The sequence below is a fragment of the Idiomarina sp. UBA4520 genome, assembly GCF_002388365.1.
GTDB classification, from domain to species: domain Bacteria; phylum Pseudomonadota; class Gammaproteobacteria; order Enterobacterales; family Alteromonadaceae; genus Idiomarina; species Idiomarina zobellii.
Window position 1 is genome coordinate 402 of record NZ_DGMK01000014.1, and the last position, 113515, is coordinate 113916.

At 47.5% G+C, this 113515-nt stretch carries 119 protein-coding genes, 5 tRNA genes and 1 pseudogene (1 of these 125 running past the window's edge); 39 read left to right on the forward strand and 86 right to left on the reverse strand.

Translation table 11 applies throughout. The features are described 5' to 3' along the window. The 28 genes from B3850_RS05745 to B3850_RS05880 form a co-directional block, all read right to left on the reverse strand. Positions 1–422 (reverse strand): GTP-binding protein (locus B3850_RS05745; RefSeq protein ID WP_286911528.1); only part of this gene is annotated, 422 nt, incomplete at its 3' end. A gap of 60 nt (positions 423–482) precedes the next feature. Continuing rightward, a complete protein-coding gene (fusA, locus tag B3850_RS05750; protein ID WP_058576744.1) occupies positions 483–2609 on the reverse strand; it encodes an elongation factor G in 2127 nt (708 codons plus the stop codon). Between the two features lie 30 nt (positions 2610–2639). Continuing rightward, positions 2640–3110: a 30S ribosomal protein S7 gene (gene rpsG, locus B3850_RS05755; RefSeq protein WP_053953115.1), complete on the reverse strand. Its 471-nt coding sequence runs from the start codon at positions 3108–3110 to the stop codon at positions 2640–2642. Between the two features lie 76 nt (positions 3111–3186). After that, positions 3187–3561, reverse strand: coding sequence for a 30S ribosomal protein S12 (gene rpsL, locus B3850_RS05760; RefSeq protein WP_006956845.1), 375 nt, complete (start codon positions 3559–3561; stop codon positions 3187–3189). 206 nt (positions 3562–3767) lie between these two features. Beyond that, positions 3768–8003: a DNA-directed RNA polymerase subunit beta' gene (gene rpoC / locus B3850_RS05765; RefSeq protein ID WP_053953116.1), complete on the reverse strand. Its 4236-nt coding sequence runs from the start codon at positions 8001–8003 to the stop codon at positions 3768–3770. A 72-nt stretch (positions 8004–8075) separates the two neighbouring features. Continuing rightward, positions 8076–12104 (reverse strand): DNA-directed RNA polymerase subunit beta, encoded by a 4029-nt coding sequence (gene rpoB, locus B3850_RS05770; RefSeq protein ID WP_286911529.1) that lies wholly within the window; start codon positions 12102–12104, stop codon positions 8076–8078. Between the two features lie 216 nt (positions 12105–12320). Next, positions 12321–12698 (reverse strand): 50S ribosomal protein L7/L12, encoded by a 378-nt coding sequence (gene rplL / locus B3850_RS05775; RefSeq protein WP_058576741.1) that lies wholly within the window; start codon positions 12696–12698, stop codon positions 12321–12323. 53 nt (positions 12699–12751) lie between these two features. Then, positions 12752–13270: a 50S ribosomal protein L10 gene (gene rplJ / locus B3850_RS05780; RefSeq protein ID WP_058576827.1), complete on the reverse strand. Its 519-nt coding sequence runs from the start codon at positions 13268–13270 to the stop codon at positions 12752–12754. A 248-nt stretch (positions 13271–13518) separates the two neighbouring features. After that, positions 13519–14214, reverse strand: a complete 696-nt coding sequence (gene rplA / locus B3850_RS05785; protein ID WP_053953120.1) for a 50S ribosomal protein L1 — start codon at positions 14212–14214, stop codon at positions 13519–13521. Between the two features lie 3 nt (positions 14215–14217). Further along, entirely contained in the window at positions 14218–14646 is a 429-nt protein-coding gene (gene rplK, locus B3850_RS05790; protein ID WP_011233603.1) for a 50S ribosomal protein L11, read from the reverse strand. A 137-nt stretch (positions 14647–14783) separates the two neighbouring features. After that, positions 14784–15323 carry a transcription termination/antitermination protein NusG gene (gene nusG / locus B3850_RS05795; protein WP_053953121.1) on the reverse strand — a complete coding sequence of 180 codons (540 nt, stop codon included), beginning with the start codon at positions 15321–15323 and terminating at the stop codon, positions 14784–14786. A 3-nt stretch (positions 15324–15326) separates the two neighbouring features. Then, the gene (gene secE / locus B3850_RS05800; RefSeq protein ID WP_053953122.1) at positions 15327–15707 is read right to left on the reverse strand and encodes a preprotein translocase subunit SecE; all 381 of its coding nucleotides are present in this window, start codon (positions 15705–15707) and stop codon (positions 15327–15329) included. Between the two features lie 45 nt (positions 15708–15752). Next, positions 15753–15829 (reverse strand) — tRNA-Trp (locus tag B3850_RS05805). 133 nt (positions 15830–15962) lie between these two features. Further along, entirely contained in the window at positions 15963–17147 is a 1185-nt protein-coding gene (tuf, locus tag B3850_RS05810) for an elongation factor Tu (protein ID WP_053953123.1), read from the reverse strand. A gap of 87 nt (positions 17148–17234) precedes the next feature. Further along, positions 17235–17310: transfer RNA gene (locus B3850_RS05815), tRNA-Thr, on the reverse strand. A gap of 12 nt (positions 17311–17322) precedes the next feature. Further along, positions 17323–17397: transfer RNA gene (locus B3850_RS05820), tRNA-Gly, on the reverse strand. A 45-nt stretch (positions 17398–17442) separates the two neighbouring features. After that, positions 17443–17527, reverse strand: a tRNA-Tyr gene (locus B3850_RS05825). Between the two features lie 19 nt (positions 17528–17546). Then, positions 17547–17622: transfer RNA gene (locus B3850_RS05830), tRNA-Thr, on the reverse strand. 133 nt (positions 17623–17755) lie between these two features. Then, a complete protein-coding gene (locus B3850_RS05835; RefSeq protein ID WP_058576668.1) occupies positions 17756–19051 on the reverse strand; it encodes an adenylosuccinate synthase in 1296 nt (431 codons plus the stop codon). Between the two features lie 104 nt (positions 19052–19155). Further along, positions 19156–20049: a protease modulator HflC gene (gene hflC / locus B3850_RS05840; RefSeq protein ID WP_286875184.1), complete on the reverse strand. Its 894-nt coding sequence runs from the start codon at positions 20047–20049 to the stop codon at positions 19156–19158. Further along, on the reverse strand, positions 20049–21200 hold the full coding sequence (gene hflK / locus B3850_RS05845) for an FtsH protease activity modulator HflK (protein WP_058576667.1): 1152 nt from the start codon (positions 21198–21200) through the stop codon (positions 20049–20051). The genes hflC and hflK overlap by 1 nt, the downstream gene beginning before the upstream one ends. A gap of 30 nt (positions 21201–21230) precedes the next feature. After that, on the reverse strand, positions 21231–22523 hold the full coding sequence (gene hflX / locus B3850_RS05850) for a ribosome rescue GTPase HflX (protein WP_053953127.1): 1293 nt from the start codon (positions 22521–22523) through the stop codon (positions 21231–21233). Positions 22524–22551: 28 nt separating this feature from the next. After that, positions 22552–22809 (reverse strand): RNA chaperone Hfq, encoded by a 258-nt coding sequence (hfq, locus tag B3850_RS05855; RefSeq protein ID WP_053953128.1) that lies wholly within the window; start codon positions 22807–22809, stop codon positions 22552–22554. A 180-nt stretch (positions 22810–22989) separates the two neighbouring features. Further along, complete coding sequence (gene miaA / locus B3850_RS05860) at positions 22990–23940, reverse strand: tRNA (adenosine(37)-N6)-dimethylallyltransferase MiaA (protein WP_286911530.1); 951 nt, start codon at positions 23938–23940, stop codon at positions 22990–22992. Further along, entirely contained in the window at positions 23927–25720 is a 1794-nt protein-coding gene (mutL, locus tag B3850_RS05865) for a DNA mismatch repair endonuclease MutL (RefSeq protein ID WP_286872483.1), read from the reverse strand. The genes miaA and mutL overlap by 14 nt, the downstream gene beginning before the upstream one ends. Continuing rightward, positions 25720–27030 (reverse strand): N-acetylmuramoyl-L-alanine amidase, encoded by a 1311-nt coding sequence (locus B3850_RS05870; protein WP_053953131.1) that lies wholly within the window; start codon positions 27028–27030, stop codon positions 25720–25722. The genes mutL and B3850_RS05870 overlap by 1 nt, the downstream gene beginning before the upstream one ends. Beyond that, a complete protein-coding gene (gene tsaE / locus B3850_RS05875) occupies positions 27027–27485 on the reverse strand; it encodes a tRNA (adenosine(37)-N6)-threonylcarbamoyltransferase complex ATPase subunit type 1 TsaE (protein WP_126753009.1) in 459 nt (152 codons plus the stop codon). Before tsaE ends, B3850_RS05870 begins: the two co-directional genes overlap by 4 nt. A 1-nt stretch (position 27486) precedes the next feature. Beyond that, the gene (locus B3850_RS05880) at positions 27487–29019 is read right to left on the reverse strand and encodes an NAD(P)H-hydrate dehydratase (RefSeq protein WP_286911531.1); all 1533 of its coding nucleotides are present in this window, start codon (positions 29017–29019) and stop codon (positions 27487–27489) included. Positions 29020–29033: 14 nt separating this feature from the next. On the opposite strand from B3850_RS05880, the gene queG reads away from it, so the two are divergent. Continuing rightward, positions 29034–30161: a tRNA epoxyqueuosine(34) reductase QueG gene (gene queG, locus B3850_RS05885; RefSeq protein ID WP_286872491.1), complete on the forward strand. Its 1128-nt coding sequence runs from the start codon at positions 29034–29036 to the stop codon at positions 30159–30161. On the opposite strand, the gene B3850_RS05890 is transcribed toward queG, so the two are convergent. After that, complete coding sequence (locus B3850_RS05890; RefSeq protein ID WP_053953135.1) at positions 30158–30361, reverse strand: YheV family putative zinc ribbon protein; 204 nt, start codon at positions 30359–30361, stop codon at positions 30158–30160. The two genes, queG and B3850_RS05890, sit on opposite strands and share 4 nt — an antisense overlap. A gap of 57 nt (positions 30362–30418) precedes the next feature. Here B3850_RS05890 and B3850_RS05895 point away from each other — a divergent pair, with 57 nt between their 5' ends. Both B3850_RS05895 and B3850_RS05900 read left to right on the forward strand, forming a co-directional pair. Beyond that, positions 30419–32332, forward strand: a complete 1914-nt coding sequence (locus B3850_RS05895) for an ATP-binding cassette domain-containing protein (protein WP_286872495.1) — start codon at positions 30419–30421, stop codon at positions 32330–32332. 12 nt (positions 32333–32344) lie between these two features. Continuing rightward, on the forward strand, positions 32345–32581 hold the full coding sequence (locus B3850_RS05900) for a YheU family protein (protein WP_053953137.1): 237 nt from the start codon (positions 32345–32347) through the stop codon (positions 32579–32581). On the opposite strand, the gene cysQ is transcribed toward B3850_RS05900, so the two are convergent. Both cysQ and nudE read right to left on the reverse strand, forming a co-directional pair. Next, the gene (gene cysQ / locus B3850_RS05905; protein ID WP_286872500.1) at positions 32553–33365 is read right to left on the reverse strand and encodes a 3'(2'),5'-bisphosphate nucleotidase CysQ; all 813 of its coding nucleotides are present in this window, start codon (positions 33363–33365) and stop codon (positions 32553–32555) included. The genes B3850_RS05900 and cysQ overlap by 29 nt on opposite strands. Then, a complete protein-coding gene (gene nudE, locus B3850_RS05910) occupies positions 33358–33918 on the reverse strand; it encodes an ADP compounds hydrolase NudE (protein ID WP_286872503.1) in 561 nt (186 codons plus the stop codon). Before nudE ends, cysQ begins: the two co-directional genes overlap by 8 nt. 126 nt (positions 33919–34044) lie before the next feature. On the opposite strand from nudE, the gene sthA reads away from it, so the two are divergent. Continuing rightward, positions 34045–35463, forward strand: coding sequence for a Si-specific NAD(P)(+) transhydrogenase (gene sthA / locus B3850_RS05915; RefSeq protein ID WP_058576683.1), 1419 nt, complete (start codon positions 34045–34047; stop codon positions 35461–35463). Here the strand turns inward: sthA and envZ are convergent. The 16 genes and pseudogenes from envZ to B3850_RS05990 form a co-directional block, all read right to left on the reverse strand. After that, positions 35444–36769, reverse strand: coding sequence for a two-component system sensor histidine kinase EnvZ (gene envZ / locus B3850_RS05920; RefSeq protein WP_286911532.1), 1326 nt, complete (start codon positions 36767–36769; stop codon positions 35444–35446). The genes sthA and envZ overlap by 20 nt on opposite strands. After that, on the reverse strand, positions 36769–37494 hold the full coding sequence (gene ompR / locus B3850_RS05925; protein ID WP_157980643.1) for a two-component system response regulator OmpR: 726 nt from the start codon (positions 37492–37494) through the stop codon (positions 36769–36771). The genes envZ and ompR overlap by 1 nt, the downstream gene beginning before the upstream one ends. 103 nt (positions 37495–37597) lie before the next feature. Continuing rightward, on the reverse strand, positions 37598–38020 hold the full coding sequence (locus tag B3850_RS05930; RefSeq protein ID WP_286872510.1) for a potassium channel family protein: 423 nt from the start codon (positions 38018–38020) through the stop codon (positions 37598–37600). Continuing rightward, on the reverse strand, positions 38020–40578 hold the full coding sequence (locus tag B3850_RS05935; protein ID WP_286872512.1) for an EAL domain-containing protein: 2559 nt from the start codon (positions 40576–40578) through the stop codon (positions 38020–38022). Before B3850_RS05935 ends, B3850_RS05930 begins: the two co-directional genes overlap by 1 nt. A gap of 112 nt (positions 40579–40690) precedes the next feature. Further along, positions 40691–41461 carry an SDR family NAD(P)-dependent oxidoreductase gene (locus tag B3850_RS05940; protein WP_286911533.1) on the reverse strand — a complete coding sequence of 257 codons (771 nt, stop codon included), beginning with the start codon at positions 41459–41461 and terminating at the stop codon, positions 40691–40693. A gap of 74 nt (positions 41462–41535) precedes the next feature. Further along, positions 41536–44748: an efflux RND transporter permease subunit gene (locus B3850_RS05945; RefSeq protein ID WP_286911534.1), complete on the reverse strand. Its 3213-nt coding sequence runs from the start codon at positions 44746–44748 to the stop codon at positions 41536–41538. Further along, the gene (locus B3850_RS05950) at positions 44741–45754 is read right to left on the reverse strand and encodes an efflux RND transporter periplasmic adaptor subunit (protein WP_286872527.1); all 1014 of its coding nucleotides are present in this window, start codon (positions 45752–45754) and stop codon (positions 44741–44743) included. Before B3850_RS05950 ends, B3850_RS05945 begins: the two co-directional genes overlap by 8 nt. 45 nt (positions 45755–45799) lie before the next feature. Next, positions 45800–46930, reverse strand: a complete 1131-nt coding sequence (locus B3850_RS05955) for a Fic family protein (RefSeq protein ID WP_286872528.1) — start codon at positions 46928–46930, stop codon at positions 45800–45802. A 158-nt stretch (positions 46931–47088) separates the two neighbouring features. After that, positions 47089–47403 carry a HigA family addiction module antitoxin gene (locus B3850_RS05960; protein ID WP_286872531.1) on the reverse strand — a complete coding sequence of 105 codons (315 nt, stop codon included), beginning with the start codon at positions 47401–47403 and terminating at the stop codon, positions 47089–47091. A gap of 9 nt (positions 47404–47412) precedes the next feature. Further along, the gene (locus B3850_RS11970) at positions 47413–47691 is read right to left on the reverse strand and encodes a type II toxin-antitoxin system RelE/ParE family toxin (RefSeq protein WP_414654216.1); all 279 of its coding nucleotides are present in this window, start codon (positions 47689–47691) and stop codon (positions 47413–47415) included. Positions 47692–47870: 179 nt separating this feature from the next. Then, positions 47871–48068 (reverse strand): annotated as a pseudogene (locus B3850_RS05965) (DUF1275 family protein); the annotation flags it as partial. A gap of 59 nt (positions 48069–48127) precedes the next feature. Further along, complete coding sequence (locus B3850_RS05970) at positions 48128–48553, reverse strand: helix-turn-helix domain-containing protein (RefSeq protein ID WP_286873687.1); 426 nt, start codon at positions 48551–48553, stop codon at positions 48128–48130. A gap of 99 nt (positions 48554–48652) precedes the next feature. Then, positions 48653–48955: a helix-turn-helix domain-containing protein gene (locus B3850_RS05975; RefSeq protein ID WP_058576656.1), complete on the reverse strand. Its 303-nt coding sequence runs from the start codon at positions 48953–48955 to the stop codon at positions 48653–48655. A 130-nt stretch (positions 48956–49085) separates the two neighbouring features. Next, positions 49086–50270 carry a GGDEF domain-containing protein gene (locus B3850_RS05980; protein WP_286873690.1) on the reverse strand — a complete coding sequence of 395 codons (1185 nt, stop codon included), beginning with the start codon at positions 50268–50270 and terminating at the stop codon, positions 49086–49088. Between the two features lie 105 nt (positions 50271–50375). Beyond that, on the reverse strand, positions 50376–50816 hold the full coding sequence (locus tag B3850_RS05985) for a hypothetical protein (protein ID WP_286873691.1): 441 nt from the start codon (positions 50814–50816) through the stop codon (positions 50376–50378). Between the two features lies 1 nt (position 50817). After that, positions 50818–51717: a lipid kinase gene (locus B3850_RS05990; RefSeq protein ID WP_286911535.1), complete on the reverse strand. Its 900-nt coding sequence runs from the start codon at positions 51715–51717 to the stop codon at positions 50818–50820. 121 nt (positions 51718–51838) lie between these two features. Between B3850_RS05990 and B3850_RS05995 the strand changes: the two genes are divergently transcribed. Then, entirely contained in the window at positions 51839–51991 is a 153-nt protein-coding gene (locus B3850_RS05995) for a hypothetical protein (protein ID WP_286873695.1), read from the forward strand. On the opposite strand, the gene hsdR is transcribed toward B3850_RS05995, so the two are convergent. The 6 genes from hsdR to B3850_RS06025 form a co-directional block, all read right to left on the reverse strand. After that, a complete protein-coding gene (hsdR, locus tag B3850_RS06000) occupies positions 51988–54444 on the reverse strand; it encodes an EcoAI/FtnUII family type I restriction enzme subunit R (RefSeq protein WP_286911536.1) in 2457 nt (818 codons plus the stop codon). The genes B3850_RS05995 and hsdR overlap by 4 nt on opposite strands. 61 nt (positions 54445–54505) lie before the next feature. After that, a complete protein-coding gene (locus B3850_RS06005; RefSeq protein ID WP_286911537.1) occupies positions 54506–55681 on the reverse strand; it encodes a restriction endonuclease subunit S in 1176 nt (391 codons plus the stop codon). Beyond that, positions 55681–57147 (reverse strand): N-6 DNA methylase, encoded by a 1467-nt coding sequence (locus tag B3850_RS06010; RefSeq protein WP_286873703.1) that lies wholly within the window; start codon positions 57145–57147, stop codon positions 55681–55683. The genes B3850_RS06005 and B3850_RS06010 overlap by 1 nt, the downstream gene beginning before the upstream one ends. A gap of 118 nt (positions 57148–57265) precedes the next feature. Then, positions 57266–57460, reverse strand: coding sequence for a hypothetical protein (locus B3850_RS06015; RefSeq protein WP_286873705.1), 195 nt, complete (start codon positions 57458–57460; stop codon positions 57266–57268). Positions 57461–57467: 7 nt separating this feature from the next. Next, the gene (locus B3850_RS06020) at positions 57468–57989 is read right to left on the reverse strand and encodes a hypothetical protein (RefSeq protein ID WP_286873706.1); all 522 of its coding nucleotides are present in this window, start codon (positions 57987–57989) and stop codon (positions 57468–57470) included. 355 nt (positions 57990–58344) lie between these two features. After that, on the reverse strand, positions 58345–58707 hold the full coding sequence (locus B3850_RS06025; RefSeq protein ID WP_286873708.1) for a DUF6404 family protein: 363 nt from the start codon (positions 58705–58707) through the stop codon (positions 58345–58347). A gap of 241 nt (positions 58708–58948) precedes the next feature. On the opposite strand from B3850_RS06025, the gene B3850_RS06030 reads away from it, so the two are divergent. Beyond that, positions 58949–59233 carry a type II toxin-antitoxin system RelB/DinJ family antitoxin gene (locus B3850_RS06030; protein ID WP_286873711.1) on the forward strand — a complete coding sequence of 95 codons (285 nt, stop codon included), beginning with the start codon at positions 58949–58951 and terminating at the stop codon, positions 59231–59233. Here the strand turns inward: B3850_RS06030 and sugE are convergent. The 5 genes from sugE to B3850_RS06055 all read right to left on the reverse strand — a co-directional run bounded on the left by sugE (position 59224) and on the right by B3850_RS06055 (position 61292). Continuing rightward, positions 59224–59541: a quaternary ammonium compound efflux SMR transporter SugE gene (sugE, locus tag B3850_RS06035; RefSeq protein ID WP_058576649.1), complete on the reverse strand. Its 318-nt coding sequence runs from the start codon at positions 59539–59541 to the stop codon at positions 59224–59226. The two genes, B3850_RS06030 and sugE, sit on opposite strands and share 10 nt — an antisense overlap. Before the next feature lie 75 nt (positions 59542–59616). Beyond that, positions 59617–59961 carry a hypothetical protein gene (locus tag B3850_RS06040; RefSeq protein ID WP_058576648.1) on the reverse strand — a complete coding sequence of 115 codons (345 nt, stop codon included), beginning with the start codon at positions 59959–59961 and terminating at the stop codon, positions 59617–59619. Positions 59962–59987: 26 nt separating this feature from the next. Then, positions 59988–60248 (reverse strand): type II toxin-antitoxin system Phd/YefM family antitoxin, encoded by a 261-nt coding sequence (locus B3850_RS06045; RefSeq protein WP_058576647.1) that lies wholly within the window; start codon positions 60246–60248, stop codon positions 59988–59990. A gap of 65 nt (positions 60249–60313) precedes the next feature. Then, the gene (locus B3850_RS06050) at positions 60314–60787 is read right to left on the reverse strand and encodes a GFA family protein (RefSeq protein ID WP_339612188.1); all 474 of its coding nucleotides are present in this window, start codon (positions 60785–60787) and stop codon (positions 60314–60316) included. Between the two features lie 28 nt (positions 60788–60815). Then, positions 60816–61292 carry a GNAT family N-acetyltransferase gene (locus tag B3850_RS06055; RefSeq protein ID WP_286873713.1) on the reverse strand — a complete coding sequence of 159 codons (477 nt, stop codon included), beginning with the start codon at positions 61290–61292 and terminating at the stop codon, positions 60816–60818. A gap of 326 nt (positions 61293–61618) precedes the next feature. Here B3850_RS06055 and B3850_RS06060 point away from each other — a divergent pair, with 326 nt between their 5' ends. After that, positions 61619–61840 (forward strand): TA system antitoxin ParD family protein, encoded by a 222-nt coding sequence (locus B3850_RS06060; protein ID WP_058576644.1) that lies wholly within the window; start codon positions 61619–61621, stop codon positions 61838–61840. Further along, a complete protein-coding gene (locus B3850_RS06065; RefSeq protein ID WP_286873718.1) occupies positions 61833–62123 on the forward strand; it encodes a type II toxin-antitoxin system RelE/ParE family toxin in 291 nt (96 codons plus the stop codon). The genes B3850_RS06060 and B3850_RS06065 overlap by 8 nt, the downstream gene beginning before the upstream one ends. A 94-nt stretch (positions 62124–62217) precedes the next feature. Here B3850_RS06065 and B3850_RS06070 read toward each other — a convergent pair whose 3' ends face one another. The 9 genes from B3850_RS06070 to B3850_RS06110 form a co-directional block, all read right to left on the reverse strand. Continuing rightward, positions 62218–62814 (reverse strand): HAD family hydrolase, encoded by a 597-nt coding sequence (locus B3850_RS06070; RefSeq protein ID WP_286873719.1) that lies wholly within the window; start codon positions 62812–62814, stop codon positions 62218–62220. Positions 62815–62877: 63 nt separating this feature from the next. Beyond that, positions 62878–63585: a TOPRIM nucleotidyl transferase/hydrolase domain-containing protein gene (locus B3850_RS06075; protein ID WP_286873722.1), complete on the reverse strand. Its 708-nt coding sequence runs from the start codon at positions 63583–63585 to the stop codon at positions 62878–62880. A 119-nt stretch (positions 63586–63704) separates the two neighbouring features. Beyond that, on the reverse strand, positions 63705–63965 hold the full coding sequence (locus B3850_RS06080; protein WP_286873724.1) for a hypothetical protein: 261 nt from the start codon (positions 63963–63965) through the stop codon (positions 63705–63707). Between the two features lie 29 nt (positions 63966–63994). Then, positions 63995–64918, reverse strand: coding sequence for a hypothetical protein (locus B3850_RS06085; RefSeq protein ID WP_286873726.1), 924 nt, complete (start codon positions 64916–64918; stop codon positions 63995–63997). Positions 64919–65012: 94 nt separating this feature from the next. Continuing rightward, the gene (locus B3850_RS06090) at positions 65013–65771 is read right to left on the reverse strand and encodes a hypothetical protein (RefSeq protein WP_286911539.1); all 759 of its coding nucleotides are present in this window, start codon (positions 65769–65771) and stop codon (positions 65013–65015) included. A 50-nt stretch (positions 65772–65821) separates the two neighbouring features. Further along, positions 65822–66064 carry a hypothetical protein gene (locus B3850_RS06095; protein ID WP_286873731.1) on the reverse strand — a complete coding sequence of 81 codons (243 nt, stop codon included), beginning with the start codon at positions 66062–66064 and terminating at the stop codon, positions 65822–65824. A gap of 131 nt (positions 66065–66195) precedes the next feature. Continuing rightward, positions 66196–66549 carry a hypothetical protein gene (locus B3850_RS06100; RefSeq protein WP_236552223.1) on the reverse strand — a complete coding sequence of 118 codons (354 nt, stop codon included), beginning with the start codon at positions 66547–66549 and terminating at the stop codon, positions 66196–66198. 14 nt (positions 66550–66563) lie between these two features. Continuing rightward, the gene (locus tag B3850_RS06105; RefSeq protein WP_286873737.1) at positions 66564–67895 is read right to left on the reverse strand and encodes a hypothetical protein; all 1332 of its coding nucleotides are present in this window, start codon (positions 67893–67895) and stop codon (positions 66564–66566) included. A gap of 117 nt (positions 67896–68012) precedes the next feature. Beyond that, positions 68013–68357 carry a lactoylglutathione lyase gene (locus tag B3850_RS06110; RefSeq protein WP_286873740.1) on the reverse strand — a complete coding sequence of 115 codons (345 nt, stop codon included), beginning with the start codon at positions 68355–68357 and terminating at the stop codon, positions 68013–68015. Between the two features lie 322 nt (positions 68358–68679). On the opposite strand from B3850_RS06110, the gene B3850_RS06115 reads away from it, so the two are divergent. The 3 genes from B3850_RS06115 (at position 68680) to B3850_RS06125 (ending at position 72586) form a co-directional block, all read left to right on the forward strand. Then, positions 68680–69684, forward strand: a complete 1005-nt coding sequence (locus B3850_RS06115; RefSeq protein WP_286873744.1) for an integron integrase — start codon at positions 68680–68682, stop codon at positions 69682–69684. Positions 69685–69715: 31 nt separating this feature from the next. Then, complete coding sequence (gene greB, locus B3850_RS06120; protein ID WP_222236339.1) at positions 69716–70195, forward strand: transcription elongation factor GreB; 480 nt, start codon at positions 69716–69718, stop codon at positions 70193–70195. Positions 70196–70258: 63 nt separating this feature from the next. Next, positions 70259–72586, forward strand: a complete 2328-nt coding sequence (locus B3850_RS06125) for a Tex family protein (RefSeq protein ID WP_286873746.1) — start codon at positions 70259–70261, stop codon at positions 72584–72586. Between the two features lie 13 nt (positions 72587–72599). Here the strand turns inward: B3850_RS06125 and B3850_RS06130 are convergent, their stop codons facing one another. The 3 genes from B3850_RS06130 to B3850_RS06140 form a co-directional block, all read right to left on the reverse strand. Continuing rightward, the gene (locus tag B3850_RS06130) at positions 72600–73463 is read right to left on the reverse strand and encodes a putative metalloprotease CJM1_0395 family protein (RefSeq protein ID WP_286873748.1); all 864 of its coding nucleotides are present in this window, start codon (positions 73461–73463) and stop codon (positions 72600–72602) included. 15 nt (positions 73464–73478) lie between these two features. Continuing rightward, positions 73479–73790, reverse strand: coding sequence for a flagellar basal body rod C-terminal domain-containing protein (locus B3850_RS06135; RefSeq protein ID WP_053953168.1), 312 nt, complete (start codon positions 73788–73790; stop codon positions 73479–73481). A gap of 106 nt (positions 73791–73896) precedes the next feature. After that, on the reverse strand, positions 73897–75036 hold the full coding sequence (locus B3850_RS06140) for a fatty acid desaturase (protein ID WP_273268551.1): 1140 nt from the start codon (positions 75034–75036) through the stop codon (positions 73897–73899). A 152-nt stretch (positions 75037–75188) separates the two neighbouring features. Here B3850_RS06140 and fabR point away from each other — a divergent pair, with 152 nt between their 5' ends. Continuing rightward, positions 75189–75800 carry an HTH-type transcriptional repressor FabR gene (fabR, locus tag B3850_RS06145; protein WP_053953255.1) on the forward strand — a complete coding sequence of 204 codons (612 nt, stop codon included), beginning with the start codon at positions 75189–75191 and terminating at the stop codon, positions 75798–75800. 32 nt (positions 75801–75832) lie between these two features. Further along, entirely contained in the window at positions 75833–77851 is a 2019-nt protein-coding gene (locus B3850_RS06150; RefSeq protein ID WP_286873755.1) for a S9 family peptidase, read from the forward strand. A gap of 90 nt (positions 77852–77941) precedes the next feature. On the opposite strand, the gene pckA is transcribed toward B3850_RS06150, so the two are convergent. Beyond that, positions 77942–79543, reverse strand: a complete 1602-nt coding sequence (gene pckA, locus B3850_RS06155; RefSeq protein ID WP_053953171.1) for a phosphoenolpyruvate carboxykinase (ATP) — start codon at positions 79541–79543, stop codon at positions 77942–77944. 210 nt (positions 79544–79753) lie between these two features. Here pckA and B3850_RS06160 point away from each other — a divergent pair, with 210 nt between their 5' ends. After that, complete coding sequence (locus tag B3850_RS06160) at positions 79754–81073, forward strand: sodium-dependent transporter (protein ID WP_053953172.1); 1320 nt, start codon at positions 79754–79756, stop codon at positions 81071–81073. Positions 81074–81090: 17 nt separating this feature from the next. Here the strand turns inward: B3850_RS06160 and coaD are convergent, their stop codons facing one another. Next, positions 81091–81588 carry a pantetheine-phosphate adenylyltransferase gene (coaD, locus tag B3850_RS06165; RefSeq protein ID WP_053953173.1) on the reverse strand — a complete coding sequence of 166 codons (498 nt, stop codon included), beginning with the start codon at positions 81586–81588 and terminating at the stop codon, positions 81091–81093. Positions 81589–81745: 157 nt separating this feature from the next. Here coaD and B3850_RS06170 point away from each other — a divergent pair, with 157 nt between their 5' ends. From B3850_RS06170 to B3850_RS06185, 4 genes are read left to right on the forward strand one after another with little or no spacing between them, the layout of a single operon-like run. Further along, positions 81746–82936 (forward strand): glycine C-acetyltransferase, encoded by a 1191-nt coding sequence (locus B3850_RS06170; protein WP_058576628.1) that lies wholly within the window; start codon positions 81746–81748, stop codon positions 82934–82936. Between the two features lie 11 nt (positions 82937–82947). Next, on the forward strand, positions 82948–83973 hold the full coding sequence (gene tdh / locus B3850_RS06175) for an L-threonine 3-dehydrogenase (protein ID WP_053953175.1): 1026 nt from the start codon (positions 82948–82950) through the stop codon (positions 83971–83973). A gap of 5 nt (positions 83974–83978) precedes the next feature. Further along, positions 83979–84314 (forward strand): thiosulfate sulfurtransferase GlpE, encoded by a 336-nt coding sequence (gene glpE / locus B3850_RS06180; RefSeq protein WP_082343175.1) that lies wholly within the window; start codon positions 83979–83981, stop codon positions 84312–84314. Positions 84315–84317: 3 nt separating this feature from the next. Further along, positions 84318–85169, forward strand: a complete 852-nt coding sequence (locus B3850_RS06185) for a rhomboid family intramembrane serine protease (protein WP_053953176.1) — start codon at positions 84318–84320, stop codon at positions 85167–85169. Here the strand turns inward: B3850_RS06185 and B3850_RS06190 are convergent. Beyond that, a complete protein-coding gene (locus tag B3850_RS06190) occupies positions 85163–85561 on the reverse strand; it encodes a flagellar basal body-associated protein FliL (RefSeq protein WP_053953177.1) in 399 nt (132 codons plus the stop codon). The genes B3850_RS06185 and B3850_RS06190 overlap by 7 nt on opposite strands. Positions 85562–85637: 76 nt before the next feature. Here B3850_RS06190 and B3850_RS06195 point away from each other — a divergent pair, with 76 nt between their 5' ends. Continuing rightward, positions 85638–86225, forward strand: coding sequence for a chorismate--pyruvate lyase family protein (locus B3850_RS06195; protein ID WP_286911540.1), 588 nt, complete (start codon positions 85638–85640; stop codon positions 86223–86225). Positions 86226–86257: 32 nt separating this feature from the next. Then, on the forward strand, positions 86258–87079 hold the full coding sequence (ubiA, locus tag B3850_RS06200; RefSeq protein ID WP_414654231.1) for a 4-hydroxybenzoate octaprenyltransferase: 822 nt from the start codon (positions 86258–86260) through the stop codon (positions 87077–87079). 14 nt (positions 87080–87093) lie between these two features. On the opposite strand, the gene plsB is transcribed toward ubiA, so the two are convergent. Beyond that, on the reverse strand, positions 87094–89547 hold the full coding sequence (plsB, locus tag B3850_RS06205) for a glycerol-3-phosphate 1-O-acyltransferase PlsB (RefSeq protein WP_286911542.1): 2454 nt from the start codon (positions 89545–89547) through the stop codon (positions 87094–87096). Between the two features lie 132 nt (positions 89548–89679). On the opposite strand from plsB, the gene lexA reads away from it, so the two are divergent. The 6 genes from lexA to B3850_RS06235 all read left to right on the forward strand — a co-directional run bounded on the left by lexA (position 89680) and on the right by B3850_RS06235 (position 95205). Continuing rightward, complete coding sequence (gene lexA, locus B3850_RS06210) at positions 89680–90297, forward strand: transcriptional repressor LexA (RefSeq protein WP_053953180.1); 618 nt, start codon at positions 89680–89682, stop codon at positions 90295–90297. Continuing rightward, the gene (locus tag B3850_RS06215; protein ID WP_053953181.1) at positions 90294–90725 is read left to right on the forward strand and encodes a hypothetical protein; all 432 of its coding nucleotides are present in this window, start codon (positions 90294–90296) and stop codon (positions 90723–90725) included. Before lexA ends, B3850_RS06215 begins: the two co-directional genes overlap by 4 nt. A gap of 299 nt (positions 90726–91024) precedes the next feature. Further along, on the forward strand, positions 91025–92146 hold the full coding sequence (gene coxB / locus B3850_RS06220; protein WP_273267161.1) for a cytochrome c oxidase subunit II: 1122 nt from the start codon (positions 91025–91027) through the stop codon (positions 92144–92146). A 10-nt stretch (positions 92147–92156) separates the two neighbouring features. Continuing rightward, positions 92157–93743, forward strand: coding sequence for a cytochrome c oxidase subunit I (ctaD, locus tag B3850_RS06225; protein ID WP_058576624.1), 1587 nt, complete (start codon positions 92157–92159; stop codon positions 93741–93743). Positions 93744–93748: 5 nt separating this feature from the next. Continuing rightward, entirely contained in the window at positions 93749–94318 is a 570-nt protein-coding gene (locus B3850_RS06230; RefSeq protein ID WP_273267155.1) for a cytochrome c oxidase assembly protein, read from the forward strand. 11 nt (positions 94319–94329) lie between these two features. Further along, complete coding sequence (locus B3850_RS06235; RefSeq protein ID WP_273267156.1) at positions 94330–95205, forward strand: cytochrome c oxidase subunit 3; 876 nt, start codon at positions 94330–94332, stop codon at positions 95203–95205. A gap of 14 nt (positions 95206–95219) precedes the next feature. Here the strand turns inward: B3850_RS06235 and B3850_RS06240 are convergent, their stop codons facing one another. Next, a complete protein-coding gene (locus B3850_RS06240) occupies positions 95220–95435 on the reverse strand; it encodes a DUF2909 domain-containing protein (protein ID WP_058576621.1) in 216 nt (71 codons plus the stop codon). Here B3850_RS06240 and B3850_RS06245 point away from each other — a divergent pair. The 5 genes from B3850_RS06245 to B3850_RS06265 are packed head-to-tail and all read left to right on the forward strand — an operon-like array spanning position 95413 to position 99244. Further along, the gene (locus tag B3850_RS06245; protein ID WP_286875524.1) at positions 95413–96168 is read left to right on the forward strand and encodes an SURF1 family protein; all 756 of its coding nucleotides are present in this window, start codon (positions 95413–95415) and stop codon (positions 96166–96168) included. The two genes, B3850_RS06240 and B3850_RS06245, sit on opposite strands and share 23 nt — an antisense overlap. Continuing rightward, complete coding sequence (locus tag B3850_RS06250; protein ID WP_286875522.1) at positions 96165–96710, forward strand: hypothetical protein; 546 nt, start codon at positions 96165–96167, stop codon at positions 96708–96710. Before B3850_RS06245 ends, B3850_RS06250 begins: the two co-directional genes overlap by 4 nt. 12 nt (positions 96711–96722) lie before the next feature. Continuing rightward, on the forward strand, positions 96723–97712 hold the full coding sequence (locus B3850_RS06255) for a COX15/CtaA family protein (RefSeq protein ID WP_286875520.1): 990 nt from the start codon (positions 96723–96725) through the stop codon (positions 97710–97712). 12 nt (positions 97713–97724) lie between these two features. Then, positions 97725–98621: a heme o synthase gene (gene cyoE / locus B3850_RS06260; protein WP_053953189.1), complete on the forward strand. Its 897-nt coding sequence runs from the start codon at positions 97725–97727 to the stop codon at positions 98619–98621. Positions 98622–98629: 8 nt separating this feature from the next. Beyond that, entirely contained in the window at positions 98630–99244 is a 615-nt protein-coding gene (locus tag B3850_RS06265) for an SCO family protein (protein ID WP_286875517.1), read from the forward strand. Between the two features lie 13 nt (positions 99245–99257). Here B3850_RS06265 and B3850_RS06270 read toward each other — a convergent pair whose 3' ends face one another. Next, on the reverse strand, positions 99258–100340 hold the full coding sequence (locus B3850_RS06270; protein WP_286875515.1) for a polysaccharide deacetylase family protein: 1083 nt from the start codon (positions 100338–100340) through the stop codon (positions 99258–99260). A 60-nt stretch (positions 100341–100400) separates the two neighbouring features. Here B3850_RS06270 and B3850_RS06275 point away from each other — a divergent pair, with 60 nt between their 5' ends. Next, complete coding sequence (locus tag B3850_RS06275; RefSeq protein ID WP_286911544.1) at positions 100401–101732, forward strand: MATE family efflux transporter; 1332 nt, start codon at positions 100401–100403, stop codon at positions 101730–101732. Here the strand turns inward: B3850_RS06275 and nfuA are convergent. Continuing rightward, a complete protein-coding gene (nfuA, locus tag B3850_RS06280) occupies positions 101695–102273 on the reverse strand; it encodes a Fe-S biogenesis protein NfuA (RefSeq protein ID WP_058576615.1) in 579 nt (192 codons plus the stop codon). The genes B3850_RS06275 and nfuA overlap by 38 nt on opposite strands. A 72-nt stretch (positions 102274–102345) precedes the next feature. Then, entirely contained in the window at positions 102346–103029 is a 684-nt protein-coding gene (locus B3850_RS06285) for a ComF family protein (protein WP_058576614.1), read from the reverse strand. 41 nt (positions 103030–103070) lie between these two features. Here B3850_RS06285 and bioH point away from each other — a divergent pair, with 41 nt between their 5' ends. Continuing rightward, entirely contained in the window at positions 103071–103838 is a 768-nt protein-coding gene (bioH, locus tag B3850_RS06290) for a pimeloyl-ACP methyl ester esterase BioH (protein WP_286875509.1), read from the forward strand. Here bioH and mutM read toward each other — a convergent pair. After that, complete coding sequence (mutM, locus tag B3850_RS06295) at positions 103835–104647, reverse strand: bifunctional DNA-formamidopyrimidine glycosylase/DNA-(apurinic or apyrimidinic site) lyase (protein ID WP_286875508.1); 813 nt, start codon at positions 104645–104647, stop codon at positions 103835–103837. The two genes, bioH and mutM, sit on opposite strands and share 4 nt — an antisense overlap. Before the next feature lie 3 nt (positions 104648–104650). Further along, positions 104651–105145: a hypothetical protein gene (locus B3850_RS06300; RefSeq protein WP_286911546.1), complete on the reverse strand. Its 495-nt coding sequence runs from the start codon at positions 105143–105145 to the stop codon at positions 104651–104653. Positions 105146–105238: 93 nt separating this feature from the next. On the opposite strand from B3850_RS06300, the gene B3850_RS06305 reads away from it, so the two are divergent. After that, complete coding sequence (locus B3850_RS06305) at positions 105239–105856, forward strand: 2OG-Fe(II) oxygenase (protein ID WP_286875506.1); 618 nt, start codon at positions 105239–105241, stop codon at positions 105854–105856. A 65-nt stretch (positions 105857–105921) separates the two neighbouring features. On the opposite strand, the gene rpmG is transcribed toward B3850_RS06305, so the two are convergent. The 3 genes from rpmG to radC all read right to left on the reverse strand — a co-directional run bounded on the left by rpmG (position 105922) and on the right by radC (position 107182). Then, positions 105922–106077 carry a 50S ribosomal protein L33 gene (gene rpmG / locus B3850_RS06310; protein WP_008489399.1) on the reverse strand — a complete coding sequence of 52 codons (156 nt, stop codon included), beginning with the start codon at positions 106075–106077 and terminating at the stop codon, positions 105922–105924. 12 nt (positions 106078–106089) lie between these two features. Further along, positions 106090–106326 carry a 50S ribosomal protein L28 gene (gene rpmB / locus B3850_RS06315; RefSeq protein WP_053953199.1) on the reverse strand — a complete coding sequence of 79 codons (237 nt, stop codon included), beginning with the start codon at positions 106324–106326 and terminating at the stop codon, positions 106090–106092. A 181-nt stretch (positions 106327–106507) separates the two neighbouring features. Then, positions 106508–107182 carry a RadC family protein gene (gene radC / locus B3850_RS06320; protein ID WP_126752251.1) on the reverse strand — a complete coding sequence of 225 codons (675 nt, stop codon included), beginning with the start codon at positions 107180–107182 and terminating at the stop codon, positions 106508–106510. Between the two features lie 100 nt (positions 107183–107282). Between radC and coaBC the strand changes: the two genes are divergently transcribed. The 3 genes from coaBC to slmA are packed head-to-tail and all read left to right on the forward strand — an operon-like array spanning position 107283 to position 109607. Next, positions 107283–108521, forward strand: a complete 1239-nt coding sequence (gene coaBC, locus B3850_RS06325) for a bifunctional phosphopantothenoylcysteine decarboxylase/phosphopantothenate--cysteine ligase CoaBC (protein WP_286911547.1) — start codon at positions 107283–107285, stop codon at positions 108519–108521. A gap of 11 nt (positions 108522–108532) precedes the next feature. Beyond that, positions 108533–108988: a dUTP diphosphatase gene (gene dut, locus B3850_RS06330; RefSeq protein WP_053953202.1), complete on the forward strand. Its 456-nt coding sequence runs from the start codon at positions 108533–108535 to the stop codon at positions 108986–108988. Between the two features lie 28 nt (positions 108989–109016). Then, positions 109017–109607, forward strand: coding sequence for a nucleoid occlusion factor SlmA (slmA, locus tag B3850_RS06335; protein WP_286873563.1), 591 nt, complete (start codon positions 109017–109019; stop codon positions 109605–109607). A gap of 36 nt (positions 109608–109643) precedes the next feature. On the opposite strand, the gene gpsA is transcribed toward slmA, so the two are convergent. Genes gpsA through B3850_RS06350 form a run of 3 tightly spaced genes read right to left on the reverse strand, consistent with a single transcriptional unit; the run spans position 109644 to position 111632 of the window. Then, positions 109644–110645, reverse strand: coding sequence for an NAD(P)H-dependent glycerol-3-phosphate dehydrogenase (gpsA, locus tag B3850_RS06340; protein ID WP_053953204.1), 1002 nt, complete (start codon positions 110643–110645; stop codon positions 109644–109646). A 12-nt stretch (positions 110646–110657) separates the two neighbouring features. Further along, complete coding sequence (gene secB, locus B3850_RS06345; protein ID WP_053953205.1) at positions 110658–111161, reverse strand: protein-export chaperone SecB; 504 nt, start codon at positions 111159–111161, stop codon at positions 110658–110660. Positions 111162–111203: 42 nt separating this feature from the next. Then, positions 111204–111632: a rhodanese-like domain-containing protein gene (locus tag B3850_RS06350; RefSeq protein WP_053953206.1), complete on the reverse strand. Its 429-nt coding sequence runs from the start codon at positions 111630–111632 to the stop codon at positions 111204–111206. A 164-nt stretch (positions 111633–111796) separates the two neighbouring features. Here B3850_RS06350 and gpmI point away from each other — a divergent pair, with 164 nt between their 5' ends. Together gpmI and B3850_RS06360 are read left to right on the forward strand one after the other, a co-directional pair. After that, positions 111797–113332 (forward strand): 2,3-bisphosphoglycerate-independent phosphoglycerate mutase, encoded by a 1536-nt coding sequence (gene gpmI / locus B3850_RS06355; RefSeq protein WP_286873565.1) that lies wholly within the window; start codon positions 111797–111799, stop codon positions 113330–113332. Next, positions 113329–113515, forward strand: the 5' portion of a protein-coding gene (locus B3850_RS06360) for a murein hydrolase activator EnvC family protein (protein ID WP_286873567.1). The gene runs 962 nt beyond the window's last position; only the first 187 of its 1149 coding nucleotides appear in the window; its start codon is at positions 113329–113331; the stop codon falls past the right edge of the window. Before gpmI ends, B3850_RS06360 begins: the two co-directional genes overlap by 4 nt.

The following is a 113515-nucleotide window of genomic DNA, read 5'->3' on the forward strand; positions in this document are numbered from 1 at the left end:
ACCATGTCACATTTGTTCATGAATACAACGATGTAAGGAACGCCTACCTGACGTGACAACAGGATGTGCTCACGTGTTTGTGGCATTGGGCCGTCAGTTGCCGCTACTACCAGGATTGCGCCGTCCATCTGTGCAGCACCGGTGATCATGTTTTTAACATAGTCAGCGTGCCCTGGGCAGTCTACGTGCGCGTAGTGGCGAGTTGGTGTGTCATATTCAACGTGAGACGTTGAAATAGTGATACCACGCTCTTTCTCTTCTGGCGCGTTATCGATGGCTGCGAAATCTTTCGCCGCACCACCATAAACTTTTGCCAAAACAGTTGTAATAGCAGCGGTCAGGGTAGTTTTACCGTGGTCAACGTGACCAATGGTGCCGACGTTTACGTGCGGCTTCGAACGTTCAAATTTTTCTTTAGACATGATATATCCTCAAATTTAAGTTGAAAGCCCGGTCCTGTGTAAGACCGGACCAGACCTTACTTAACCTTTAGCGTTACGCTCAGCCATCACTTTTTCAGCGATGTTGTTTGGTGCTTCACCATACTTCAGGAATTCCATCGAGTAAGATGCACGACCCTGAGTTTGTGAACGCAAGTCAGTTGCGTAACCAAACATCTCAGACAGTGGAACTTGAGCGTTAACCGCTTTCAAGCCACCTGGCGCTTCTTCCATACCTTCGATGAGACCACGACGACGGTTCAAGTCGCCAACAACATCACCCATCGACTCTTCTGGAGTAATAACTTCGACTTTCATCATTGGTTCAAGCAGAACTGGGTCAGCTTGCATTGCACCTTTTTTGAAAGCCATGCTACCAGCGATCTTAAACGCCATTTCTGACGAGTCAACGTCGTGGTAAGAGCCATCATATAGGGTTGCTTTAACACCCAATACTGGGTAGCCAGCTAATACACCTTGCTCCATTTGCTCTTTAATACCACGATCAACTGCTGGGATGTACTCTTTTGGTACCACACCACCAACAATTTCGTTAACGAATTCGTAAGTAATGTCTTCGCCTTCATCGTCTTCTTCGATGGTCATTGGCTCAAGTTTCAGCCATACGTGACCGAACTGACCACGACCACCTGATTGACGTACGAATTTACCTTCGACTTCAACCGGCTTACGAATGGCTTCACGATATGCAACCTGAGGTTGACCAACGTTACATTCAACTTTGAACTCACGCTTCATACGGTCAACGATGATGTCCAGGTGAAGCTCGCCCATACCAGAGATAATGGTTTGGCCAGATTCTTCGTCCGTTTTAACACGGAACGATGGATCTTCTGCTGCCAATTTACCTAAAGCGATACCCATTTTCTCTTGGTCAGCTTTAGTTTTCGGCTCTACCGCAACAGAGATTACCGGCTCTGGGAATTCCATACGCTCAAGAATGATCTTGTTGTTTGGATCACACAGCGTGTCACCAGTAGTTACGTCTTTAAGACCAATTAGTGCCGCGATGTCACCAGCGCGAACTTCTTTGATCTCTTCACGGCTGTTAGAGTGCATCTGTACCATACGGCCAACACGTTCTTTCTTATTCTTAACAGGGTTAACGACACCGTCACCTTGATTAAGAACACCAGAGTAAACGCGTACGAAGGTCAAAGTACCAACGAATGGGTCTGTTGCAATTTTGAATGCCAATGCTGAGAAAGGCTCATCATCAGATGATTTACGCACACCTTCTGATTCATCATCCAAAATACCAGTGATTGGCTTAACTTCTGTAGGAGACGGCAAATATTCAATAACCGCATCCAGTACTGCTTGAACACCTTTGTTTTTGAACGCTGAGCCAGCAGCTACCAAGCAGATTTCGTTCGCCAATGTACGGGCGCGAAGACCTTCTTTGATTTCAGCTTCTGTTAACTCACCTTCTTCAAGGTATTTATTCATCAGGTCTTCGTTAGCTTCAGCCGCAGCTTCAACCAACTCAGCGTGATACTCTTCACACTGGTCAACCATATCAGCAGGGATGTCTTCATAAGTGAAAGACGTACCCATGTCTTCGTCATTCCAGTTGACGAATTTCATTTTGATCAAGTCAACAACACCACGGAAGTTATCTTCCGAACCTACTGGCAGTTGCATTGGTACAGCAACTGCGTTCAAGCGTGTTTTCATCTGATCAACAACTGACAAGAAGTCCGCACCTGCTCGGTCCATCTTGTTGACAAATACCATACGTGGTACTTCATATTTATTCGCCTGACGCCAAACAGTTTCTGTTTGAGGCTGAACACCTGAAGACGCACACAAAACAACGACAGCACCGTCAAGAACACGCAGAGAACGTTCAACTTCAATGGTGAAGTCAACGTGTCCAGGAGTATCGATGATGTTTACACGATGCTCAGGGAACTGCTTATCCATACCCTGCCAGAAACAGGTCGTTGCTGCTGAGGTGATAGTAATACCACGCTCTTGTTCTTGCTCCATCCAGTCCATGGTGGCTGCACCATCGTGCACCTCACCAAGTTTATGAGACAGGCCAGTGTAGAACAACACACGTTCTGTCGTGGTTGTCTTACCAGCGTCTACGTGAGCACAGATACCGATATTACGATAGCGCTCAATGGAAGTTTTACGAGCCACAATAAACTCCTTTCTAGGTTAACTGTGAATTTACCAGCGATAGTGAGCAAACGCTTTGTTTGCTTCAGCCATGCGGTGAACGTCTTCACGTTTCTTCACAGCTGACCCTTTGTTTTCTGATGCATCTAGCATTTCAGCTGCCAGACGCTGCGACATTGATTTTTCACCACGGGTGCGCGCTGCATCAACTAACCAGCGCATAGCCAGTGCGTTACGACGTACCGGACGAACTTCAACTGGAACTTGGTAGGTAGAACCACCAACGCGACGAGATTTAACCTCGACGGTAGGACGCACGTTTTCTAGTGCATCATCAAAAACGTCCAGATGACCTTTGCCTGACTTCTCTGCCAGGATGTCCAGTGCACCGTAGATAATCTTTTCAGCGACTGCTTTTTTGCCGTCAACCATGACGACATTTATAAATTTGGCCAACAACTCTGATCCGAACTTAGGATCCGGCAGGATTTTACGTTGACCTATGACGCGTCTTCTTGGCATCTCAATATTCTCCGATTAATTCAGGGTATTACCCAAAACTTATGAATTACAGTTTGGCCTTACTAACGGAGAACCGTTAAGACTTAGGCCGCTTCGCGCCGTACTTAGAACGGCCTTGTTTACGATCGTTAACACCTGAACAGTCAAGTGCACCACGAACGGTGTGGTAACGAACACCTGGCAAGTCTTTTACACGACCGCCACGAATCAGTACGACTGAGTGTTCTTGTAAATTATGTCCCTCACCGCCGATGTACGAAGATACTTCGTAACCGTTGGTTAAACGAACACGGCAAACTTTACGCATTGCAGAGTTCGGTTTCTTAGGGGTTGTGGTGTAAACACGGGTACATACTCCGCGTTTTTGAGGGCACGCTTCAAGAGCCGGAACGTTGCTTTTCACAACGGGCTTTTGACGGCCTTTACGCACCAGCTGATTAACTGTTGCCATTCATTACTCCTAGTTTAGTTGATGTCGCTTTTTAGCGCGCACAATGTGCGTGAAAAATCGCTTTTTTCCGACCATACAAAGTCGGATCCCGAAAATCGGGAGCCGAAATTCTAATGGTCATATTTTCACCTGTCAAGGTTATAAAAAAGAAGCCAGCACTATTATTAGTACTGGCTTCTGTACAAATAGGCTAAAAGCGTATTTGTTTATTCAGCAGAATCGTCTTTTGGTGACTCGTTTCCTGCATTAAGAGCGTCCGCTAATTGTTGCTCAGCTTGCTCTGCAGTCATTGATGGTTCTTCATCAACTTGTAACTCGTCGAGGCGACGCTGCATACGTTCTTTGTGATACGAGTAACCGGTACCTGCCGGAATTAATCGACCCACAATAACGTTTTCTTTCAGGCCGCGTAAGCTGTCTTTACGTCCGCCTACCGCTGCTTCGGTCAGGACACGAGTTGTTTCCTGGAACGACGCCGCAGAAATGAACGATTCTGTCGACAGTGACGCTTTAGTGATACCTAATAGCTGACGCTCGAAAGATGCTGGCGTTTTGCCTTCAGCTTCTGCTTTTGCATTCGCTGCAAGCACTTCCGCCATTTCAACCATTTCGCCTTCCAGCAGGTTAGTATCATTCGCACGAAGAATTAACGCTTTACGCAACATCTGACGAACAATCGTTTCGATGTGCTTATCGTTAATCTTAACACCCTGTAGTCGGTAAACTTCCTGAACTTCATTCACGATGTAGTTTGCTACAGCGCTTACGCCACGCAGACGCAGGATATCGTGTGGTGCTTCCGGACCATCGGCGATAACCTCACCTTTCTCAACCTGTTCACCTTCGAACACGTTAAGCTGACGCCACTTCGGAATCATTTCTTCGTGCTGCTCAGCACCATCGTTTGGTGTGATGATTAAGCGACGCTTACCTTTGGTTTCCTTACCAAATGACACCGTACCTGTCTTCTCTGCCAGAATTGCAGGCTCTTTCGGACGACGTGCTTCGAATAAGTCAGCAACACGCGGAAGACCACCGGTAATATCACGAGTCTTCGAACCTTCTTGCGGAATACGCGCCAAGGTATCACCGACTTTAACTTCGGCGTTGTCTTCCAGGTTGATGATAGCGTTACCTGGCAAGAAGTATTGCGCAGGAATATCGGTACCGGCGATGTTCACGTCGTTACCTTTCCCGTCAACCAATTTAACCATTGGACGCATGTCTTTACCGGCACTGGTACGTTGACCAGTTTCCAGTACTACAATGCTTGAAAGACCTGTCAGCTCGTCGGTTTGACGCGTCATAGTAACGCCGTCAATTAAGTCGACAAACTTGATACGACCTTCCACCTCGGTAATGATTGGGTGAGTATGCGGGTCCCAGTTAGCGACAGTTTCGCCGCCTTCAACTGCATCACCTTCACCTTTTTTCAGTACCGCACCGTAAGGTACTTTATAACGCTCGCGCTCACGACCGTATTCATCGATAAGCGTCAACTCAGTTGAGCGAGAAGTAATTACATGCTCTTTATCGCTGTTTACAACCCACTTCGCGTTGTGCAGCTTGATAGTACCTGAGTTCTTAACTTGTACGCTGTTCTCTGCCGTTGCACGCGATGCCGCACCACCAATGTGGAAGGTACGCATGGTCAGCTGTGTACCCGGCTCACCGATTGACTGTGCAGCGATAACACCAACCGCTTCACCTTGGTTAACCATGTGGCCACGAGCCAAGTCACGACCGTAACAGTGCGCACAAACACCAAAGTCTGTGTCACAGGTAATAACCGAGCGAACTTTAACTTCATCGATAGAGTTTTCTTCGAGAATGTCACAGTTCTTTTCATCAAGCAGCGTGTTGCGAGGTAACAGAACGTCTTCGCTACCCGGCTTCAGAACGTCATCACAAAGGACACGGCCTAGCACGCGCTCACGCAATGGCTCTACAACGTCACCACCTTCAATTAATGGCTTCATTGTCAGACCGTCGTGTGTACCACAGTCTTCTTCCATGATAACGACGTCTTGAGAAACATCGACCAGACGGCGAGTCAGATAACCTGAGTTCGCTGTTTTCAGTGCCGTATCCGCAAGACCTTTACGAGCACCGTGAGTCGAGATGAAGTACTGAAGTACGTTCAGACCTTCACGGAAGTTCGCAACGATAGGCGTTTCGATGATTGAGCCATCTGGCTTCGCCATCAGACCACGCATACCAGCCAACTGACGAATCTGCGCAGGGCTACCACGAGCGCCTGAGTCCGCCATCATGAAGATAGAGTTAAAGGATGCTTGCTCTTCGTCTTTACCGTCTTTATTGGTGACAATTTCTTTCGACAAGTTATCCATCATCGCTTTCGAGACTTTCTCGTTCGCGGTTGACCAGATATCGATAACTTTGTTGTATTTCTCACCAGCGGTTACCAGGCCAGACTCAAACTGTTCCTGAATTTCAGCAACTTCTTCTTCCGCCGCTGCGACGATTTCTTTCTTCGCTTCAGGAATAACCATGTCGTTGATACCAACCGACGCACCTGAAACCATCGCGTAGTGGAAACCGGTGTACATGATTTGGTCGGCAAAAATAACCGTGTCTTTCAAGCCCAGATTACGGTAAGCCTGGTTAAGCATACGAGCGATAGGCTTTTTGCCCATAGCCTGATCGATAAGCTCAAACGGCAAACCTTCTGGCATAATTAATGACAATAATGCACGGCCTACGGTTGTATCACGTACCGCAGTTTTAGTCGTACGGTTACCGTCTTCGTCAGCGGTTGTGTCCGTAATACGCACTTTAACGCGTGAATGCAGTTCTACATCACCATTACGGTAAGCTTTTTCTGCTTCAGACGGGCTTTTGAAAATCATGCCTTCGCCTTTACCGTTAATTTTCTCTTTGGTCATGTAGTAAAGACCCAATACAACGTCCTGTGAAGGTACGATGATTGGATCACCACTTGCTGGTGACAGTACGTTGTTGGTTGACATCATCAACGCACGAGCTTCTAACTGAGCTTCCAAAGTCAGCGGCAAGTGCACAGCCATTTGGTCACCATCAAAGTCGGCGTTATATGCCGCACAGACCAATGGGTGTAACTGAATCGCTTTACCTTCAATCAGTACTGGTTCAAATGCCTGAATACCTAAGCGGTGAAGTGTCGGTGCGCGGTTCAGAAGTACTGGGTGCTCTTTGATGACTTCATCCAGAACGTCCCAAACTTCCGCGGTTTCGCGCTCAACCATTTTCTTAGCTGCTTTAATGGTTGTTGCTAAACCACGACGCTCCAACTTGCCGTAAATAAACGGCTTGAACAGTTCCAGAGCCATCTTCTTCGGAAGACCACACTGGTGCAAGCGTAACTTAGGACCAACGGTGATAACCGAACGGCCTGAGTAGTCAACACGTTTACCCAACAAGTTCTGACGGAAACGACCCTGTTTACCTTTGATCATATCTGCCAAAGATTTCAGAGGACGCTTGTTAGAACCTGTGATAGCACGACCACGACGACCATTATCTAATAAGGCATCAACCGCTTCCTGAAGCATACGCTTCTCGTTGCGCACAATAATATCCGGAGCCGCCAAATCTAACAGGCGCTTCAGACGGTTATTACGGTTAATAACGCGGCGATACAGGTCGTTCAAGTCTGATGTTGCGAATCGGCCACCATCCAGCGGTACCAACGGACGTAAATCTGGTGGTAGTACTGGTAATACTTTCAGAATCATCCACTCTGGCTTGTTGCCAGACATTTGGAAAGCTTCTAACAACTTCAGGCGCTTGCTGATTTTCTTACGTTTTGTTTCAGAGTTGGTTTCAGGTAACTCTTCGCGCAACGTTTGAATTTCAGCGTCAATGTCGACAGCACGCAATAAATCAAGCACCGCTTCGGCACCCATTTTTGCGTCGAACTCATCGCCATGTTCTTCTAAAGCGTCCAAATATTCTTCTTCTGTCAGAATCTGACCTTGTTCTAAAGACGTTAAGCCGCCTTCAGTAACTACGTAAGATTCAAAATACAATACACGCTCAATATCACGCAGAGTCATGTCGAGCATAAGACCGATACGTGATGGCAGTGATTTTAAGAACCAGATATGCGCAACAGGGCTCGCCAGTTCAATGTGACCCATACGCTCACGGCGCACTTTGGTTAAGGTGACTTCGACACCACACTTCTCACAAATAACACCGCGGTGCTTCAAACGCTTGTACTTACCGCACAAACATTCATAGTCTTTTACCGGACCAAAGATACGCGCACAGAACAAACCGTCACGCTCTGGTTTGAACGTACGATAGTTAATAGTTTCCGGCTTTTTGACTTCACCGTATGACCAACTGCGGATCATATCTGGCGAAGACAAAGCAATACGAATTCCGTCAAATTCGTCTGCTTGATTCGTCGGCTTTAAAAGCTTCAACAAGTCTTTCACGATTTATCTCCTGTCGGAGTTCAACCTATGGGGAGTGAACATCACTCCCCCAGTAATTCCAGCAACAGACGCTTAGTTCTGTTCCAGCTCGATATTGATGCCCAGAGAGCGAATTTCTTTCAACAATACGTTGAACGACTCTGGCATACCCGCTTCCATTTGCAGGTTATTGTCGACGATGTTTTTGTACATCTTCGTACGACCGTTTACGTCGTCCGACTTAACCGTCAACATTTCTTGCAAGGTGTATGCAGCACCGTATGCTTCTAATGCCCAGACTTCCATCTCACCGAAGCGCTGACCACCAAACTGTGCTTTACCACCCAATGGCTGCTGAGTTACCAAGCTATAAGAGCCGGTAGAACGAGCGTGCATCTTGTCGTCGACCAAGTGGTTTAGTTTCAGCATGTACATGTAACCAACAGTCACATCACGCTCAAACTTATCACCCGTGCGACCGTCAAACAGTGGTATCTGACCTGACTCAGGTAAATCTGCTAGTTTCAGAAGCTCTTTAATTTCTTCTTCAACCGCACCATCAAATACTGGTGTTGCTGTTGGCAGACCTGCTTTTAGGTTACCTGCTAAGCGCATCACTTCGTCATCAGAAAACTCACTGATATCGACTTTCTGGCGGCACTCACCCAGGTCATAAACTTGCTGTAAGAAGTCGCGTAGCTCTTTCATGGCCCGCTGCTGCTTCAGCATCTTGTCTATTTTGCTACCAATTCCGCGAGCAGCCATACCCAAGTGTGTTTCCAACACCTGACCAATGTTCATCCGCGACGGTACACCCAATGGGTTCAATACGATATCTACCGGGTTACCTTCATCATCGTGAGGCATGTCCTCAACTGGGATGATAGTAGAGATAACACCTTTGTTACCGTGACGACCAGCCAATTTATCACCAGGCTGAATGCTACGTTTGACCGCTAAGTAGACTTTTACGATTTTCAGTACGCCAGGCGCTAAATCATCACCTTGAGTGATTTTACGACGCTTGTTTTCGTACTTCGTATCGAAATCGTCACTAATTTGCTGGTACTGCTCGGCAATTTGTTCTAATTGCGCTTGAGCGTCTTCAGAACCTAAGTCCTGAGTTAACCAGTTTTTGCGGTCCATGCTTGCTAATTTAGCTTCATCGAAGCCATTAGCTAATAGCAAGTTGCGCGCACGGTTGTAGATACCTTCTTCAAGAATCTTAAATTCTTCTGTCAGGTCTTTCTTAACCTTCGCCAGTTGCATCTCTTCGATAGCAACGGCACGTTTATCTTTTTCAACGCCATCGCGAGTAAAGACTTGCACATCGATAACAGTACCGTTAACACCGTTAGGAACGCGCAGCGAGCTGTCTTTAACGTCTGACGCTTTTTCACCGAAGATAGCTCTCAAAAGCTTCTCTTCTGGCGTTAACTGTGTTTCGCCTTTAGGTGTCACTTTACCGACCAGTATGTCGCCGCCATTAACTTCAGCACCAACATAAACAACACCGGCTTCATCAAGTTTGCCCAGCGCTGACTCACCAACGTTCGGAATATCTGAAGTAATTTCTTCAGCACCCAATTTGGTGTCACGAGCAACACAGTTCAGTTCTTGAATGTGAATAGTGGTTAAACGGTCTTCTTGCGCAACACGCTCAGAGATAAGGATTGAATCCTCAAAGTTATAACCATTCCAAGGCATGAACGCGACACGTAGGTTTTGGCCAAGTGCCAATTCACCTAAGTCTGTCGATGGACCATCTGCTAATACGTCGCCACGAGTCACCGGTTCACCAGGATTAACCGTTGGTTTCTGGTTAATACAGGTGTTTTGGTTAGAGCGTGTGTACTTAGTTAAGTTGTAAATGTCGATACCTGCTTCACCCGGCACCATTTCTTCTTCATTTACTTTAACTACGATGCGGCTCGCATCGACGTAATCAACAACACCACCACGTTTAGCAACAACGGTAACACCCGAGTCGACCGCGATAGTGCGTTCAATACCAGTACCAACTAACGGCTTATCTGCACGTAGCGTTGGTACCGCCTGACGTTGCATGTTTGATCCCATCAAAGCACGGTTAGCATCGTCGTGCTCAAGGAATGGAATCATGCTTGCTGCAATTGACACGATTTGCTGAGGAGCAACGTCCATATACTGAACTTGCTCTTTACTCATCAATGTAAATTCATTTTTGTGTCGGCAAGGCACTAAGTCTTCAGTTAACTCACCTTTGTCATTCAGCGCTACGTTCGCCTGAGCGATAACATAGTTGCCTTCTTCAATGGCTGACAAGTAGTCGACATCGTCAGTAACAACACCATTTTCAATACGGCGGTAAGGCGTCTCAAGGAAACCGTACTCGTTCGTTCTTGAGAAGCTCGACAGCGAGTTAATAAGACCGATGTTCGGTCCTTCCGGCGTTTCGATTGGGCACAAGCGACCATAGTGAGTCGGGTGTACGTCTCGAACTTCGAAGCCTGCTCGTTCACGCGTCAAACCGCCCGGACCTAATGCAGAAATACGACGCTTGTGCGTGACTTCTGACAACGGGTTGTTTTGGTCCATGAACTGAGACAATTGGCTTGAGCCAAAGAACTCTTTCACGGCAGCGCTGATTGGCTTCGCGTTAATCAGGTCTTGTGGCATGGTGTTGTCTAAATCGCCAAGAGACAAACGCTCTTTAACGGCACGCTCAACACGTACAAGACCTACACGGAATTGGTTTTCCGCCATTTCACCAACCGAACGAATACGACGGTTACCCAAGTGATCAATATCATCCACTTCATCAAGACCGTTACGAATCTCGATAAGCTTCTTCATGACATCGATAATGTCTTCTTTCGACAACGTATTCTCACCACTTAAGTCGTCACGACCTAAACGGCGGTTAAACTTCATGCGACCAACGGTCGATAAATCGTAACGCTCTTCGCTGAAGAATAAGTTATCGAATAATGCTTCTGCTGCTTCGCGAGTCGGCGGTTCGCCTGGGCGCATCATACGATAGATTTCAACCAACGCTTCCAAGCGGTTTGTGGTTGAATCTACGCGCAGCGTTTCGCTCATGTAAGGACCGTGGTCCAAATCATTCACGAACAGCGTTTCAATTTTCTTAATACCGGCTTCGCTCAATGCCGCAATTAACTCAAGCGTTAATACGTCATTTGCGTGGCCAATAACTTCGCCTGTTTTCTTATCGGCGTAGTCTTTTGCTAATACTTTTCCGACCATGTATTCAGTCGGCACGTCCATTTCTTTAATGTCTAGTTTCTCTAACTGACGAATATGGCGTGCGGTAATACGACGGCCTTTTTCAACCAATACTTCGCCATCAGCACCTTTGATGTCGAACTTCGCTGTTTCGCCGCGAAGACGCTCAGGCACCAACTCCATCTTGACTTTAGTTTTCAAGATTTCGAAGTAGGTTGTCTCGAAGAACATATCGAGCATTTCTTCGGTGCTGTAGTCTAGCGCACGAAGAATAATAGACGCCGGTAATTTACGGCGACGGTCGATACGAACGAACACGTTGTCTTTAGGATCAAACTCAAAGTCTAACCACGAGCCACGGTATGGGATAACTCGCGCGTTATACAGAACTTTACCTGACGAATGTGATTTACCTTTGTCATGGTCAAAGAAGACACCAGGAGAGCGGTGAAGCTGAGAAACGATAACTCGTTCTGTACCATTGATAACGAAGGTTCCGTTTTCTGTCATTAACGGAATTTCGCCCATGTACACTTCTTGCTCTTTAATGTCTTTAACCGTGCCGGCTGCTGCTTCTTTATCAAACAGGACCAGACGCAGTTTCACACGCAGAGGTGCTGAGTAGGTAATACCACGAATTTGACATTCTTCAACGTCAAACGCCGGCTCACCCATGTGATAACTGACGTACTGCAGTTCCGCATTACCTGAGTAGCTGGCAATAGGAAAAACCGAACGAAAAGCCGCTTCCAAGCCGTTATTGGCATCTGGATCGACTTCAATAAATTTCTTAAATGAATCAAGCTGCATAGACAGCAAATAAGGCACTTCTAAGACCTGCGGTCGTTTACCAAAGTCCTTACGAATACGTTTTTTCTCAGAGTAGGAGTACGCCATGGGGTTCCTCAGCTAGCTGATTGATGACCCTAACCAACGAGTGGTTCGATGGTTAAGACAGATGAATCTTTTATCTGTCGATCCCGTGTTGTTTTTGCAAAACTTGTATCCCAACCTCGGGCAAAAATGATACAAGCAATACAGCGCAAAAAGGCTGGTGGTTATTTAACCACCAGCCCAAGGCCCTAAAGAGCCATATTTTGTACAAAAGTCGACTTACTTAACTTCAACTTCCGCACCAGCTTCTTCAAGCTGCTTTTTCAGCTCTTCAGCTTCGTCTTTGCTAACACCTTCTTTGACTGCAACTGGTGCAGACTCAACCATAGCTTTAGCTTCTTTCAAGCCAAGGCCAGTTGCGCCGCGAACAGCTTTGATAGCAGCTACTTTGTTGCTACCAGCGCCTTTCAGCATTACGTCAAATTCAGTTTGTTCTTCAGCTGCTGCTTCGCCGCCTGCTGCTGGACCAGCTGCTACTGCAACTGCTGCAGATGCGTCAACGCCGAATTTTTCTTCAGCTGCTTCGATCAGTTCAACCAGTTCCATTACTGGCATTTCAGCGATCGCGTTTAAGATATCGTCTTTAGTCAGAGCCATTACTCTAAACTCCTGGGTTGATAATTACAAAAAATGGTTAAAAAACCAACGTATTATTTAGCGTCTTTAATTGCTGCCAACGTTCTAACGAACTTGCTAGGTACTTCGTTAACTGTTTTAACGAATTTGCTAACAGGTTCTTTGAAGGTGGCGAGCAATTTAGCCAATGCTTCGTCACGAGTCGGAAGTGAAGCAACTGCGTCCAATTTCTCAGGACCCATGATGCCATTACCGATTGACAGAGCTGTAACCTGCAGGTTCTTGTTCTCTTTGGCAAAATCTTTGAACAAACGAGCTGAAGCGCCCGGTGCGTCCATAGAAAAACCATAAACAAGAGGTCCTTTCAGTACATCGCTCATGTCGTCGAACTGAGTGCCTTCAAAAGCGCGTTTTGCAAGAGTATTTCGAACAACTTTCAGAAATACGCCTTGCTCACGTGCTTTTTTACGAAGCTCAGTCATATCGGCAACTTCGATGCCTCGATATTCAGCAACGGTGACGGCTAGCGCATTCGAAGCAACGTCGTTAACTTCCTTAACGATGGCTTTCTTTCCGGCTAAACCAATTGCCACTGATATCACCTCGTTTTCAATTTGGAGCCGAAGCTCCACGTTACAATTAGGTGGAGTTACCTCCACCGCGTTGTCACGGTGATTCTCTACCCAGAGAGCCTGAGTCGGATATCACCATCTGCGTAGGAAATTAAGTGCCGCTATTCGATACTACTGAAATTCTCGCGGTACACCTACGGTCTTGGACGGGAGCCTTGCTTGTTGCCTTTTGAGCATTACAAACGGCAGCTCCAACCCATAAACCTTAATTAACCAGCGCTAACAGTACCCTGGTCAATACTTACACCAGCGCCCATCGTTGTAGATAAGCTGATGCGTTTAAAGTAAACACCTTTTGCAGAAGAAGGCTTAGCTTTCTTAAGCGCGCCTAATAATGCATCAAGGTTTTCTTTCAATTTCGCGTCATCGAAATCAACACGGCCGATTGTTGCGTGAACAATACCGTTTTTGTCGTTGCGATAACGAACCTGACCCGCTTTAGCATTTTTAACAGCTGTTGCTACGTCAGGAGTTACAGTACCTGTTTTCGGGTTAGGCATCAGGCCTCGAGGACCTAAGATTTGACCTAATTGACCAACAACACGCATTGCGTCAGGTGATGCTACGACAACGTCGAAGTTCATTTCACCTTTCTTAACTTGTTCAGCCAAGTCTTCCATACCAACAATGTCAGCACCCGCTTCTTTCGCTTTGTCTGCATTGTCGCCAGAAGTAAAGACTGCAACGCGAACGTCACGACCAGTACCATTTGGTAATACAGTCGCGCCACGAACGTTTTGGTCAGATTTACGAGCATCGATGCCAAGGTTTACTGCAACATCAACGCTTTCAGTGAATTTTGCTGTTGCTAGTTCTTTCAACAGTGCAATTGCTTCATTCACGTCGTAATCGCGGGCTTCAACTTTCTCTGCGATCATGCGAGCGCGTTTTGTTAATTTAGCCATCGATTAGCCCTCCACGTTCAAGCCCATCGCGCGAGCAGAGCCGGCGATAGTGCGTACAGCTGCGTCCATGTCGGCAGCAGTAAGGTCTGGTTCTTTAGTTTTTGCAATTTCTTCTAATTGCGCACGAGTCACAGTACCAACTTTTTTGGTATTAGGCTCGCCAGAACCGCTCTTGATACCCGCTGCTTTCTTAAGCAAGAAAGACGCAGGAGGCGTTTTCGTGATGAACGTGAATGAACGATCTTCAAATACTGTAATTTCAACAGGAACAGGCGCGCCTTTTTCCAGGCTATCTGTTTGCGCGTTGAATGCTTTACAGAATTCCATGATGTTTACACCGTGCTGACCCAAAGCAGGACCAACTGGCGGTGACGGGTTAGCTGAACCAGCAGCTACCTGTAATTTGATAATGGCTGATACTTTCTTCGCCATGATTATTTCCTCTGTTGTGGGTTTAACGCCTCGTAACTTTTCAGAGTAAAGTTACTCAATCGGCTCCCCGTTAAAAAAGGACGCGAATTATAAGTGAATTCGCGCCGTTGATCAATGCTAGATTGATGATTTTTTGATCACGACTTCTCGATTTGACCAAACTCTAAATCGACAGGTGTTGCACGACCAAAGATAGAGACGGAAACCGTTACGCGACTTTTCTCGTAATCAACTTCTTCAACAGTTCCGTTAAAGTCAGCAAACGGACCGTCGGTAACACGAACCACTTCACCCGGCTCAAACAATGTTTTCGGCTTCGGCTTGTCCGCAGAGTCCTGCAAGCGGTCAAGAATAGCGTCCGCTTCTTTTTTAGAAATAGGCGTTGGACGGTCGCTTGTACCACCAATAAAGCCAAGGACACGCGGAACGCTCTTAATTAAATGCCATGAATCTTCGTCCATGGTCATTTCAACTAGCACGTAGCCAGGAAAGAATTTACGTTCGCTTTTGCGACGTACACCGCCACGCATTTCTACGACTTCTTCCTTCGGTACTAATATTTCACCGAATTTGTCTTCCATGCCATGCAGCTTGATATGTTCTTTTAGAGATTCAGCAACACGAGCTTCGTAACCGGAAAATGCCTGTACGACGTACCAACGTTTCTTATCGCTCATAGATTAAATCTCCAATCCGGTTAAGAAGCCAACGACACGCACAAGGATGCCATCAAGACCCCAGAGAATTAACGCAACAATAACGGTCGCGACAACAACGATAAGCGTTGTTTGAGTTGCTTCCTGACGAGAAGGCCAAACGACTTTGCGAACCTCAGTGCGACTTTCTTTAGCGAAAGACACAAACTTTCTGCCCTTAATTGTGGTGCTAGCGAAAAAGCCAGCCAGTCCCACTAATACGACAACGCCTATAGCGCGATAGAGTACTGAGATTTCTTCTGCGTAGTAGTGATTACCGCCGATAGCTACAACTAGCAAGGCGATAGTGATTATCCATTTCAAGCTGTTTAATGAACTGCTCTGCGTCTCGTTATTTGCGCTCATTCTTTAATCCTAATTGCGACCGGTCTTCGCTTTGAACTTAAAATCTGGCAGGGGCGGAGGGATTCGAACCCCCAACCGTCGGTTTTGGAGACCGCTGTTCTGCCAATTGGAACTACGCCCCTAAATAATGTCCTTCACTCTTATCTTAATTGGTGCAGGATTGGACGCGGTATTATACCTAAGACAGCGCTTGGCGCAAGCCATAAAAAAGCCCGGCGCGAAGCCGGGCTCTCTCTATACGATACTTAAACCGTATTAGTCGATGATCTTAGATACAACACCTGCACCTACAGTACGACCACCTTCACGGATTGCGAAACGCAGACCTTCGTCCATTGCGATTGGAGCAATCAGCTCTACAACGAACTTAAGGTTGTCGCCTGGCATAACCATTTCTACGCCTTCCGGCAATTCTACTGCACCCGTTACGTCAGTCGTACGGAAGTAGAACTGTGGACGATAGCCTTTGAAGAATGGCGTGTGACGGCCACCTTCGTCTTTGCTCAGTACGTAAACTTCCGCTTCAAACTTGGTGTGCGGAGTAATTGTACCTGGCTTAGCCAATACCTGACCACGCTCAACTTCGTCACGCTTAGTACCACGCAACAAGGCGCCGATGTTCTCACCTGCACGACCTTCGTCAAGCAGCTTACGGAACATTTCAACACCAGTGACAGTCGTCTTAGTGGTGTCTTTCATACCAACGATTTCACACTCATCACCAGTGTTGATGATACCGCGCTCTACACGACCGGTAACAACGGTACCACGACCAGAAATCGAGAATACGTCTTCGATTGGCATGATGAATGGCTTATCGATGTCACGCTCTGGCTCTGGGATGTATTGGTCAAGCGCGTCTGCTAGCTCAACAATTTTCTTAGCCCACTCTTCGTCGCCTTCCAGCGCTTTCAGTGCTGAGCCTTGAACTACCGGCAGGTCGTCGCCCGGGAAGTCGTACTCTGACAACAACTCACGAACTTCCATTTCTACCAGCTCTAACAGCTCTTCATCGTCGACCATGTCACATTTGTTCATGAAGACAACGATGTAAGGTACGCCTACCTGACGTGAAAGCAGGATGTGCTCACGTGTTTGCGGCATTGGGCCGTCAGTTGCCGCTACTACCAGGATTGCGCCGTCCATCTGTGCAGCACCGGTGATCATGTTTTTAACATAGTCAGCGTGTCCTGGGCAGTCTACGTGCGCGTAGTGGCGAGTTGGAGTGTCATACTCAACGTGAGAAGTTGAGATAGTGATACCACGCTCTTTCTCTTCTGGCGCGTTATCGATGGCTGCGAAGTCTTTCGCCGCACCACCGTATACTTTTGCCAAAACAGTTGTAATAGCAGCGGTCAGGGTAGTTTTACCGTGGTCAACGTGACCAATGGTGCCGACGTTTACGTGCGGCTTCGAACGTTCAAATTTTTCTTTAGACATTGCAGCCTCTCTAACAAAATTCTTTTGGTGTTTTACCTAAACTTACGTTTGCATACCAAGGTTTCGTTAGAATGGCCTAAAAAGAAATGGTGCTGATAGGCGGATTCGAACCGCCGACCTCACCCTTACCAAGGGTGCGCTCTACCAACTGAGCTATATCAGCACGACTTGAATTTGGAGCGGGTGGCGGGAATCGAACCCGCGTCATCAGCTTGGAAGGCTGAGGTAATAGCCACTATACGACACCCGCAAATTCACAATTTTGTGAGGCCACCTCAAAACCAAGGAAATTGCGTGGTGGAGGGGGCAGGATTCGAACCTGCGAAGGCGGAGCCGTCAGATTTACAGTCTGATCCCTTTGGCCACTCGGGAACCCCTCCCGCATTTTGCAATTTGAATTGGTGCCGGCAGAGAGAGTCGAACTCCCGACCTACTGATTACAAGTCAGTTGCTCTACCAGCTGAGCTATGCCGGCACCCCGGTTAGGTGGAGCGCATTCTATGGTACTAAATTTGATAGTGCAATAGCTTTGCGCAAAAAATTTAAAAATTCGCGACCAAGTGGTCAGTTTTTAACTCCTTTGAGTAAAAACCGACCGAAACAGTCATTTATTCAAACGGATGACGAAGTACAATAGTTTCGTTACGGTCAGGGCCCGTTGAGATGATATCAACCGGTACGCCTGTCAGCGCTTCAATTCTGGATATGTACGCTAATGCTTGCGGCGGTAACTGGTTATGCTCCGTCACGCCAACCGTACTTTCCTGCCAGCCTTCTAAGGTCTCATAAACAGGCTCGACCAAGTCATAGTCTTCAGCTGCCAATGGCGGATACTCACTGATTGTGCCATCAGCCAACTTATAGCCCGTACAAATTTTTAACTCATCCAGACCATCAAGCACATCTAGTTTGGTTAAGCAAAAGCCACTGACTGAGTTAATTTGCACCGCACGACGCATTGCCACTGCATCTAACCAACCTGTGCGGCGTTTACGACCAGTTGTTGCACCAAACTCATGACCTTTAACGCCTAAGTGCTGGCCAACATCGCAGCCGAGCTCTGTTGGGAATGGACCACTACCGACACGAGTCGTATAGGCCTTCACGATACCTAATACATACTCAATATAACGAGGACCAAAGCCGGCACCTGTCGCTACCCCACCTGCCGTAGTGTTAGATGATGTCACATAAGGGTAAGTACCGTGATCAATGTCCAACAATGTGCCTTGAGCACCTTCGAACATGACTTTGTCGCCGTTCTTACGAGCCTGATCAAGCATTGCCGGTACATCGGCAACCATTGGCTTCAGCAATTTAGCAAACTCTTTGCATTGCTTAAGAACCGTATCGTAGTCGATGGCATCGGTTTTATAATATTCAGTCAGGGCAAAGTTGTGGTAATCGACAAGCTCTTTTAGTTTGCCTTCAAAACGTTCAGCATTAAATAAATCGCCAACCCGCAGACCACGACGTGCGACTTTGTCTTCATACGCAGGGCCGATACCTCGACCGGTAGTTCCAATAGCTTCTTTACCTCGTGCTTTTTCACGAGCCTGGTCTAGAGCAATATGGAAAGGCAAAATTAACGGGCAAGCTTCACTCACTCGCAAGCGCTCTTTAACAGGCACGCCTCGCGCTTCAAGCATATCAATTTCTTCAATCAATGCTTCCGGCGATAGCACTACGCCATTACCAATAACACACTGAACATTTGAGCGCAGAATACCTGATGGGATAAGGTGTAAAACCGTTTTCTCACCGTCAATAACCAGTGTATGACCTGCGTTATGACCACCTTGATAACGAACAACTAAGCTCGCTTTGTCGGTCAACAGATCGACGATTTTACCTTTACCTTCGTCACCCCATTGGGTGCCTAAAATAACAACGTTCTGACTCATGATTGCCCCGCGTAAAAAAAAAGCGTGGCGATCTTACCTTGTATCGGGGAGTTTGTACATGAGGGAAAAGTGCCCAATGGAGTCATTGGGCACTGGTTGGACTTTTAGTCTTCTTTCGAACCCATCATATTTTGCAGATAACGGAAGAAGTCACTGTTCGCATCCAGGACTAGCATGTCATTACCTTTACCAAAGGAGTTAGTATAGGCTTCCATGCTGCGGATGAATGCGAAAAACTCAGCGTCTTTTTCATACGCTTCAGCATAAATACGAGCGGCTTCTGCGTCACCTTCACCACGCAGTTCACGCGACTGACGCTTAGCATCAGCGAGCATAACGGTCACTCGGGCATCGACGTCGGCACGGATAAACTCAGCCTGCTCTTTACCTTCTGACCGGTGCTCTGTTGCAACCGCTTGACGCTCAGCACGCATACGCTGATAAATCGATTGGCTGACCTCGGTCGGCAGGTTAATTTGCATAACCCGTACGTCAAGCACTTCAATACCTAAATCTGAAGCACTTTTAGCGCCCTGAAGCAACGCTTCACGCATAAGCTCGTCACGCTCACCAGAAACAATATCTGAAATGGTGCGATTACCAAACTCACTACGCAAGCCACTGTTGATTCGACGAGTAAGTAAAGCTTCTGCTTGCAGAATATTACCGCCGTTTGTACTCAGGTAGAACGTAGAGAAATCATTAATACGCCACATGACATAGGTATCAACAATTAAGTCTTTTTTCTCACTGGTTACAAAGCGGTCTGGGTCACCGTCCAAAGTTTGCAGGCGCGCATCCAGCTTTTTAACTTGCTCGATAAAGGGTATTTTAAAGTGTAAGCCTGGCTCGAATACCATCGCTTCACCCGTTTGGGCGTTACGTTCAACCTTACCAAATTGAATCAAAATGGCTCGCTCACCCTCTTTCACCACGTAGATGGAGGACAAACCCAGCGCGACCAGGACCACAACTATTATTGCGATTAGGTTTTTCATTAGTTTCGACCTCCGCTACGGTTGCTGTTGCGAGTGTTTTGCGGTTCCGAGTTAAAAGACGTTCCTGCGCCTTGCTCTGGAACTCGCGGAGGCGAGAAGGTTTCAGTATTACGACCTTGCTTCTCTAATAGTTTTTCAAGCGGCAAGTACATCATGTTGTTGCCACCTTCGACATCCACCAGGACTTTTGGTGTCTTCGCATAAAGGTCTTGGAGTGTGTCTAAGTAAATGCGTTCACGCGTCACTTCCGGTGCTCGCTCGTACTGAGGTAATAGCTCGTTAAAGCGTGCAACCTCACCCTGAGCTTCCAGAATAATTTGTTCACGATACGCTTGAGCTTCTTGCAACATACGGCGAACTTGACCACGTGCTAACGGCTCAACTTCACGCGCATAGGCTTCAGCTTCACGAATGTAACGCTCTTCGTCCTCTTGCGCAGCTATAGCGTCATCAAACGCGTCTTTAACCGCTTCTGGTGGACGTGCCGGCAGTAAGTTGATATCGACAACTTGCAGACCAACTGTGTAAGGATTCATTGTCGACTCAAGCATTTCCAGTGTATCTGCACGGACTTGCTCACGACCACGAGTCAGCACTTCGTCCATTGTTGTATGACCAACAACATAACGTAACGCACTGTCAGTTGCGCGCGATAATACGCCGTCTGCGTCCTGAACATTGAATAAGTAAGCGCGGGGGTCGACCACACGGTACTGAACATCAAGCTCGACACGAACAACGTTTTCATCTTGAGTCAGCATGTAACCCTCGGTTTTATCCGAACGAACGTTGTTAACGTCGACATGTTCAACGGTATCGACAAAAACAGGGCGCCAATGCAGACCTGACTCAACCATTGTGTGGAACTGACCAAAACGAAGCACGACGCCACGGTCAGCTTCTTTTACGGTATAAAAGCCCGCAATGAACCAAACAATAAGGGCGATAATAGCAATAATGCCAATACCTTTACTTGGAATGCCTGAGCTACCGCCAGAGCCTCCACCTTTATTGCCGCCAAAGCCGAACTTTGAAAAGAGTTTACGGACTGCTTCGTCAAGATCAGGTGGTCCCTGATCTTTACCGCCCTGATTTTTCCATGGGTCACGGTCGTTGTTGTTACCGCCGTTCCCCGGTTGATTCCAAGCCATGGACTGCTCCAATTTATGGTTTAACTTATATTAATTGTTCTTTTGGACAATTAACTCATCCAAATTACTATCAAATCGTTTTTTCAGGCGCTGCCAGTCTACCGATGATAAACGCACATGCAACGCCAGTTGTCCGTTTTCGTCGACATCTTCCGATGTCACACTGTTGAGTTCGTACAATGTACCACGTAATTTACCCATAGACGGCGGTATTTTTAGTGTGGCGTCCATCATTTGAGGGCCCAGTAACTGGGTTAAAGCCTCTAAGATAAGCTCGACACCAATACCTTCCTGAGCCGATACCCAGACTCTTACTGGCTTGCCATCCTCGTAATCGATACGTGGTTTTGCGCCATCTATCTGATCTATTTTATTACAAATAATCAGTTGTGGCACATCCCCAGCGTCAATTTCTTCGAGTACTTCTGTCACCTGGTCAATATTACTTTGCTGCTGGTCATCAGCGACGTCAACCACATGCAAAAGTAAGTCGGCTTCCTGGGTTTCCTGAAGCGTCGCCTTGAAAGCAGCGACTAAGTCATGCGGCAAATGCCGGATAAAACCAACAGTATCCGCCAGAATCAAGTCGCCAACATCTTCAATAGTGAGCTTACGAAGAGTGGGGTCCAACGTCGCAAACAATTGGTCTGCTGCGTAAACGCCCGCTTCCGTTAACTGATTAAACAGCGTTGATTTACCGGCGTTGGTATAGCCCACTAACGAAACTGTAGGAATTTCGGCTTTCTGACGGGCACGCCGTCCTTGCTCGCGTTGCTTTTGAACTTTTTCCAGACGCCGCAGAATATTCTTAATACGTCCGCGAATTAATCGTCGGTCAGTCTCAAGCTGCGTTTCACCCGGGCCGCGCAAACCGATACCACCTTTTTGGCGCTCCAAGTGAGTCCAGCCACGTACCAAACGCGTTGAGATATGACGTAATTGTGCCAGCTCTACCTGCAGTTTACCTTCGTGAGTACGCGCCCGCTGAGCGAAGATATCAAGAATAAGCCCGGTTCTGTCCAGAACGCGACATTTACAGATAGCTTCCAGGTTACGCTCTTGCGTTGGGGATAACGCATGATTAAAGATAACAATGTTGGCATCCAGCGCCTTCACTTGCTCGGCTATTTCTTCTGCTTTACCACTGCCAACAAAGTATTTCGGCGTCGGTGAACCGCGGCTTGTTGTTATAACGCCGCGAGTCTCAACACCAGAAGAGTTTGCTAAAAGTTTAAGTTCAGAGAGATCTTCTCGGTTTACTTCAGTGGGAAAGTCCACATGAACCAAAATTGCGTAGTCGCCACCTTCATACCTATCGAACAAGTTGTATCAGACCTCTCTTTTCTTAAAATTAATCGTCGAACTCAGCCACGCCTTCAGCCGCTTGCTGAGGCAAGTAGTTTTGCGGGATTCTAGCCGGGACGACAGTCGAAATAGCGTGTTTATAAACCATTTGGCTAACAGTGTTTTTCAGCAATACAACAAATTGGTCAAACGACTCAATTTGCCCCTGTAGCTTTATACCATTGACCAAATAAATGGATACCGGGATGCGCTCGCGGCGCAATGCATTTAAAAACGGGTCTTGTAGAGTTTGCCCCTTGGCCATCTTGGATTCCTTTTTTTATCGTTATTCATTATCCAATGCGAAATACAAAAAGTGACAGCACCGCCAATTTGCTATCACCTGTAAACACACACTAGACCAGTAAAGAATTTTTGCAACCAGAAAAACGTTAAAAATTACTCATTTATTTGCTAATCGGATCTGTGGGCGGTACTGAAAATTTCAATCCTTGGGAGGAAATTTTTGCGCAGGTTGAGCTAAGGCAGCCTCAACTTTGTCGTTCATTTGCGGGTCATCAGTTTCCAGCCAAGTCACACCTGGCCAGCCGTTCAGCCAGGTTAGTTGGCGTTTTGCAAGCTGCCGGGTAGCGATAATGCCGCGCTCTCGCATTTCCTCATACGACAGTTCGCCATTTAGGTATTGCCACATTTGGCGGTATCCGACGCTACGAATGGACGGTAAGTCTTCATGTAAGTCGCCACGTTCAAACAGCTTTCTAACTTCGTCCTCGAATGGCTCAGACAGCATTTGATCAAAGCGCTGCTCAATGCGCTGGTGCAGTACTGAACGCTCCTTTGGCGCAATCGCAAACTGATAAACGGGCTTATTCAGCTGACCAAAGCGCTCTTTCGTCAGTTCAGTCAGTGTTTTTCCACTGACCTCATAAACTTCCAGTGCGCGCAGGGTTCGCTGAGGATCATTCGGATGTATGCGGTTGGCACTGACAGGATCAACCGTTTTCAACCGGTCATGCAAAGCAGCAAGCCCACTTGCTTCCATTTCTTGGGTAAGTTTTTGTCTAACCGACGCATCAGACTCAGGCAACTGCGACAAGCCTTCGAGCAAAGCTTTGAAATACAACATGGTGCCACCAACCAGCAAAGGAACCTTTCCGCGCGCCTGAATGTCGTCAATTAAACGCAGTGCATCGCGCTGAAAGTCGGCCGCTGAATAAGTCTCTGACGGGTCGCAAATATCGATAAGATGATGCGGTACTTTGGCTTGCTCTTCCGGTGTTGGTTTTGCGGTGCCAATATCCATTCCGCGGTAAATAAGCGCCGAATCGACGGAAATAATTTCACAGTCCAGCTTGTCGCACAGTGCCAGCGACAGGGCTGTTTTTCCGGCAGCTGTTGGACCGTAAATGGTAATAACCGCATTAGTGGTTTGCATTATAAGCCTCCGGCACTTCAATAAACTGGAGGTAGTCGGCAGACTCATGTAGTTGATCGCGCCACTGCTTCACCCAGTGCTCTGCTTCCGTTGTACTGTATTCACCTTTAGCAACAAAGGCCGTCAGCCATGTTAGCAGCTGGGTGTCGGAGTTCTCTGACACTTGCTCAAGTAATTGCTTAAATAACAGTGCGACATTGCCTTTACGAAGCATTTCCGGCATTTGCTCGATAACCACCATATCTTTCTGACGATAGTACATGACCCCCAGGCGGTTCAGCTGTTGCTCTGGCCATTGGCTAACCGGCGTTTTAAACTCTTTTGCTGATACCGTTACGGGAACCAATAATGGCTGTCCAGACAAGCCGTCTTCAAGCTGCTGAGAAAGCTTCTCCTGTGCGCAAACTGCATGCACCTGTCGTACATTCAGCCAGGCCAACCGGTTTGAGTGTCTAACTAAAGCCTGATGCCCGTTAAACAGTGACAGTAAGCGCCAACTTTCGCTCGGGGAACTTGCTTCTTGTGTACTTACAGAAGCCGATGCGTAGAATGCCGATGCATTCCCTGTTGATGCAGGTTGACTCTCAAAACGTCCTGAGGCAGTTTTTACCGCGTTAGGCAGTAACGACCCCATAGCTTTTCTTGGCGCCGTTGAATAACGACTGCTCTCCCTCATGGTTGACGTATCGTTCGACTGATACTGATGGCGGTGGGCACTTTCGTAAGGCTCGCCTTTAAAATCAACCGATGCGTCTTCGGCGCCAGCACTTACTGACATTTCAGTCAGTGAGCGTAATACGCGTTCAACCTGAGTAAGAATAAAGTCGTGTACTTGCCGCTGATAATGAAAGCGCACTTCATGCTTGGCCGGATGCACGTTTACATCGACCTGCTCAGCAGGTAGCTCAAAATAAAGAATGTAAGTCGGCACGCGGTCAGTCGGTAAGTACTTTTCGTAAGCCTGCCGCACGGCGTGCGCTAGAAGCTTGTCACGCATCATACGGCCGTTAACAAAAAAATGCTGAACATCGCCCTGGTACCGACAGTGCTCCGGTGCCACCATCCAGCCTTTTAATTTGTAGTCACCTTCCGGGCTTTGTAACTGATACGCCTGCTCAGCGAACTGCCCGCCACAAATTTTTGCCACGCGCTGCAACTGCTGCTTTTCTGAATCCGCCCTGGGATAGCGCCGCAACGTTTTGCCGTTATGGCTGAGTTGAAATGCCACATCAAACCGACTTAACGCAATACGCTTTATAACCTCATCAATGTGGCTAAACTCGGTTTTTTCTGTACGTAAAAACTTACGCCGGGCTGGCGTGTTAAAAAATAAATCCTGAATATCAACGGTCGTGCCGTTAGGGTGCGCGGCAGGTTCGACATTAACCTGCATGTCGCGACCTTCTGTCCACGCCTGCCATGCCTCACTTTGCTCAGCCGGCTTCGACGTTAACCGCAGCCGCGACACAGAACTAATACTGGCTAAAGCCTCCCCTCGAAAACCTAAGCTACCAATACACTCTAAGTCTTCTAATGACTTAATTTTACTGGTTGCATGACGACTCAGCGCCAACGTCAGTTCATCTCGAGAAATACCGCAGCCATTGTCGCGAATACGAATACGCTTGCTGCCGCCTTTCTCAATATCTAGAACAAGCTCGTTTGCACCGGCGTCTAAGGCATTTTCTATCAACTCTTTTACGACCGACGACGGACGCTCGACTACCTCACCGGCGGCAATTTGGTTAGCAAGTTCTATAGGCAATTGTTGAATCGGCATTAGCGGCTCGGGATAGTGATTTTTTGTCCAATTTTAAGGACGTTACTTCTTAAATTGTTTTCCGTTTTTATCGCTTTCACTGTCGTATTGTAACGTTGCGCCAAAACAGACAAAGAGTCACCCGACTTCACCGTATAAGTAAAGCTGTTCTGATTCGCCAAGTAGGTGTTGTCTATCGGGTTACTGACAAAATACCGACGAATACCGTTATACAGCGCCCGAGCCATTTTTTGCTGATGCGCATTACTGGTCAATAAGCGTTCTTCGTCCGGGTTAGAAATAAACCCAGTTTCGACCAAAAGCGACGGCTTATCCGGTGACTTTAATACTGCCAAACTGGCCGCCTGAGGTTTTGTCTTGTGCATTTTAGTAACGGATGACATTTCATCAATAATGTGTCGCGCTGCACTGTAGGCGCCGGCAATAGAGCTGTCCATCGACATATCAAGCAAGGTTTCGGCCAAATAAGGCTCGTGACTGTTTTTACTTAAAATATCGGTAACACCGCCAAGTAACTCAGACTCTTGCTCTCTATTCTCTAACCAACGACCCACTTCTGAGTCCGCCCGTCGCTTAGACAAGACCCAAACCGATCCGCCCCGAGGTTGAGGTGTTCTGAACGCATCAGCGTGAATCGATACGAAGAAGTCGGCTTTAGCATCCCAGGCTTTTTGCGGACGCTCATTCAAGCCCAAATAATAGTCGCCTGTGCGCACTAAAAACGCCTGCATGCCCGGGTCATCATTAATCATCTTTGCCAAAGCACGCGCTATTTTTATCACCACGTTTTTTTCGTAAGTACCACGTGGCCCTATTGAGCCGGGGTCATCCCCGCCATGACCAGCATCTATTGCAATAGTGACTTTGCGATCTTTGAGTTCGTCAATCGACTTTGCCGGACCGCTGCGTTCAACTGACTTACCCGGTAGGTCGACCACCAGGCGGTCTTTGTATGACTCATTCGCGGGGAGTACAAATAGGTTTGGTTCTGTTTTCGAGTTCAGTTCAATGACAATGCGGCTACTACGATTATTCTTAGGGCTGCTGGTACGCACTTTGCGCACAAGTAAGGAGTCTTTACCCAGGTTGGTTAAGCCAGTGTTTAACTTAGTGTTGTTAAAGTCTATGACTAAGCGGTACGGCTTCTGCTGGTTCAGCATAAAGTAGGAGTACTCTGGCGTCTCCGATAAATCAAAAACCACACGCGTCTTGTCCGGCGACGGCCAAACCCTGACACTCTCAATACTGTTATCTGCCCATACGCTGAACGAGCATAAGGCAAGAAGCACGACCCAAAACTTTTTTATCATAATGACTGAACGATAGTTTTCCCGGTGTTAGTTAGCGCATTTATAATTATTTTTCTGCCCTGCTCATAATAGCTTAAGGCAATTTCAATGTCTGCGTCCGGAAGCCAGCCTGCACCTTTTTCCGGCCATTCAATAAAATTTAGAGTGTCTTCGGCAAAGTAGTCACGAATACCCATATACTCGAGCTCTTCCGGGTCAGCCAGGCGGTACAAGTCGAAATGATGAATGCGCCAGCCACTTAACTGATAAGGCTCTACCAGGGTGTAAGTTGGGCTTTTTACTGCGCCTTCGTGACCCAGAGCCTGAATCACCCCTCGACAAAACGCTGTTTTACCCGCGCCCAGTTCTCCTTCCAGGTAAACCACCACCGGCTCTTTAATACTTTCTGCAAAACGCTTCGCCAAAGCTAACGTAGCTTCCTCATTCGGCAACTCTTGCTCGAAAACCACACTCATTTTACGTTATTTTTCCATTCACTAATTGACGTATGTATGGCAACAAATCTGAAGCTAAGGTTCCCCGTTCACCTTCGTTGCCCGCTAATTCTCCGGCTCTGCCATGCCATATACCTGCCGCAACTACGGCTTCGGTTTCAGGCATACCTTGTGCAACTAAGCCGCTTACCAAGCCAGTCAGCAAGTCGCCCATACCACCGCTTGCCATTGCCGGACTGCCGGCATCCAGAATAAACTGCCCTGCGTCGCTGGTCACTAGCGAACCGGCGCCTTTTAATAAAATTTGCGCTTCGTAGTTATCACGCAGCGCATTTAATGCCGAAAAGCGGTCAGATTCTACCTTATTTGAGTCAATATTTAATAATCGAGCGGCTTCACCTGGATGCGGGGTCAATATCACTCGCGAGCCAAGCCTTTCTTTTTGTTCATGAGCGGCCAAAATATTCAGCCCGTCGGCATCAATAACCCAAGCTTTGTTAGTGTTAATGCAATGGTCTGCCACCCAGCTGAAAGCCTCTCGCGACCAATCACTTTGCCCAAGTCCCGGGCCTAAGGCTATAACGTTCGCCTGCTCCATCATTGCCTGTAAGTCTTTCTGAGAGCTTACGGCGCGCACCATAGCTTCAGGTTGGGCAGCAGCAACCATCGCCTGAGCCTCAGGGTGGCAGGCCACCGACACCTTACCGGCACCGCAGCGCAGTGCCGCTTGCATTGCCAGCACAACAGCCCCGGACATGCCCGGCTGACCACCAACGATAAGGACATGACCATTATCGCCTTTGTGTTCACAGGGCTGTCTTCGTGGCAGCCAATTTTGAATGTGCTCTGTCGTCACTCTCACATAGGTGGCTTTGCTTTGTTTCGCAAACGCATCACCAATACCCAGGTCTTCCAACACTAACTGCCCGACATGATTCTTTGCTTTCCCCGTTAACAGCCCCCGTTTATGAGCAACTAAGCACACCGTTTTGCAGGCGTGAACTGCGACTCCCGGCACTGAGCCCGTATCCGCATTAAGACCTGAAGGGACGTCCACCGCCAAAACCTTTGCAGAAGCCTCATTTAAGGTCTGGACAAGCGCAGCCGCAGCGCCTTCAAGAGCGCGGTTAAGGCCAACGCCGAAAAGCGCATCGACAACTATATCGTAACGCTGCGGTTCACAGTCATTAACCGCCTTTTCCTGGCCTCCACTGTCACGCCAGGCCAAACGTGCGCGCTCCCCATTATTGTCCGTTTTGGACGAAATAGTCTTGTTCGGTGATAGGGCAAATACGTCTACCTGATACCCGGCTTCCTGCGCCAGCCGAGCAATAATGTAACCGTCGCCGCCATTATTGCCCTCACCACAGCATACCGCTATTTTCGCCGGTGCTTTTACATCCTGCTGTAAGTGTTTAAACACAGCTGCTCCGGCAGCAGACATCAGTTGCATCATGCTTATTGAGCACGCTTCAGCCGCTGGTTTTTCGCCTTTTTGTACCTGTTCCACGGTGTACACGCGTTGTGCTAAACTGACGTTATCAATTGCCGTCATAGCTACTCCTGACCATGTCCAATTCCATTAACTATCAACAGCTGGCCGATGATATTAAGCGTTGGGGCGCCGAGCTGGGTTTTCAAAAAGTGGGTATTACTGACTTAGATCTTAGTAAACATGAAGCCACTTTACAGCAGTGGCTGGACAATGGCTATCACGGCGAAATGGACTTTATGGAGCGCCACGGCATGCTGCGGGCGCGTCCGGCGGATCTGCATCCAGGCTCGGTCAGAGCTATTTCCGTGCGTATGAACTACCTACCCGTTGAAGCCGGCTTTGCAAAGACGCTAAAAGATGGCAGCAAAGGCTATATTTCCCGTTATGCATTAGGGCGGGACTACCACAAACTCATGCGTAAACGCTTAAAACAACTGGGTGACCGAATACAGTCAGAGTTTGACGGCGCCGACTTTCGCCCCTTTGTTGACTCAGCCCCCATTATGGAAAGACCGCTAGCGGAAAAGGCCGGGCTAGGCTGGACAGGTAAACACACACTCATTTTAGACAGAGACAGTGGCTCCTGGTTTTTCTTAGGTGAGCTGTTGATTAACCTACCACTACCGGTCGATGAGCCTGTTGAGGAAGGTTGCGGCAGCTGCACCGCCTGTATGACCATTTGTCCAACTCAGGCCATTGTCGCTCCTTATGAGTTGGACGCACGGCGCTGTATTTCTTATTTAACCATTGAGCTGCGCGGCGCCATTCCTGAAGAGTTTCGCCCGCTTATTGGTAATCGTATTTACGGCTGTGACGACTGTCAGCTCATTTGCCCGTGGAACCGCTACGCCCAACTCACCGACGAAAACGACTTTAGTCCCAGACAAGAACTGCATTCGCCACAGTTACTCGAGCTTTGGGCCTGGACTGAACAACAGTTTCTGGACAATTTACAAGGCTCGCCTATTCGTCGAATAGGTTATGAATGCTGGCTGCGTAACCTGGCCGTGGCTTTAGGTAACGCGCCCTCAGATGCCGCCATTATAGAAGCGCTAGAGAATAAAACCGAAGGCGTAACCGACATGGTGCGAGAGCACATCGACTGGGCATTGGAGCGTCAGCGCACCGGTGTTGCAGAGGTTACTAAACAGCTGAAACGATTGGTGCGTGCGGTAGAAAAAGGCTTACCCCGCGACGCCTAATCGGGTTTGAAAACACCAATGACCTGATCAAACTGGCGCTCGCTGCCACCGCCCTGCTCTTTAGGTTCGCTAAAGCGGTGCTTGCACTGCACGCATTCCACCTGCTCAATATCGTTTTCAATAAACAACATGAGTGTGTCCATGGCCTCACATTTTGGGCACACTGCGCCAGCGATAAATCGTTTCTTTTGTCTAGCCACGACAACTCCTGTGTTAGAATTGGCTGCAACGTAACTAATGATAACGCAGAGTGATTTATGATTCGAGCGCAAAGCATCAGCCTAATGCGTGGTGGCGATGTTTTATTTGAGGACAGTGACTTACAAGTTTTTCCCGGCCACAAAGTGGGTCTGGTGGGCCGCAACGGCTGCGGTAAGTCGTCACTGTTTTCAATGTTGCGGGGCGAGCTGCATGCCGACACGGGCGACTTACATGTTCCCGCAGAATGGCGCATAGCCAGCGTCGCACAGGATACCCCTGCACTCGAGAAGTCCGCGATTGATTATGTCATGGACGGAGACACAGAGTTTCGCGCGTTGGAAGAACAATTGGCCACTGCGGAAGCTTCTAACAACGGCGAACAAATTGCGCACTGCCACGACAAACTGGCGGCTATTGGCGCTTACGACATACAAGCTCGCACAGCCTCGCTTATGGCCGGGCTGGGATTTACTCAGTCGCAACTGCAACAACCAGTGAAAGCCTTTTCCGGTGGCTGGCGTATGCGACTAAACCTGGCGCAAGCGCTGATAGCCCGCGCTGATTTAATGCTGCTCGATGAGCCTACCAACCACCTCGACGTCGACGCTATTTTCTGGCTGGAAGGCTGGCTGAAACAGTACGAAGGAACGCTGATTCTTATTTCGCACGACCGTGACTTTCTGGATTCGGTAACCACTGACATTGTCCATATTGAACATAACAAGCTGAATACCTATAAAGGCAACTACTCTCAATTTGAACGCCAGCGCGCTGAGCACTTAGCCCAACAACAAAGTGAATTTGAAAAAGCGCAGGTCATGCGCCAGCACTTGCAAAAGTACGTTGACCGCTTTCGCTATAAAGCCAGTAAAGCTAAGCAGGCGCAAAGCCGCTTGAAGGCCATTGAAAAATTACCAACGCAGGCGCCTCTTCGTGCTGAAAGCGGTGTCGACTTTCACTTTTTAGAGCCGGAAAAGCTGCCGAACCCATTACTGACACTCCGCGATGCAAAAGCCGGTTACGGCGACACCACCATTCTGGAACATATTAAGCTGAACTTGGTGCCGGGCACGCGCTTAGGGCTGCTTGGCCGTAATGGTGCGGGTAAGTCGACCTTAATTAAACTCCTTGCCGGAGAGCTTGAGCCCATGGCCGGCGAACGTATTGCGAACCCGGGCTTGCGTATTGGTTATTTTGCACAGCATCAGCTCGAAACTCTGGATATGTCAGCATCGGCGCTGTTGCATTTGCAACGTATGGACAGCACCGCCAGCGAACAAAAACTACGGGACTTTTTGGGTGGTTTCGGGTTTTCCGGTGACCATGCAACACGCTCGGTTGAGCCTATGTCCGGGGGTGAAAAAGCGCGTTTAGCGTTGGCGCTCATTATTTATCAGCGACCTAATTTATTGCTGCTCGATGAGCCTACCAACCATTTAGATTTAGGACTTCGCGACGCTCTGGTTGCGGCCTTACAGGAATACGAAGGCGCTTTAATTGTGGTGTCGCACGATCGTCACCTGCTACGCACGACGGTCGATGAGTTTTGTCTGGTGGCCGATAAAAAGGCGGAGACCTTCGATGGCGACTTGGATGCCTATCATGCCTGGTTGCAGGAGCGTGCCGCCAGTGACAAACGCTCAGAGCAAACAGCGCCTAGTCGTCAGCGCGATAACCGCAAAGAACAAAAGCGCAAAGAAGCGGAAATGCGTCAAAAGACTAAGCCCCTGCGCCAGACCATTGAAAAAGCCGAAAAGCGCATACAAATCTTAGAAAACGAGTTAGCAGAGCTTCATGACCAGCTGTCCGATAACAGTCTTTATAACGACGACCGCAAAGCCGACTTACAGGCGTTGTTAGACAAACAAACGGCGGCACAAAAAGAGCTGAGTGAATTAGAAGAAACCTGGATGGAAGCAGAAGAGTCACTGGCCGAGTTGACCGAAGAGCTTCAGTCAGAGAACGACTAAACAGGAGAGCTTATGATTATTCCATGGCAAGAAGTGGACACTGAAACCTTGAACAACCTGCTTGAGTCCGTGGTGCTGCGTGAAGGCACCGACTACGGCTCGCAGGAAATGTCGTTTGACGCCAAAGTCGAGCAACTCCGAAAGCAGGTGAAAAGTGGAGAAGCCGTTATTGTCTTCTCAGAGCTACACGAAAGCGTCGACGTAGTGCCCAAAGACAGCGTCACCGGAAACGCGGACGACGAGCAATAAACACCTCTTCCCAGGGAACATTTTGATCACCCAACACTAAAAAATTTGGGTTCAGCAAACTGACCGTTCGGTTGTAAGTTATCGGCTCAAAGTTCTCATTTACAATACGACCTCCCGCCTCACCAACAATCACTTGCGAGGCGGCTGTGTCCCACTCTCCGGTCGGCCCTAGTCGTAAAAAGCAATCGGCTTTGCCCTCGGCAATAAAGCACGACTTTAAGGAACAGCTGCCTGTCGGTAGTGGCTGAATATCACGCTGTGTTTGCATACGGCTTAACACCGGCTCTCTTGCCTGACGGCGACTTATGGCAATAATCAAAGGGTCAGATTCCGGGTTTTGCAGCTGACGCACCGAAATTTTCTGCCGCTCGACAGCATCTTCTTTATAAGCGCCCCGGCCTTTTTCTGCGTAATAGATTGCCTCACCAACCGGCCAAAAAATGACGCCCATTTCAGGCTCGTTATTAGACACGTAGGCAATATTAACGGCGAAGTCACCAGAGCGTGCAATAAACTCTTGCGTACCGTCGATAGGATCAATGAGAAAATACGACGACCATTTGCGCCGTTCGTTGTAATTCTCGTGGTCACTTTCCTCTGACAACACCGGAATGTGAGGGAAATGCTGTTTTAACCGGTCTTCAATCAGTTCACTGGCGATGATATCCGCGGTCGTCACCGGGGAATCATCGTGTTTTTCCGAGGTTTTGTAGTCACGGCGCTCGTACATGGTCATAATGACTTCGCCGGCTTCTTTCGCGATAGCTTTGAGTGTCTCAAGCATTGGCTGACTGCCCCCGCTTTCTCAGTAGCATTAATAGCGCTGCCACACTTCTAGCTTCAGTAAAATCCGGCTGAGTTAATAAGTTGTCTGCGTCATCTACCGCCCAGGTGACTTTTTCCAAGGGCTCCGGCTCATCGCCGGGCAAACTTTCAGGATAAAGGTCGGTTGCCACGAATATATGCATTTTTGCTGAGAAGAACTGCGGGGCCATCGATACTTCCGTTAAAAACTCCAGATTATGGCTACCATAGCCAACTTCTTCTTTTAACTCTCGCTGCGCCGCTTCTTCCGGCGTTTCACCCGGGTCAATCAGCCCTTTGGGGAAGCCCAGTTGGTAATCGTGTGAGCCAGCTGCGTATTCGCGAATAAGCAGTAAGGTATCTTCGTCTAGGCAAGGTACAATCATAACGGCACCACGACCACTACCTTTCATGCGCTCAAACTGGCGCTGCTCACCATTACTGAACTTTAAGTCGACCGCTTCAATGCGCAGCAGCCGACTTTGAGCCACCACGCGACGGGATAAAATTTGAGGGACTTGCTTCTTTGTCATACAACCATCCAAGTCATTGTCTCTCTTTACTATAACGACTCTGCGTACAGAAAACAGTCTGAATTTACGGTTTTTAGAATGAGTGCTAGTATTCAAGCCATTGTAGCGAATATAGAAGTGAGCATTATGACAGGCCAAAAACCCGAGACGGAAACTGAATTTGATGTTGTTGTAATAGGTACGGGGCCCGGCGGTGAAGGCGCCGCAATGCAACTTGCCAAAAGTGGTTATAACGTCGCCATTGTCGAGCGTCATAAAGCGCTGGGCGGCGGCTGTACTCACTGGGGAACCATTCCTTCTAAAGCATTGCGTCACTCGGTTAGCCGACTCATTGAATACAACAATAACCCACTGTTCTCAGGCCCGGGCTGGCAAAGCGGCATGACCTTTAGTCATATTCTGCACTACGCAGAGTCTGTTATTCGCAAGCAAGTAAAATTGCGCAGCTCTTTTTATGACCGTAACGGGGTTACTGTTGTACACGGTACGGCGTCATTTTTAGACAAAAACCGTATTCGTGTGACAAAACTCGACGGCTCCGTTGACGATCTGATTACGCAGCACGTGGTTATTGCGTCAGGCTCGCGCCCCTATCACCCGGCAGATATCGACTTTGATCACCCACGTATTTATGACTCTGACAAAGTTTTGTCACTGTCGCACGAACCAAAAACCATTTTAATTTATGGTGCCGGTGTTGTCGGTAGTGAGTACGCCAGTATTTTCCGCGGCATGGGCGTTAAAGTCGACCTGATAAACCAACGCGACCGACTACTTTCGTTCTTAGATGCGGAGATATCCGACGCGCTAAGTTATCACTTGCGTAACAGCGGCGTCGTTATTCGCCATAACGAAGAGTATGAAAGCATTACCGGCTACGACGACAAGGTCGTACTGAAAACCAAATCAGGTAAAACCATGGCCGCAGACTGCTTACTATTCGCCAACGGCCGCTCGGGTAATATTGAGGATCTGGACTGTGATGTTGTTGGACTGGAGCCAAACTATCGCGGCCAACTGGAGGTCGATGAAAACTACCAAACCTCGGTCGACAACATTTATGCAGTGGGCGACATTATTGGTTACCCAAGCTTAGCCAGCGCAGCATATGATCAAGGCCGTATTTGTGCATCCGCAATTATTAATGGCGAAAGCGACAAAGCCTTAGTCAGTGATATACCCACGGGCATTTATACCATTCCTGAAATTAGCTCAGTCGGTAAAACGGAAGAAGAGTTAACAGAAATGAAAGTGCCTTATGAAGTCGGTCGGGCTCAATTCAAACACCTTGCTCGTGCGCAAATTTCCGGCGCTGACGTCGGTTGCCTGAAGCTTCTCTTTCATCGTGAGACTCGTGAGTTATTGGGGCTGCACTGCTTTGGTGAACGAGCATCGGAAATTGTTCACATTGGTCAGGCTATTATGGAGCAGAAAAACGGCGGCAACACTATCGACTACTTTGTGAATACCACGTTTAACTACCCAACCATGGCAGAAGCGTATCGAGTAGCTGCCTTGAATGGTATTAATCGGCTTGCTTTGTAACTTTTGAAACCGCCTGCAGAGGTAACTCAATACGTACACACAAACCGCCTTCCGGGCGGTTTGTTAATGTTATACAGCCATCGTGACGGTCAACGATACGCTTAATAATTGCCAAGCCCAGCCCGGAGCCTACGCCACCACGAGCTTTATCGCCCTGCATAAAGGGCTGAAATAACTTCGCTTGTTGCTCTTCGGGAATGCCAGGGCCATCATCACTGACGCTAAACCATACGCTTTTTTGTTTTTTATTGTATCCGGAACTGACTAATACGTTTTGCTTACCGTAACGTTCTGCGTTTTCCAGTAAGTTCACAATGACGCGCTTCATAGACAAAGGCCGCAGCCAAACTAAGGGTAAATTACCCAACGCCAGCTCAAAATGCTTTTCCCAACTGTCAGGTACATTGGCAACAGTTTGCTCTATCAGCTCATTCAATGACTCCCGGCTGCTTTTCTCTTGTTGGTCGAGGCGAACATAGTCAATGAACTGATCGATAATGTCGTTCATATCATCGATGTCTTCAACAATGCCCTGTGCCAGCGTATCGTCTTCGGGCATCATTTCTGCCGCCAGCCGAATGCGTGTCAGCGGTGTGCGTAAATCGTGGGAAACCCCCGCCATCAGAAGGTTGCGATCGTTTTCCAGCTCACGAATGCCTTTTGACATATGGTTAAACGCCCGGGTCACAGCCATCACTTCGCTAGCGCCTTTCTCTTGCAGCTGTTCAGGAAACTCGCCTCTACCAACTTTACGTGCCGATTCTTCCAGTGCTTTTAACGGTCGGTTTAACCAGTTCGCAAACAGCATGCCGCCTAAAACGCTCGACACGCCAATAAGCAGCAAATACATAATTAGTGGTGAAAACTGCCCTTTTTGCATACTTTCTAAAGGCACTCGTATCCAAAAGTCCGGAGCTTTTGGCGGCTTCACCCAGATAAAAAACTCATTGCCCTGAGATACGCGCACAATAGCTTCGCCGCCTAACATCAAGCTCATATCGTCTGACAAATAACCGTAATAGGTTGAGTTAATCAGACCATTTTCTCTGGCTTGCGAATCATTGAATATCTCAATACCTGTTTCTTCGCGGTAACGCTCGATAAGCTCGCGCTCGGTTTCAGGCGAGTGCTGGCGAGGAATAAACATAGTTCGAATATGCTTGGCAACAAGTTCGTTAATTTGCTCAATGGAAGGCTTAACCACATAGTTGCTGACCATGACGTAAGAAACGACCTGGTTTATCAGCAAAATTAGTGCAAGCAGCGCAACCGTTCTGGCAAACGCTGACTTTGGAAACAGCTTCATTAGCTTTTCAGTTGACCGTCAGGAACAAAGACATAGCCCAGTCCCCACACCGTTTGAATGTAGCGTGGCTTAGTCGGGTCTTCTTCTAACATGCGGCGTAGGCGTGATACCTGCACATCGATAGAACGCTCAAGGGCGCTGTAGTCACGGCCGCGCGCCAAGTGCATGAGTTTGTCACGAGACAACGGCTGGCGGGCATGAGTCACTAAGGCTTTAAGTACCGCGAATTCACCACTGGTCAACGGCATGGGTGTATCGCCATGAAACATTTCGCGAGTGCCCAGGTTAAGTCGAAACTCACCAAACTCGACTTCTTGATCTTCCTGCGACGGAGCGCCAGGGGCCTCTGAGCCACGACGGCGCAATACTGCTCGAATACGTGCTAATAATTCACGCGGGTTAAAGGGCTTAGCAAGGTAGTCATCCGCTCCCAATTCCAAACCAATAATGCGATCAACTTCGTCGCCTTTGGCTGTCAGCATAATGACGGGAATATTATTACCTTCGTTACGCAAACGCTTACAAATAGAAAGGCCATCCTCTCCGGGCAGCATGAGGTCAAGCACCATCAAATGGAAGTTTTCACGCGTCAGTAAACGGTCCATCTGGTCAGAATCCTGCGCAACGCGAACGATAAAGTTTTGCTCCGTTAAATAGCGCTCAAGCAAGCTACGAAGCCGTGCGTCGTCATCAACTACCAGAACTTTTAATGTTTCCTGCATCATAATTTTAGTGTCTCAAGCTGCCATGCCTGCCTATAAAGATACACCGCTTTGTATAACGAGAGAAGCCAGCTTCTGTTAGCAAATGTTTCAGTTGTCGCTTTTGCTATCGATGCCAGTAGCGCTGCATTTCAACGTACAGGAAAGATGCCGTCCAGGTAATAAGAACAAGGCCCGTTAAACTTTCAATGCCAGTTAAAAAGCGTAACGCTCCGGTTGGCTCTATGTCACCGAAGCCGACAGTAGTAAAAACCGTAAAGGAAAAATACAGCGAGTCCAAAAAGCTGCCGTCAAAATTGCCTGTTAAATCGCCAAAGCCATCTCGATGGTGCATCAGGTAATAAGCGACCGCAAAAATAGCGACCTCAACGGTATGGGCGATAAGTGCGAGAAAGACACCAAACATAATACGAATTTGCGTGAAAACCCGCATATGAGCAATTAGCCGCCCGATACGATTTAACGCCTCATAATGAAACAGTACCGCTAACCCCACAATGATTGAGTTGCAAAGAAAAGACACCAGCATTATGTCGTTTCCTCTGCATTGGTTAGTGCATGCAAGGGCTCGGCGCGCGAAAAGTAATACCCCTGAAATTGTGAGCAGCCGAGTGCTTCGAGCTTACTCAGCTGTTCTTCCGTCTCTATGCCCTCCGCAATAACCTCCATATCCAGACTTTGTCCCAACGCCACAATGGTTTCTACTATCGCCGTGTCGCTATTGTCTTGTGTAAGATCCTGCACAAATGACTGGTCAATTTTAAGGCGGTTCAGCGGTAACTCTTTTAAGTAACCCAGCGAGGCGTAGCCAGTTCCAAAATCATCGAGCGCAAAGGTGATACCGCAGTCTTTTAACTGACGCATGGTTTTCGCCGTTTTTTCAATATCATCTATCAGCAAGCTTTCAGTAATTTCCAGCTCAATGGCAGAGCCCGACACCCCGGCTATTTTCATTTGCTCATTCATGTCTTCAACAAACTTGCTGTGTTTAAACTGGCTGGCACTGACATTAATAGCCACCCTAATTGGCCGCTCTGGGTTTAGGGCCTGCAGCGTCGGTGTGTCCGCGAGCGTTCTTTTTACCACAAGCTTATGAATACTGCGCATTAAGCCTTCACTTTCAGCCAGTGGAATAAACTCACCAGGAGACACCCACCCTAGCTCGTCATCATGCCAACGCACTAAGGCTTCATACCCCATGCAGGTTATTTTGCTTGAGTCGCTAATACGCTCGTATTGCGGCTGATAATAAACCTGCAGTGTTTCCTGAGTTATTGCCTTTCTTAGTGCAGACAACAGCGCTTGCTGATACGAAAACCGTCTTTGTAACCCCACATTAAAGAACTGCAAGTGCGGGCCACTGGCCTCTTTCGCCTGGGTTAATGCTAGGTCAACCGCTTGCAGAATCTCTTTCTCCGACGCAGCATCGGACAACAGCACAACCCCCATACTCACTGAAATCTGCTCTTCCTCACCATCCAGGACATAGGGTTCCGTCAGCTTGTTCAATAAGCTCGTTAATCGGTCTCTTAACTCCTCGACCATAACATCGGTACCATCGCGTGGTTGCCGCAAGAACACCATAAACTCATCAGAATTGAGACGACCCGCGTCGTCTTGCTGGCGTAGCTCTTTTTCCAAACGTTGGCCAAACTGAACAAGCAACTCGTCACCAATGCCATGACCCCGTCTATCATTCAGGTGTTTGAAATGATCAATATCGAGCAAAATCAATGCGCCATCGCTTTGTTCTTTAGCGTATCGCTTCAGGCCCTGGCGTAATCTGTCGAGCATAAAACGTCTATTGCCAAGGCCCGTCAGCTGATCGAAGTAAGCTAAGGTGTCGAGCTCCTCTTTCATTTGTTTGTATTCGGATACATCGGTAGAAATGCCACAAACCCCCACCAAATCGTCTTTAGAATCGTATAAGGGAACTTTAACCGACCAGTAGTGGTGCGGTGTTTTGTCGCCCGGCAGATAATTCACCTCGGCTTGCGCAGAACGCTCACGGGTGGAAAGCACTTTTCTGTCTAATTCAACCAGCTCATCTGCTGTGGTCTTATCAAATAAGTCGTAGTCATCCTTGCCAAGAATCTCTTCCGCTTCTCTGCCAAACAGGTCCGCCACTCGCTGATTCACGTATTCATAGCGCAGCTCGGTATTCTTGATAAAAATATAAGCATCGACACTTCCTAAAATAGTATCTAACCGCTGCTTGCTCTCTTTTAACTGGGACGTCTTCTCCCGCACTTTTTTACGTAACTCGTAGTTAAATAGCAGACCAATACCTAACCCCAACGCCAACAAGCCAAACAGCCACCACACATAAGTCGGAATATGAAGTGGCTGTTGCTTCGAGCTCCAATTTTTAATGATTTGGTAGTATTCCGACTGTTTATTGGCTTTTAGCTGACGAATTTCTCTACCAATAGCGTCCAGAACCTCACCTTCACTGCCGCTGCGCATCGCAAAGTAAAGCTTATTGGGCAAAAACATAATAGGCGTCATAGTGAGCCGGCGAGACACCACCTGCTGATTACCAAAAAACTGGTTAGTCGCAACCGCATCAGCTTTTTGCGCCTTAACAGCGTCAAAGCCTTCCGCAAACGAGTTAACCGGAAGCAGTTCCGTCGATAACTCAAAACTTGCGATAATATCGCGCAGGTATTCTTCCTGAACGGAGCCTTTCAGCACCGCGACCTTTTTTTCGTCTAAGTCGAGAACGCTGGTGATGCCTTCTTTTTCATCGGCATAAATTTGTGACCAACTGAGCAGCGCGTGCTCACTATGAAAGGACATCCATTCGTTGCGTGCAGTTGTTTTGGCAACATCCGGCATTATATCGATGTCGCCACTCTCTAGCTGCCGCAAACACTCATCCCACTCGCATTCCACCGGAATTAATTGCCAGCCATGGCGTTCAGCAATAACCGTCAGTAAGTCACCATGAATACCACTTAAGTCGTCGTCTTCATCGAACATAATTTTCGGCGGGTTATGGTACACGCCCACCTTCAAGACAACGTCTTGCGCAGTGGCCGGCATTACAAGCAGCAGTAGTAAGACAAAGGGAATGAAGTTTTGCAAATAAGCGCCTTAGTTTTATAACTTGTATAGCCCCTAGAATAAGGCAGATCAAAATATTTACAAGATAGCTTTTAAGTTTTAGCCCGACGCCTCTTCCCAAACCTGAGTAACTTTACTGCGCGGTATAACCGCCATCTATCACTAACTCCGTTCCGGTCACAAACTTGGACTCGTCAGACGCCAAATACAACACACCGTAAGCAATGTCTTCAGGCGCTCCGACATGGCCAATCGGGTGTAAGCTATCCAACTGTTTTCTAAACGCATCGACTCCTTCAGCTGACTCTTTACCCAGCTGCTCAACAAGTGGCGTCCAGATAAAGCCCGGATGTATTGAGTTCACTCGGATTTTATCTTTGGCGTAAATGAGTGCGTCGTTTTTACTCATTAACCTGACCGCACCTTTAGAGGCATGGTAAGGCGGTAAGTCAGCAGCGCCTATCATTCCATAAATGGATGAGAGGTTAATAATGCTACCCGCGCCGGCTTTTTTCATGGCCGGAATAGCGTGTTTCGTGCAATAGAAAACACCACTGACGTTTACGTTAATGACTTTGTCCCATTCGTCTTTGGTAATTTCGTGGGTGGGCTTATTAACCCCAGCAATGCCCGCGTTATTGACTAAAACATCGATTGACCCGAATTCCTTCGCGATCTCTACAAACGCCTGACTTACTTCGTCTTCATTAGCTGTATCGACATGCCAATATTTGGCGGTACCGCCAAGACCTTTAATTTCATCAACGACTTTTTGCCCTTCGGCGTCCACAATGTCTGTTACAGCCACTTTGGCGCCTTCTTTTGCTAATTCCAGGCAGGCCGCTCGGCCAATACCCAGCGCGCCACCGGTTACAATGGCGACTTTACCTTCTACTCTTTTCATAATGGTCTCCTATTTACTGACCCAATACTCAGTTTAGTATTAGCCAGAAATAAGGATTTAGACAGGCATCAACATTATGTTTTTTTGCTATCGGCTAAATAGTCGTAGAGTCCGTAGTACAACAGAGGAACAACTAACACCGTTAACAGTGTCGATGCCGCCAGACCGAACATCAGTGAAATAGCCAAACCATTGAATATTGGGTCAGACAATATGAAGTAAGCACCAATCATTGCTGATACTGCGGTTAACGCTATAGGTTTTAAACGCACCGCTCCAGAGAGCACCACCGCGTCTTCCAGTGAGTAACCTTCATCGATAAGCTGACGAATAAACACCACCAGCAAAATTGAGTTGCGCACAATAATGCCAGCCAGGGCGATCATGCCTATCATGGAGGTGGCCGTGAATTCTTTCCCCAGCAGCCAATGACCCGGCAATATACCAACCAGGGTTAAGGGTATTGGCGACATAATAATTAACGGCATCAAATACGAGCGGAATTGAGCAACCAGCAACACGAATATCATGAAAATACCCACGCTGTACGCAATTCCCATATCTCGGAAGGTTTCGTAGGTAATTTGCCACTCACCGTCCCACTTAATAGCAACAGGCCCGTTTGCGGAAGGTTGATTTATAAAGAACTGCTCCGGCGGCTGCTCCAGTTCATCAATTAACGAAACCAGCTCAAACATGCCGTATATGGGTGAGTCCGTCTCCCCCGCCATATTTGCCTGCACGTAGGTCACCGGCTGTAAGTCTTTGTGGTAACGACTGCCCTGCCACTTTTCAGTTTCCAAAGAAGCAAACGACGATATTGGCACCATAGCACCGTTTTGTGATCGAACATTGAGCGACAGTATCTGCTGTTTCTGTGCTTTAGCGCCTTCATTTAACTGTACCAATATAGGTACCGCATACTTCGCTGTGTCTTTATGTAAGTATCCTGCTGGCTGCGCATTAACAAGCAGTGTTAATGACTGAGTCACCTGCTGTTGGGAAACGCCCAGTTGTGCCGCACGTTGACGGTCAACCTTCAGGAACCAGCGACCAACGTCATCGGTTACTGTCGAGTCTTTGTCGACAAGCCCCTTGGTGTCTGACATTTTCGCCAAAATGGTTTCCGCGAGCTCTATTTGCTGCTCTGCGTTCCCGCCATAAATTTCAGCGACTATTGGCGCTAACACTGGTGGCCCCGGGGGCACTTCAACGACTTTTATAGCGGCTCCAAAAGGCTTAGCTATATCGGTCAACGACGAGCGTATATCACGAGCAATATCGTGCGAAGCTCGCTCACGCTCCTCTTTATTTTTCAGGTTCACCTGAATGTCACCCTGATTAGGCTGACTCCGCAGATAGTACTGACGCACCAAGCCATTAAAGTTAATAGGAGATGCCGTACCCGCATACGCTTGCCAGCTTTCCACTTCGTCCACGGTGGTTAAATAATTACCTAACGCAACCTGCAGTCGCTGCGTTTCTTCCATAGCTGCATTGTCTGGCATATCGACCACAATTTGCAGCTCAGACTTATTATCAAACGGCAGCATTTTAAGAATGACGCCCTTATAAACCGGTAACAGCATTACCAAAATTAGTAACGCAAAAACACCGGCGCCAAACAGAGCCCGCCTTCCACGGCGCTTGTCGCCTAACAGCGGCCTTAATAATTTCTCGAAAACTGACTTGAGCTTGTCTGACGTACCTGCTGCCGAGTCACTTTCATCTTCACTGTCTTTGCCGCGCTCTTTGTTTAACAGCCGTAGCGCCAGCCAAGGCGCAACAATAAAGGCCATTAACTGAGAAAACACCATGCCGGCAGACGCATTAATAGGAATTGGGCTCATATAAGGGCCCATTAACCCACTGACAAAGGCCATGGGAAGTAACGCTGCCATAATGGTCAACGTTGCCATAATAGTTGGCGAGCCCACCTCATCAACGGCTTTGGGAATGGTTTCAGTCAGTGCTTTTTTAGAGTTGCGCACTCGTCGATGAATGTTCTCTGTAATAACAATGCCGTCATCGACTAAAATGCCAATTGAGAAAATGAGCGCGAACAATGAAACCCGGTTTAACGTAAAACCCCATGCCCAACTGAACACCAGGGTAAACAGCAAGGTCACCATGACCGCGACACCGACAATAACAGCCTGACGCCAGCCCATGCTCAGCAACACCAGCAATATAACTGAAACTGTCGCTGAAATAAGATCAGACACTAACTGGTTAAATTTATCGGTCGCTGTTTTACCGTAGTCGCGCGTGACAGACACCTCGATATCTGCCGGAAGCAGCTCGTTTTCTAATTCAGCCAACCGCTGCCGAACAGCATTGGTTATATCAATGGCATTCTCGCCCGGCTTTTTAGAAACAGCGAGGGTCACAGCCGGGTAAACCTGAGATTCGTTATCTAAACCGCCCATTAAAACCGACTGTGCCGGTTGACTGCCGCTGTCTTTAACTGAAGCAACATCGGTAAGATAAATGGGACGTCCCTTTGCGGTGCCTACCACTAAAGACTTCATATCTTCGACTGACTGCAGGAAAGCCCCCGCCTGAAACGGCACCGATAACCCATTTTGCGTTACCCGCGTTTCCGGTGCCGCAGTATTTGACGCATCTATGGCTTGTTTTATGTCTAACACGGTTAAGCCATAACCCGAAAGCTTACTGCTATCCACTTCAACATTGACATGCTGACGCGCAGCACCATGCGTTTTAATGTCACGCGTGCCGGGAATTTGTTTTAACGCAATTTCCAGCCGATGAGCGAGTGCCGTTAGCTGCTCGGCGCTTTTAATTTGGTCTTTATCATAAAGCGTGAGCGTCATAATCGGCACGTCGTCAATGCTGCGGGGCTTCACCACCGGCTGCATAACACCCAGGCCAGGAGGAAACCAGTCAACGTTCGATTGAGTCTTGTTGTAAATCGTTACTAGCGCTTCCTGCCTGGGCACGCCCACCTCAAACTGCACCGTCAGTACCGCCTGACCTGCACGAGACACCGAGTAAACGTGCTCGACTTTCGGCATTTCACTGAGGATTTGCTCACCCGGTATTGCAATAAGCTGCTCAACCTCCTGCATAGAAGCGCCGGGAAAGCCCACCAGAATGTCAGCCATGGTGACATCAATTTGCGGCTCTTCTTCTTTCGGGGTAATGAGCACAGCCACAATACCCATAACAATGCCAAGCAGGCATATCAGTGGCGTGAGCTCCGAACGCTGGAAAATATCGGCGATAACGCCAGATGGACCCAACTTTTTATCACGGTTACTCATCGAGCATGGCCTCCGCCGACGCGAGAACTTGCTCGCCTTCGGCTAAGCCAGCCAGTATTTCCACCTGACCGTTTGTGCGCTCACCAACACGCACCTGCCGCAGCTGCGGCGTATCGTTTTTCCTCAAGACATAGACACCGCGCAATTCACCTTCTATCAGTAAAGCACTTTTGGGTATGAGCAGAGCATTACGTTCACCAACAGCCACTTTCACTTTTACCAGCATTCCAGGGAATAAAACCCCTTCGGGATCATTTAAATTCAGACGCAACCGGAAAGTATGTGACTGCTCACTTGCGTAAGGGTAAAAAGTCATAGAGGCTATCGACAACTCTCGGCCGTCATCGGTCACCACCTGTGCTTTGCGGTTGTCGCGAACGTAGCTTGCGTACTGCTGGGGTAATTCGGTAACCACTCTTAACTGTTCTAGTGAAAGCCCCGACATAAGCGGCTGACCCGGTTGAACTGACTCGCCTAAGTCAACAAAACGTTCAGTAACAATGCCGGCATACGGCGCACGAACCTGCGTGTAACTGAGCTGTTTTTGAGCTTCCTCTACCGCTGCTTTAGCGTCAGAAACTCCAGCTTTGCTGGTTTCTAGCTGTGTTTCTGCCTCATCTTTTTCCGACTCAGAGACCACATTCTGATCATACAGCTCGCTAATACGCTTGAACCTTTTTTGCGCATCATTCAATGTCGCCTGAGCGCTTTCTAAATTTGCTTTTGCTCTATTAAGCCGCGCTTTTTGTTCTGTATCATCCAGCCGCACAATAAGTTGGTTAGCATCGACTGCGTCATCGACATCCACCGGCAACTCGACAATAGTTCCCGACGTTTGCGCTGACACTGTGCTTTGGTTAATGGCTTCAACCACGCCTTCCAGGCTTAAAGCTTCATTGATTGTCTGCTTTTTTACGGTGAACGACTCTTGTGCCACGGCCGGAGCCACGAATAGGCCTACCAGTAAAAGCGTCGACAGCGCCGACTTAAAAATTTCCGTTTTCATGACGTTCACCCTCCAAAGGCGGCAAAGCTTAACCAAACAAAGGCATTAGTTAATTGCTGGAATAAAATCTTCTTTCTCCAACACTTGAATTAAGCTTCTCATCAAGAAGTTATTCATAAAGCTCACGCTATAGGTACGCCCATTTTCCTTGAGAGGACGAATAAAACCCGATTCTTTCATCTTAGAAACCAAATGCGTTCGTTGTCGAGCACTTAAAGCACCTAATTCCTCTTTCAGTTCACCGGCTTTAAAGTGCTGCTTTTTTATCCCCACACTCAATACTCTGGCCTCTTCGCTGTTGATATAGCCTCTTTCAATAGCAAGCTCGAGAGTCGGCACCAGAATTTTTTTATAAAGAAACTTGAAGTCCAAAAGCTTATTGACTTTAGTTACCTCGTGCAAAATGCCCGTAAGCACGTAATCACACCAGCTCAGTAAAGACTCGTCTGTTCCTGTATCGGCATCTGATAGTCGCTGATAATAAAAGTCTCTATCGTTACAAAAAACGGCTGTTGGATTGAGTATCTTGTCATCTTTTACGTTAAACCCATATTTAATAAGTAATGCATAGGTCAACAGCCTAACAACTCTGCCATTTCCGTTATCAAAAGGGTGGATCCAAGTAAACCGATGGTGTGCGAGTGCCGTTTTCAGAAGGTCGTATTTATCTGCGCTTTTTTCATTGATGAACTCAACCAATTCATCCATATAAGACTGCACCTGAAATGATTCAGGTGGAACGTGGTTTGATTGAGTAATTTCCACGTTCCAGGTGCGGTAAGCTCCGGGCGTTCGATCACCTTCGCGCTCCAAGTCACCAACGACTAAATGGTGTAACTCTCGAATAAAATGATGAGTAATGTCAGAGCCTTCATCAATATTCTCTTCAATAAAGTCCATGGCAGCTTCAACATTAGCAATCTCTGAGAACCGTTCATTTGAACGTTCACTACTCTCAATTTTCTTTTCAATGTATTCAGAAACTGTCGTTCTGTTGCCTTCGATTCTTGCCGAGCCAACACTCTCCAAAATATGGAAAATTTCTTTAAGTTGAAAAAAAATCCACGGAGCCGTCGTTCCTTGCAAGCGCAGTTTTCGCAAGTGGTTTAACTCAATTAACGTATCTGTTAACTGAGAGTCGAAACTTGGACTAACAAGCCTTAACGAGAATTCCATTTTGCCACCATAGGAAGTACAAAAATTTAATTTTAGTGTTTGATTTATATATACTTTACAAAGCAAGTAAAACTCAGTTATTTACATTGTAGCTTATGTGGTAATTACAACAAGAGAATTTATAAGAACAAAACAGAAGGAGGCGAATCAGCGGCCTTTCACCCGCTTTCACTAATGTTCGAAGTCGATTTCCAGGGTTTTATATTCTGAAGTTGCTCTTTCAGCTCTTCTTTAGCTACCTCAGTGTCATAAGCAACTTGGGCGCGTAGCCAGTATCCATTAGACAGACCAAAGAAACGGCATAATCTAAGATCAGTATCCGCCGTTATAGAGCGCTTTCCAGCGACAATCTGCCCAATTCTCTGAGCAGGGACATTAATTTCTTTTGCCAAACGATACTGAGAAATTCCCATCGGCTCCAGGAACTCTTCTTTTAATAACTCCCCAGGCGTTACAGCAGTAAGTTTTTGCATGACTACCTCTCAGTGATAATCGACTATTTCAACATCTTCCGCACCAACGTTAGTCCACAGAAAGCAAATTCTGAACTGTCTGTTAATACGAATACTATACTGGCCGTAACGATCCCCCCACAAAGGCTCTAATCTATTACCTGGAGGAACTTTTAAGTCATCTAGCTGATTAGCGACTTGAAGTTGCCTTATTTTTCTTAAAGCTACTCGCTCTATGCTAACAAACCGCCTAACACGGTACCCCGTGGCCAGCTTTTCAGTTTCTCTACATTTAAATGATATTATCATGCATTATTAACGCGCTGCGTTAATAATGCAACACGTTACCATCAGAAATTAATTTGCATGAGTTTAATGGTGTAGCTTTGGTGGGTCGACAGCTTCGATTAAGTTTACGAAATAATCAGAAACATTATACGTTAGGTCTTACAGCTTCTCGGAGGTACGCTTGTAGTGCAAGCGATACACAACAGCACTCCCGCTAAATGCAAAATATCCCCGAATGAGCTGGTCAACATGCTGTTACCAAATAGCGTGGCAGTGCCTGAAACATGAGACACCGCCTGGTGCTCAAAACCAAGCAAGCCGATGGCATTAATGCACCCGGCAACAAATGCCAGTACAAACGCACCATACTCAATCCATTTAGGTAGCTTAGATATCAATTTTTTTGGTCTTCTCCCGGTAGTTTCTGGAGATTTTAATGCCTGCTAAAAGCTCTAAGTTACAGCCACAACTTCTTACCATCAATCCAGCGAATAGAAACGGCATACCAGTAGGCGGAGCCCCAAAACACTAAAAATATGAGCAGGAAAGGATGAAAATACATGCCAACCAAGCCTAAGAACCCAATCACAAAGCAGGCTAACTCCCACCTTAAAACTGCGCTCCGTTTACGAATACCCCATACGCCCATACGAACCCACAGTGGAGCTTCTTTCCAGGCTTCTGCATCTTTATCAATCACGTCAATCTCCTCGGTTAACTTGGTAATATCAGTTTCAAATACCGAAGAGAGTGAGTTGATGGTTTCCATGCTCGCCGCATGACCAGCCTCAACACGCTGAATAGTTCTAAGACTTAAACCAGACAGTGTCGCTAAGTGCTCCTGAGACCACCTTCTTTTTTTACGAAGTGTTTTTATAATCATTATTCTACTCCTCGGTGAGGGGCTAACCTACCGAAATTACTACGCTGTCGGTAACGACAGTAAGACGACATTACCCCGCCAGAGCACATGGAAATATTTTTAAGCAATAACTTCCAAGCCCTTTTTCTCTGCGATGGTCAACATTTTCAAAGCTGCCCCCCGAGGCTTACTATCCCCTTGCTCCCACTTCTTTACCAATTTATCACTGACATTGAGGTATTGGGCAAATACAGGCTGTGACAATTTATACTTAAGCCGCAAGGCTCTGACTTGATCAGCGGTAAACTCATGAACATTAGTTAAACATAATGCATCAAACTGGCGCATTGTCGTTTTGTCTATCACTCCAGAGCTTTTCAACCCTTTCGCTGTTCGATGAACAGACTTTAAAATATCACTCATAGCTCACCTACCCGTACGACCTTACAGTCAAAAGTGTACTCCATAAGGGTACATTTAAAAAGGAGCGTTTACTTTATATCGCTTTGAAGAGAGGTTTATAGTGGTCAGGAGAGTAATTAAGTGTCCGATTTTAGATGCATGTCACCACCTGATTCCGCCCATCGCGCTTACCTTCATAAAGCCTGTTGTCGGCGCGGGTAATGAGTGTATCGAGGTCGTCTTCTGGGGTGGCAACGGCAACGCCTATAGTCACGCTCAGTTGCAGGTCTTTAAATTCGCCATCTAACGACAACGCTTCGACGCCCTGCTTTAAGCGCTCGGCGACGGCGGTGGCGTCATTAGGGCTGGTGTGTGGTAAGCCAACCACAAACTCTTCTCCACCGAAACGACCAATAATGTCGGTTGGGCGAAGTGAGTGCTGACATACTTCAGCTATTTTGGTCAGAATGACGTCGCCACGAGTGTGACCCCAAGTGTCATTAATTTTCTTAAAATGGTCCACGTCTATCATGAACAAACAAAACGGCGTTTCTTCCAGGCGCGAGCGTTGCAGTAACGCCTGAGCACGTTTCATAAAGTAACTGCGGCTATCCACACCGGTGAGGGTGTCACGCTCCGCCACCATACGAAGCTGTGCTTCTAATGACTTGCGGTGTTTTATTTCCTGCAGCAGTTCACGGTTTTGATCGCGTTCCTCATTGAGCAAGGCATACTGTTGACGCTGCAACCGCTCCAGACGTCTCAGTGAGGAGTAGCCGACAATATTGGCCATTGCGAGTAATAGCCCAATGCGAACAGCGCCTTCTGCAGTCACTCCGGCATAGATCATGGCTGTAGCTAAAAAGGTAATACTGACAAACGCGCTCGCCAGCGCTGCTACCGTCAATAAATTCGGAATCAGCAAATAGAACGCGACTATCGCAACGGCAATAGAGGTAACCTGAGTTGAGAGACTCTCAGGACGAAGCGGCACAATAAGAATAATACCTATGGCAAAAATCCAGAGAGGTAGTGCGTGTAACCAAGCTTTGTCAGCATAACCACCGGCTTTGCCAATAATGAATGCTATTGCCACACAAGAACTCACCACCGTAATGCGCATAGCCAACAGTAAATAATACTCTTGGGTTAGCCCTAGAAGGTTGTAGTCGGTAATGCCAAACATGGCGAAAATAGCAGACGCCAGAATTAGCGCCAGCCGAGCGTCGGACCGAACGTTTGATTCAATAGAATGCCGATAACTGACTTCTTTTTGGCGGTCACTAAATTGGCCTGTCAGCCAGTGTATGTCATTTTGTTTTTGTTGTTGTGACAAATGCTTTTCCTGTTAAAACGGCGTCGATTATTAGCCAACTGTTTTGATTTTGACCTTTTCCTCACCGTTTTGCAGTACTTTTTTAACGTTTTCTGAACAAAAATACTAACCTTTCAGCGCCTGAACGATCTTTTTCGTGTTATTGATGTTCTCGGCTAATTCATCAAGCAGCTTTTGATACTCCGCAGACTTTTGTCCCAGCTTGGTGTTCTTTACAGCGGTTTCTAACGCTTCATCTTCCTGCAAGCACTTATCTAGAATCGCATTTCTCGCATCGACCGATAACAGCTTCGTCAGCTCACCTTCAATAACCTGCATCAGTGTTTTATCGGGGTCGGGTTTGGCCGGCAACCCACCCAGATCTTTTACAACATTTTGAAACGGTTCAATAAAAGACGCCCGCTCATTCGCAATGGTATCGAGTTTACTTGCCAGCTCACCGTCTTCTAATACGTTCGTTATTTCACGATAGTAGTCCCTGGTTTCAATAACCAATTTCAGAATTTCAATGCTATCGGCTTGGTCATCTGTGCGTAATATCGACATATTATTCTTTGCTCTCAATTGACTGTGGCATATTGCCCACAATAACCTCTATTGCTTCGGGTATCACCTCAAAGTCAGCTGGCGTGTCTGTTTTATGTTCACCGTCGGCATGAATCTGTTTGGGTTTAGACGTCTTAATACTGACTTTCTTCGCTTTTTTACATACAACGCGCTCCGCCACCCGCAAGTTGCCGTTCCGCAAATTAAACCCCAACAATAACAACTGCCACCAGCGCTGCGGCTTCAGACAAAATAAGTTCAGCTGGCCGTCTAGCAGGGTTGAATCTTCATCCACAATATTGCCGCCACCATAGAAACGACCATTACCAACCGCCAAATGAATCGCTCTCAAAGATTCCTCGCAGCCGTCAGCCTTTATATTCACCCTGAAGCTTTTATTACGCTTAATAACGCTAATAAAAGCCCCCAAATACGCGAACACACCAAAGTACTTTTTCATGTCTGAGGTAAGCTCGTGCGTAACCTCTACTCCCAAGCCGATATGAGCCACATTCACAAAGTAATGGTCATTCACCTTCGCAAGGTTAATGCGCTCTCGCTTGTTATTAGCAATAACCTGGGCCGCCGGCACGATATCCTGCGGCACACCCAAGGAGCGCGCCAAATCATTCGCTGTGCCCATGGGCAAAATTGCCAGGGCTTGTTGTGTTTTATGCACCGACTCCAGCGCTGCGCTAATGGTTCCGTCCCCCCCGGCGACAATAATGACACCATCTTCCCGTTTGTAATTCTCAATACAGGACACCATGTCCGAGGGGCTTTCAGTAACACACAGCTCGACCTCAATACCAGCATTTTTAAGCAAACTAGTTGCTTGATCGAGCTCCTCGGAATGGCCATTGCGGCTTTTCGGGTTCACCAATAACAACGCATGCTGCATTGCTTCAGGTCCTCTTTAACAAGTGCTGGCTTTAATATAAGCGGTTTACTGGAGAGCTTCAAAGCGCTGACGGAATATTTACGTTGGGGTATAGTTAGAAAAAACCATAAGTGAGTCAGTTATGTGTCATTCAAATTCAGAGACTACCAATAAGCAATATGCGGAGCTTGAAAAAATTAAAGTCGATTACCTTAAACATTGCTTTGAGTCCGCTACCGAAGAGCAACCCGGCGATAGCCTTGTTGATGGCGATAGCTTCCTAAACTCACTCTAAGCCCCATACAAAAACCTTTGAAAACCAACAAAGGTTTCACGAATGATATTGGGCGGGCCGAGCTCTTCTGAAGCGTCGCTAATGGTGTTGTACTTCAGCTCTATTAAGTTGCGCATTTTGCTGGTGGACAGTTCAGACACGCCATCTTCAACATATTTGCTGAGCACAAAGTTAATAAACTCCTGCTGTTTGTAATTCACATACGCTTCCCCAATGGCCGGACGGGCTCTGCGCACACGCTCCTCACGGGTGTGGGTTTCGCTGGCCCAGGCGACATAAGCAAGCACGTCATACACATCGCTGTCTTTGGCATCAATTAGTGCTTTCATGTCGTCGAGCTTTTCTTCGTCGTAACCGGCTTCGGCTAAGTCTTCCATCAGCTTTTCGCGGGTATCCGGGTCACTCCAAATTTCACGCAGCTGATCTTCGTCTTTGAAGAACTGCGGTAAGTCGTCAAACAGGCGCTCAATGAACTCTTTTGCGGTAATGGGTTTACCGTCCGGACTCCAATACAGCGCTGACGAAATATGCTTAATGGTACGGGCTTTGCCATCCGACAATTTCAGGACAATTTTCTTCTCGCAAGCACATGGTTTTTGACCACAATCCGGGCACAGCTCCGGCTCTGGCTTTTCACAAATACAGGGCTTCTGACCACATACCGAACACGTGCTTGGCTCTGGCTTCTCTTCCGGCGGACATACACAACGCACTTCACCGCACTGCTCGCACACATCCGGCTCTATGGGTTCGCCGTCCCATTCTGGGTCGGCAAAGTTATAATGCGCCTTCACAAAGTCATAAACGGTAAAGTAGTCCTTACCCTCGTACATGCGTGTGCCGCGACCGATAATCTGCTTAAACTCAATCATGTTGTTACAGGGCCGCATCAGCACTATGTGCCGTACGTTTTTAGCATCGACGCCCGTGGACAGCTTGCGTGAAGTCGTCAGTACCGTCGGTATGGTTTTCTCGTTGTCCTGAAAGGTATTCAAATCATTCTCGCCGGAAACACCGTCATTTGCCGTTACCCGCACACAATAACTGCTGTTGGTTGTCCAGCCACGCTCTACCGCATATTGGTTAATAAAGTCGCGTACCATACCGGCGTGCTCTTGTGTGGCGCAGAACACAATGGTTTTCTCACGCGGATTAAATAAATCCATCCAGTAGCGCACACGCATTTTTTCGCGCTCGGGAATAGTAATAATGCGGTTAAAGTCGCCTTCTTTGTAAACCTTGCCCGGCTCGGGTTCGCCCTTAACCACAGTGCCGTCGCCCGGCGTATACACGTATTCGTCCATGGTGCCGATAATGGGCAACACTTTAAAAGGCGTTAAAAAGCCGTCGTTAATGCCCTCTTTCAGCGCGTAGCTGTAAACCGGCTCACCAAAGTAACCATAGGTGTCAGCGTTAACCGTGCGTTTGGGCGTGGCCGTTAAGCCTAACTGAACCGCCGGCGAAAAGTAATCGAGTATTTCGCGCCAGCTACTTTCATCGTTAGCTCCGCCACGGTGACACTCGTCAATAATAATGAAGTCGAAAAAGTCCTCAGGGTATTCCCCAAAGTACGGCGTAGGGTTGCCCTCTTCGTCCTCACCACCGCTCATAAAGGTTTGAAATATGGTGAAAAACACACTGCCGTTTTTCGGTGGCCTGCCGTCCTTTTTAATTTCGTCCGGGCTAATTCGCTTCACGGCGTCTTCGCCAAAGGGCAAAAAGTCGCGGGCGGCCTGATTGGCTAATACGTTACGATCAGCCAGAAACAGAATGCGCGGGCGACGCTTGGCATAGCTTGGGTTCTTGCTTGCGCTTAAACTCCAGCGACTGTGAAACAACTTCCAGGCTATTTGAAAGGCAATGCAGGTTTTACCAGTGCCGGTTGCGAGCGTCAGTAAGACACGATCATTTCCCTGAGCTATTGCTTCCAGAGCATTATTAATGGCGTTTTCCTGATAATAGCGCGGAGACCAGTCACCTTTAGCTTCAAACGGAATTTCGGCGAAGCGCTCGCGCCATACCGGAGTAAAGTCCGGCTCGTCCTCGCCGCTTTCAGGGTTAAAGGTGTGTTGCCAGAGCTCGTCTGGGCTTAAAAAGGCATCGACCAGCTGCTCTTTGCCGGTGTGTAGGTCAATTTGGTAAATGTCGTGGCCGTTGGTGGCATACCCAAACCGGCATTGCAGACGCTGGGCGTAGTCTTTGGCTTGTCGTACGCCCTCACTGTAACTGAGGCTTTCTTTTTTTGCCTCTATGGCTGCCAGCTTACGGCCTTTGTATTCCAATACATAGTCACTGCTTAGCTTGGCTGCGCGCTTGCCGCCACCAATAATGCGCCCCTGCGTAATGCTAACTTCCCGACGAATGTAGCTGTCGTCGGTAACGCCCCAGCCCGCTGTCAGCAGCTTGGGGTCTATGAGTTCAGCACGGGTGTCCGCTTCGTTGCGCATGGGCATAGTGAGTCCTTTACGTTGTGCTTTTGCGTTCCGCTAGTCTTATTGATTGTTTATATCATGTTCAGGCGGCTTTTGTGAGCTCGCCGGTAAATGCTTTTTGAAGTAGGGATTTTTTTAAGTCCGTTAAAGCCGCTAACTTACTTTCATAGTTCGTTATAAGAGATTCAGCTCTAACTAACATCGACTCAGAAAGTTTAATTATTTCCTCTTGCTCACTCATATTCGGAATCGGAATATCAAGTTCTTTCAAGATTTTTACCGAAGCCATATTTCTAATTGCTGCTCCTTGAGCTCGCACTTCAATCTCCTCCTGAAAATTTGGGCTTTCCATCCACAACTTCAGGAACTCTGACTTAATTTTATTACTAGGTGTCAGCCTTAACAAAGCTTGATTAATTATGCCTTCGCATAGGTTATCTGGAGCGATTGCTATTCTACCCATTGTTCCTGAGCAGCTAACAATTAAGTCTCCTGGGCGCAACTGAAAACGAGCCATATCTTGAAACTTTTTCTTATCAACAAAGTACCGAATATCACTAAATTGGTTATTTATTGCGTGTTGTTGTTCATATACAGCATATCCAGTTGTTTGAAAGGAGCTCTTCTTTAAAGAGCCCCCAAAAGGACCTCTCACAAAGTCACATACTTCTCTAAATTTAAATAAATTCCAGCGATGTTGGCGAGTTTTGAATAATGTTCGTAAGTAACTTGCAAACAACTCGCGAGCATTTTCAAGGTTTCGCTCCGCTAGCGCGCGAGCTTTGTCGATATCGGCAAAGGCTTCGTCGAGAATAGCTACAATGCGTCTTTGTTCTTCTATGGAAATTAGGGGTGTTTCTAATGCTTCAATCTGTTTTCTATTTATTGACGCAAAAACTGCCCCTTCACTTCCTTGAATTTCGTCTCGAATAGAAAGCAGATAATAAAACAAAAAGTTGCGGTCTATGTTATCGCCAGGCCTAATAGCGGCAAGCCCCCGGCCTATACATACTTTTTGAGTGGCGAAATTTACAGGACCAACTGGCGCCCTAACAGACATTAAAATATCACCTTCAAAAGCTTCCTTGGTAATATTAGTAGTCCATTTTTGTGGAGGGCCTATAAAACGGGTTCCGAATTCCTTTTTACCCTGGTAAAACGGTAGCCCCTCTCCTTTGTCATTGTAATATTGACCTTTTGGGGATTGACCAGAAATAACTTCACATACGTCTCGGATTTTGACCATCTCCCACCCCATCACACCAGCTCCCGAATTTTAGCCAGTATCGCTTCGCTTTCTTTATCCAGTTCAATAATGTCGGCGATAATTTCTTTTGGCTCGCGAAGCGGCTCTTCCTCTTTGACGTTGGGGTTTTTAACGGACAAATCCCAAGTTGTTTGGTCAATGTCTGCTACGTTTACTGACCAGGACTTATCGGAATCTTTTTTGTCTTTTTGCAGGCTGACAAACTCTTCCAAGTCATTATCGTTCAGCGGGTTTGTTTTCCCCAAACTACGGCCGGGGTCGAGTTGGTAATACCAAATGTTTTGGGTAGGTTCACCTTTGGTAAAGAAAAGCACCACGGTTTTAACGCCGGCCCCCAAAAATGTCTTGGCAGGGCAATCGAGAATGGTGTGCAGGTTATGATTTTCAAGTAGCTCTTTTCGCAGCGCTATGGAAGCGTTGTCGGTATTGCTCAAAAAGGTGTTTTTAATGACTATGGCCGCACGCCCACCGGGCTTGAGTATTTTCATAAAATGCTGCAAAAACAAAAACGCGGTTTCGCCAGTTTTAATATTGAAGTTTTGCTGCACTTCTTTGCGCTCTTTGCCCCCAAACGGCGGGTTTGCCAGCACAATGTCATGCTGATTACTCGGTTGAATGTCCTGAACACTCTCGGCAAGGGTGTTGGTATGCACGACGTTTGGCGCTTCAATGCCGTGCAAAATCATATTCATAATGGCAATAACGTACGCGAGTGACTTCTTCTCTTTGGCGTAGAAGGTGTATTTTTGCAGGGTGTCGAGGTCTTTTGTCGACAGTTGCTTTTTCTGGCGACCGCCTTGACGTAAATAGTCGTATGCTTCACATAAAAAGCCAGCAGACCCGGCTGCTCCATCGTAAATGGTTTCGCCAATACTCGGATGAATAACGTCTATCATGGCACGGATGAGTGGGCGTGGTGTGTAATATTCACCGCCGTTACGTCCGGCGTTGCCCATGTTTTTAATTTTTGTTTCGTACAGGTGGCTAAGTTCGTGCTTCTCTTCTTGTGAGCGAAAGCGCAGTTCGTCCACTTTCTCCAGGGCATCGCGCAATGAGTAGCCGCTCTGAACTTTGTTCTTTATTTCACCGAATATCTCGCCAATTTTGTATTCGATGGTGTGCGGGTTCTCCGCCGCCTTTTTAAAGCTTTTTAAGTAAGGGAAAAGCTCACCATCAACGTAGTCGATAAGGTCATCGCCCGTTAAAGCATTATTATGGTCGAAGTTGCCATTAGCGTCTTTCGGTGCCGCCCACGTGCTCCAGCGATGCTCGGGCGCAATAATGTGGTTGTACTCTTTGGCTTCCAGCTGCGCGTTCAGTTCGCGTTCACGCTCTAAGTCATCCAAATACTTGAGAAATAGCATCCAGCTGGTTTGTTCAGTGTAGTCCAGCTCGCTTGAGCAACCTGCGTCCTTGTGAAGAATGTCATCGATATTTTTAAAGGCTTGTTCAAACATGCTCGTACTTCATCCATGTTGGGCAACTGATTATTTTTACTATGTTATCAGGTTTGGGGGAAGGAGGCAGAGTTAACGCCCAGCGTCAAATAAGGAATTTTCCATACCCACCATGATATTAAATACAGACCTCATGCTCTTTTAATCCACAAAGGACAGTTGCGTCATCGAGTTCAAGTCTAATAGAGACAACATCAGAGTTTTCTCCATAGTCGCTGTATACCGATAAAACTTTTCCTTCTTCGCCATCAAACTGACTATTTGGTTTATCGACAAACACGAACTGTCCTCGTTTTAAATCCGTTGCTTTCATTTTTAAGTTAGCTCTGCTTAATCAAACAAGCGCCTTTTTCAGTAATCTTGGGAATATTGGAATATCGAGGATCGCCTTTTGCCAACTTATCTAAAACAGACGTTTGATTTACGGTGCCATTTTGGCTCACCGACGTGTGCCACTTAGTTAGCCACAAATGGTTCTCTCGACTTTCGTGCGGAATAACCTTCATTGACATATCTACACCTGGCGAGCTCGAAACCCAACCCACTCTCTCGTCTTTGGAAAAGGTAAAATTCAGTTCTTCATTTTCTGTGGGTGACGCAGTTGCGTTACTCGAAGCTGGCAGCCCCCAAGCGGCCGCTACAGGGATGTTTGCGGCATAGGTTTTATTTTCCCCTTTACCTTGAGCGGTAATCTGAAGAAACACATTATTTTCTGTCTTCATATTGTCTTCTAAAGCACATTCATCTCCAGTTGCCACGAAGTACCGTCCCTCAAAGTCATACGGTTCGCTACAAGCTGATAAGAGCACTACCATACCGGCTGTTAACGCTAAGTTTTTCATACTAATCCCCAAGTTAAGTCAATGTGTTAAATCCTAAGGTAGATGATTTACAAATACAACAAAATCATATAACTATGTGCTGAACGCATTCGCTTAGTCGACACGTTGCGGCAATGAGCAAGCTAGCAGGTTTAAGAACAGAAGTTGGGGGTATTGTTAGATTATCCAGTACTCACTTACGCCGTCTCCCCACTCTATTCGCTGGTGGGTTTAATCGCTCAATTAAATAATCTTCTAAAGCTGGAGCAAGGTAGCCGTAGTCTGCAGGGAAGCCAATAGTTGCCAATCGGTTAGCTCCAAGCTCGCCCCACTTTGGTTGTCGCTCCAATGGCGCTCGAAGAATTCGTTTGTTCTTTCAATCAGCATTTGTTTCAAGTTCATCCCACGCAGATAAGTTATGCTTCCTGGCTGCGATCTTATAATTAATCCCCATAGCCAATCCGAATACACAACCAACAATTACCACGGTGGTGACGAAATGCGTCAATGGCATATTGAAAGAGTACAGCTGCAAAAACCAGCATAATGGCGCCCAGAAGGCAGTGAAGCCCAAACCCATAAACAGTGTATTTCGGGAGAAGCTGTTGTAATGGAATGGCCTTGCTTTTAAACCCAGCCACCACAAAAACAGCAAAGCCGGCGGCTTAGAATTAATTTCCAAAATTCCCGCTTCTTTAAGCTCTTTTAGAGCAGCCTCTTTTCGTGCTTCGAAAGACATTTTTTGTGACCTTAACTTCAGTATTTTATATAGCTAACTCTAAAGTAATTAAATACGCAATAAAACAGCAAGTTATACGATATTGATGACAGAAGACGTTTTTTACTTAGGCTAAAATACAGTCATTAACAGCTCATGGAGGAGTCTTATGGCGAATAAGTCAAATAGCAGCTTTTGCGATTCAAAAGTACCACATTGTGCTACAATAGATAACAATGCAACACATTATAAGGTACTTATTATGAAAACCGAGATGCTAAGCACGCGAATTGATCATGACACGAAAGTCGCATTCACTAATATTTGTGACGAAGTAGGTTTAAGCCCTTCACAAGCACTTAAGCTGTTTGCCCGAGCAGTCATTAATCACGGAGGAATACCTTTTGAACTAAAAGCGCGCCAGCCAAATGCGGCAACCGTCGCTGCTATCAAAGAGTTAGCTGAGGGTAAAGGTCATAAAAGTCATTCTGTCGACGAGTTGATTAACGAATTGACTGAGGGCAAAGTCCAAAATGCTCAACCATGAGCCAATTTAAGACCAACAATACCCGCACAAATTAACCCTAAACTGACCAGTTTCAGAGCGTCCGCTGACTCGCCGAACAAAAACATACCCATAACCGCTGTACCGACGGCACCAATGCCCACCCAAATAGCGTAGGCAGTACCGACGGGTAACGTTTTCAGTGCCAAGCCTAACAAGACAAAGCTACCGACAAGAGCAACTGTGGTGCCAATGGTTGGCCAAAGTTTGGTAAAGCCGTCTGTGTATTTTAGACCAACCGCCCAAGCGACTTCCAAAAGACCCGCGATAAATAGAATGACCCAACTCATAAGCACCTCTTCATGATTGTGGGGCCGTCCCCGAATGCAAATTGAGCGGTGAGGTCGTCCTCACTTCCGCTTAGTTTACGCCATAAGCGCAATACTAACTTTCATCGTGGTTATTATCACGATATAAGCCAGAAAGCCTATCGATTTTCTGCGCCTTTGAGGCAGCAATTCCGAAACAACAGAGCCGTCACTATTTCGCAATTTAGAAAACCAAAAGATCATCCAAAATATTGTTAGCGTCGCAGGCTTATCGTTAATGACTAACTTACTTCTTCTAAACGGCAGCAAGCCAAGAAAGACTGAGTAAACCAGAGTGCCATTTTCTTTTAGCTCGAACTTTGTCGTCAGACGGTCATAAGAAACATCCAGCTCTGACGATTCAAATTTATGTTGTCGCTTTTGGAATCTTTGGAATTTCATTTTAAACACTTATGCACCGCATGTGGTCAATAATTCGGCTTATCCTGCTCACGTTGCTTAGCTTTGCCTTCTTTGTATTGAGCAATCGATTTATTCAAATGTTCAGCATTCGCCGGTGAACGAAGCAAGTGAACAGTTTCCATTAGGCTGTTGTAATAACTTAAAGGCATCACCACAACATCTTCAGAACCGCTGCGGGTAATAACCGTTGTATCGGCATCTTTTATTACGCTATCCAAAACTTCTTTTAAGTCTTTTCTGGCTTCGTTCAAAGAAACTATTTTCATTTGTCACCTCAATATGCCCTCTCTTAATTGGGCATGTGCAGTATTTATTCTGGCTCGCTGGCCGCTTACTCAGGTAACGCATCAAAACTCGGCACATTACTCAAATCAGCTGACCACGCAGCGCAGTCAGCAACAAAGATCTTAGCCGTAGGCGTAACTGATATTGGCGTATCGAGGCTACCGGCCGGCACCACAACACAATCAATAGACTCAGCGACTGTGGGAAGTGCGGGGCCGCAACACTGACAAAAACTCTTCGTATGCAGCGAGCCAGAGTATTGATAATGGGTTACGTCCGCCTCGCCTTTTAACCAAACCAACCGCCCTGCTTTAGCAAACAAGTTAGCCGCATGAGCAGAGCCCGTGTCTTTCTGGCAGCGGCTACAATGACATAAATAAAATGCGTCAAAGTCACCACTGACCTCGTAGCTGACACGACCGCAAAGACACGAACCGTAATATTTATTCACCATGACATTACCTGTTAAATAAACCTGCCTATCAATTGGCTTGGTTAGCCACTGCGTCCAGTAAAACATCTTCCAATTTTGAGAACAGCAAACCGGTTTAGCTAAATTTTTCCATAACAAAGTTACGCAGCTTCTGACCACGAATTTCTATCGTTTGCTCTTTTACGACTTTAAAACCAAATTTCTCATAAAACGGACGAGCCGTAATGCTCACCTCAGAGTAAAACCGGTTAATTCCTTGTAACTCACCCACTCTTAGCACGTGCTCCATTAAGTGACGCCCGATACCGTTACCCTGATGCTCATGGTGGCAAAAGAAATGATCAATTAGTCCATCTTCCTGAAGGTCGGTATAACCGACAATTTCCCCGTCAATTTCCCCGTCAATTTCCGCAACAAACGGAGAGATAGCATTCATTTTTCGCTGCCATGCCTCAGGAGATACGTCATCTGGCGCCCATGCTTCGACCTGCGCTCGAGTGTAGTCACGTGAGTTCACATTACGGATGGTGTGATAAAAAATAGTCCATAAATCACGCGCATCTGATTCGTTATATTTTCTGATGTATATCATGCTGGTATTTGCCGTTCACGCTCAATCGCTATCATGACCGAGATCTAAATAGGCGGTGAAATACGCCAAACGCCCCGATGTGCAAGCTGATACGAATAAAGCTAACGCGAAAACGATACAGCTACTTTTAATTTTCACCGGTGTGATTCCTGTTTATATGACGCCCGCGTCACAGGCTTCATTGGAATGGAGCCTTTTGGCATATAATTGCGCAGCAATGCTAAAAGGTGTAACGGAAATTAAGTCCTTGGTGCACGCGCTTGTTATAACTGCTATTTTGTGGTAATATGCCACATTTGATGCAAAATAACACAGGAGCTCTAATTATGGCTACAAACAGCATAAGATTAGACCAAGAACTTGTAGAAAAAGCTACTATTATAGCCAAGGCTTATAACAGAACGCCGCCTAAACAAATTGAGCACTGGGCTAGGATTGGTGAAATTATGGAAGATAACCCAGAGCTACCATATGAGTTTGTGAAACAAGCTATTATTGCGCAAGCTGAAAAAGATGCGGGTAAGCTCGAGAGTTACGATTTTGACTAAAGTTAAAACAGTATTACAAACGCCAACTTTTAAGAAGGCCGTTAAAAAGTTAAAGCCTAACCAAAAGAAAGATCTCGACAGTGCAATCAGGGAGTTGATGATTGATCCATTTATAGGCCAGCAGAAAAAGGGGGATTTAAGTTTTTTACGGGTTCACAAATTTAAAATGAATAAGCAGCTCACTTTACTTGGCTATAGTTATGATGACGGAGTTTTTGCTTTAGAACTTATGACTTTGGGCAGCCATGAAAACTTTTATCGTGATGTGAAACGAATTTTCTAAGGTTGTAACGCTCGGTTGTGCGGCAGTGAACGAGCTCGCGAGTGAGCTGTCGCGACAGCAACCGCTACTGAGTGTCTAGTGAACTAGTGGCGATTCAAACTTCAAAGAGCTCGCCCCGATAAAAACTCGTATTGGCTAGGTTTAGCATAGGGTAATCCTCTTCTGAATCTCCATACGCAAAAATTTCGCTATAAAGAGATAAATCGATGCGTTCTTTTATGCGCTCGACCTTTCTCTCGTTACTGCAATCACCATTCAGGTAAGCGCCGGTAAATCGACCATTACGCACTTCAAGTTCACTGCAAATTAAATCTACCTCGTGGCGTTTACACCAAATTTTTAAATAAGGAGAGATAGATGCAGACACAATGACCACGTGATCGCCGTTCTCTTTATGTTCAGCTATTTTCTGCAGCATATCGCTCCGAATCACGGAGGGTAAATACTCAGAAACATAACGTTCAGCACTAGCATCAAGTTGTTTTTCAGAAACGCCCATGAAAGCAACTCGTGATATGAGAGGTCGAATTTTAGGAGCAGAAAGAAGCCTAGCTTTGTGTAAGATGATTGCCGGAGAAATAAGACAAGCGCCAATAACTAGACGAGCCAATTTCGTCGAGGAAAAGACAAACTTAGTATACGTATCTCGCGTCGTGATTGTTCCGTCAAAATCGAAGAGAGCAAGGTTCATCTGTACCTCAAAGCTTTTAACGCTAAAATCATACGCGCCGTAGGCGTCGAATGGATTTTCTTGTTATATTTTTACCTGCACAGGGTTCTGATCCCTAATTGATCGAATCAACTCTGCAAGTTTCTTGTAAGTTTCAGGTTCAGGATCACAACTACAGGCCATGACCTCAGCAATTTCTATTTTCGAAGGCAAATAACTCTGCAGTCCTTGTTCTTGTAGATAACGCACAATTTGTGCGTAGAACGGCTTACCGCTATCGAAATAGCTTTCAAAGTCGGATTTTTCTATATTTGGGTTATTTTGTAGCAGAGTTGTTTCAAAACACGCATTTATAAAGTCACTAGCTTTGAACGACTCTTCAAAGGAACCGCCAAAGTCTCCATTGGTAAGAGTAACAACTGGTTGAGCAGGAACTTTAAATAAATGAAAGTTCGAAGGAACAGGACCAATTCTCGATATCAACTTTTTGTCATCATCATCGAAGGTAAAGATCATAGGCCTAGAGTGACTCAGTGTTTTTTGCATAAGCCTAATTGTATGTCTCAGATTACCTATTCCGTTATAGTTGGCAATCACAATTCCATCTTTGTCAAAATTTATACCCAGCCCTTCTTCAAGCAATATACGAAATGCGCTCTCTTCACTTTCCCCTTCAACAAAAAGATAAATGCACTGCTCTAATGCTGACTCGGAGGACGCGATATCGAATGCTTCTAGTTCGCACTTTATATCCATCATCGTATCGAATTCGATACTCTCTCTATCAGACATGTAAAAAACTCATCTATAAATATAACGCCTGCCATAAGCGGCCGAAAAAACCGCCAGGTTTTTGAGGTCCAGCCGCCCGATACGCGGGCGGCGATGCTTGATGGCCTTGTTATAGCTGCCTAACTATTGAGGTAAAGATCTATGTAGTGCTCGAGCTTTTGTTGAGAAAGCTCCGAGGGAGGGTAATGTTTTTCGTCAATCGTTTCTCTGACAATCGATACCCTATCTTGTGGACTCAATCCTCTTAGCTTTTCCTGTATGTCCGATTTAGAAATGTGATGCCCTTCTTCTTTCAGAAAGTAACGCGAGAAAGCGACAGATAAATTATTCAACATTTGATCATCAAGCCACTCTTGAGAAGGCTGGTTTTGATATGCCATTAGGTCTCCTTTTCTCTATAACGCCGCATTCAGCGGCTTGTCCGCTGTAATGCTTTGTTATAAGCGCCACTACTGACGTATCGTTTATTAAGGTTTTTTAATTGCTTGTTTTTTATACTTAGGGAAATTCGTGTGTCATCCCAACTCAACAGAACAGGAAACTTTTCAATTACACGCTTTGGCGACGGAGTATCAGGCTCATACTTTATAGCCATTAACCCGACAGCATCGCCGCTGTTTATCGCTTTGTAATCGTTTATTGCTGACTCCAGCTCAGATCGTGCAGCATCAACGTTTACACTAATAATTTGTCTTATGGATTCATGGATAGAGCTAATCGCCGCAACATATGAACGTGTGGAGCTAAAGATTTCTACTTTTTCAGGCATTTCTTCCAGAATTGAGGCTTTAAACTTCCCTGAATCCTGAAAAATATCTCTACTTGAGAAAGCAATAAATCCAAACTCCAACTGTGCACTTTCATCCTGTGACGTCCATTTCATTGGTGTTGTTACCTTATGAACGGATAGCCCACAATGTTGAACATAATTTCTCAAAGCTTCCATGAAACGATATTCAAACACACTGTCATACTGCTCTGAAAAAAGGCTCTTAATGTTCTCATTATTTACACACAACTTAATGTTTTGCTGCACATGATCAATATACAATCGAGCTGATGTGAGTAGATTTACAACTCGCCTGTTTATACTCTGAATCGCATCAGCAAAACCAACGTGACCTAACGAGCCTTTAACCATACACTCAGTGGCATAGTGAAGCCCCTCTCTCTCTAAATCCAAATAGTTGGAAAAAAGTAAGTCGTACTTCTCTTCAATAGCCAAAGCACCTTCCAAAACTTTTCGTGCTTTGAGTAGAGAGTTGAATTTTTGAGCATCAATTTCGATCTCAGGAACATCCCCAAGAAGCCAAGCCATTAAGCAATACTTCATTAACTGCGATGCTCCTTAAAGCTTATAACGCCACGCTCTGCGGAAATATAGGAGCCTTAGCGAATAAATTTTCCGTAGTAGCGCCTTGTTAGTTTCACAGCCCAAACACCACTTCAAACTTCTCTCCCTTGTTTAACCTTTCCAATCCTGAGTACAAACTTTTAGTATGCATTGGTTCAACAGCTATTCTTGATGCTTGGTAGTATTTCACACTTGTATTTGGAAAGTCGCTTAGAAAAAAAATAGATTTAACTTTTGCTAGTTCTTCCTCTGTTATCTCTATATTTTCAAGTAAAAAAGGTCTGCGATAGTCAACTTTAATACCTGTTCCTTCAATAAACCAGGCTGGTAATTGCGTAAGCTCTACAAGAAGGTCAGTTCTGTACCTTACCTCTGCATGAACAAATTCATGCGCTATCACGTCTGTGTTGAGCCCCTTAGGGCCTAGAAATATGCATTCTCTAAAGAACCCTGATGCTTGCATGCCCGTTGGATTAAAGCCAAAACTGGAGTACTGATCCCCAGTTGTAGCAATAATTCTTGGTGAAGATATAGGGTTACCATACACATTTGAAACTCTTTCGATTGCATCATTTATTGCTTCTATCAAGTTCGATTGTTGTGCTTCGTCAAGGCTGTCATCAACATAGAGATTTGTTGAAATCTGAGAAAAATGCGTCTGCCCGATCATTTCGCATGCTATCGCATCCTTTTTAAAGAAGATAAAAGACGCAAAAAGAAGCAATATAAAAACAGGTACAAGAATTTTAAATATTCGCACAAACTTTCCTTGTGAAACTAACGCTGAGGTAACCGGCGCCGGAGCGCCAGCGAAGGGAACCAAAAGCGGCACGCTTTTGGCGTCCGGTTGACCGCTTGGTTATGTGATTGATTCACCAGGGTTCACGAGTCGATGCCAATTAAAGAATCAATCCCTTCGTCTCTGATAGTCGCTTTGGCCTCGTCCAGAGCTGCCACATCAGTATCGAATTCATCATCCCATACGGTGGAGTTACCGAACTCATCCACCACTTCGAGAATCCAGCCGCCAGTGTCACCACGGTAGATGTCCACTCTGACAGTTTTCCCGTCAGCCGTCAGGTCCTGGCAAAGGGGGCTCATCTCGACTTCAAAATCATCTTCCATTCACTATCTCCGAGGTGGAATCTTTGTACACATAACTTTCCAATAACGGGCGCAGGCATGTGGGGCATAATGGCGCAGCCGCCCCGCGTGTATGCGTCCCAGCGAACGAAGTGAGTGAGTTTATTGGGTTGTTAGGTGCGGCCAACCACGTAGTGCAATGCTTTTTTACGGAAAACTGTCCATATAGCCATTGCCAGAATAAACCCCCACAGTAATGTTTGAAGCCCATAAAGCCCATATTTACTGACGAAGACTATAGCAGGTATGAAAAACAGAAATAAGCGTATAAATTCATTTTTGTAGCGCCAAGCAATCGAGTGAATAGCACAACAGTAAATACCGATAATAGAGCCAATAACGTAAACAAAAATAGATGGCATTTGCCAATAAAACGAAGCAACAAAAGTAGCAACGAACAGAAGCAGAAGCCAATGAGAGTTTGTAATAGTATTTATATAAGGTCCAGAATCCGTCTTATTACCCATAAGCACCTAACGCTTCAATCAGCCGACGCGTTAGCGGTCGGCTGTATTGACTTGTTAGTTGCTATTTGCTGAAAGAACTGTCTTGAGTTAAATTCAGATTTTGTTACAAAATCTAACAAAGTTAACCACGACGTGTGTGATACGAATGATTTGCTAACCTCTACAAAAGTTGCCGTTGTAGCTGGTTTGCCTTCGTTAACAGCCGAATTGAAAGCCTTCCACAGAAAAAAAACATCGCTATTTCGCTCTTGAAGCTCATTGTTTAAGGCATCAAAGAGCAGTAAGCCGCAACTATAATGAATTTTACTGCTTTTTAAGGCAACGTTTCTATAATTGGTTTCAGTTCCAAAGCTACTCAAGCAATTTTCTTTTGCCTTCTCCATTTTACTCAGAAATATTTTATGATTACCGTGTATTTCTGAATATGAAAGACCGGCAAATAGTTCAGCACTACCTTCATGTAACCACGCGTCGGCTAAAGCTTCTACATTGCCAGCCTTTCCTTGGTATAAATGCGCCACTTCATGAGCAAAAAACCAAAATGTAGCATTTTCATCTAATTTTTCTATGGCTTTTTCTCCATACCAATGCATAAATATTTGCCTTGGCAGAGTCCCGCCTTGATTACCATAACGTCCATCGCTAGTCTGGCTATAGGAAGCATACAAGCTTGGGCGAAAGTTAAGTGCTCCCATGCGGGCGGCGAAATATGAAAGGATTTTTGGCAGGTTTTGAGACATCAACTCTTTCAGCGGTACAGGAAGACCTCTATCGATCAAACTGACAAAACTTTCATCTTGTATTGGCTCTCCCTTACCAACGTATACTTTTTGGCCGCTGTCGCTATCCACCCAACTGGCATCTCCAGTATAAACAACTCCGTCAACAATTATATTATCGTCTTTAGCCGCCCGAATACGGATATGCCATTCGTTTAATGAGCCATCACAAAGGTCCGGGCACGCAAAGAACCTGCCAGAATGAAACAGCATTCCTCCGTCAGTGAAAGGGGAAAAAGGTGCATAGTCTTTCGGTAATGAGATATATGTAGGTGTAAGTTCAAATTCAACTTGAGTGAAAGGTTTACCATCGACTCGTCTTACAGTTTCGTAGTCATTTACCTTAACAACTTTAAAATCTGCAGATTTAATTCTCCAACGCTTTCCCCTTGAGCTATCCGGACTTCTTTGAAAGGAAATACGTGTAACGGGTGCATCAGACGTATAACTGACACTCCAACTTCCAGCAGGGCTCTTTATGATAACAGCAGAGATTTCGCTAGCTGCTATCCCCCGGCTCGAAAACAGTAAAAGAAGTAATAGTATCCAGTTATAATTACGACACATGAATTTTACTCCATTAGCAACTAACGCTAAGCTAACGGGCAGTGACGTAGTGGCATAATCGCGAAGCGCCGCTGCGTTACTGTCCCAGTGACCGCAGGGAACGAGTTTAGCGCTTTGTTAGCTGTCCAACTGCGTAATATGCAACAGTTCATCTACAGGCCCCCATAAATAAAAAACCTTACCCCAAGACTCTTGTTGCACTGGCGTAATCTTAGTTTTATGTTCCGACTTAGAACATAACTCATGTGCATCGTAGATGTCTGAAACGCATATTTGCAACATGAAGTTCTTGGCTAAGTCTTCATTGTAGAAGCGCTGCAAAAAGAAAAGGCAATCCCCGTTTTCAAAAAGTGTGAGGTCGTCGGTTACGTATTCCGATTTGAACCCAATTTCCGAGTAAAAAGACTTTGAGATTTCATAATCCTTACTGGGAACAAAAGTTTTAATATCTATTACATCCATGATTCTTTCCAAAGGCAGCTAACATTTGTATATTGTGCGTGCGCACTTTGTTCTCCGTTAAACGGCAGATATTTTTTCGTAACTATTTAATAACTCAATCTATTTTTCAAAGAAGCTGCAAAAAAACGAGAAAACAATCCGAGCATGCTCATTTCCATTCTAACGAGTGCACGGTATCTAACTTTACGTTTTTATTATGTCATTGACATTAAACGAGTTAAATACGTAATACAACAACAAACTATGCATTATTGCTTACAAAACTAAGCCACAAGTTAAGCTAAAGTAAATCACTCAATTCAAAAATCGAGGATGGTAATTGATGTCTAGCCCATTTATTGAGCAATTACGCGCTGATATGCGCTTACGTGGTTACAGTTTAAGAACAGAGAAGTCATACTTAGGCTGGGTCCGTCAGTACATTTTCTTTCATAAAAAGCAACACCCTAAAAATCTGGGCAGTAATGAAGTTCGCGAGTTTCTAAGTTGGCTAGCTAACAAGCGCCATGTCGCTATCAATACTCAAAAAACGGCTTTAAATGCTTTAGTCTATCTCTATCATAAAGCACTTGGTATAACGCTTGGAGACTTAAATTTTAGCCTGGCGACCAAGCAGAGGCAACTGCCTGTTGTTTTATCCCCTCACGAAGTAATGAGCATTCTTAGTCAGCTAGCCGGACGTAACCGCTTAGTCGTTGAATTACTTTACGGGAGCGGCCTGAGAATCAGTGAGGCTTTAAGCTTAAGAGTTCAGGATGTGAATCTAGAAAATCTTTCTCTTACTATTCGTGATGGGAAAGGCAAGAAGGATCGGCAAACTTTGTTAAGCGAACGCTTAATTCCTCAGATTAAAGAGGCGATAAGTGCAGCATTAAAGGTACAAGCTAATGATAACAGTATCGGTGTCGGCCCATCACTGCCCAGTGCACTTGATAGAAAATATCCCAACGCTTTCAAGCAACCAGGTTGGATGTTCATCTTTCCATCGTCTTCTTTGTGCGCACATCCATACACTGGCGTTCTTTGTCGACATCATTTTCACAGTAGCGTCATTAGAAAGGCTCTTAAACCAGCAGTCATTCAAGCGAAGGTCTTCAAAAAAGTTAATTGTCACACTTTTCGTCACTCTTTCGCTACGCACTTGCTGCAAAGCGGTTGCGATATTCGTACTGTTCAGGAGCTGCTGGGCCACAACGATGTTAAGACCACCCAAATATACACGCATGTTATCGGTCAACATTACGCTGGTACGTCTAGCCCGTTAGACAATCTGGCATTTCCCTCAACTCCATTTCCTTCAATGAAAGAACCCAGTAAAATCCCCTAATCATTCAACGCAGGCATTAACGGTTCAGCGTATGAAAACCAATTTAATTACCCTTGGCGGTTATGAAAAGTTGCAGCAGGAACTCGAGCACCTGTGGCGGGTGGAGCGCCGCGAAACCGTGGAGAAGGTGTCGTGGGCGGCGAGCCTGGGCGACCGGTCTGAGAACGCGGATTATAAGTACAATAAGCAGAAGCTGCGTAAAATTGATGGTCGTATTCGATACTTAACCAAGCGTCTGGAGCAGGTGAAGGTTGTGTATTATTCGCCACAACAGGACGGTAAGGTGTTTTTTGGTGCCTGGGTGGAAATTGAGGACGAGGACGAAAACGTTCGGGCGTTTCAAATTGTCGGTCCGGACGAGATTTATGATCGCAAAGACGCGGTGTCTATTGATTCCCCCATGGCGCGCGCTCTGCTGAAAAAGCAGGTGGACGACGAGGCGGAGGTTAACACGCCGCAGGGCACCAAGACCTGGTTTATTAATAAGATAAGTTACCAACAGCCCGCGTAGCCAATTCGTGATAGTATTCGTCCCCATTATTTGTCGTAACGTATTAAAACCAAGAGATGTACTATGAGCCAGATACCGCAATTACTTGCTAATGAACTGAAGGTCGACGAGCGTCAGATTGCCGCTGTTATCCAGTTGCTGGACGAAGGCTCGACGGTGCCTTTTATTGCCCGTTACCGTAAAGAGGTAACCGGCGGTTTAGACGACACGCAATTACGTCAGCTGCATCAGCGCCTGAACTACCTGCGCGAGCTGGACGACCGCCGTCAGGTGATACTGAAGTCGATTGACGAGCAAGGCAAATTAACCGACGAACTGGCTCAGAGTATTAAAACCGCCGACTCGAAAACCGAGCTGGAAGATTTATATCTGCCTTACAAGCCTAAGCGCCGCACTAAAGGCCAAATTGCTATTGAGGCAGGCATTGAGCCGCTGGCCGATTTACTGTGGAAAGACCCAACGCAGAGCCCAGAGCAAGCCGCGGCTGACTACGTTGACGCGGACAAAGGCTTTGCGGACGCTAAAGCGGTATTAGACGGTGCTCGCGCTATTTTAATGGAGCGCTTTGCCGAGCAGGCGGAGCTGCTGAAGCGTTTGCGTTCTCACTTGTGGCAGAACGCGCACTTAACCAGCGCCGTTGCACCGGGTAAAGAAAAAGAAGGCGCGAAGTTCCGCGACTACTTTGAGTTTTCGGAGCTCTTTAAAACCATTCCCTCGCACCGCACGCTAGCGTTGCTGCGCGGCCGTAACGAAGGCTTTTTGCAGCTTTCTATGGACGCTGACCCGGGCAGTGAAGACAAAACCACTGGATCGCACTGCGAAGTCATTATTGCCGACTTCCTGAACTTTGAGCACAAAGGCCGCGCTGCCGATGACTGGCTGCGTCAGGTAATTCAGTGGACATGGCGGGTGAAGTTGTCACTGCACATGGAAACTGAACTTATGGCTCGTGTGCGTGAGCGCGCCGAAGAAGCGGCCATTCAAGTATTTGCCAGGAACCTGAAAGACTTGCTGATGGCGGCACCTGCGGGTGCAAAAACGACCATGGGCTTAGACCCGGGCGTTCGTACCGGTGTTAAGGTTGCGGTCGTGGACGAAACCGGTAAAGCGGTTGCTACTAACACGGTATTCCCGTTCCAGCCGCAAAACCAAATGGACAAAGCCATGCGCACGCTGGCAACTTTGTGCAAGCAGTACAAGGTTGAGCTTATCAGCATTGGTAACGGCACTCACTCGCGCGAGACCGACAAAATGGTTGGCGACATGCTCAAACAGCACAGCGAAATTAAAGCCACCAAGGTTATAGTGAATGAAGCCGGTGCATCGGTTTACTCTGCATCGGAATTGGCAGCACAAGAGTTTCCGGATATGGATGTGTCGCTACGTGGCGCAGTATCTATCGCCCGTCGCTTGCAGGATCCGTTAGCCGAGTTGGTTAAAATTGAGCCTAAATCCATTGGTGTCGGCCAGTATCAGCACGACGTTAGCCAGTCGCAACTCGCCCAAAGTCTGGATGCCGTCGTAGAAGACTGTGTAAACGCGGTGGGTGTGGATGCCAATATGGCTTCTGCGGCCTTGCTTCAGCGCGTTTCGGGTTTGTCGAAAACGCTAGCGAAAAACATTGTCGACTACCGAGACGCCAACGGTGCCTTTGCTAACCGTAAACAGTTACTCGATGTGCCACGCATGGGACCGAAAGCCTTTGAACAGGCAGCGGGCTTCCTACGTATTAACAATGGCGAGCAACCGTTAGATGCCTCAGCGGTTCACCCGGAAGCTTATTCAGTGGTCGAGCGCATGGCGAAGGCAAATGACTTGCCGGTACAAGAGCTTATTGGCAACCACTCATTGGTTAAAAGCCTGAACGCTGCCGACTACACCGACGAGCGCTTTGGTCTGCCAACGGTCACCGACATTTTGTCTGAGCTTGAAAAACCGGGCCGCGACCCGCGCCCTGAATTCAAAACGGCGGAGTTTAAAGAAGGTGTTGAGAAAGTCAGCGACCTGAAACCCGGCATGCAATTAGAAGGTGTGGTTACCAACGTGGCGAACTTTGGTGCCTTTGTGGATGTTGGCGTGCATCAGGACGGTTTGGTTCACATTTCAGCTTTAGCAGACAAGTTTGTCAGCGACCCGCGCGAAGTGGTGAAAGCCGGCGATATTGTGAAGGTTAAAGTGCTGGAAGTAGACATTGAGCGGAACCGTATTGGTTTAACCATGCGCTTAAATGACGAAGTTGCTGCGAAGCCGGCCGCTAAGACTAAGCCACAGGGTAGCAGCTCAAATAAAGGCAAGCCTCAGCGTGATCGTGGGAAGCAAAACAAGCAGCCACAAAATGCCGCTATGGGTAATGCCTTAGCCGACGCTTTTGCAAAAGCGAAACGGAAATAAATAAGAGAAAGGATTAAGCAGTAGCGCTGAATGAGTCCACGGATGGACGAACTTTATTGTCGTAGAAAGAAGCAACCATAGCGCCGCGTTCTGGCGCAGACAGAGTTTTCTTGCCTTGCTCAGCGGATGCTGCGCTGTCAGAAGAGTCTTTATCCGAGCCCTCACCTTCTAAGCTTTTCTTAAATGGCGCATTAATGCTGATATCAGGCGCTTGCTCGCCGTCTTCCCCTTCACCCTGCACTTGCTGTTGCGCTAATTCCGCTCGAGCTTGTGTGGCTTTGTTAGCAGCATCCGCAGCAATTGAGCGGTCAGCGGCAGAGGGTTGTGCCGGTGCTAATGCTGCACGGCGTACCACCTGCATTTTCTGAATAGTTGCCTGGGGGTCGCCCTGAACCGGGCTGACATCAATTTGAACCTCACCACCGACGGCATAAGACTTGCCGTCAGGTCCGCGTTCGTATTCATAAGAAGGTGAACCGGCATATTGCCCACCAACAGCAGCATGTGCTTGCTCGTGCACACGCACTTCCTGATCACGACTTTTCAGTTCATCAACTTTTTCGAGCTCCTGCTCGTCCAGTTGTTGGCCGTTCGGTTTCTTTTCTTCGGTCGCGTCAGCTTTTTTCTCGTCCTTAGTTTCTTCGGACTCAGAGCCTTTCGCTTCAGCACCTTTTTCACCTTCAGCTGAGTCCTGGCCTTTTTTGGCGACCTTGCCATTGGGTGAATAAGTTGGAGCTGCGCTGTCAGCGCTGTTGTTTTGCTTTTCAGTTGCGGTAGGTTCACTAACCAGCGCTTTCGCGGCATTGTCTGTCTGCATCGACTCCATAGGCGGAGCCGATGTAACAGGAATAGCCGGTAGCGCTGTGGTGATATTCATGGCTAGAACATTCAGTTACGCACTAGTATCGATAAGAGTGCCCAACATTTCGTCAGCGGTTTCTACTGTACGAGTATTGGCTTCAAAGTTAGTCTGCCCTTCGTTTAACGAAACCAGCGAGTCAGTTGTACTGGCGGCGTTAACACTTTGCGCCGTTTCAGTCGCAGTTTCCGTAGCTGGCTGACCACCATTTGTATTGGCATTGTCTTGCTGCTGCACGTCGTTACGACCCGCTGCAGATGCAATTTCCTGACTTGCTTCAGACACTTGCTGGTTTGCACGTTGCATACCCTGCAGGCCTGTATTCATTGCTGCGCCAATTTCCATAGTCACCTCTCTTGCACAATAAACTCATTGCGCCTACTTCGAAGAATGTACCCTCCAGTATTGATTATATTTTGTTCATTTTCAAGTACTGAAGGGTTAAATTCTTTTACGCGTGTTGTTGAATTTGGTTCAACAAAGCTTTCCAGTGACGCTTCTGCTCAGCAAGAGATTCACGCATGTCATCGACCTGTTTTTTCAATGCATCAATGTCATGGTTTAAGTGATCTTTTAAGTCCTGCGCTTTAGAGTCCAGCAGCTTTTTACGCGCTTTGTAGTATTCACGTAACTGCGTACCCAGTTGTTCGTAGTGCTCGTGCGCTTTTTCGAACAATGACTCTGGTGCGCTCATGGCCTTCTTACGGGCCACTTTTAACTGCATTTGCAGCTTCGCACGCTCGACCTGATACGGCGAGCTGCGTTTTAGGTTACGCGCTAAACCGAACCAACTGCTGGCACGAATAAGCCATTTGGTCGGGTCAAACTGCCACCAGCGAATGCCGTTGCGATAATCACTCGCAAAAATGTGGTGATAGTTATGATAGCCCTCGCCAAAAGTCATAAACGCCAGTACGCCATTGTCACGCGCCGTGTTTTTGTCCGTGTAAGGCTGTTTGCCCCAAATATGCGCCAGCGAGTTAATAAAGAACGTCGTGTGGTGGTTAAGCACCAGGCGCAATACACCAATAACCAATAAGCCGGCCCAAACATCGCCCAGCATAAAGCCGGCGGCAATTGGCCAACCGAAGTTCACGAACAGCGTCAGCGGCAGGTAATACTTGTGCTGCCACATAACGATAGGATCTTTCTGTAAGTCTTTGACATTGTCGTAGTCGGAATAACGACTCGCCTGATACTCGCGCAGCATCCAGCCAATGTGCGAATACCAAAAACCGCGCTTCGCCGAATACGGGTCTTTGTCGTTGTCATCGACATGCGTGTGATGCACACGGTGATCGGACGACCAGTGCAAGGCACTGTTTTGCAGCGCCACAGCGCCGCCTATTGCGAATAAAAAGCGCAATACCGGGTTAGCGTCGTACGTACGGTGCGCCCATAAACGATGGTAACCCGCAGTAATGGAAATACCCGCAAAACATGCGGTACCAAACATAACCCACCAAAATTCTGCGCCAATACCGACGGTGAACGCATATAAAGGAACACCAATGGCTGCTATAGCGAAAGTAATGGAGAACACTAGGGTGTTGAGCCAAATAAGAGGGGGTTTTTCAAAATTCTTTTGCATGTATATAACCTAAAACAATCAAAAAAGTCAGGTGACAAAACAGCGTACACCTGTTCGCTGAATGTACGGGTTTTGCGTTCAAATTACAAGCGGAAAATGTGTAAAGACCTGTGTTACTATTCGTTCAATAACAGCGAAGGATGGCAACAAATATGGCTGGGGTTCGAGCAAAACAGAAAGAAAAGACGCGCCGCGCACTGATTAACGCAGCGATGAATCAGCTTAGCGCTGAAGCCGGCTTTTCCAGCTTAAGTTTACGCGAAGTAGCACGCGAGGCAGGTATTGCACCAACGTCTTTTTACCGGCACTTCCGCGACATGGATGAGTTAGGGCTCACTCTGGTTGATGAGTGCGGTTTAGCCTTGCGTCAACTACTTCGCCAGGCACGACAACGCATTGAAACCGGCGGCTCTATTATCCGAGTGTCAGTAGAAACTTTTATGCAATTTGTGGCGGAAAACACGGCAATTTTTCGGCTACTTCTGCAGGAGCGCTCAGGCCGTTCGCGCAGCTTTCGTTTAGCGGTTGTGCGTGAAATTGAGCATTTTAAAGCTGAGCTGGAAGAGTATTTAGTGAATGAGCAGTCGTTTTCTCGTGAATTAGCAGAGCTGCAGTCAGACACTATCGCCAAAATTGTATTCAGTGCCGGGGCTGACTGTTTCGACGTAAACGAAGAAGAACGCGAACGCATTACCGAAACGACTATAGCGCAAGTGCGCCTGGTTGCGCGTGGCGCCGAAGCAACAAAACGATTTATGAAGTAAACCTAAACATTAGAACAACAACGGAGACAACTATGCTTTTACGTGTAGCAGGGGGTATCGCGTTAGCGACTTGGGCAGTCGATGCCGACGCCCGTGAAATGACGCTAATGGATACCGTAACAACAGAGTCAGTACGTATGGCTGACCTATCGCCAACAGGCGAATTTACTGCGGTTCTTCGCTCTATTCCACGTGCGCCGTATGAAGACGACGATGGTTACGGATACACTGAGTTAGCGCTTATTAACGCGCAAGGCGAAGCTACGTCTTACCTGAGCAAAGATGACAAGTTCAGCCGCGTTAGCTTCGGCCCCAAAGGAGAGTATCTTTATTTCACCGCTAAAAAAGACGGCGACGACTACCAGGAACTGTATCGCATGCCGGTTAATGGCGGTGGCGTACAGTCGGTATTTGAATTCGACGGTAATATTGGTAGCTACGACTTAAGCGAAGACGGCGCACAGTTAGTGTTCTTGTCCTCTGGCCCTAAAGACAGCGACAAAGAAAAGCTGTCTAAAAAAGGTTTTAAAGCAGAAGTTTATGAAGAAGATTTAACCTATACACAGGCCTACCACGTAACGCTTGGTGAGGAAGACGCTGAAGCTAAGGCGGTAACGCCGGATGATCAGCAAGTTTACTCAGTAGCATTTCACCCGAACAACGAACAGTTATTAGTTCGCACTGCACCTACCCCGCTTATTGATGACAACTATATGAGCAGCCAGTACCAGCTCATTGGTTTAGATGGCGAAGTGGCTGCTACTTTTGAGGCTGAAGGCAAGTTGGGTCGTGCTGAGTTTTCACCGGACGGTCGCTACTTAGCCATGATTCGTGCAGCAGACTATAACGACCCGTCTGCCGGCTCTTTGTTTGTTTACGACACTCGCGAACAAGAGCATCGCAACGTATTGCCTAACTACGAAGGCTCGGTGAAAGACTTCATCTGGCGCACCGGTGAAGAGCTAGTCTGGCTTGGCCACCGTGGTACTGAGTCAGAAGTTCAGGCATTAACGCTTAAATTCCTGGAAAGCCGCGTTCTGGTTGAGCCGGGTGAAGCCATCGTGACAAGCATTGACGGCGAAGCGGGTAAATCGGAATTTGTACTGACTGCACACCGCCCTTCTCACCCAAGCGAAGCCTTTAAGTACGCCAACGGTGGGTTAGAGCGTTTAACAGACTCAAACCCTTGGTTGTCAGAAATTGATATGCCACGTCAGGAAACCATTACCTATGAAGCGCGCGATGGCTTAGAGCTGGAAGGTATATTGGTTTACCCGAAAGACTACGAAGAAGGCAAAAGCTACCCGACCGTTATGGTCATTCATGGCGGTCCTGAGTCGCATTACAGCAACGGCTGGTTAGATCGCTATGCGTCGCCGGTTAAGCATGCTGCGTCTAAAGGCTATGCGTTGTTCTTCCCTAACTACCGTGGCAGCACCGGACGTGGCGTTGAGTTCTCAAAGCTAGGTCAGAACGACTACGCGGGTAAAGAGTTCGACGACATTGTTGATGCCAAAGAGCACCTAGTGGCCATGGGCATTGCTGATGAGTCTCGCGTTGGTATTACCGGCGGCTCTTACGGTGGTTATGCTTCGGCCTGGGGCGCAACGGCGCAAACTGAGCACTTCGCAGCCAGCGTTATGTTCGTCGGTATTAGCAATAACTTGTCGAAATTCGGCACCACCGATATTCCTAAAGAAATGCACGCCGTTCACGCGCGTAGCTACCCGTGGGACAAGTGGGAATGGTACTTAGAGCGCAGCCCTATTTACCACGCAGAGAAGGCTCGTACGCCAATTCTGATTATGCACGGTAAAGAAGACACGCGTGTGCATCCGTCACAGTCGATGGAGCTATACCGTTACCTGAAAACTCACGGTAATGTGCCAGTACGCTTGGTATTCTACCCGGGCGAAGGCCATGGTAACCGCAAAGTGGCGGCACAGTTAGACTACAGCATGCGTTTCATGCGTTGGATGGATACTTTCCTGGTAGAGAAAGCGGAAGAGAAACCATCGTTCGAACTGCCACACGCAGAACAACTGAAGTAAGTCTTATCGCCCCGTTCAATCGGGGCATTAAAAAACCCCGCAGCACATAGTGTGTTGCGGGGTTTTTAGTATTTAACCTTATACCGTTGGCTAAAGCTTAGGACCAGCTGCCACTAAGGCTTTACCGTTCTCGGTGTCGGTAAACTTCTCGAAATTGGCCACGAAACGTTCCGCTAAGTCTTTCGCACGAACGTCCCACTCGCCGTCTTCTTCATAAGTTTTACGTGGGTCTAAAATGCTGCTGTCTTCAACACCAGCTAACTGAGTTGGCATGGCCAGGTTAAAGTATGGCAGTTCAACAAACTCAGCGTCTTCAATAGAGCCGTCTAAGATAGAGTCGATGATAGCGCGCGTTGCTTTAATAGAGATACGCTTGCCAGTACCGTTCCAACCCGTGTTAACCAGGTAAGCTTCTGCGCCAGCTGCTTCCATACGTTTTACCAATACTTCTGCATACTGGGTTGGGTGCAGGCTTAAGAATGCCGCACCAAAACAGCTTGAGAAAGTCGGTGTTGGCTCAGTCACACCGCGCTCAGTACCCGCTAATTTCGCGGTAAAGCCAGACAGGAAGTGGTACTGCGCCTGCTCTTTGGTCAGCTTAGATACCGGCGGTAATACGCCAAATGCGTCAGCGGTCAAGAAGATTACTTTCTTCGCGTGACCCGCTTTAGACACCGGCTTAACAATGTTGTCGATGTGGTAAATAGGGTAAGAAACACGAGTGTTCTCGGTTTTCGAGTTGTCATCAAAGTCGACAACGCCATTTTCATCAACCGCAACGTTTTCTAATAGCGCGTCGCGACGAATCGCGTTGTAAATATCCGGTTCTGCTTCTTTCGACAGGTTGATGGTTTTCGCATAACAGCCGCCTTCAAAGTTGAAGACACCATCGTCGTCCCAACCGTGCTCGTCGTCACCAATCAGTGCGCGTTTAGGGTCAGTCGACAGCGTGGTTTTACCGGTACCCGACAAGCCAAAGAAGATAGCAACGTCACCTTCTTTACCAACGTTTGCTGAACAGTGCATTGACGCAATGCCTTTTAGCGGCAGGAAGTAGTTCATCATTGAGAACATACCTTTTTTCATTTCGCCGCCGTACCAGGTACCGCCAATTAACTGGATTTTCTCAGTTAAGTTAAACGCCACAAAGTTTTCAGAGTTCAGCTCTTGTTCTTGCCACTTAGGGTTAATGCATTTCGCACCGTTCATGACCACGAAGTCTGGCTCGAACGTTTCCAGTTCTTCTTCGCTTGGGCGAATGAACATGTTTTTCACGAAGTGCGCCTGCCATGCCACTTCAGTAATGAAGCGAACCGCTAAGCGTGTATCTTCGTTAGCACCGCAATAGGTGTCGACGACAAACAAGCGTTTGTTCGACAGCTGCTCAGTTACTAAGCCTTTCAGTTCTTTCCAGGTTTCGGTCGACAGAGGTTTGTTGTCGTTTTTACCCTGATCAGCCCACCACACAGTGTCACGCGTAGTGTCGTCACGAACAATATATTTATCTTTTGGTGAACGGCCGGTGAATATTCCGGTATCGACAGCAACCGCTCCTAAATCCGTTACCGTGCCTTTTTCGTAACCCTGCAGGTCATCGCGAGTTTCTTCTTCAAACAGCAGGTCGTAGGACGGGTTGTGGACGATTTCTTCGACATCGGTGATGCCGTAGCGGCTCAGATCCAGATTTGGCATGACGTAAGGCTCCTGAGATTACGGTCTTGTACGTTAACGTTTAGGTCAGCTGCGTTTACTCGAAACGTCCTGTTCAGTAATTGGGCAACCGGCTGAAATTCAGGGCGCGAATAGTAACCCGATTGACTAAAAAAAGATAGGGCAAAATTTTCTCAGTTCGTTAGAATGCCCGCCTGACTTAAGTAGGGGCAGTAAGCTTTTTGGACATTTATGCGTGATTCATTTCATAGCCGCATTGGCTTTATTTTAGCGGCCGCGGGTTCCGCTGTCGGACTCGGCAACATTTGGGGCTTTCCGACGCAAGTAGCCAACCATGGTGGTGGCGCTTTTTTACTCGTGTACCTGTGCGTTATTTTTATTTTGGCTATTCCCGCCCTTTATAGCGAACTGCTCATAGGTCACAGCGCACAGGCTAACCCGGTTAAGTCATTGACTCTGCTTTCCGGCGGTAAAGCTCGCCCGGTCGGTAGGTTAATGGGCTATTTGAACGTACTGGGCTCATGCTTAATGCTGAGCTTCTATCACGTAGTCGCCGGTTGGATGGTGGTTCACGCACTCGGCTTCTTAGCCAAAGGCGTTGGCCTCACATCGGTGTCCGAATTCCTGCTGAACAGCTCTATGCCGCGCGACTTAATATTCACGGGGCTGTTTTTAACCGCCACCGCATTAGTCGTCTTCCAGGGCGTGGAAAAAGGTATTGAGCGTTGGTCCAAGCGTTTAATGCCAACATTGGTGGTTCTGCTAGTCGGCCTGATTATTTACATGCTGACGTTACCAGGCGCCAGCGTCGGTTTAGAACGTTACCTGATACCGGACTTCACACAAATAACCAATACCAGTATTTTAGTTGCCGCTATGGGTCAGGCATTCTTCTCACTGTCGATTGGCCTGGGCGGCATGATGATTTATGGCTCGTACTTAAAGCCCGGTGCAAAACTGGGTCGTTTGAGCCTTTCAGTTGCAGCGCTTGATACCTTCATAGCGTTTTTAGCCGGCTTACTGATTATTCCAGCACTATACGCAGGCATTCATTTAGGCGTTTCCGTTGGTGAAGGCACCGAGCTGGTTGGCGAAGGACAGCTCATTTTTGCGGTACTGCCGGAGCTATTCAACAGCATGGGCGTTGCCGGGCCGTTTGTCGCGTTTGCATTCTTTAGCTTACTGAGTATTGCCGCGCTAACCTCGACCATTGCTCAGGCGGAAGTTCCTGTGTCTTATTGCATTGAAGAGCGCAAACTGAGCCGCCCGGTTGCAACCGCCGCGTCATTAGCGCTTATTGGTGTGTTCTCACTATTACTGATTTTATTCTTCGAGCCACTGTTTGGTTGGGTCGTCACCGCTGTGACACAGTTCCAGCTGCCGCTGTCTGGCTTATTCTATTTACTGGTAGTGGGTTGGTTATGGCGCCGCAGCAACCACTTAAAAGAAATTGCTGCGGGCAGTTTCGGGCTTACGTTATTGCGCTGGCACATTCGTTACTTATGCCCGGTTCTAATGAGTATCGTATTTTACCACGTAGCCCTTAGCTAATACTGTCGGGTCAGGCATTACTGACCCGGACGTTTCCCCGCAAATTTCTGCTCTAAAGCCGACGCCACTCGCGCGTCGGTAAAGCCAGATACATCACCGCCATGCAATGCCACTTCTTTCACCAGCGACGACGAAATGAACGAGTTTTCTTCAGCTGGTGTTAGAAAGACGCTTTCCAAATTAGGATCCAAACGGCGGTTCATGTTCGCCAGCTGGAATTCATACTCAAAGTCGGACACCGCACGCAGTCCACGAATAAGCACCGTTGCATCGTATTCGTGAGCAAAGTCCACCAAAAGACCCGAAAAACCGACCACACTGACATTATCGAGCTTTTCGGTCACTTGCTGCGCCAGTAAAACCCGCTCTTCTAGCGTGAATAAAGGTTTTTTACTGGGGCTTTCTGCTATACCAACAACCACTTCGTTGAATAGCGCTGCTGCGCGTTCAATAAGGTCTGCATGCCCATTGGTAATAGGGTCAAAAGTGCCTGGGTAAATAGCTCGGCGATGCATAAACTCTCCTAAACCGACAAATTATCGCTCAAATTTCCCTAAAGAGTACACGCAATTGGACACCAAACAAAAGTCTGAAATTGAAATTAAGGATGCGAGTTGGGGCTAACATCAGTAAACTAGAGGGTAACGAATTTTTCAAATCATGGAGTCGAACATGAGTTCTGCGTTTTACCAGCAACTGGCCGACCAACTGGCTGAAACCAAAGCCGAAGGGCTTTACAAGAAAGAGCGTATTATTACCTCTGATCAAAGTTCTGAAATTACCGTTAATGACCACCGTGTGCTTAACTTCTGCGCCAATAACTACTTGGGTCTGGCGAATCACCCTGACCTTATTGCGGCAGCCAAAAAAGGTCTGGACGAGCATGGTTTTGGTACGGCTTCTGTCCGTTTTATTTGCGGTACACAGGACATTCACAAAACGCTGGAACAAAAGCTGAGTGACTTTTTAGGCACCGAAGACACCATTTTGTATTCGTCGTGCTTTGATGCGAACGGCGGCTTGTTCGAAACGCTTATGGGGCCGGAAGATGCCATTATTAGTGACGAGCTGAACCACGCCAGCATCATTGACGGCATCCGTTTGAGCAAAGCCAAGCGTTACCGTTACAAAAACAACAATCTGGAAGACCTGGAAGCACAGCTTAAGCAGGCTGACGCTGACGGCGCACGCCATAAGCTTATTGCGACCGACGGCGTGTTCTCTATGGACGGTGTTATTGCGGACTTAAAAGGCATTTGTGACCTGGCCGATAAATACAACGCACTGGTTATGATGGACGACTGTCACGCCACTGGTTTCTTAGGTGAGAACGGCAAAGGTACACACGAATACTGTGACGTACTGGGCCGTGTCGATATTATCACCGGCACCTTAGGTAAAGCCTTAGGCGGTGCATCTGGTGGCTACACTTCAGGCAAGAAAGAAGTCATTGATTGGTTACGTCAGCGTTCGCGCCCATACCTGTTCTCTAACTCGGTAGCACCAGCCATTGTTCAGGCGTCTATTCGCGTACTGGAAATGCTGGAAAATGGCCATGAACTGCGCGCTCAGTTGTGGGAAAACGCCCAGTACTTCCGTGAGAAAATGACCGCGGCCGGCTTTACCCTGAGCGGTGCTGATCACGCCATTATTCCAGTCATGGTTGGCGACGCACGCTTAGCATCGGAAATGGCGGATAAATTGCTGGAAGAAGATATCTACGTGATCGGATTCTCCTTCCCTGTCGTTCCTAAAGGCAAAGCTCGTATCCGCACGCAAATGTCGGCGGCTCACACACGCGAACAATTGGATCGCACCATTGAAGCCTTTACCCGCATTGGTAAAGAGCTGGGTGTGATTTAAGGAGTATTGAAATGAAAGCTTTGGCGAAACTGCATTCCAAACCCGGCATTTGGATGACCGATGTCGAGAAGCCGGAATGCGGCTATAACGATATTCTGATTAAAATTAAGAAAACGGCAATTTGTGGTACCGACGTACACATTTACAAGTGGGACGACTGGTCGCAAAAAACCATTCCGGTACCTATGGTAGTCGGTCACGAGTACGTGGGCGAAGTTGCTGCTATGGGCGACGGTGTTCGTGGTTTTGAGATTGGTGATCGCGTTTCTGGCGAAGGCCATATTACTTGCGGCCACTGCCGTAACTGCCGCGCCGGCCGTCGTCACTTATGTCGCAACACCTACGGAGTTGGTGTTAACCGTCCGGGCGCATTCGCTGAGTATTTAGCACTGCCCGCAGAAAATGCGTTTAAACTGCCAGACGATGTGACCGACGAAATGGCGTCTATTTTTGACCCATTCGGTAATGCCGTACACACGGCTCTCGCTTTTGACTTAGTCGGCGAAGACGTATTGATTACAGGCGCTGGCCCTATCGGTATTATGGCGGCAGCGGTGGCTCGTCACGTTGGCGCGCGCCATGTGGTTATTACCGATGTTAACGAATACCGCCTGGACTTAGCCCGTAAAATGGGTGTCACCCGTGCGGTCGACGTCAGCAAAGAAAAGCTGTCTGACGTAATGACAGAGCTCGGCATGAAAGAAGGCTTTGACGTGGGACTTGAAATGTCTGGTGTGCCTTCTGCGTTTTCACAAATGCTGGCGACCATGAACCACGGCGGCAAAATTGCTATGTTAGGTATTCCGCCAGAGAATGTCGCCATTGACTGGAACGAAGTTATTTTCAAAGGTCTGGTCATTAAAGGCATTTACGGTCGTGAAATGTTCGAAACTTGGTACAAAATGGCGAGCTTGCTACAGTCAGGCTTAGATATTTCGCCGATATTAACGCACGAAATGTCAGTCGACGACTTCGAAAAAGGCTTTGAAACCATGATTTCAGGTCAGTCGGGTAAAGTCATTCTGAACTGGGACTAAACCCTATGAGTGCAGACGAACGTACCTACGAATTAGTGGAGCTAAACACCGCGGCAGAGCACTGGCAAGCCGGTGATGCGGTGTTTGCCGACATTCGCGACCCACAGTCTTTTGCGATGGGTCACATTCCGGGTGCGCAGCGCATCGACAACAGTAATTTGGGCGTATTTTTGGAGTCTGTCGACAAAAACGCCCCTATTATTGTGGTTTGTTATCACGGTATTAGTAGCCAGGGCGCCGCAGAATATATTGCGGCGCAGGGCTTTACTAATGTCAGTAGCATGAACGGCGGTTTTACCGCCTGGTCAATGTCTTACCCCGAGCACGTTAACAAGGAATAAACCATGCGCCGATTGCTGAGCAGTAAAGACCCGGAATGGATGCGAAAGCTCTACCAATATCTGCGTCAGCACGGCATACCGGTTAGCGTCACGGAAAAAGGCGAGCAACTTGAACTATGGCTGCACCAAAGCAGCTACGAGGCGCTCGCTAAAGATCTTGTTCAACAATGCAAAGCGAACCCTGAGCTGCTGGACGAAGAGCCGCAGCAGTCGGCTTCAACACAAGACTCAAACCAACCTTCTTCAACGTCGCGTCGCTCAGCGCCTATTTCCTTGACACTTTTAGCGCAAAGTGGCTGGCTCACACGAATAGTCGCAGCACTAGCGGCTTTGGTCTTTTTAGTTCTGAATATGTGGCCTGAAGCTACGTTAGAAGCTCTAAAAATCAGTCGCTTCTTTAACGCACTGCCCTTTGACCAGCCCTGGCGTTTTGTCACTCCGGTCTTCATGCATTTCACGCTGCTTCATATTGTGTTTAATGTATTTTGGTGGTGGTATTTAGGCGGTCGTATAGAGAAGACACTGGGCACTTCCTGGCTACTGGCCCTATTCTTGTTTTCCGGCATTACCGCCAATGTTATTCAGTACCTAATGAATGGTCCTAACTTTGGTGGCATGTCCGGTGTGGTTTATGGTCTGCTTGGTTTCTGCTGGGTGTATAGCTTCCGCCGGGCGACACCGCTGTATCTGCCGCCGGGGCTCATTGTCTTTATGCTGCTTTGGCTAGTGCTGGGTTACACCGGCGTACTTTGGGTCAACGTAGCCAACGAGGCGCATTTAGCCGGATTACTGTCAGGGTGCTTAGCGGGCTTTGTGGTGCGGGCGCTAAACCCGACACCCAAAATTCGTTACTGATAAATATACTTGGTAAAAATAACTTCTTTTATGACCGGGTTGCCGGTTTCCTGAGTCATTAATTCTTTGGCGCGCTCCAGACATTTGAGTCGCAGCTGGTCACGTCCTGTCATAGTCCGAACCTGACGCTCCGTTGCCGTACTGAATATGTTTATAAAGGCATCCCGCAGTAACGGTGCATGATGCTCGACCACACTCACGTAGCTAGGGTCCGGAACCATAACTTCTACCGCAACGCGCACAAACCCCAGGCGGTAATCATTCCCTTCTTTTAAAAAGTTTGTTGTTATGTCGGGTTCAAAACCATAGTACGCAACCTCGTCTTGCGCGCTTGCAACTGTGCTTAATAAACACATTGTTAGCAGTAAACCCAATGTCCGAATCAGTTTCATATAGCCACCCAGCTTTCGCTGTTCAATTGTTTCCTCTTTGCTATCATAGCGATAGAGCTTGATAACGCCAATACAAATGACAACAGAGTTATACCCAACACCAACATTTCCTGTCAGTGAACCGCTTAAATGGCAGGCTCCTGATAAGGTCGAGCTAACCTCTACACAGCATGACTGGCTGTGCTTCGAGGGCTCTTTAACCCAGCGTCTGAAAAGTAATTGCGGGCATTTTGAGGTTCGTTTATTAGGGCAACAGGAAATGCTGCCTCATGACGAAGAGTGCCGTCGCTTAAAGCAGAGTCAGCCCGCGGTAGTGCGCGAAGTACTGCTATACTGTGATGGTAAACCCTGGGTGTTTGCCCGCAGTATTTTCGCAAAAAGCGCCGAAAACAACGAGCAGTTGCAACTTTCAGAATTAGGTAACCGTTCATTGGGCGACTCGTTATTTCAACGAGAAGACTTAACTTCAGGGCCCATTGAAGTAGCGACTGTGGCGGAATCTCATGTTATAGGCAAACTGAACCAGCAATGGTTTAGTCAGTCGACCTCCTTACTTGGTCGCCGCCGAATATTCTCGACCGCAGGCGAGCAACTGTTAGTGAGCGAGATATTTTTAACGTCATCACCACTTTACGACCATGAGTTAGAGGTAGAGAACAAGTGATAGCACAAAAACTTCAGGCTTTTTGGCAGTTAATGCGAGCGGACCGCCCCATTGGTACTTATTTGCTGGCGTGGCCGACAATATGGGCTTTGCTGATTGCCGGCACCGGTAACCCGCCACTGAAAATTGTGGTGATATTTTTGCTGGGTACTTTTGTGATGCGCTCCGCCGGTTGTGTGATCAATGACTTTGCCGACCGCAACTTTGATGGTCATGTCAGGCGCACTAAGCAACGCCCTATTCCCGCCGGAAAAATTTCCGCAACGGAAGCTATTATTGGTTTCTTTATTTTGCTGGCTATTGCTTTTGGACTGGTGCTTCAGCTGAATACCAACACCGTTATGCTGAGCTTCCTGGCTGCCGGCGTTGCCGCACTTTACCCTTTCTGCAAACGCTGGACTCACCTACCCCAAGTGGTACTGGGCGTAGCCTTCAGTTTCGGCATACTAATGGCGTTTACGGCACTAGAGTCCAGTGAGTGGTTTATCGCTGCTTTGTTGTTTATCGCCAATATTATTTGGACCGTGGCTTACGATACCGAATACGCCATGGCCGACCGGGAAGACGACTTAAAAATTGGTCTGCAAAGCACGGCTATTTTATTTGGCCGTTACGACAAACTCATTATTGCGTTATTACAGCTGGTTGTCATCGGCTTGCTGGCATGGGTGCTCTATATACTCACAGCGGACTGGATAGCCTGGGCGGCGCTTGCGATAAGTGTGCTGTTGTTTATGTACCAGCACTGGTTAATACGCCATCGCGAGCCAATGAAATGCTTCCAGGCCTTTTTGCACAACCATTACGTCGGTATGGTTTTCGCTATAGGCCTGGCATTACATTACTGGTACTAAGTTTACACTAAAGGCTATTCACTCGGCTGATTGACGAACTGCTGCACCGACTGCCTTATAGTTTGCAGGACAGGCCCGTCAATCAGCTCATCGACCTGGTCACTTAACGCCCCAACCGGCTCAGCCGCAATTTGCTGACCATCGTCATCAATTTCAACCAGCCCCTGCTGCTTAAGACTAGCAATTAATGTCGCCATGACTTTCTTGTCATAAAACTCCGGCGCGTCAATTCCGTGGATAGAACTTAAACGCTCGGCCAGAGTAATAGACTGTTTCTCAAGCTCCGCCCGCATTATTGGCTGTGCCTGCTGAAGAAGCTCTAACACAATACAGTAGCGTTGCAGAGTTTCACTGGCACTGTTGGCTAGCAAGCGCAAACGATACCACTCGGCACTTTCACGCTTCGCAATGACACAGTCGCTACCTTCGCAGGTAATTAATTGCTGACGTGCCAGCTCTTCGCATAGCGCCTCCACCCACAATGGAATTTCGTCAGTTTCGTGGCTAAGGTACAGCTCTGCCTTTAGCATGGGGTAAATAGCTTGAGTGCGCTCGACAATCTCATTAACCGACACACGCTTTTTCGCCATGATAATTGAGGCTACAATGCCCGGCACAACCATCATGTGCAGTATGTTGTTACGGTAATATGTCATCGCAATAGCCGACATACGTTCGAGCGAGATAACTTCGCCCATAGTATCTGACTCAATTTTAAACTTATCGGTGCGCAGCGCCTGCTGCCACAATTCTTCCGGCGTTTCTTTCGGCACACTAATATCGGTGCTGTAAGGCACTTCTTTTAACACACCCAGATACACTTCGAGCTGAGCTAATAACTCTTCTTTCGTCAGCGCATGATGCTCAGAGCTGAGCAATGCCAGAGCCGTTAGGTTCACACTGTTTGCGGCTGCGGAATCGTTTATACCTTGCATAACGCGTTCGGCCAAACCGTTTACCACAGGGGTTAACCAATTCGGTCTTAGAGGCTCTTCGGCCCCTCGCGTTACCGACTTATGCCAGTCAGGTGCATTACAATCCAGCGTATGCTTTAAATCGATAGGCTGACCGAAAGTTACAAAGCCCTGACCAAAATTACGCAATTTGGTAATTGTTTTTAGAATTTGAAAAACGGATTCTTTCTCTTTGTCCTTACCTTTTAACTCCTTCAGGTAAGTGGCGACTTCCATGATGTGTTCATAACCAAGATACACCGGCACCAACGACACTGGGCGTTGTTGATCACGCAGCATACCCTGAACGGTCATAGCGAGCATGCCAGTCTTTGGCGGCAATAAACGCCCAGTTCTGGAACGACCGCCTTCACTGAAGTATTCCACCGGGTAGCCTTTTTGAAACAGCCAGCACAAGTACTCGCGAAAGACCGCGGAATAAAGCTTATTGCCACGGAAACTGCGGCGTATAAAGAACGCGCCACCACGACGGAAAATGCCGCCAACCGGGAAGAAGTTCAGATTCACCCCTGCTGCAATATGGGGCGGCACCAAGCCTTCTTTATAAATAACATAGCTCAGTAGCAAGTAATCCATGTGACTTCTGTGACACGGCACGTAGATAATTTCGTGTCCCTGCTGAGCAAGACGACGTATGCGTTCACCGCCTTTTACATGAATACCGTTATAAATACGGTTCCACATCCAGGTCATAAAGCGATCGAGTACTCGCACTAATGTCGAGCTGTAATTCGCCGCAATTTCGTCAATGTAAGAGAGTGCTTTTTTGCGAGCTTCCTCTTCACTAATTTTCTTGCCTTTGGCCTCGTCGGCAACGGCCTTCTTGAGCGCTGGCGTGTTAATAAGCTGCGCCATAAGCTCTTTCCGATGACTAAGCTTGGGTCCGGCAACTGCATGACGCATGCGAACAAAGTGAACACGGGCAACACGCGCCAATTTATGGGCTATGCGCATGTCTGCGCCGTAATCATTAGCCATTTGACCTAAACTGACGCTACGCGAGAAGCGCAACAAGACCTGACGACCTGAAAAAAGCACAAGCCAGAATTTACGAATAGCGCCTGGGTTATCGAGGTCACCCGTCATTGCCTTGCCGGCAGTTGCTTCCTGGCCTGCCTGGCGCCCCCAGAACACCCCTGCGGGTATCAGCTGTAAGTCGAGGTTGCTATTGTCTTTATGTAACTTCAATAACTGATGGAATTCTTGCACCGCTTTTTCAGAGGTTTCGTTGGCAAATTCTTCCAAATACATAACCCGGCTGTATTCTTTGCCATTAATTTCAAGCGGTTCGAGAGGATCAGGCAGGCCTCGGCGCTTAGCTGCACGCTGCAATATGGACAGATCAGCCGTAGAGGTTGAACGCATAACGTAAGCCACCGGCTTTTGCACCGTGGTTTTGTGATCAGTTTCATCGCCGTCCCAAATATCTTCGAACCGTGTTAGCCAACGTAACGGATACTTCAACACCGCGTAAAAAGGGCTTTTTTTGCTCATACATCAACCTCTGTTTTAAACAGAGCTATAGGATACCAACTTAAAAAATAAAAGTCGTTGGTGAAATGACTTGCGAAATAAAAATACCTGTATATACTCACAGTATCACTGTACATAAACACAGGTTCGAATATGCGCCCTTTAACACCAAGACAGTCGGAAATACTAGAGCTTATTAAAGACAATCTGCACGCAACCGGTATGCCGCCGACACGTGCGGAAATTGCTTCCAAGCTTGGCTTTCGCTCTGCCAACGCCGCCGAAGAGCATTTAAAGGCGTTAGCGCGTAAAGGTGTTATTGAAATTATGCCAGGTATGTCTCGCGGCATTCGCTTAGTCGGCGACGACTTTGATGTCGCCGAAGGTTTGCCGCTGATTGGCCAGGTCGCCGCCGGTGAGCCGCTGCTTGCAGAACAGCATGTTGAAGGGCATTACAAAGTCGACGAATCATTATTTCAGCCTGCCGCCAGCTTTCTCCTGAAAGTTAACGGTATGAGCATGAGAGACATTGGTATCTTGGACGGTGACTTACTTGCCGTGCATAAAACTGAGCAAGCCAGAAATGGACAGGTTGTTGTTGCTCGGGTTGAAGACGAAGTCACGGTAAAACGGTTTGAGCGCAAAGGTCGCACTGTCTTGTTACATCCGGAAAATCCAGAATTCTCCACCATCACTGTTGATCTAGCATCGCAAGTATTCGCGATTGAAGGTCTGGCGGTTGGTGTTATCAGAAATGGAGCTGCACTATGAAAATTCAACAGAACAACAAATTGCACCACCCGGGTTTGTGGAAAGCTGCACCGACGGATATTAAGTTTGAACAAGAAACAGGCGCAGAGGCAGTCGAGACAGACGCCTTATCACCAGCTGTTCAGAATGCTTTACAACAAAAGCCAAGTGAATGGGTCACCGTTATCGGCGGTGACAAAAATGTCATTGCCCAGCTTATTGAATCCGGTGTTGCGGAGCATCAAATTCGTTGGTTACGCAGTCACTCTGCCGAACGTTGTGAGTGGGCATTGGAGCAAGCGCTATTAGCGGGAAACAGCAGTATGGTTATTGCCTATCTCGACTCTGTCTCAAGCCGCACATGGCAGCGCGCAAAAATGGCAAGTAAATTAAGTCACACTCAATACTTCCTGTTTGATAAAAACACACTAACATCCCACCTCCACTAAATCCTCGTTAGTGTGTTTCTTCCTTGATAGGCTGCTTCGGCAGCCTTTTTTTAACAGATCAGCTCATTTATTGACCATTTGTTTGATTTGATCTGGATCTTTCTTTGTAAATTAGTTAATAAATGTACTACCCGACTATAAAAATATTATAACAACGATAATTATAACAAAGAGTCTGTAGAGAAAGTGATTTCTGGGGAGAAGCTGTTCCTTTTTCTGCTTACCTCTTTGTTCTTCGAATTTTGATCGGAATTGGCCTTTCGGTCTCATTGAAGAATAAGAGGAGAAGTCACGTGAAAATGAAGCCTCTGTGGGCACTATTGGCTATGTTGAGCTTACCTGCTAGCGCAGAAAACCAACTCAACCTAACCAAGGGTGTTACTGAAGTCAGTAACCGAGTTTACGACCTGCACATGACGATATTTTACATCTGTTGTGCCATTGGTGTGGTCGTGTTCGGTTTAATGTTCATTTCGATGATTCGCCATCGCAAATCGAAAAACCCCAAACCAGCGAATTTCCACGAGAACGTAAAAGTTGAAATTGCCTGGACCATTATTCCACTGTTAATTCTTGTGGGTATGGCCATTCCGGCAACAACAACCCTAATTGCTATGGAAGATACATCAGACGCTGATGTCACTATTCAGGTTACGGGTTCGCAATGGAAATGGCACTACAAATACTTCGAGAATGACGTTGAGTTCTTCAGTCGTTTGGCGACTCAACAAGAACAAATAGACAATAAATTCGACAAAAGCGAAAACTACTTACTCGAAGTCGATCGCCCGCTGGTTATTCCAACGGGTCAAAAAGTCCGCTTCCTGGTAACTTCCGACGACGTTATTCACAGTTGGTGGGTTCCTGACTTCGCGGTTAAGAAAGACGCTAACCCCGGCTTCATCAACGAAACCTGGACCAAAGTAGACGAGCCTGGTATTTACCGTGGTCAGTGCGCCGAGCTTTGCGGTCAGGATCACGGATTCATGCCTGTGGTTGTTATTGCCAAAGAGCCGGCTGAATACGAAAAGTGGATAACCGAGCTTGAAGCAGAGCAAGAAGCCGCTCGCGAGCGTGAGCAAGAGCTCTTAGCCATGGAAATGTCAGAAGACGAACTCATGGACTTAGGCGAGAAAGTTTACAACAGTACTTGTGCTTCATGTCACCAACCTACCGGCCAAGGTGTTGACGGCGTATTCCCTGCATTGGCAGGAAGCGGTGTATCTGTCGACCCAGACGCTAAAGCAAAACATATAGACATCGTTGTTAATGGCGTTACCGGCACTGCTATGCAGGCGTTCGGCCAACAGCTGAGCATGCGTGAGCTTGCAGCTGTTATCACCTACGAGCGTAATGCCTGGGGTAACGACACCGGCGACCTGATACAGGCAGCCGACATTAACGAAGTCATGAATCAATAAGGAGACGGTGATGAGCACAGCAGTCGAAGCAAACCATCACGACGCACACCACGATCATAAGCCGTCTGGTATTGGTCGCTGGCTATTTACAACCAACCATAAAGACATTGGTTCAATGTATTTATGGTTCAGTTTTATTATGTTTTTAACCGGCGGTGCCATGGCTATGGTTATCCGCGCGGAACTTTTCCAGCCGGGTCTGCAACTGGTTGATCCGCATTTCTTTAACCAAATGACCACGGTGCACGGCCTTATTATGGTCTTTGGTGCTGTTATGCCTGCCTTTACCGGCTTGGCTAACTGGATGATTCCAATGATGATTGGGGCGCCGGACATGGCATTGCCTCGTATGAATAACTGGAGCTTCTGGATTCTTCCATTTGCTTTCATTATTCTGCTGGGCTCTTTGTTCATGGAAGGTGGCGGTCCTGCCTTCGGTTGGACATTCTACGCGCCGCTTTCAACCACTTACAGTTCAGACTCTACTGCTCTGTTCGTGTTCTCGGTTCACATTATGGGTATTTCATCCATTATGGGTGCTATTAACGTCATTGTGACCATAATGAACATGCGCGCGCCTGGCATGAACTACATGAAAATGCCGCTGTTTGTCTGGACTTGGTTAATTACCGCATTCCTGCTAATTGCAGTTATGCCAGTATTGGCAGGGGCAGTCACCATGGTATTGACCGATAAATACTTTGGTACCAGCTTCTTCGATGCCGCAGGCGGTGGTGACCCGGTTATGTTCCAGCATATTTTCTGGTTCTTCGGGCATCCTGAAGTCTACATCATGATTCTACCGTCCTTTGGTATTATCTCGGCAATTATTCCCGCGTTTACGCGAAAACGGCTGTTTGGCTACTCGTCGATGGTGTATGCAACCGCCGCCATTGCGTTACTGTCATTCCTGGTGTGGGCTCACCACATGTTTACCACCGGTATGCCGGTCTTCGCAGAGCTGTTCTTTATGTACTGCACCATGCTCATAGCGGTGCCAACCGGGGTGAAAGTCTTTAACTGGGTTGCCACTATGTGGAAAGGCTCGATGACATTCGAGACGCCTATGTTATTTGCGCTGGCCTTTGTCATTCTGTTCACCATTGGTGGGTTCTCTGGGCTTATGTTGGCAATTACACCGGTCGACTTCCAGTACCACGATACTTACTTTGTGGTTGCACACTTCCACTATGTATTAGTATCCGGTGCCATTTTCTCGATTATGGCGGCGGCTTATTACTGGCTACCCAAATGGACAGGCCACATGTACGACTCGACATTGGCGAAAACCCACTTCTGGGCGTCAGTCATTTCAGTGAACGTACTGTTCTTCCCAATGCACTTTGCGGGACTGGCCGGTATGCCACGTCGTATTCCTGACTACGCGACTCAGTTTGCGGATGTGAACCAAATTACCAGTATTGGTGGTTTTGCTTTCGGTCTGTCACAACTGATTTTCTTGTGGGTTGTTATCAAATGTGTGAAAGGCGGCGAAAAAGCAGAAGCTAAGCCGTGGGAAGGCGCGGAAGGTCTGGAGTGGACTGTTCCATCTCCGGCTCCGTATCACACCTTTGAAAAACCACCGAAAGTGGATTAAGGCTTATGTCTGAAGAACGTCCGAATAACAGCATTCTGGTTAAGCGACTGTTACTGACAGTCGCTGGAATGTTTGCGTTTGGGTTCGCACTGGTGCCGTTGTACGACGTGTTCTGTGAAGTCACGGGTTTCAACGGCCGTACCAGCAATGAAGCTGCGACTTATGAAATGGTCGAGGTGGACGAGTCACGAACCATTCGGGTTCAGTTTTTGACTCGTAACGCCCAGGGCATTCCGTGGAAGTTCGAACCTTCGATAAAAGAAGTTCGTATTCACCCGGGGGAGACCAAAGTCGTTAACTTTTTAGCGGCGAACCCGACCGCGTCCGATATGGTTGCACAGGCTATTCCTTCGGTAGCACCCGCTGAAGCGTCGTTGTACTTAAACAAAGTCGAGTGCTTTTGTTTTAACCAACAGCCGCTAGCGGCCGGTTCTGACACCGAAATGCCCATGCAGTTTTATGTCGACCCGGACATTCCGGACCATATTACAACCTTTACCCTGTCATACACGCTGTACGATATGACAGCCAATACGTCCGCTGAGCAAATGTCTCAGTTATTAAAAACAGAATAAGGAAAGACGTTATGGCAGAACAACAAAGTTATTATGTTCCTGCTTCCAGCCCTTGGCCGATAGTCGGCGCTGTCGGCCTGGGACTTATTGCGTGGGGCGCAGGCCACACCGTTATTGATATGTCGAAAGAACAAGACGGCTACGGCAGCACCGTACTTATTGCCGGGCTTGTTGTCATGGCGGTTATGCTTTTTGGCTGGTTCCGCGACCAAATTCACGAGTCGATGAAAGGTTTGTACAGCGACCAGTTAGGCGTTTCTTACAAGCAAGGCATGAGCTGGTTTATTTTCTCAGAGGTTATGTTCTTCGCCGCCTTCTTTGGTGCCTTATTCTATGCGCGTGTCATTGCGGTTCAATGGTTGGGCGGAGACAGTAACAATGCCATGACCAACGAAGTGCTCTGGCCCGAGTTTGTCGCGCATTGGCCGCTAGTGAATACGCCGGGTGGTACAGAAACACAGGCAATGGGTTGGTACGGCTTGCCGGCTATCAACACCATCATTCTGTTAATTAGCTCGGTTACCTGTCACTTTGCGCACACAGGCCTTGAGCAAGGTAAACGCAAACAGCTGACCGCCATGCTGGGTGTGACCATTATTCTTGGTCTAATCTTCCTGTACCTGCAAGGTGCGGAATATGTACACGCATACAAAGACCTTGGACTCACCCTGGACTCAGGCATTTACGGTAATACCTTCTATATGCTTACCGGCTTCCACGGTCTGCACGTGACCTTAGGTACCGTCATGCTCATTATTATGTTCCTGCGGGTCCTGAAAGGCCACTTCACGCCGGATAATCACTTCGCATTCCAGGCCACCAGCTGGTACTGGCACTTTGTTGATGTGGTTTGGTTATGTTTATTCGTGGTGGTTTACGTACTGTAAGAAAAGCGCCCCGTTTAATAGGGGCGTGGATTTAACGGCAAAAAGCCGCCGTAAGTGGCCGCTATTAATGCAATTAAAATAATAGCGGCTATTCCCACTCGTTTTCCCAAATAATGAGACATCGGTGGTTTGTTGGGATCGTTACGCAGCATCGAAAATAATGCGCGAAACAAATTCACCACCATATACACGAGCAGTAGAACAATAATGACCTTAAAAACGACCAACATAAAAATTCCCCCTGTTGCAACAATCATTACTTTGCTGGCAATTGGGGTGTTGGTCAAGCTTGGCTTTTGGCAGTTAGACAGAGCTGAGGAAAAACAGCTGTTGTTTGCCGACTACGAGTCTCAACAAACTAATGAAGCTCGGCCTTTAAGCTCTATCAAAGACTTAAACGCAGATAAGCACCGGTTTACTTATGTGTCAGTCATCGGCGAATTTCAGCCGGCACCGGTGTTATTACTGGATAATCAAATTCAGGACGGAACCGTTGGCTACAATGTGCTGGGCTTTTTTCAACCAGACTCGTCCGAACTGCCAACACAACTGGTTAATCTGGGCTGGATACCAGCTCCCACGTTACGCAGCGATATTCCCGAGGTCGAATTACCTAAAGGCAGGTTAACACTCACCGCCTATCTGTATTTCCCGAGTCAAAACGAGCTAACCCAGAATTCCTTCGAATACGCCACAAATAATGATTCCGTTCGTATTCAGGAAGCGGCACCAAATGCACTTTCTCAGGAGTTCAACCTGATCCCCCGCTCTCACCTGCTACTGCTTGAAACGCCAAAAAATATCGGCTGGCAACGAGACTGGGAACCACAAGTCATGAAACCAGAAAAGCACTATGGATATGCGACACAATGGTTCTCTCTTGCGGTCGCATGTTTGGTGATTTTCGTAATTGCTGTTATAAAACTTAACAAACAATCAAAAAAAGAAGAGGAGACCCAATGAGCTCCCCAAATCGCTCAAGAAAAGCTATTTTAACGGTGTTTGCGTTATTCCTATTACCAGTCATAGCTGCCTGGGTTATTTTATCGCAGAACTGGTATGAAGCAGGCACCAACAAAGGCACTTTACTACAGCCGCCTGTTACGCTGAGTTCAGAAGTCGATACACTGCCGGAAGGCTGGAAGCTGGGCTATATACCTCCCGAAAACTGCGACCAGACCTGCAAAAATGCTCTCTACGTAATGAATCAAGTTGATGTCGCCATTGGCAAGGATACCGATCGCTTAACGCCGGTCACCTTTCACGACAACAATGACAAGCTCTCAGATTATGAGCGTGATGCGCCGCAAATAACTCCAATAACAGCACCGGCTATCATTCGAGAGCTTCACAATTTACCCGCCAATACGCTGTTCATCATCGACCCTATGCACAACGTTATGCTGTACTACCCAACACATAGCGACAAAGAAGCGATGATTAAAGAAGGTAAAAACGTACTGGCTGACCTTCGCAAGCTACTTAAGCTAAGTCGAATTGGATAAGGAGCTTAGCTAATGAGAACTTTGGTTAAAATTAGCGTATTTTTTGCCTTTGTTGTTATTGTTCTGGGCGCTTTTACCCGCCTGACCGAGGCGGGTCTCGGTTGCCCGGACTGGCCCGGATGTTACGGATTTTTGAAAGTGCCTTCGCAGGAAGAGCATATTGTGCAGGCGGAGCTTCGTTTCCCGGACGCCCCGGTTGAACAGGACAAAGCCTGGAATGAGATGATTCACCGATATTTCGCAGGCACACTTGGCATTCTCATTTTGGTGATTGCCGTTGCTTCCTGGATAAGAAGCCGCAAACCCAGTCACTACCCACCACCAGTGAAGTTGCCGACGTTGCTGCTAGGCCTGGTCATTTTCCAGGCCGCATTGGGTATGTGGACGGTGACTATGAACTTACAGCCGCTGATAGTCATGGGCCATTTGCTGGGAGGGTTCTCGGTCATATCACTGCTTTACCTGCTGTCACTGAGGCTGTCCGACTTCAGATTAGCTGGCGGTGACCCCGAACTTCGACGATACCGGGGCCTGGCACTTTTTGCGATGCTGGTCGTTATTGGACAAATAGCTCTGGGCGGTTGGGTCGCAGCCAACTACGCCGCTGTTGCCTGTACCGAGCTGCCATTTTGTGAGGGCGACTGGACGTCAAACTTAGACTTTGCCGGCGCGTTTAGTATTCCGGAAGCCGACACCTACCAGTTTGGTGCTCACGACTATGATGACCGCATGACCATGCATGTTATTCACCGTATAGGCGCTATTGTGACCTTCTTAGTGTTGTGCACGTTACTGTTTAAATGTTGGCGTAAAACGAAGTCTCAATTTTTCCGCAGTAAGCTATCTGTTATAGGCTTGTTATTAGTTTTGCAAATTGCGCTGGGTATTAGTAACGTAGTCTTTCAATTGCCGCTTTGGAATGCGGTAGCTCACAATGCCGTTGGGGCATTATTGCTGCTGTCTTTGGTCGGGTTGAATTACAATCTGTCCAGAAAAGCGTAAGGAGTCGTAGTTATGCAATCCGTTGCCACAAAACAAATAACAAAAACGCGCAACGCACATTGGCGAGACTACCTTGAGTTAACCAAACCTCGTGTCGTCGCGTTATTGCTGCTCACTGCCGTTGTTGGCATGTGCCTGGCCACTGAGCAGCTTGTTTCTCTGTCGGTATTAGTGCCTGCCTTAACCGGTATCGGCTTAATGTCTGCTGCTGCCGCAGCGGTTAACCACTTGGTTGATCGCCACATAGACGCCAAAATGGCTCGAACGCTTCGTCGTCCGCTGCCTCAGGGGAATTTATCGCCGGCTAAAGTCATCACTTTTGCGACCACTATCGGTGTTATCGGTTTTGTCACCTTGTACGCTTGGGTAAATCCGTTAACTGCTTGGTTAACCTTTGCGTCTATGGTCGGCTACGCCTTTATTTACACCATGTTTTTGAAGCGTGCGACACCGCAGAATATCGTCATTGGTGGCTTGGCAGGAGCCGCACCGCCGCTGTTGGGTTGGACCTCGGTTACCAATGAAATATCGGCCTTCCCTATTCTGTTGGTAATGATTATTTTCACCTGGACACCACCACATTTCTGGGCGCTAGCTGTACATCGTGCCAAAGACTACGCCCGCGCAGAAATTCCTATGCTGCCGGTAACCCATGGTATCGAGTTCACTAAGACCTGTATTTTCCTGTATACCATTTTGCTAGGCGTGGTTTGCCTTATGCCATTCCTTATTGGCATGACCGGTATGATTTACCTGGTGGGTGTTACAGCGCTGAACGCAATATTCCTGGCTTATGCGTGGAAACTGAAATACGCACCGAATAAGAAAACAGCCTTTAACATGTTTGCCTTCTCTATTTGGCACCTGATGCTGCTGTTCGTTATTTTGCTGGTTGATCACTACGTATAGGGTCCTTTATGAGTCGTTTCATTACCGTTATTGTTGCTGTCGTTGCGTTAATTGCCGGCTGGCTGGTGTATAGCAACTTACCGCAGGCGAAACCTGAAGCCCTTATTTACGAGCCGCCTCGCGCATTGAAGCCGTTTACCTTAGCCAGCACTCATGACGGTGATGTTTTAAACGACGCACTAAAAGGTCAGTGGACGTTATTATTCACCGGCTACACGTTCTGTCCGGATATCTGCCCCACAACCATGTCGGACTTAAAACAAGCCCTTCCTGAACTGCAAAAAACCGCAGAAGCGCCTGTTAAGGTATGGATGATTTCAGTCGATCCTCAGCGTGACAATATAGAGCGACTGCAAGAATACGTTGGCTATTTTGGCGAAGACTTTGTCGGTGTGCGTGCTGAGCATAAGGCGCTGTTTCCGTTTGTGCGTGACTTAGGGCTTATGTACTCCATACCGGAGGAAGGTGAAGAAAATTACCTGGTAAATCACAGCGCCGCCATTATTTTGGTGAATCCCAACGGACACCGAAAGGCCATTTTTAATGCCGACCACAAGCGCGGCGAAATACCGGTGGTCGACATGGAGCAGTTAAAGCGCGACTTTGCTATTATTGCTGACTAACGTTTAGATTCTGTTAGTCTGGCCAGCTACCTTGTGCGTCAGGGCGAATAAGCGCTATTGAATACCAATAATAACGTGACTCGGATGCACTCGGCGCCGTGCAGTTAACCCGCGAACGGCCTATCGGTAAGTTGGTCGTTACTTCTACGGTAAATCGCGTGTCACTGTGCCACTCAGGCTCTAACACCTGGCCTCCTGAGAAGCAACGCAACTGGTTCGTACGCACATCCTTTAACGCTTCGCCACCCGTTAAAGTCACTTCCAACGTTGGTTTAAGGTTTTCATAATCCAACAGTGGTTCTTCAGGCTTGTAACTGACCACCGGCATCGCCTTGGATCGCAGCTTTGTCTTTAGGGTGTCTAAGTTGGCGTAAATACCCGATGCCGGGAAGCGAGTAATCGCCGTTTCTTCGCTCCACTTTGACCATGGCCCCGAATGTTGTGCAAATGCCAGAAAGCCCCAGTCATCGAGCAACGTTCTGAGCTCATTGTCGTATTCTCCGTATGGGTACGCGAAATACTTTTGCTGCTCTCCTAAATTTTCGTCGATAGCTTCTTGTGCGCTGACTATATCGTAGCGCATACGCTCCACCCATTGCTCTTTGGTTTCATCGGGCTCACGGCGAATTAAATGAGCATGGGTCTGACCGTGGTTGGCAATACGAGCTCCTCGAGTTTCAATGTCTTTCAGCTCCTCCCAGCCCATATAATGACCTTGGTGCTTAGCCATTAAGTCCGGGTTTACAAAGACGGTATACGGCATTTCATATTGCTCTAGCAAGTCAGCCGCGTTTTCATACACATTTTGGTAGCCGTCATCAAACGTAATAACGACCGCTTTTTCAGGTAACTCACCGTTACCCTCAATCGCTTCTTGCGCCTGCTTAATATCAATGACGTTAAAGTTATTGTCTTTTAAGTAGTTCAGGTGCTCTTTAAACGTGTCAGGATCAATAGAGGTAACCGCCGGCGTACTGTCACTCACGTGGTGGTACTGCAAAACAACCACACTGTCGTTTGCGGCGAGGCTGTCAGAGGAGCAGCCCAGACTTAACACAGCGCAACTGCCCGCCAGTAATTTGTTCAACACCTTCATAGTCACTCCTGATACAGTATAAGTATTTGAATTAATACTTTAAAAAGTCACGAAAAGTTTATGCGAACGTTTTTGGGGTTTCCAACCGTTGACCACAGGCATGTGTTTGCCATTGCACTGCCTATGATTGTCTCCAATATCGCCGCGCCGCTTCTCGGCTTGGTTGATACTGCCATCATAGGGCATCTGCCAGACGCTATCTACTTATCGGCCGTTGCCGTCGGTGCCATGGTCGTCAGCTTTATTTATTTGCTGGCTGTGTTCCTGCGTATGGCGACCACGGGCTATATAGCGCAGTCGTACGGGGCTGAAGACTTGAGTGCACAGCGCCAGCATTTCAACAATGGTGTCATTATTGCAGTCATTCTGGGTTTGGTGATTGCCTTTGCCAGCCCCTGGATTAACGACGCCGCCATGTGGGTTGTCGCACCTTCGGCTGAATTAGAACCCTACGCTCGCGAGTACATTCGTATTCGTTTATGGTCAGCCCCTGCCGCCCTTATGACGTTGGTAGCTTTAGGTGTGCTACTGGGCCGCCAAAATAGCCGCAAAGCCATGTTGTTGGTTATTATCACCAACGCCGTTAACGTCGTTATGGACATAGTGCTGATTATCGGCCTCGACCTCAACGTGAAAGGGGCGGCCTGGGCGTCGCTGATAGCTGAGTGGGTTACCGCGCTTATTGGCTTCTACTGGACAGCCCGGGCGCTGCAATGGTCACTGCCGCATTTCGTTGTTAGCGGGCAGGCACTAAGGCGCTTTCTTGGTGTTAACGGTAACATCTTTGTTCGGAGTTTGGTTTTACAGCTGTGTATGGCGACTATGACTGGTTACGCAACTCGTTACGGCAGTACATTGGTAGCGGTTAACGCGGTTCTCATGCAGTTTTTAATGCTGATATCTTTGGGGTTAGATGGTATTGCTTATGCGGTCGAGGCGCTAGCCGGAGCTGCAAAAGGCCAGAAAAAGCCCGATAAAATTCGCTACTGGTGCAAAATAACCCTGCTTTGGTCGTCATTATTTGCCGTCAGTTACACCTTAGTGTTTGCCATTGCCGGTGAGCAAATCGTTCGTTTAATTACAGACATTCCTGAAGTCGTGAATACCGCCATGAACTATCTTCCATGGATAATTCTTATGCCGATTATCGCGCACTGGAGTTATTGGTTTGACGGGGTATTTATTGGATTATCGATGAGCAAAGGGATGCGCAATACCATGCTGCTATCCGCTTTAATCGGCTTTATGCCGTTGTGGTGGTTAGGATTGCCGCTGGAGAACCACGGTTTGTGGTTGGCTCTCAGCGGCTTTTTATTCATGCGTGGTGTTACCCAGGCTATTTGGTTATGGCGAACTAGTAGTAAGAGTGCTCACCGTGCTCATGTTCGGTAACATCGCGTACACCGGTAATTTCATCCGGGAAGCGCTCCAGCAACTCTTTCTCAATACCATTTTTAAGTGTCACGTCTATCATGCTGCAACCATTACAACCGCCGCCGAATTGAAGTATCGCGACACCGTCATCGGTAATCTCAGTGACCATAACCTGACCACCGTGGTTTGCTAGCTGCGGATTAATTTCCACCTGAATGACATACTCAACACGGTCTACTAACGGCGCGTCGTCAGCTACTTTGCGCGCTTTTGCGTTGGGCGCTTTCAACGTCAATTGAGAGCCTAGTTCCTGCTCTTCAAAGTCAATGGCTGCGTCTTCAAGAAACGGTGCGCTACCCGAGTCGACTACCGCGTCGAAACCGTTAAATGGCAAGCGCTCATCGTCTGGTTCAACTGCGTCTGGTGGACAATAAGAAACACCGCATTCTGCGTTTGGCATACCCGGATTGACCACAAACACACGAATGTTGGTGCCCTCTGGTTGTTCTGCCAATAGCTTTTGAAAATGCGACTGCGCGGCTTCTGAAATACGAATCATAAACTGGTTACCTCACGGCTTATACCTGAGTAAATTACTAGGGTATAGTGTACCTGACATCCCACTCACTTTCTAGTCACCCTGATTATAAGCAATAGCCCATGCGTCAACATATTTTGCCCCTTTTCTATAAAGCGCATCTGCCGCTGCCATTACCGTCGCTCCGGTGGTAATAACGTCATCAAGTACCGCAACTGACTGTCCGTTAAAATCACCCAGGGCCAACTGACTTTTATGGCTGTTATGCCAACGCTCTCGTTTACTGGTTAAATGCTGCATCGGCTTTTTTCGCACGACTCTAAGCGCATTAGATACATACCTAACATTCAATAAGCCAGCGACTTCACGCGCAACAAGCGCTGTTTGATGAAAGCCGCGCTTATGCCAGGAAGCTTCGGTCATGGGCATAGCGACAATAGAGTCCGGCAGCGGCTTGCCCTGATAACACAAGGTGATATGCGCCGCCAGAATTCGGGCGAACACTGAAGACAACTCAGATCGATACTGAAACTTATAAAGTTGCATCAGTTGGCGGGTTTGAGGCTCCCAGCGCAGGCTGGCAAACCAATAGCGACACTGCTGCTCGGTTAATGCATGACTTAAGTCTGCCAAGTGCTGACAACAAGCTGGATACCAGCGAGGTAACGCCAGCTCACAGTAGCCGCAAAAGCCGCTATTGCCAGCTTGGTTCGTACCACAACTCCAACACTTGCCGCGACCAAACTGGTTGGCGATATCTCTTAAAAACGCTAGCATAAGCGCAGTTAACCGTTTGCTATTAACGTTGAGGAAGTATAGTGAGTCTATCTATTCAGTGCCACGGGGCAGGAACGCCTTTAGTTGTAATCCATGGCTGGGGAATGAACTCGAACATATGGCAGCCGGTTATTCCTTCCTTAAGTGATAAGCACAGGGTGTACTCTGTTGACTTACCGGGCTTTGGTGACTCCTCATGGCCGTTCGAAGAAGCGGTTAATTTAGAGATTTTAGTCGACGCAATAGCGCCTGCATTGCCTGAAAAGTGCCATGTTATGGGCTGGTCACTGGGTGGCTTAGTTGCTACACAGTTTGCCCTGAAGCATCCAAATAGAACGTTGTCGCTGACAACCGTGGCATCTTCCCCACACTTTGTTGAATCGGACAGCTGGCCAGGTATAAAGCCTAATGTTCTTGAGCAGTTTCAGCGCCAGCTCGATTCCGACTTTCGCAAAACCATAGAGCGTTTTTTGGCAATACAGGCAATGGGCAGTAGCGACGCCAAAGCACAAATAAAATTAGTAAGAGAGCTTATTTTTAGTAAGCCAACACCGGGTCAGAAAGTGCTTAAAGAAACATTAAAGCTGCTGCAAGAGTGCGACCTTCGCGAACAGCTCGCCAATATAGAGGTACCTTTTTTACGGCTTTATGGTCGCCTGGACAGCTTAGTGCCGGAGCGCGCCATTACAAACATTGACGCACTGGCACCGCAGTCGACATCATTCACTTTTAATAAAAGTTCACACGCTCCGTTTTTATCAGAGCCAGGCGACTTCTCCCGTATACTCACTGAGTTTACGCAGCGTTAGCGCTGGCAGGTCGTGCAATATACAGTACTGCGTTGACCCAGCCGAATTTCTTTCAGACGCTGACTGCAGACCATGCACAATTTGCCACCACGGCCGTATACCTGAAGCTTTTGTGCAAAGTAGCCCGGCGCGCCGTCTACTTGGGTGAAGTCACGAAGTGTCGTGCCACCCTGCTCTATTGCCTGCGCTAAAGTGTCTTTGATAATAGGCACTAACTTCTCGTAGCGCTGTTTACTGATTTTTCCAGCGGCGCGTTTAGGATTAATACCGGCTTTAAACAGAGCTTCGTTCGCGTAGATATTACCGACGCCAACCACCACCCGGTTATCCATAATAAAGGTCTTTACCGGCTGCGTGCGCTTGCGTGACTGCTCGAACAAGTAGTCCGCATGAAACGCATCTGTTAAAGGCTCAGGCCCTAAGTGTTTCAATAAATCATGAACGTCAGGCTGCTCTTTGGTAAATAGCAAGGCACCAAAGCGACGCGGATCGTTCAAGCGCAAACTCTGCCCGTCGTCGAACTCAATACTGATGTGGTCATGCTTGTAGAAAGGCGTTTCAACAGGTACCACACGTAATTTTCCGGACATACCTAAATGCAGAATTAAGGTGCCGGCATGGGTCTCCAATAGCAAATACTTCGCTCGCCTTTTAACGTTTAACAGCGTTTGCCCTTCAACTTCTTTCACTGTCGCAGGTACAGGCCAACGCAAACGGCTATCACGGACATTAACGTGATGTATTTGGTGACCTTCTATGTGCGGCGATATGCCTAACCGACTGACTTCAACTTCTGGTAATTCAGGCATGTACTAACGTCCTAATAACTGACTTACGTGTAAATTCTCAATTTTAAAATTCTGCTGCTGATTTGGTAACCGTAGAATTAAATACGGCGACGCATACAACTCTACCCGGGCGGTATTACCGTCATTAAACGACAGTAAAACATCGGTAATTTTATCGGTAGCCTGCACATCAACCGGTGTCATTTTTATCGACAACCAGTTATTGACCACTCCACTGATTTGCTGGTTAGTTAGCCTACATTCGTTCGCACACTGCCATTCGCCGTTTGCCAATTGTAGAGTTAAATCCGGCATTTCTATGGCGGACAAAGAGCCGTTGTCAGGAATCAACCCCATTTGCTCCGCAGACTCAGGCGCTGCTTCATTCGTTTCTTTCAATGGCGGCGCTACGTACCAGAACACAAACATAATAATTAGAATGACGTACACCAGAACATTGTTCCAGGCACGTTTTGTCATTGTCACGCCAAAGAGTTTGCGTTTCTCATTTACCTTCATAAAAGGGCACCTAAGTGTGTTATTTTTTGCTTGTCGCTGTGTTAAGAATACCCTATATTTCGCGCGACAAAAAATGAATATGGCCTTACTACTATGCTGCTAACTACTATCATCGACCGTGTTGCCGACAACGGATACTGCATTGTCGATAATTTCCAGCCAAAGCAGCAATCACAAGCTTTGTATGACTACTCTCAGCAACTGCCCGCACAATACTGGAATATGGCTGGCATAGGCCGACAGCAGTCGCAAACCATAAACACTATGGTTCGTAACGACCGTATTTACTGGCTAACCCCGGATCAGCCTGAACACGCTGACTATCTCGCTATTATGGAAGAGCTGCGTGTTGAATTTAACCGGTCGCTGTTTATGGGTTTGTTCGATTACGAATGCCACCTGGCGCACTACCCAAACGGCGCGTTTTATAAAAAACACTTAGACGCTTTTAAAGGGCGCAGTAACCGAGTGCTAACCACGGTATTTTATTTAAACCCGGAATGGCGGGAAGAAGATGGCGGACAACTGGTGATATACGGCGCAAAAGGCGAAGTGCTGGAGACTGTATTACCCCAACAAGGCCGCTTAGTCGTGTTTTTAAGTGACCGATTTGTGCATGAAGTACTGCCATCAAAACGTGACCGATTCAGTGTCACCGGCTGGTTCCGTATTAATGCCAGTGTTTCCGGTATTATTGACCCACCGCGCTAAATAGCTGAGTAACAGGCAATAAAAAACCCAGCCAGAGCTGGGTTTTTTGTAAGCGATAAAACCAATTACTTGATTTTAGCTTCTTTGAAAATCACGTGTTTACGAACCACTGGGTCGTACTTTTTGATTTCCATTTTTTCTGGCATGGTGCGTTTATTTTTGTCTGTCGTGTAGAAGTAACCAGTACCCGCAGACGACACCAAACGAATCTTATCGCGCATAATATCTTTTCCTTACACCTTGATACCACGGCCGCGGAGATCCGCTAATACCGAGTCGATACCGTTTTTATCGATGATACGCATACCTTTAGTAGAAATGCGCAGCTTAACCCAACGCTTCTCGCTTTCTACCCAAAAGCGGTGCGATTGAAGGTTCGGCAAAAAGCGACGTTTAGTCGCATTGCGTGCGTGCGAGCGGTTGTTACCGACTACCGGACGCTTACCTGTAACTTGGCATACTTGTGACATGTCTTTACTCCAAAATTGCTGCAAGCTCGCCTGTCGCCCAACGTGACCTTGCCTATAAATCCGAGGGCGCATTTTATACAGCAAACTGCCCTTCTAATCAAGCTAATACGACGGAAATATGATCCTTAACGATCGTTCGGGCGGATTTTACGTGATTTTTCACCAAACTGCCAGTATAAAACTACAACAATCCACGTTCAGCGAACGAAATGGGTGCACCTGCCCCAATAACGAAATGATCGAGCAAAGAAACATCAATTAAGTTCAGGGCTTTTTTCACCCGTTCGGTCACTCGTTGGTCCGCCTGACTTGGCTCTGCCACGCCCGACGGGTGATTATGCGCTAAAATAACCGCCGCTGCATTGTGCTTCATAACCAGCTTAATTACTTCCCGAGGGTACACCGGCGCCGCGTTAATAGTCCCCTGAAATAATTCTTCGTAGTGCAACAGGCGGTGCTGGCTGTCGAGCAATAGCAAGACAAACAGTTCCCGACTTTGGTGTCTGAGCTTCGCCGTCAAGAAATCTTTGACCAGGCTGGGTTCTGTAAAGCCGTCGGTGCGCTCCAGTTGCCATTTTAAATACCGCCGGGACAACTCCATAACGACCTGCAATTGATTCACCCGCGCGGGTCCGATACCATCACATTCAAGCAGCTGCTCCCGACTGGCAACAAGTAACGGTCCGATGCCATTAAAATGGTGCAGCAACTTGCGCGCAAAAGTCACTACATCCTGCCCTTGTCGGCCACTGCCCAGTAATACCGCTAGTAATTCTGCGTCACTGAGAAACTGCGCTCCCTGTAACTGCAATTTTTCACGCGGACGCTCAGCAACTGGCCACTCCTTGACACTCATTATTCTCTCCTTCGTTTGAACAGCGGATAAGTATAACGAGCATCTACCGTGTTTCTGGGTCTCGTGTTATCTTTACATGAGTTAACACAGAGGGGTTCGCATGACACAACTGCAGAACAAAAACATTCTTTTGGGTATTACCGGCGGCATTGCAGCCTATAAAACACCTGACCTGGTGCGCCGATTGCGTGAACAAGGTGCAGTCGTGCGCTGTGTCATGACCGAGAGTGCCAAATCCTTTGTAACCCCACTTAGCTTACAAGCTGTGTCTGGTTTTACGGTCAGCGATGACTTGCTTGATCCCACAGCAGAAGCCGCTATGGGCCATATTGAACTGGCACGATGGGCCGACCTTATTCTTATAGCCCCGGCCACGGCGAATACTCTGGCCCGCATTACCCACGGTTTTGCCGACGACCTGCTCAGTACGCTGGTGTTAGCCAGTAAAGCACCTGTTTGCGTTGCACCAGCAATGAACCAACAAATGTGGGCGGCCGCCGCAGTGCAAAATAATGTATCCATTTTACGCGAGCGCGGTATTGCCTTTATCGGCCCTGAAAGCGGTGAACAAGCCTGTGGCGATATTGGCTATGGCCGCATGACCGACCCCACCGATATTGTTAAGGCATTGCTCAACGAAAAGTTGCCGGAAAACACGTCAACAGTTTCTGAAACCTGGCAGGGTAAAACCTTTGTCATTACCGCAGGCCCAACGCGCGAAGCTATCGACCCCGTGCGTTATATCAGTAACCACAGCTCAGGGAAAATGGGCTACGCGTTAGCTCAGGCAGCTGCGAATGCCGGGGCAAAGGTTGTATTGGTGTCCGGACCCACCCAGCTTGCCACACCGAAAGGCGTGCAACGTATTGATGTTGAAACCGCTGAGCAAATGCTGACAGCAGTACAACAACAGCTTACAGACTGCGATGTTTTTATAGGCTGCGCCGCGGTCTCCGACTATCGCGTAGAAGACATCGCCGAACACAAAATTAAGAAAGAACAAAACAGTGAACCACCCAAACTGTCACTGGTGCAAAACCCTGATATTTTAAAAACGGTGGCACAGTCTGCCAACGCCCCTTTTACCGTGGGCTTTGCTGCCGAAACCCAGAACTTAAAAGAAAATGCCTTAAGCAAATTACAGCGTAAGCAACTGCAAATGATCATCGCCAATGACGTCAGTGAGCCTCATCAGGGGTTCAATAGTGACCAGAACAGTGCGTTGATATTAAGCAAGGACAGTGAGCAGTCACTTCCAACCATGAGCAAGCATGATATGGCTGTTGCCATTATCGATGCTATTGCAAAGCGCTATTTTGATACATCCAACAGGAGCTAAGTGAACAACTCATGACGCAAGTGGACGTTAAAATTCTCGACGAACGTATCGGTCAGTCTATCCCTCTTCCTAAATATGAAACCAGCGGCTCTGCCGGCATGGATTTGCGTGCTTGTTTAGACGAGCCACTGACCATAGAACCGGGCGAAACCCAACTCATTGGCACCGGCATTGCTATGTACATTGGTGACCCGGGCTATGCCGCTACTATTCTGCCGCGCTCAGGCCTCGGTCATAAACATGGTTTGGTCTTGGGTAACCTGGTGGGTCTTATCGATTCTGACTATCAGGGTGAGCTGAAAGTATCCTGCTGGAACCGCAGCAATAAGGCATACACCATGGAACCGGGCGACCGCATTGCCCAGTTGGTGATTCTGCCAGTGGTACAAGCCAGCATGAACATTGTCGACGAATTCGAAGAATCAGACCGTGGCGAAGGTGGTTTCGGTCACTCTGGTCGTTCTTAACTGTCCATACATAAGGAAATAACCACTCATGGCAGAACAAAAACGCAACCGTCGCGAAGAAATACTTCAGGCTTTGGCCGCAATGCTGGAAACCAGCCCGGGTCAGCGTATTACCACCGCTAAGTTGGCGGCTAACCTCGGCGTTTCCGAAGCCGCTTTGTATCGTCACTTCCCTTCTAAGGCGCGAATGTTTGAAGGCCTTATTGAGTTTGTGGAAGACACCCTGCTGACGCGTATAAACCTCATTATGAATGAAGAAAAAAATACGCTGTCTCGTTGCTACATGATTTTACAGCTACTGCTGACTTTCGCTGAACGCAACCCGGGCATTACCCGAGTTATGACGGGCGACGCACTCATGGGTGAACATGACCGCCTGCGCAGTCGCATGGAAGGCTTGTTTAATCGTATTGAAAGCTCAATTAAGCAGGTTCTGCGTGAAAAAGCGATGCGGGAACAGCAGAAGTTTATTGTCGATGAGGCCGTTCTGGCAAATATGCTGCTAAGTTATGCCGACGGTAAAATCAGTCAGTTTGTTCGCTCTAACTTTAAACGCTTACCTACTGAGCACCTGGCCGCGCAATGGCAGGTCATGGAACAGCAATTAGCAGGTGCTTAAGCGAACCTAGCTAATGCAACCGGGAGCGTAAAACGGTTATTCCGTTTTACGCTCCCGGCTCAACAAATCGATAGCCGCTTGCTGCGGTTCTTTACCTTCATAAAGGACCGCATAAATTTGCTCCGCGATGGGCATTTCCACACCGTTTCTGGACGCCAGTGCAACCACTTCTTTGGTGTTACGATACCCTTCTACAGACTGACCAATATCCTTTAACGCTTGCTCAACCGACTTACCTTCACCCAAAGCCAAACCAAAACGGCGATTGCGCGACTGGTTGTCAGTACAGGTTAAGATGAGATCACCAAGGCCTGCCATACCGGTAAAGGTGTCGCTTTTTGCCCCTAGCTTCAGACCCAGTCGAGTTAACTCAGCTAAACCGCGGGTAATTAGGGCGGTACGTGCATTCGCGCCAAAGCCTATGCCGTCGGCCATACCGGCGCCAATAGCTATCACGTTTTTTACCACCCCGCCTAACTGAACACCAATAAAGTCATTGTTGGTGTAAACACGGAAGGAGCGGTCGCAATGCAGCATGTCAGACAGTTCATCGACAAAGGTTTGGTCGGTCGATGACATAGAGATAGCGGTAGGTAGACCTTTCGCCATTTCAATAGCAAACGTGGGCCCTGACAATACCGCCAGCGGATGCTTGTCAGCCAGAATCTCTTCGGCAACTTCATACAGAAGTCGGCCTGTATCGGGCTCCAGCCCTTTGGTTGCCCAGGCAACGCGGGCATTCTCTTTCAGCAAAGGCTTCGCCTGCTTTAACATGCTGGAAAATGAATGACTGGGCACCACAACGACCACGTTGTCGACGTCTTTCAGCGCGAGCTCAAGGTCATCGGTTACTTGCAGAGACTCAGGAAATGGACAGCCGGGTAAATACGCGGCGTTTTCTCTAGCCGACGTCATTAACGCAACTTTCTCAGAGTCCCGTCCCCACAACATTGTCGGGATGCCTTTTCGCGCAAAACAAATAGCAAGGGCGGTCCCGTAAGAGCCCGCCCCTAATATCGTCACCTGTGGTGTTTGCATTATAGCGTTCGCTTAGGCGTCAGCAGTCTGTTGACCCTGAGCTTGCTCTGCTTGCTGCTGCATGTGACGTGCAAAGATAGCGTCAAAGTTAACTGGTGCTAAGTTCAACTGAGGGAAAGTTGCACGGTTTACCAAGCTCGCTACACACTCACGTGCATAAGGGAACAAGATGTTCGGGCAGAAAGAACCCAGCATGTGTGCCAGTTGACCTTCCTGAACTTCTTCACCAATTGAGAAGATACCTGCTTGATGCACTTCACAAAGGAAAGCGACGTCGTCTTCAACTTTGTTTGTTGCTGTTAACGTCAATACCACTTCGTAAACGCCGTCTTCGATTTTCTCGTGCTTAACGTTTAAGTCCAGTTTAAGGTCTGGCTTCCACTCTTTGCGGAATACGCTAGGAGAATTTGGCGTTTCAAAAGAAATGTCTTTTGCATAGATACGCTGGATAGCAAATTGTGCTTGTTGCTGTTGGTTTTCGGCTGCTGCGCCGTTTGCTTGCTGTTCTTCAGCCATGATTTTACTTCCTATTCACTATGAGTTTTCAATTCGTTGTTATTATTTCTGCGAAACTGGCAGTTTTTCATTACGCCAGGTGTTCATGCCACCTTGTAATACCGCCACTTGCTTAAAGCCCTCAGCGGTTAACTGAGATGCGGCTGCTTTTGCCGTCATTCCTGTTGCACAGACTAACACAATGGGGGCGTCTTTGAACTTTTCAATAGACGTTAAGCTTTTTTGCTTAATTTTGTCCATGCTTAAGTGCTTTGAGCCGTGAATGTGGCCTTTTTTGAATTCATCCTGGTTACGAATGTCAACAAAAATGCCATCGCCACGGTTAACCCAAACCGTTGCCTCTTGCGGCTGTAGGCTCTTAATAGGTGACATTGCAGAACGCACATAAGTAATAATAAGCGCAACCAATAACACCACCCACAGGCCACTCATCATGGGGTTTCGGCTAATGAAATCTAACAGTTCTTGCATATAAGCTACCACTACCAGAGGGTTTCAGAAAAATCTCGCGGGCAAAGAGTATACCTGTACAAATTTCAGTTGCCAGTAAAATCTTGAATGGATGCGGATGCGCCAGAAATAAAGTAGAATAATTCTCAACAATGCATTGCAAAAGCTAAACGAAGAGGCCCTTTATGAGTCGTACGATTAAACCTTTGGTTCTATTGATTCTTGACGGTTGGGGATACCGAGAAGACGCACCGGACAATGCCATTTCAAATGCTCAAACACCTGTGATGGACCGGCTTTGGGAGCAATATCCACATTGCTTAGTCGATGGCTCGGGCGGCGCAGTGGGACTTCCTGACGGACAAATGGGCAACTCAGAAGTCGGTCACGTTAATTTAGGTGCAGGCCGTATCGTCTATCAGGATTTTACGCGCATTAGTCAGGCAATTTCTGATCGCAGTTTCTTTAAAAACCCAGTGCTTTGCAATGCATTGGCAAAAGCGAAAGATGCATCCGGCGCTGTGCATATTATGGGGCTGCTGTCACCAGGTGGCGTACACAGTCACGAAGATCATTTGATTGCAATGGTTGAAATGGCAGTCGAACAAGGCGCTAGCGACGTTTATGTGCATGCATTTTTAGACGGTCGCGACACGCCACCGAAGTCAGCCAAAACAACAATTGAGCGATTTGAGGCCCTATTCGCCCGTTTAGGGAAAGGCCGTTTTGCAACGCTTAGTGGCCGGTTTTACGCAATGGACAGAGACAAGCGCTGGGAGCGTATTGAAGAATCTTACAAAGCGATTTATCACGGCGTATCCGGCGTCACCAGTCCGAATGCAACCGATGCGTTAGAAGACGCTTACGAGCGCGGTGAAACTGACGAGTTTGTGAAGCCTGTCATTATTGGTGCACCTGCGCCCGTGAAAGACGGCGACGCTATTTTCTTTATGAACTTCCGTGCTGACCGCGCTCGCGAAATGACCCAAGCCTTTATTAACGAAGAGTTTGACGGCTTCGAACGCGGACCTCGTGCAAAGACCTCAGACTTTGTCATGCTGACCGAATATGCAGATACCCTGAAAACCTCCTGTGCATTCCCGCCTGAGCAACTCAATAACGTACTGGGCGAATGGTTGGAAAAACATGGCAAAACCCAGTTGCGTATTTCAGAAACTGAAAAATACGCACACGTGACCTTCTTCTTTAGTGGTGGTCGCGAAGAAGAGTTTGAAGGTGAAAAGCGTGTCTTAATTCCGTCGCCTAAGGTCAAAACCTACGACTTACAGCCAGAAATGAACTCTGAGCAACTAACCGATGAATTGGTAGGCGCCATTGAGTCGCAAGCCTTTGATGTCATCATTTGTAACTACCCGAACGGTGATATGGTAGGGCATACCGGCGACTTCGATGCGGCAGTAAAAGCCTGTGAAGCAGTTGATCACAGCGTTGGTCGTGTTGTTTCAGCACTGGAAGCGGTTGGTGGAGAGTGTTTGATTACCGCAGACCACGGCAATGCGGAACAAATGAGTGACGCTGAAACTGGTCAGGCGCATACTGCGCACACCAATGAGCTGGTTCCTTTCATTTATGTGGGCCGAGACGCACAGGCACGCGATGGCCGCTTGTCAGATGTGGCACCAACCATTCTTCACTTAATGGGTATGGAGCAGCCTGACGAAATGACCGGGCAAACCTTAATGACGCTGAAACAGTCATGATAAAAACCTTTGCTTTAATTCTGGCACTCGCCTGGCTCAGCTTTTCTGGCCAGGCGTTTACACAGTCTTATAGTGAAGAAGACAAAGCTGCTACGCAGGCCGAAATTGAAGCGTTAAATGCGGAGTTAAATAAACATCTGCAAGCCATTGAGAGCCGTGACGAAGAACTGTCTGATATTGAAA

What these genes read in the sequence shown, in the direction of transcription:
- rpsG (WP_053953115.1), bottom strand. Translation starts at nt 3,110, where the DNA reads ATGCCAAGAAGACGCGTCATAGGTCAACGTAAAATCCTGCCGGATCCT.
- rpsL (WP_006956845.1), bottom strand. Translation starts at nt 3,561, where the DNA reads ATGGCAACAGTTAATCAGCTGGTGCGTAAAGGCCGTCAAAAGCCCGTT.
- rpoB (WP_286911529.1), bottom strand. Translation starts at nt 12,104, where the DNA reads ATGGCGTACTCCTACTCTGAGAAAAAACGTATTCGTAAGGACTTTGGT.
- rplL (WP_058576741.1), bottom strand. Translation starts at nt 12,698, where the DNA reads ATGGCTCTGACTAAAGACGATATCTTAAACGCGATCGCTGAAATGCCA.
- rplA (WP_053953120.1), bottom strand. Translation starts at nt 14,214, where the DNA reads ATGGCTAAATTAACAAAACGCGCTCGCATGATCGCAGAGAAAGTTGAA.
- rplK (WP_011233603.1), bottom strand. Translation starts at nt 14,646, where the DNA reads ATGGCGAAGAAAGTATCAGCCATTATCAAATTACAGGTAGCTGCTGGT.
- nusG (WP_053953121.1), bottom strand. Translation starts at nt 15,323, where the DNA reads ATGAGCGATAAGAAACGTTGGTACGTCGTACAGGCATTTTCCGGTTAC.
- secE (WP_053953122.1), bottom strand. Translation starts at nt 15,707, where the DNA reads ATGAGCGCAAATAACGAGACGCAGAGCAGTTCATTAAACAGCTTGAAA.
- tuf (WP_053953123.1), bottom strand. Translation starts at nt 17,147, where the DNA reads ATGTCTAAAGAAAAATTTGAACGTTCGAAGCCGCACGTAAACGTCGGC.
- B3850_RS05835 (WP_058576668.1), bottom strand. Translation starts at nt 19,051, where the DNA reads ATGAGTCAGAACGTTGTTATTTTAGGCACCCAATGGGGTGACGAAGGT.
- hflC (WP_286875184.1), bottom strand. Translation starts at nt 20,049, where the DNA reads ATGAAAAACCTAATCGCAATAATAGTTGTGGTCCTGGTCGCGCTGGGT.
- hflK (WP_058576667.1), bottom strand. Translation starts at nt 21,200, where the DNA reads ATGGCTTGGAATCAACCGGGGAACGGCGGTAACAACAACGACCGTGAC.
- hfq (WP_053953128.1), bottom strand. Translation starts at nt 22,809, where the DNA reads ATGGCCAAGGGGCAAACTCTACAAGACCCGTTTTTAAATGCATTGCGC.
- miaA (WP_286911530.1), bottom strand. Translation starts at nt 23,940, where the DNA reads ATGCAAACCACTAATGCGGTTATTACCATTTACGGTCCAACAGCTGCC.
- mutL (WP_286872483.1), bottom strand. Translation starts at nt 25,720, where the DNA reads ATGCCGATTCAACAATTGCCTATAGAACTTGCTAACCAAATTGCCGCC.
- B3850_RS05870 (WP_053953131.1), bottom strand. Translation starts at nt 27,030, where the DNA reads ATGATAAAAAAGTTTTGGGTCGTGCTTCTTGCCTTATGCTCGTTCAGC.
- tsaE (WP_126753009.1), bottom strand. Translation starts at nt 27,485, where the DNA reads ATGAGTGTGGTTTTCGAGCAAGAGTTGCCGAATGAGGAAGCTACGTTA.
- B3850_RS05880 (WP_286911531.1), bottom strand. Translation starts at nt 29,019, where the DNA reads ATGACGGCAATTGATAACGTCAGTTTAGCACAACGCGTGTACACCGTG.
- queG (WP_286872491.1), top strand. Translation starts at nt 29,034, where the DNA reads ATGTCCAATTCCATTAACTATCAACAGCTGGCCGATGATATTAAGCGT.
- B3850_RS05895 (WP_286872495.1), top strand. Translation starts at nt 30,419, where the DNA reads ATGATTCGAGCGCAAAGCATCAGCCTAATGCGTGGTGGCGATGTTTTA.
- B3850_RS05900 (WP_053953137.1), top strand. Translation starts at nt 32,345, where the DNA reads ATGATTATTCCATGGCAAGAAGTGGACACTGAAACCTTGAACAACCTG.
- cysQ (WP_286872500.1), bottom strand. Translation starts at nt 33,365, where the DNA reads ATGCTTGAGACACTCAAAGCTATCGCGAAAGAAGCCGGCGAAGTCATT.
- nudE (WP_286872503.1), bottom strand. Translation starts at nt 33,918, where the DNA reads ATGACAAAGAAGCAAGTCCCTCAAATTTTATCCCGTCGCGTGGTGGCT.
- sthA (WP_058576683.1), top strand. Translation starts at nt 34,045, where the DNA reads ATGACAGGCCAAAAACCCGAGACGGAAACTGAATTTGATGTTGTTGTA.
- envZ (WP_286911532.1), bottom strand. Translation starts at nt 36,769, where the DNA reads ATGAAGCTGTTTCCAAAGTCAGCGTTTGCCAGAACGGTTGCGCTGCTT.
- ompR (WP_157980643.1), bottom strand. Translation starts at nt 37,494, where the DNA reads ATGATGCAGGAAACATTAAAAGTTCTGGTAGTTGATGACGACGCACGG.
- B3850_RS05930 (WP_286872510.1), bottom strand. Translation starts at nt 38,020, where the DNA reads ATGCTGGTGTCTTTTCTTTGCAACTCAATCATTGTGGGGTTAGCGGTA.
- B3850_RS05940 (WP_286911533.1), bottom strand. Translation starts at nt 41,461, where the DNA reads ATGAAAAGAGTAGAAGGTAAAGTCGCCATTGTAACCGGTGGCGCGCTG.
- B3850_RS05945 (WP_286911534.1), bottom strand. Translation starts at nt 44,748, where the DNA reads ATGAGTAACCGTGATAAAAAGTTGGGTCCATCTGGCGTTATCGCCGAT.
- B3850_RS05950 (WP_286872527.1), bottom strand. Translation starts at nt 45,754, where the DNA reads ATGAAAACGGAAATTTTTAAGTCGGCGCTGTCGACGCTTTTACTGGTA.
- B3850_RS05955 (WP_286872528.1), bottom strand. Translation starts at nt 46,930, where the DNA reads ATGGAATTCTCGTTAAGGCTTGTTAGTCCAAGTTTCGACTCTCAGTTA.
- B3850_RS05960 (WP_286872531.1), bottom strand. Translation starts at nt 47,403, where the DNA reads ATGCAAAAACTTACTGCTGTAACGCCTGGGGAGTTATTAAAAGAAGAG.
- B3850_RS11970 (WP_414654216.1), bottom strand. Translation starts at nt 47,691, where the DNA reads ATGATAATATCATTTAAATGTAGAGAAACTGAAAAGCTGGCCACGGGG.
- B3850_RS05970 (WP_286873687.1), bottom strand. Translation starts at nt 48,553, where the DNA reads ATGATTATAAAAACACTTCGTAAAAAAAGAAGGTGGTCTCAGGAGCAC.
- B3850_RS05975 (WP_058576656.1), bottom strand. Translation starts at nt 48,955, where the DNA reads ATGAGTGATATTTTAAAGTCTGTTCATCGAACAGCGAAAGGGTTGAAA.
- B3850_RS05985 (WP_286873691.1), bottom strand. Translation starts at nt 50,816, where the DNA reads ATGTCGATATTACGCACAGATGACCAAGCCGATAGCATTGAAATTCTG.
- B3850_RS05990 (WP_286911535.1), bottom strand. Translation starts at nt 51,717, where the DNA reads ATGCAGCATGCGTTGTTATTGGTGAACCCGAAAAGCCGCAATGGCCAT.
- B3850_RS05995 (WP_286873695.1), top strand. Translation starts at nt 51,839, where the DNA reads ATGTGTCATTCAAATTCAGAGACTACCAATAAGCAATATGCGGAGCTT.
- hsdR (WP_286911536.1), bottom strand. Translation starts at nt 54,444, where the DNA reads ATGCCCATGCGCAACGAAGCGGACACCCGTGCTGAACTCATAGACCCC.
- B3850_RS06005 (WP_286911537.1), bottom strand. Translation starts at nt 55,681, where the DNA reads ATGGGGTGGGAGATGGTCAAAATCCGAGACGTATGTGAAGTTATTTCT.
- B3850_RS06010 (WP_286873703.1), bottom strand. Translation starts at nt 57,147, where the DNA reads ATGTTTGAACAAGCCTTTAAAAATATCGATGACATTCTTCACAAGGAC.
- B3850_RS06015 (WP_286873705.1), bottom strand. Translation starts at nt 57,460, where the DNA reads ATGAAAGCAACGGATTTAAAACGAGGACAGTTCGTGTTTGTCGATAAA.
- B3850_RS06020 (WP_286873706.1), bottom strand. Translation starts at nt 57,989, where the DNA reads ATGAAAAACTTAGCGTTAACAGCCGGTATGGTAGTGCTCTTATCAGCT.
- B3850_RS06025 (WP_286873708.1), bottom strand. Translation starts at nt 58,707, where the DNA reads ATGTCTTTCGAAGCACGAAAAGAGGCTGCTCTAAAAGAGCTTAAAGAA.
- B3850_RS06030 (WP_286873711.1), top strand. Translation starts at nt 58,949, where the DNA reads ATGAAAACCGAGATGCTAAGCACGCGAATTGATCATGACACGAAAGTC.
- sugE (WP_058576649.1), bottom strand. Translation starts at nt 59,541, where the DNA reads ATGAGTTGGGTCATTCTATTTATCGCGGGTCTTTTGGAAGTCGCTTGG.
- B3850_RS06040 (WP_058576648.1), bottom strand. Translation starts at nt 59,961, where the DNA reads ATGAAATTCCAAAGATTCCAAAAGCGACAACATAAATTTGAATCGTCA.
- B3850_RS06045 (WP_058576647.1), bottom strand. Translation starts at nt 60,248, where the DNA reads ATGAAAATAGTTTCTTTGAACGAAGCCAGAAAAGACTTAAAAGAAGTT.
- B3850_RS06050 (WP_339612188.1), bottom strand. Translation starts at nt 60,787, where the DNA reads ATGTTTTACTGGACGCAGTGGCTAACCAAGCCAATTGATAGGCAGGTT.
- B3850_RS06055 (WP_286873713.1), bottom strand. Translation starts at nt 61,292, where the DNA reads ATGATATACATCAGAAAATATAACGAATCAGATGCGCGTGATTTATGG.
- B3850_RS06060 (WP_058576644.1), top strand. Translation starts at nt 61,619, where the DNA reads ATGGCTACAAACAGCATAAGATTAGACCAAGAACTTGTAGAAAAAGCT.
- B3850_RS06070 (WP_286873719.1), bottom strand. Translation starts at nt 62,814, where the DNA reads ATGAACCTTGCTCTCTTCGATTTTGACGGAACAATCACGACGCGAGAT.
- B3850_RS06075 (WP_286873722.1), bottom strand. Translation starts at nt 63,585, where the DNA reads ATGTCTGATAGAGAGAGTATCGAATTCGATACGATGATGGATATAAAG.
- B3850_RS06080 (WP_286873724.1), bottom strand. Translation starts at nt 63,965, where the DNA reads ATGGCATATCAAAACCAGCCTTCTCAAGAGTGGCTTGATGATCAAATG.
- B3850_RS06085 (WP_286873726.1), bottom strand. Translation starts at nt 64,918, where the DNA reads ATGAAGTATTGCTTAATGGCTTGGCTTCTTGGGGATGTTCCTGAGATC.
- B3850_RS06095 (WP_286873731.1), bottom strand. Translation starts at nt 66,064, where the DNA reads ATGGAAGATGATTTTGAAGTCGAGATGAGCCCCCTTTGCCAGGACCTG.
- B3850_RS06100 (WP_236552223.1), bottom strand. Translation starts at nt 66,549, where the DNA reads ATGGGTAATAAGACGGATTCTGGACCTTATATAAATACTATTACAAAC.
- B3850_RS06105 (WP_286873737.1), bottom strand. Translation starts at nt 67,895, where the DNA reads ATGTGTCGTAATTATAACTGGATACTATTACTTCTTTTACTGTTTTCG.
- B3850_RS06110 (WP_286873740.1), bottom strand. Translation starts at nt 68,357, where the DNA reads ATGGATGTAATAGATATTAAAACTTTTGTTCCCAGTAAGGATTATGAA.
- B3850_RS06115 (WP_286873744.1), top strand. Translation starts at nt 68,680, where the DNA reads ATGTCTAGCCCATTTATTGAGCAATTACGCGCTGATATGCGCTTACGT.
- greB (WP_222236339.1), top strand. Translation starts at nt 69,716, where the DNA reads ATGAAAACCAATTTAATTACCCTTGGCGGTTATGAAAAGTTGCAGCAG.
- B3850_RS06125 (WP_286873746.1), top strand. Translation starts at nt 70,259, where the DNA reads ATGAGCCAGATACCGCAATTACTTGCTAATGAACTGAAGGTCGACGAG.
- B3850_RS06130 (WP_286873748.1), bottom strand. Translation starts at nt 73,463, where the DNA reads ATGAATATCACCACAGCGCTACCGGCTATTCCTGTTACATCGGCTCCG.
- B3850_RS06135 (WP_053953168.1), bottom strand. Translation starts at nt 73,790, where the DNA reads ATGGAAATTGGCGCAGCAATGAATACAGGCCTGCAGGGTATGCAACGT.
- B3850_RS06140 (WP_273268551.1), bottom strand. Translation starts at nt 75,036, where the DNA reads ATGCAAAAGAATTTTGAAAAACCCCCTCTTATTTGGCTCAACACCCTA.
- fabR (WP_053953255.1), top strand. Translation starts at nt 75,189, where the DNA reads ATGGCTGGGGTTCGAGCAAAACAGAAAGAAAAGACGCGCCGCGCACTG.
- B3850_RS06150 (WP_286873755.1), top strand. Translation starts at nt 75,833, where the DNA reads ATGCTTTTACGTGTAGCAGGGGGTATCGCGTTAGCGACTTGGGCAGTC.
- pckA (WP_053953171.1), bottom strand. Translation starts at nt 79,543, where the DNA reads ATGCCAAATCTGGATCTGAGCCGCTACGGCATCACCGATGTCGAAGAA.
- B3850_RS06160 (WP_053953172.1), top strand. Translation starts at nt 79,754, where the DNA reads ATGCGTGATTCATTTCATAGCCGCATTGGCTTTATTTTAGCGGCCGCG.
- coaD (WP_053953173.1), bottom strand. Translation starts at nt 81,588, where the DNA reads ATGCATCGCCGAGCTATTTACCCAGGCACTTTTGACCCTATTACCAAT.
- B3850_RS06170 (WP_058576628.1), top strand. Translation starts at nt 81,746, where the DNA reads ATGAGTTCTGCGTTTTACCAGCAACTGGCCGACCAACTGGCTGAAACC.
- tdh (WP_053953175.1), top strand. Translation starts at nt 82,948, where the DNA reads ATGAAAGCTTTGGCGAAACTGCATTCCAAACCCGGCATTTGGATGACC.
- glpE (WP_082343175.1), top strand. Translation starts at nt 83,979, where the DNA reads ATGAGTGCAGACGAACGTACCTACGAATTAGTGGAGCTAAACACCGCG.
- B3850_RS06185 (WP_053953176.1), top strand. Translation starts at nt 84,318, where the DNA reads ATGCGCCGATTGCTGAGCAGTAAAGACCCGGAATGGATGCGAAAGCTC.
- B3850_RS06190 (WP_053953177.1), bottom strand. Translation starts at nt 85,561, where the DNA reads ATGAAACTGATTCGGACATTGGGTTTACTGCTAACAATGTGTTTATTA.
- B3850_RS06195 (WP_286911540.1), top strand. Translation starts at nt 85,638, where the DNA reads ATGACAACAGAGTTATACCCAACACCAACATTTCCTGTCAGTGAACCG.
- ubiA (WP_414654231.1), top strand. Translation starts at nt 86,258, where the DNA reads ATGCGAGCGGACCGCCCCATTGGTACTTATTTGCTGGCGTGGCCGACA.
- plsB (WP_286911542.1), bottom strand. Translation starts at nt 89,547, where the DNA reads ATGAGCAAAAAAAGCCCTTTTTACGCGGTGTTGAAGTATCCGTTACGT.
- lexA (WP_053953180.1), top strand. Translation starts at nt 89,680, where the DNA reads ATGCGCCCTTTAACACCAAGACAGTCGGAAATACTAGAGCTTATTAAA.
- B3850_RS06215 (WP_053953181.1), top strand. Translation starts at nt 90,294, where the DNA reads ATGAAAATTCAACAGAACAACAAATTGCACCACCCGGGTTTGTGGAAA.
- coxB (WP_273267161.1), top strand. Translation starts at nt 91,025, where the DNA reads ATGAAGCCTCTGTGGGCACTATTGGCTATGTTGAGCTTACCTGCTAGC.
- ctaD (WP_058576624.1), top strand. Translation starts at nt 92,157, where the DNA reads ATGAGCACAGCAGTCGAAGCAAACCATCACGACGCACACCACGATCAT.
- B3850_RS06230 (WP_273267155.1), top strand. Translation starts at nt 93,749, where the DNA reads ATGTCTGAAGAACGTCCGAATAACAGCATTCTGGTTAAGCGACTGTTA.
- B3850_RS06235 (WP_273267156.1), top strand. Translation starts at nt 94,330, where the DNA reads ATGGCAGAACAACAAAGTTATTATGTTCCTGCTTCCAGCCCTTGGCCG.
- B3850_RS06245 (WP_286875524.1), top strand. Translation starts at nt 95,413, where the DNA reads ATGACCTTAAAAACGACCAACATAAAAATTCCCCCTGTTGCAACAATC.
- B3850_RS06240 (WP_058576621.1), bottom strand. Translation starts at nt 95,435, where the DNA reads ATGTTGGTCGTTTTTAAGGTCATTATTGTTCTACTGCTCGTGTATATG.
- B3850_RS06250 (WP_286875522.1), top strand. Translation starts at nt 96,165, where the DNA reads ATGAGCTCCCCAAATCGCTCAAGAAAAGCTATTTTAACGGTGTTTGCG.
- B3850_RS06255 (WP_286875520.1), top strand. Translation starts at nt 96,723, where the DNA reads ATGAGAACTTTGGTTAAAATTAGCGTATTTTTTGCCTTTGTTGTTATT.
- cyoE (WP_053953189.1), top strand. Translation starts at nt 97,725, where the DNA reads ATGCAATCCGTTGCCACAAAACAAATAACAAAAACGCGCAACGCACAT.
- B3850_RS06265 (WP_286875517.1), top strand. Translation starts at nt 98,630, where the DNA reads ATGAGTCGTTTCATTACCGTTATTGTTGCTGTCGTTGCGTTAATTGCC.
- B3850_RS06270 (WP_286875515.1), bottom strand. Translation starts at nt 100,340, where the DNA reads ATGAAGGTGTTGAACAAATTACTGGCGGGCAGTTGCGCTGTGTTAAGT.
- B3850_RS06275 (WP_286911544.1), top strand. Translation starts at nt 100,401, where the DNA reads ATGCGAACGTTTTTGGGGTTTCCAACCGTTGACCACAGGCATGTGTTT.
- nfuA (WP_058576615.1), bottom strand. Translation starts at nt 102,273, where the DNA reads ATGATTCGTATTTCAGAAGCCGCGCAGTCGCATTTTCAAAAGCTATTG.
- B3850_RS06285 (WP_058576614.1), bottom strand. Translation starts at nt 103,029, where the DNA reads ATGCTAGCGTTTTTAAGAGATATCGCCAACCAGTTTGGTCGCGGCAAG.
- mutM (WP_286875508.1), bottom strand. Translation starts at nt 104,647, where the DNA reads ATGCCTGAATTACCAGAAGTTGAAGTCAGTCGGTTAGGCATATCGCCG.
- B3850_RS06300 (WP_286911546.1), bottom strand. Translation starts at nt 105,145, where the DNA reads ATGAAGGTAAATGAGAAACGCAAACTCTTTGGCGTGACAATGACAAAA.
- B3850_RS06305 (WP_286875506.1), top strand. Translation starts at nt 105,239, where the DNA reads ATGCTGCTAACTACTATCATCGACCGTGTTGCCGACAACGGATACTGC.
- rpmG (WP_008489399.1), bottom strand. Translation starts at nt 106,077, where the DNA reads ATGCGCGATAAGATTCGTTTGGTGTCGTCTGCGGGTACTGGTTACTTC.
- rpmB (WP_053953199.1), bottom strand. Translation starts at nt 106,326, where the DNA reads ATGTCACAAGTATGCCAAGTTACAGGTAAGCGTCCGGTAGTCGGTAAC.
- radC (WP_126752251.1), bottom strand. Translation starts at nt 107,182, where the DNA reads ATGAGTGTCAAGGAGTGGCCAGTTGCTGAGCGTCCGCGTGAAAAATTG.
- coaBC (WP_286911547.1), top strand. Translation starts at nt 107,283, where the DNA reads ATGACACAACTGCAGAACAAAAACATTCTTTTGGGTATTACCGGCGGC.
- dut (WP_053953202.1), top strand. Translation starts at nt 108,533, where the DNA reads ATGACGCAAGTGGACGTTAAAATTCTCGACGAACGTATCGGTCAGTCT.
- slmA (WP_286873563.1), top strand. Translation starts at nt 109,017, where the DNA reads ATGGCAGAACAAAAACGCAACCGTCGCGAAGAAATACTTCAGGCTTTG.
- gpsA (WP_053953204.1), bottom strand. Translation starts at nt 110,645, where the DNA reads ATGCAAACACCACAGGTGACGATATTAGGGGCGGGCTCTTACGGGACC.
- secB (WP_053953205.1), bottom strand. Translation starts at nt 111,161, where the DNA reads ATGGCTGAAGAACAGCAAGCAAACGGCGCAGCAGCCGAAAACCAACAG.
- B3850_RS06350 (WP_053953206.1), bottom strand. Translation starts at nt 111,632, where the DNA reads ATGCAAGAACTGTTAGATTTCATTAGCCGAAACCCCATGATGAGTGGC.
- gpmI (WP_286873565.1), top strand. Translation starts at nt 111,797, where the DNA reads ATGAGTCGTACGATTAAACCTTTGGTTCTATTGATTCTTGACGGTTGG.